This is a genomic window from Mycobacterium sp. NPDC006124, from assembly GCF_040614235.1.
Taxonomy (GTDB): domain Bacteria; phylum Actinomycetota; class Actinomycetes; order Mycobacteriales; family Mycobacteriaceae; genus Mycobacterium.
The window spans coordinates 1-110,993 of sequence record NZ_JBEXUA010000012.1 but is presented as its reverse complement, the minus strand read 5'-3'; the positions used below and the strand labels follow the sequence as shown (position 1 = coordinate 110,993).

110 protein-coding genes, 4 tRNA genes, 2 pseudogenes and 1 riboswitch (1 of these 117 running past the window's edge) are annotated in these 110,993 nt (G+C 68.7%); of the genes and pseudogenes, 55 read left to right on the top strand and 61 right to left on the bottom strand.

Annotation, left to right across the window (positions count from 1 at the left end; translation table 11 throughout):
• The 3 genes from ABZ195_RS22175 to ABZ195_RS22165 all read left to right on the top strand — a co-directional run.
• On the top strand, positions 1-767 hold the 3' portion of the coding sequence (locus tag ABZ195_RS22175) for a DUF222 domain-containing protein (protein WP_355221562.1). Its footprint begins 175 nt before the window's first position; 767 of the gene's 942 nt are visible here — the last part of the coding sequence; the start codon falls outside the window, past its left edge; it ends in the stop codon at positions 765-767.
• The gene (locus tag ABZ195_RS22170; RefSeq protein ID WP_355221560.1) at positions 760-1,152 is read left to right on the top strand and encodes an HNH endonuclease signature motif containing protein; all 393 of its coding nucleotides are present in this window, start codon (positions 760-762) and stop codon (positions 1,150-1,152) included. The genes ABZ195_RS22175 and ABZ195_RS22170 overlap by 8 nt, the downstream gene beginning before the upstream one ends.
• A 105-nt stretch (positions 1,153-1,257) precedes the next feature.
• Positions 1,258-1,392 carry a hypothetical protein gene (locus ABZ195_RS22165; protein ID WP_355221558.1) on the top strand — a complete coding sequence of 45 codons (135 nt, stop codon included), beginning with the start codon at positions 1,258-1,260 and terminating at the stop codon, positions 1,390-1,392.
• Here the strand turns inward: ABZ195_RS22165 and ABZ195_RS22160 are convergent.
• Positions 1,389-2,267 carry an MBL fold metallo-hydrolase gene (locus ABZ195_RS22160; RefSeq protein WP_355221556.1) on the bottom strand — a complete coding sequence of 293 codons (879 nt, stop codon included), beginning with the start codon at positions 2,265-2,267 and terminating at the stop codon, positions 1,389-1,391. The genes ABZ195_RS22165 and ABZ195_RS22160 overlap by 4 nt on opposite strands.
• A 22-nt stretch (positions 2,268-2,289) precedes the next feature.
• Here ABZ195_RS22160 and ABZ195_RS22155 point away from each other — a divergent pair, with 22 nt between their 5' ends.
• Both ABZ195_RS22155 and ABZ195_RS22150 read left to right on the top strand, forming a co-directional pair.
• The gene (locus tag ABZ195_RS22155) at positions 2,290-2,700 is read left to right on the top strand and encodes a hypothetical protein (RefSeq protein WP_355221554.1); all 411 of its coding nucleotides are present in this window, start codon (positions 2,290-2,292) and stop codon (positions 2,698-2,700) included.
• On the top strand, positions 2,697-3,182 hold the full coding sequence (locus ABZ195_RS22150; protein WP_355221552.1) for an RDD family protein: 486 nt from the start codon (positions 2,697-2,699) through the stop codon (positions 3,180-3,182). Before ABZ195_RS22155 ends, ABZ195_RS22150 begins: the two co-directional genes overlap by 4 nt.
• Here ABZ195_RS22150 and ABZ195_RS22145 read toward each other — a convergent pair.
• From ABZ195_RS22145 to ABZ195_RS22105, 9 genes are read right to left on the bottom strand one after another with little or no spacing between them, the layout of a single operon-like run.
• Positions 3,179-6,340, bottom strand: a complete 3,162-nt coding sequence (locus ABZ195_RS22145; RefSeq protein ID WP_355221673.1) for an arabinosyltransferase domain-containing protein — start codon at positions 6,338-6,340, stop codon at positions 3,179-3,181. The genes ABZ195_RS22150 and ABZ195_RS22145 overlap by 4 nt on opposite strands.
• A 20-nt stretch (positions 6,341-6,360) precedes the next feature.
• Entirely contained in the window at positions 6,361-9,621 is a 3,261-nt protein-coding gene (locus ABZ195_RS22140; RefSeq protein WP_355221550.1) for an arabinosyltransferase domain-containing protein, read from the bottom strand.
• A 52-nt stretch (positions 9,622-9,673) separates the two neighbouring features.
• Positions 9,674-12,955, bottom strand: coding sequence for an arabinosyltransferase domain-containing protein (locus ABZ195_RS22135; RefSeq protein ID WP_355221549.1), 3,282 nt, complete (start codon positions 12,953-12,955; stop codon positions 9,674-9,676).
• 6 nt (positions 12,956-12,961) lie between these two features.
• A complete protein-coding gene (locus tag ABZ195_RS22130) occupies positions 12,962-14,824 on the bottom strand; it encodes a galactan 5-O-arabinofuranosyltransferase (RefSeq protein WP_355221547.1) in 1,863 nt (620 codons plus the stop codon).
• 32 nt (positions 14,825-14,856) lie between these two features.
• Entirely contained in the window at positions 14,857-15,639 is a 783-nt protein-coding gene (locus ABZ195_RS22125) for a decaprenylphospho-beta-D-erythro-pentofuranosid-2-ulose 2-reductase (RefSeq protein WP_355221545.1), read from the bottom strand.
• A complete protein-coding gene (locus ABZ195_RS22120) occupies positions 15,640-17,001 on the bottom strand; it encodes an FAD-binding oxidoreductase (RefSeq protein WP_355221544.1) in 1,362 nt (453 codons plus the stop codon).
• Positions 17,002-17,023: 22 nt separating this feature from the next.
• The gene (locus ABZ195_RS22115) at positions 17,024-17,416 is read right to left on the bottom strand and encodes a GtrA family protein (RefSeq protein ID WP_355221671.1); all 393 of its coding nucleotides are present in this window, start codon (positions 17,414-17,416) and stop codon (positions 17,024-17,026) included.
• 24 nt (positions 17,417-17,440) lie between these two features.
• Positions 17,441-18,712: a hypothetical protein gene (locus tag ABZ195_RS22110; protein WP_355221542.1), complete on the bottom strand. Its 1,272-nt coding sequence runs from the start codon at positions 18,710-18,712 to the stop codon at positions 17,441-17,443.
• 46 nt (positions 18,713-18,758) lie between these two features.
• Positions 18,759-20,168 carry a PLP-dependent aminotransferase family protein gene (locus ABZ195_RS22105; RefSeq protein WP_355221541.1) on the bottom strand — a complete coding sequence of 470 codons (1,410 nt, stop codon included), beginning with the start codon at positions 20,166-20,168 and terminating at the stop codon, positions 18,759-18,761.
• A gap of 49 nt (positions 20,169-20,217) precedes the next feature.
• On the opposite strand from ABZ195_RS22105, the pseudogene ABZ195_RS22100 reads away from it, so the two are divergent.
• Positions 20,218-20,689 (top strand): annotated as a pseudogene (locus tag ABZ195_RS22100) (carboxymuconolactone decarboxylase family protein).
• Between the two features lie 114 nt (positions 20,690-20,803).
• Complete coding sequence (locus tag ABZ195_RS22095) at positions 20,804-21,061, top strand: hypothetical protein (RefSeq protein WP_355221539.1); 258 nt, start codon at positions 20,804-20,806, stop codon at positions 21,059-21,061.
• A 6-nt stretch (positions 21,062-21,067) separates the two neighbouring features.
• Here the strand turns inward: ABZ195_RS22095 and ABZ195_RS22090 are convergent, their stop codons facing one another.
• Genes ABZ195_RS22090 through ABZ195_RS22070 form a run of 5 tightly spaced genes read right to left on the bottom strand, consistent with a single transcriptional unit; the run spans position 21,068 to position 26,098 of the window.
• The gene (locus ABZ195_RS22090; RefSeq protein ID WP_355221537.1) at positions 21,068-21,898 is read right to left on the bottom strand and encodes an ABC transporter permease; all 831 of its coding nucleotides are present in this window, start codon (positions 21,896-21,898) and stop codon (positions 21,068-21,070) included.
• Positions 21,895-22,836 (bottom strand): glycosyltransferase family 2 protein, encoded by a 942-nt coding sequence (locus ABZ195_RS22085; protein WP_355221535.1) that lies wholly within the window; start codon positions 22,834-22,836, stop codon positions 21,895-21,897. The genes ABZ195_RS22090 and ABZ195_RS22085 overlap by 4 nt, the downstream gene beginning before the upstream one ends.
• Complete coding sequence (locus ABZ195_RS22080) at positions 22,829-23,638, bottom strand: ABC transporter ATP-binding protein (protein WP_355221533.1); 810 nt, start codon at positions 23,636-23,638, stop codon at positions 22,829-22,831. Before ABZ195_RS22080 ends, ABZ195_RS22085 begins: the two co-directional genes overlap by 8 nt.
• Before the next feature lie 2 nt (positions 23,639-23,640).
• Entirely contained in the window at positions 23,641-24,144 is a 504-nt protein-coding gene (locus ABZ195_RS22075) for a bacterial proteasome activator family protein (protein ID WP_355221531.1), read from the bottom strand.
• Between the two features lie 7 nt (positions 24,145-24,151).
• The gene (locus ABZ195_RS22070; protein WP_355221529.1) at positions 24,152-26,098 is read right to left on the bottom strand and encodes a DUF6541 family protein; all 1,947 of its coding nucleotides are present in this window, start codon (positions 26,096-26,098) and stop codon (positions 24,152-24,154) included.
• A gap of 109 nt (positions 26,099-26,207) precedes the next feature.
• Between ABZ195_RS22070 and ABZ195_RS22065 the strand changes: the two genes are divergently transcribed.
• Positions 26,208-27,404, top strand: coding sequence for a cysteine desulfurase-like protein (locus tag ABZ195_RS22065; protein ID WP_355221527.1), 1,197 nt, complete (start codon positions 26,208-26,210; stop codon positions 27,402-27,404).
• 1 nt (position 27,405) lies between these two features.
• Here ABZ195_RS22065 and ABZ195_RS22060 read toward each other — a convergent pair whose 3' ends face one another.
• Positions 27,406-28,389 (bottom strand): NAD(P)H-quinone oxidoreductase, encoded by a 984-nt coding sequence (locus tag ABZ195_RS22060; RefSeq protein ID WP_355221525.1) that lies wholly within the window; start codon positions 28,387-28,389, stop codon positions 27,406-27,408.
• 62 nt (positions 28,390-28,451) lie between these two features.
• Here ABZ195_RS22060 and ABZ195_RS22055 point away from each other — a divergent pair.
• Positions 28,452-28,538 (top strand) — tRNA-Ser (locus ABZ195_RS22055).
• A gap of 217 nt (positions 28,539-28,755) precedes the next feature.
• Here the strand turns inward: ABZ195_RS22055 and ABZ195_RS22050 are convergent.
• The 5 genes from ABZ195_RS22050 to ABZ195_RS22030 form a co-directional block, all read right to left on the bottom strand.
• Positions 28,756-29,580 (bottom strand): crotonase/enoyl-CoA hydratase family protein, encoded by an 825-nt coding sequence (locus ABZ195_RS22050; protein WP_355221523.1) that lies wholly within the window; start codon positions 29,578-29,580, stop codon positions 28,756-28,758.
• Between the two features lie 32 nt (positions 29,581-29,612).
• Positions 29,613-30,026, bottom strand: coding sequence for a hypothetical protein (locus tag ABZ195_RS22045; RefSeq protein ID WP_355221522.1), 414 nt, complete (start codon positions 30,024-30,026; stop codon positions 29,613-29,615).
• A gap of 45 nt (positions 30,027-30,071) precedes the next feature.
• On the bottom strand, positions 30,072-31,043 hold the full coding sequence (locus ABZ195_RS22040; RefSeq protein WP_355221520.1) for an IS481 family transposase: 972 nt from the start codon (positions 31,041-31,043) through the stop codon (positions 30,072-30,074).
• A gap of 100 nt (positions 31,044-31,143) precedes the next feature.
• The gene (locus ABZ195_RS22035; RefSeq protein ID WP_355221518.1) at positions 31,144-31,617 is read right to left on the bottom strand and encodes a DUF4334 domain-containing protein; all 474 of its coding nucleotides are present in this window, start codon (positions 31,615-31,617) and stop codon (positions 31,144-31,146) included.
• Entirely contained in the window at positions 31,614-32,678 is a 1,065-nt protein-coding gene (locus ABZ195_RS22030) for a pyridoxal phosphate-dependent aminotransferase (protein WP_355221516.1), read from the bottom strand. Before ABZ195_RS22030 ends, ABZ195_RS22035 begins: the two co-directional genes overlap by 4 nt.
• A gap of 118 nt (positions 32,679-32,796) precedes the next feature.
• Here ABZ195_RS22030 and ABZ195_RS22025 point away from each other — a divergent pair.
• Both ABZ195_RS22025 and ABZ195_RS22020 read left to right on the top strand, forming a co-directional pair.
• Positions 32,797-32,885 (top strand) — tRNA-Ser (locus ABZ195_RS22025).
• Between the two features lie 39 nt (positions 32,886-32,924).
• Positions 32,925-32,997, top strand: a tRNA-Arg gene (locus ABZ195_RS22020).
• An 18-nt stretch (positions 32,998-33,015) separates the two neighbouring features.
• On the opposite strand, the gene ABZ195_RS22015 is transcribed toward ABZ195_RS22020, so the two are convergent.
• Positions 33,016-33,219, bottom strand: coding sequence for a hypothetical protein (locus tag ABZ195_RS22015; protein WP_355221514.1), 204 nt, complete (start codon positions 33,217-33,219; stop codon positions 33,016-33,018).
• 147 nt (positions 33,220-33,366) lie between these two features.
• Here ABZ195_RS22015 and ABZ195_RS22010 point away from each other — a divergent pair, with 147 nt between their 5' ends.
• Both ABZ195_RS22010 and ABZ195_RS22005 read left to right on the top strand, forming a co-directional pair.
• Positions 33,367-33,852, top strand: coding sequence for a M15 family metallopeptidase (locus ABZ195_RS22010; protein ID WP_355221512.1), 486 nt, complete (start codon positions 33,367-33,369; stop codon positions 33,850-33,852).
• Positions 33,853-33,871: 19 nt separating this feature from the next.
• Positions 33,872-34,258 carry a nuclear transport factor 2 family protein gene (locus ABZ195_RS22005; RefSeq protein ID WP_355221511.1) on the top strand — a complete coding sequence of 129 codons (387 nt, stop codon included), beginning with the start codon at positions 33,872-33,874 and terminating at the stop codon, positions 34,256-34,258.
• On the opposite strand, the gene ABZ195_RS22000 is transcribed toward ABZ195_RS22005, so the two are convergent.
• Positions 34,224-36,581: a bifunctional diguanylate cyclase/phosphodiesterase gene (locus ABZ195_RS22000; RefSeq protein ID WP_355221509.1), complete on the bottom strand. Its 2,358-nt coding sequence runs from the start codon at positions 36,579-36,581 to the stop codon at positions 34,224-34,226. The two genes, ABZ195_RS22005 and ABZ195_RS22000, sit on opposite strands and share 35 nt — an antisense overlap.
• Positions 36,582-36,718: 137 nt before the next feature.
• Between ABZ195_RS22000 and ABZ195_RS21995 the strand changes: the two genes are divergently transcribed.
• Positions 36,719-37,210 (top strand): metallophosphoesterase, encoded by a 492-nt coding sequence (locus ABZ195_RS21995; RefSeq protein ID WP_355221507.1) that lies wholly within the window; start codon positions 36,719-36,721, stop codon positions 37,208-37,210.
• Between the two features lie 42 nt (positions 37,211-37,252).
• A complete protein-coding gene (locus ABZ195_RS21990) occupies positions 37,253-39,130 on the top strand; it encodes an alkyl sulfatase dimerization domain-containing protein (RefSeq protein WP_355221505.1) in 1,878 nt (625 codons plus the stop codon).
• A 75-nt stretch (positions 39,131-39,205) separates the two neighbouring features.
• Here ABZ195_RS21990 and ABZ195_RS21985 read toward each other — a convergent pair whose 3' ends face one another.
• Positions 39,206-39,967 carry an SDR family oxidoreductase gene (locus ABZ195_RS21985; protein WP_355221503.1) on the bottom strand — a complete coding sequence of 254 codons (762 nt, stop codon included), beginning with the start codon at positions 39,965-39,967 and terminating at the stop codon, positions 39,206-39,208.
• A gap of 39 nt (positions 39,968-40,006) precedes the next feature.
• On the opposite strand from ABZ195_RS21985, the gene ABZ195_RS21980 reads away from it, so the two are divergent.
• Positions 40,007-40,606: a histidine phosphatase family protein gene (locus tag ABZ195_RS21980; RefSeq protein WP_355221502.1), complete on the top strand. Its 600-nt coding sequence runs from the start codon at positions 40,007-40,009 to the stop codon at positions 40,604-40,606.
• Between the two features lie 9 nt (positions 40,607-40,615).
• Positions 40,616-41,641, top strand: a complete 1,026-nt coding sequence (locus tag ABZ195_RS21975; RefSeq protein WP_355221500.1) for a phosphotransferase family protein — start codon at positions 40,616-40,618, stop codon at positions 41,639-41,641.
• Here the strand turns inward: ABZ195_RS21975 and ABZ195_RS21970 are convergent.
• Positions 41,634-42,008, bottom strand: coding sequence for a lipopolysaccharide assembly protein LapA domain-containing protein (locus ABZ195_RS21970; RefSeq protein ID WP_355221499.1), 375 nt, complete (start codon positions 42,006-42,008; stop codon positions 41,634-41,636). The genes ABZ195_RS21975 and ABZ195_RS21970 overlap by 8 nt on opposite strands.
• 200 nt (positions 42,009-42,208) lie before the next feature.
• On the opposite strand from ABZ195_RS21970, the gene ABZ195_RS21965 reads away from it, so the two are divergent.
• From ABZ195_RS21965 to ABZ195_RS21945, 5 genes are read left to right on the top strand one after another with little or no spacing between them, the layout of a single operon-like run.
• Positions 42,209-43,117, top strand: a complete 909-nt coding sequence (locus ABZ195_RS21965) for an ABC transporter substrate-binding protein (RefSeq protein ID WP_355221497.1) — start codon at positions 42,209-42,211, stop codon at positions 43,115-43,117.
• A gap of 16 nt (positions 43,118-43,133) precedes the next feature.
• Positions 43,134-44,234 carry an ATP-binding cassette domain-containing protein gene (locus ABZ195_RS21960; RefSeq protein ID WP_355221495.1) on the top strand — a complete coding sequence of 367 codons (1,101 nt, stop codon included), beginning with the start codon at positions 43,134-43,136 and terminating at the stop codon, positions 44,232-44,234.
• Positions 44,235-44,894 carry an ABC transporter permease gene (locus tag ABZ195_RS21955; RefSeq protein ID WP_355221494.1) on the top strand — a complete coding sequence of 220 codons (660 nt, stop codon included), beginning with the start codon at positions 44,235-44,237 and terminating at the stop codon, positions 44,892-44,894.
• Complete coding sequence (locus ABZ195_RS21950) at positions 44,891-45,670, top strand: ABC transporter permease (RefSeq protein WP_355221492.1); 780 nt, start codon at positions 44,891-44,893, stop codon at positions 45,668-45,670. Before ABZ195_RS21955 ends, ABZ195_RS21950 begins: the two co-directional genes overlap by 4 nt.
• A gap of 3 nt (positions 45,671-45,673) precedes the next feature.
• Complete coding sequence (locus ABZ195_RS21945) at positions 45,674-46,279, top strand: putative glycolipid-binding domain-containing protein (protein WP_355221490.1); 606 nt, start codon at positions 45,674-45,676, stop codon at positions 46,277-46,279.
• Here the strand turns inward: ABZ195_RS21945 and ABZ195_RS21940 are convergent.
• Positions 46,242-47,186 carry a prephenate dehydrogenase gene (locus ABZ195_RS21940; RefSeq protein WP_355221669.1) on the bottom strand — a complete coding sequence of 315 codons (945 nt, stop codon included), beginning with the start codon at positions 47,184-47,186 and terminating at the stop codon, positions 46,242-46,244. The genes ABZ195_RS21945 and ABZ195_RS21940 overlap by 38 nt on opposite strands.
• A gap of 115 nt (positions 47,187-47,301) precedes the next feature.
• On the opposite strand from ABZ195_RS21940, the gene ABZ195_RS21935 reads away from it, so the two are divergent.
• From ABZ195_RS21935 to ABZ195_RS21925, 3 genes are all read left to right on the top strand, one after another.
• Complete coding sequence (locus ABZ195_RS21935) at positions 47,302-47,820, top strand: tRNA adenosine deaminase-associated protein (RefSeq protein WP_355221489.1); 519 nt, start codon at positions 47,302-47,304, stop codon at positions 47,818-47,820.
• Positions 47,810-48,268, top strand: a complete 459-nt coding sequence (locus tag ABZ195_RS21930) for a nucleoside deaminase (RefSeq protein WP_355221487.1) — start codon at positions 47,810-47,812, stop codon at positions 48,266-48,268. Before ABZ195_RS21935 ends, ABZ195_RS21930 begins: the two co-directional genes overlap by 11 nt.
• A 125-nt stretch (positions 48,269-48,393) precedes the next feature.
• Positions 48,394-48,484: transfer RNA gene (locus tag ABZ195_RS21925), tRNA-Ser, on the top strand.
• A 293-nt stretch (positions 48,485-48,777) separates the two neighbouring features.
• Here ABZ195_RS21925 and ABZ195_RS21920 read toward each other — a convergent pair.
• Positions 48,778-49,395 (bottom strand): TetR/AcrR family transcriptional regulator, encoded by a 618-nt coding sequence (locus ABZ195_RS21920; protein WP_355221485.1) that lies wholly within the window; start codon positions 49,393-49,395, stop codon positions 48,778-48,780.
• 93 nt (positions 49,396-49,488) lie between these two features.
• Here ABZ195_RS21920 and ABZ195_RS21915 point away from each other — a divergent pair, with 93 nt between their 5' ends.
• Positions 49,489-49,851: a hypothetical protein gene (locus ABZ195_RS21915; protein ID WP_355221483.1), complete on the top strand. Its 363-nt coding sequence runs from the start codon at positions 49,489-49,491 to the stop codon at positions 49,849-49,851.
• A gap of 3 nt (positions 49,852-49,854) precedes the next feature.
• On the opposite strand, the gene ABZ195_RS21910 is transcribed toward ABZ195_RS21915, so the two are convergent.
• From ABZ195_RS21910 to ABZ195_RS21900, 3 genes are read right to left on the bottom strand one after another with little or no spacing between them, the layout of a single operon-like run.
• A complete protein-coding gene (locus tag ABZ195_RS21910) occupies positions 49,855-50,397 on the bottom strand; it encodes a cytochrome b/b6 domain-containing protein (RefSeq protein WP_355221481.1) in 543 nt (180 codons plus the stop codon).
• The gene (locus ABZ195_RS21905) at positions 50,387-51,460 is read right to left on the bottom strand and encodes a catalase family peroxidase (RefSeq protein WP_355221479.1); all 1,074 of its coding nucleotides are present in this window, start codon (positions 51,458-51,460) and stop codon (positions 50,387-50,389) included. The genes ABZ195_RS21910 and ABZ195_RS21905 overlap by 11 nt, the downstream gene beginning before the upstream one ends.
• 15 nt (positions 51,461-51,475) lie before the next feature.
• Positions 51,476-51,682 (bottom strand): hypothetical protein, encoded by a 207-nt coding sequence (locus ABZ195_RS21900; RefSeq protein WP_355221478.1) that lies wholly within the window; start codon positions 51,680-51,682, stop codon positions 51,476-51,478.
• A gap of 138 nt (positions 51,683-51,820) precedes the next feature.
• On the opposite strand from ABZ195_RS21900, the gene ABZ195_RS21895 reads away from it, so the two are divergent.
• Complete coding sequence (locus tag ABZ195_RS21895) at positions 51,821-52,549, top strand: response regulator transcription factor (protein ID WP_355221476.1); 729 nt, start codon at positions 51,821-51,823, stop codon at positions 52,547-52,549.
• On the top strand, positions 52,546-53,721 hold the full coding sequence (locus tag ABZ195_RS21890; RefSeq protein ID WP_355221474.1) for a HAMP domain-containing sensor histidine kinase: 1,176 nt from the start codon (positions 52,546-52,548) through the stop codon (positions 53,719-53,721). The genes ABZ195_RS21895 and ABZ195_RS21890 overlap by 4 nt, the downstream gene beginning before the upstream one ends.
• Here the strand turns inward: ABZ195_RS21890 and ABZ195_RS21885 are convergent.
• Together ABZ195_RS21885 and ABZ195_RS21880 are read right to left on the bottom strand one after the other, a co-directional pair.
• The gene (locus tag ABZ195_RS21885) at positions 53,689-54,345 is read right to left on the bottom strand and encodes an SGNH/GDSL hydrolase family protein (RefSeq protein ID WP_355221472.1); all 657 of its coding nucleotides are present in this window, start codon (positions 54,343-54,345) and stop codon (positions 53,689-53,691) included. The genes ABZ195_RS21890 and ABZ195_RS21885 overlap by 33 nt on opposite strands.
• Before the next feature lie 17 nt (positions 54,346-54,362).
• Positions 54,363-55,421, bottom strand: coding sequence for a low specificity L-threonine aldolase (locus ABZ195_RS21880; protein ID WP_355221470.1), 1,059 nt, complete (start codon positions 55,419-55,421; stop codon positions 54,363-54,365).
• 79 nt (positions 55,422-55,500) lie between these two features.
• Here ABZ195_RS21880 and ABZ195_RS21875 point away from each other — a divergent pair, with 79 nt between their 5' ends.
• Positions 55,501-55,977, top strand: coding sequence for a (2Fe-2S)-binding protein (locus tag ABZ195_RS21875; RefSeq protein ID WP_355221468.1), 477 nt, complete (start codon positions 55,501-55,503; stop codon positions 55,975-55,977).
• Positions 55,974-58,115 (top strand): molybdopterin cofactor-binding domain-containing protein, encoded by a 2,142-nt coding sequence (locus ABZ195_RS21870; RefSeq protein ID WP_355221466.1) that lies wholly within the window; start codon positions 55,974-55,976, stop codon positions 58,113-58,115. Before ABZ195_RS21875 ends, ABZ195_RS21870 begins: the two co-directional genes overlap by 4 nt.
• 7 nt (positions 58,116-58,122) lie before the next feature.
• Here the strand turns inward: ABZ195_RS21870 and ABZ195_RS21865 are convergent, their stop codons facing one another.
• Positions 58,123-58,578 (bottom strand): MarR family winged helix-turn-helix transcriptional regulator, encoded by a 456-nt coding sequence (locus ABZ195_RS21865; RefSeq protein WP_355221464.1) that lies wholly within the window; start codon positions 58,576-58,578, stop codon positions 58,123-58,125.
• Positions 58,579-58,647: 69 nt separating this feature from the next.
• Here ABZ195_RS21865 and ABZ195_RS21860 point away from each other — a divergent pair, with 69 nt between their 5' ends.
• Both ABZ195_RS21860 and ABZ195_RS21855 read left to right on the top strand, forming a co-directional pair.
• Entirely contained in the window at positions 58,648-59,910 is a 1,263-nt protein-coding gene (locus ABZ195_RS21860; protein ID WP_355221462.1) for a multidrug effflux MFS transporter, read from the top strand.
• A 92-nt stretch (positions 59,911-60,002) separates the two neighbouring features.
• Positions 60,003-61,400, top strand: a complete 1,398-nt coding sequence (locus ABZ195_RS21855) for an NAD-dependent succinate-semialdehyde dehydrogenase (RefSeq protein WP_355221460.1) — start codon at positions 60,003-60,005, stop codon at positions 61,398-61,400.
• An 18-nt stretch (positions 61,401-61,418) separates the two neighbouring features.
• Here ABZ195_RS21855 and ABZ195_RS21850 read toward each other — a convergent pair whose 3' ends face one another.
• Entirely contained in the window at positions 61,419-62,381 is a 963-nt protein-coding gene (locus tag ABZ195_RS21850; protein ID WP_355221458.1) for an ATP-dependent DNA ligase, read from the bottom strand.
• A gap of 35 nt (positions 62,382-62,416) precedes the next feature.
• Between ABZ195_RS21850 and ABZ195_RS21845 the strand changes: the two genes are divergently transcribed.
• Positions 62,417-62,776: a DUF1622 domain-containing protein gene (locus ABZ195_RS21845; protein WP_355221456.1), complete on the top strand. Its 360-nt coding sequence runs from the start codon at positions 62,417-62,419 to the stop codon at positions 62,774-62,776.
• On the opposite strand, the gene ABZ195_RS21840 is transcribed toward ABZ195_RS21845, so the two are convergent.
• Positions 62,773-63,576 (bottom strand): SDR family oxidoreductase, encoded by an 804-nt coding sequence (locus ABZ195_RS21840; protein WP_355221455.1) that lies wholly within the window; start codon positions 63,574-63,576, stop codon positions 62,773-62,775. The genes ABZ195_RS21845 and ABZ195_RS21840 overlap by 4 nt on opposite strands.
• Positions 63,577-63,618: 42 nt before the next feature.
• The gene (kasB, locus tag ABZ195_RS21835; RefSeq protein ID WP_355221453.1) at positions 63,619-64,896 is read right to left on the bottom strand and encodes a 3-oxoacyl-ACP synthase KasB; all 1,278 of its coding nucleotides are present in this window, start codon (positions 64,894-64,896) and stop codon (positions 63,619-63,621) included.
• A gap of 194 nt (positions 64,897-65,090) precedes the next feature.
• Between kasB and ABZ195_RS21830 the strand changes: the two genes are divergently transcribed.
• Positions 65,091-65,420 carry a hypothetical protein gene (locus ABZ195_RS21830; protein WP_355221452.1) on the top strand — a complete coding sequence of 110 codons (330 nt, stop codon included), beginning with the start codon at positions 65,091-65,093 and terminating at the stop codon, positions 65,418-65,420.
• Positions 65,421-65,423: 3 nt separating this feature from the next.
• Here ABZ195_RS21830 and ABZ195_RS21825 read toward each other — a convergent pair whose 3' ends face one another.
• Positions 65,424-66,110 (bottom strand): sensor domain-containing protein, encoded by a 687-nt coding sequence (locus tag ABZ195_RS21825; protein ID WP_355221450.1) that lies wholly within the window; start codon positions 66,108-66,110, stop codon positions 65,424-65,426.
• A gap of 9 nt (positions 66,111-66,119) precedes the next feature.
• Positions 66,120-66,608, bottom strand: coding sequence for a hypothetical protein (locus ABZ195_RS21820; protein WP_355221449.1), 489 nt, complete (start codon positions 66,606-66,608; stop codon positions 66,120-66,122).
• A gap of 376 nt (positions 66,609-66,984) precedes the next feature.
• Here ABZ195_RS21820 and ABZ195_RS21815 point away from each other — a divergent pair, with 376 nt between their 5' ends.
• Genes ABZ195_RS21815 through ABZ195_RS21805 form a run of 3 tightly spaced genes read left to right on the top strand, consistent with a single transcriptional unit; the run spans position 66,985 to position 69,135 of the window.
• A complete protein-coding gene (locus tag ABZ195_RS21815) occupies positions 66,985-67,662 on the top strand; it encodes an MspA family porin (protein ID WP_355221447.1) in 678 nt (225 codons plus the stop codon).
• 37 nt (positions 67,663-67,699) lie between these two features.
• Positions 67,700-68,395 carry an MspA family porin gene (locus ABZ195_RS21810; RefSeq protein ID WP_355221446.1) on the top strand — a complete coding sequence of 232 codons (696 nt, stop codon included), beginning with the start codon at positions 67,700-67,702 and terminating at the stop codon, positions 68,393-68,395.
• 41 nt (positions 68,396-68,436) lie between these two features.
• The gene (locus ABZ195_RS21805) at positions 68,437-69,135 is read left to right on the top strand and encodes a hypothetical protein (RefSeq protein WP_355221444.1); all 699 of its coding nucleotides are present in this window, start codon (positions 68,437-68,439) and stop codon (positions 69,133-69,135) included.
• Here the strand turns inward: ABZ195_RS21805 and ABZ195_RS21800 are convergent.
• Positions 69,132-69,518, bottom strand: coding sequence for a hypothetical protein (locus tag ABZ195_RS21800; protein ID WP_355221442.1), 387 nt, complete (start codon positions 69,516-69,518; stop codon positions 69,132-69,134). The genes ABZ195_RS21805 and ABZ195_RS21800 overlap by 4 nt on opposite strands.
• Positions 69,519-69,613: 95 nt before the next feature.
• Between ABZ195_RS21800 and ABZ195_RS21795 the strand changes: the two genes are divergently transcribed.
• Complete coding sequence (locus ABZ195_RS21795) at positions 69,614-70,723, top strand: aldo/keto reductase (RefSeq protein WP_355221441.1); 1,110 nt, start codon at positions 69,614-69,616, stop codon at positions 70,721-70,723.
• Between the two features lie 50 nt (positions 70,724-70,773).
• On the opposite strand, the gene ABZ195_RS21790 is transcribed toward ABZ195_RS21795, so the two are convergent.
• Positions 70,774-71,733: a ferritin-like domain-containing protein gene (locus ABZ195_RS21790; protein ID WP_355221439.1), complete on the bottom strand. Its 960-nt coding sequence runs from the start codon at positions 71,731-71,733 to the stop codon at positions 70,774-70,776.
• Between the two features lie 111 nt (positions 71,734-71,844).
• Complete coding sequence (locus ABZ195_RS21785) at positions 71,845-71,997, bottom strand: CDGSH iron-sulfur domain-containing protein (RefSeq protein WP_264037011.1); 153 nt, start codon at positions 71,995-71,997, stop codon at positions 71,845-71,847.
• Positions 71,998-72,176: 179 nt separating this feature from the next.
• On the opposite strand from ABZ195_RS21785, the gene ABZ195_RS21780 reads away from it, so the two are divergent.
• Both ABZ195_RS21780 and ABZ195_RS21775 read left to right on the top strand, forming a co-directional pair.
• Positions 72,177-72,389, top strand: a complete 213-nt coding sequence (locus ABZ195_RS21780) for a DUF3072 domain-containing protein (protein WP_355221437.1) — start codon at positions 72,177-72,179, stop codon at positions 72,387-72,389.
• A gap of 8 nt (positions 72,390-72,397) precedes the next feature.
• On the top strand, positions 72,398-73,156 hold the full coding sequence (locus ABZ195_RS21775) for a DUF2071 domain-containing protein (protein WP_355221435.1): 759 nt from the start codon (positions 72,398-72,400) through the stop codon (positions 73,154-73,156).
• Here ABZ195_RS21775 and ABZ195_RS21770 read toward each other — a convergent pair.
• The 4 genes from ABZ195_RS21770 to ABZ195_RS21755 form a co-directional block, all read right to left on the bottom strand.
• Positions 73,153-73,806, bottom strand: coding sequence for an enoyl-CoA hydratase-related protein (locus ABZ195_RS21770; protein WP_355221432.1), 654 nt, complete (start codon positions 73,804-73,806; stop codon positions 73,153-73,155). The genes ABZ195_RS21775 and ABZ195_RS21770 overlap by 4 nt on opposite strands.
• A gap of 4 nt (positions 73,807-73,810) precedes the next feature.
• Complete coding sequence (locus ABZ195_RS21765; protein WP_355221431.1) at positions 73,811-74,434, bottom strand: helix-turn-helix domain-containing protein; 624 nt, start codon at positions 74,432-74,434, stop codon at positions 73,811-73,813.
• 67 nt (positions 74,435-74,501) lie between these two features.
• On the bottom strand, positions 74,502-75,926 hold the full coding sequence (locus tag ABZ195_RS21760; RefSeq protein WP_355221429.1) for a PE-PPE domain-containing protein: 1,425 nt from the start codon (positions 75,924-75,926) through the stop codon (positions 74,502-74,504).
• Positions 75,927-76,055: 129 nt separating this feature from the next.
• Positions 76,056-76,523, bottom strand: a complete 468-nt coding sequence (locus ABZ195_RS21755) for a GNAT family N-acetyltransferase (RefSeq protein WP_355221428.1) — start codon at positions 76,521-76,523, stop codon at positions 76,056-76,058.
• Positions 76,524-76,541: 18 nt separating this feature from the next.
• Between ABZ195_RS21755 and ABZ195_RS21750 the strand changes: the two genes are divergently transcribed.
• The gene (locus ABZ195_RS21750; protein ID WP_355221426.1) at positions 76,542-76,817 is read left to right on the top strand and encodes a hypothetical protein; all 276 of its coding nucleotides are present in this window, start codon (positions 76,542-76,544) and stop codon (positions 76,815-76,817) included.
• A gap of 21 nt (positions 76,818-76,838) precedes the next feature.
• On the opposite strand, the gene ABZ195_RS21745 is transcribed toward ABZ195_RS21750, so the two are convergent.
• Entirely contained in the window at positions 76,839-77,342 is a 504-nt protein-coding gene (locus tag ABZ195_RS21745; protein WP_355221424.1) for a lipoprotein LpqH, read from the bottom strand.
• 144 nt (positions 77,343-77,486) lie between these two features.
• Between ABZ195_RS21745 and ABZ195_RS21740 the strand changes: the two genes are divergently transcribed.
• The 4 genes from ABZ195_RS21740 to ABZ195_RS21725 all read left to right on the top strand — a co-directional run bounded on the left by ABZ195_RS21740 (position 77,487) and on the right by ABZ195_RS21725 (position 82,235).
• On the top strand, positions 77,487-78,389 hold the full coding sequence (locus ABZ195_RS21740; RefSeq protein WP_355221422.1) for a haloalkane dehalogenase: 903 nt from the start codon (positions 77,487-77,489) through the stop codon (positions 78,387-78,389).
• A gap of 36 nt (positions 78,390-78,425) precedes the next feature.
• Positions 78,426-79,664 carry a tRNA guanosine(34) transglycosylase Tgt gene (tgt, locus tag ABZ195_RS21735; RefSeq protein WP_355221421.1) on the top strand — a complete coding sequence of 413 codons (1,239 nt, stop codon included), beginning with the start codon at positions 78,426-78,428 and terminating at the stop codon, positions 79,662-79,664.
• On the top strand, positions 79,661-80,878 hold the full coding sequence (locus ABZ195_RS21730) for a cytochrome P450 (protein ID WP_355221419.1): 1,218 nt from the start codon (positions 79,661-79,663) through the stop codon (positions 80,876-80,878). Before tgt ends, ABZ195_RS21730 begins: the two co-directional genes overlap by 4 nt.
• Positions 80,879-80,948: 70 nt before the next feature.
• The gene (locus ABZ195_RS21725) at positions 80,949-82,235 is read left to right on the top strand and encodes an acetyl-CoA hydrolase/transferase C-terminal domain-containing protein (protein WP_355221417.1); all 1,287 of its coding nucleotides are present in this window, start codon (positions 80,949-80,951) and stop codon (positions 82,233-82,235) included.
• On the opposite strand, the gene ABZ195_RS21720 is transcribed toward ABZ195_RS21725, so the two are convergent.
• A complete protein-coding gene (locus ABZ195_RS21720; protein WP_355221415.1) occupies positions 82,232-83,602 on the bottom strand; it encodes an FAD-dependent oxidoreductase in 1,371 nt (456 codons plus the stop codon). The genes ABZ195_RS21725 and ABZ195_RS21720 overlap by 4 nt on opposite strands.
• A 37-nt stretch (positions 83,603-83,639) precedes the next feature.
• On the opposite strand from ABZ195_RS21720, the gene hpnE reads away from it, so the two are divergent.
• Positions 83,640-85,019: a hydroxysqualene dehydroxylase HpnE gene (gene hpnE, locus ABZ195_RS21715; RefSeq protein WP_355221413.1), complete on the top strand. Its 1,380-nt coding sequence runs from the start codon at positions 83,640-83,642 to the stop codon at positions 85,017-85,019.
• Here hpnE and ABZ195_RS21710 read toward each other — a convergent pair.
• The 8 genes and pseudogenes from ABZ195_RS21710 to ABZ195_RS21675 form a co-directional block, all read right to left on the bottom strand.
• Positions 85,006-85,797, bottom strand: coding sequence for an amino acid ABC transporter ATP-binding protein (locus ABZ195_RS21710; protein ID WP_355221411.1), 792 nt, complete (start codon positions 85,795-85,797; stop codon positions 85,006-85,008). The two genes, hpnE and ABZ195_RS21710, sit on opposite strands and share 14 nt — an antisense overlap.
• A complete protein-coding gene (locus tag ABZ195_RS21705) occupies positions 85,794-87,260 on the bottom strand; it encodes an ABC transporter permease subunit (protein WP_355221667.1) in 1,467 nt (488 codons plus the stop codon). The genes ABZ195_RS21710 and ABZ195_RS21705 overlap by 4 nt, the downstream gene beginning before the upstream one ends.
• Positions 87,243-87,977 (bottom strand): annotated as a pseudogene (locus tag ABZ195_RS21700) (transporter substrate-binding domain-containing protein); the annotation flags it as partial. The pseudogene ABZ195_RS21700 and the gene ABZ195_RS21705, both read right to left, overlap by 18 nt.
• A gap of 68 nt (positions 87,978-88,045) precedes the next feature.
• On the bottom strand, positions 88,046-88,918 hold the full coding sequence (gluQRS, locus tag ABZ195_RS21695; protein WP_355221409.1) for a tRNA glutamyl-Q(34) synthetase GluQRS: 873 nt from the start codon (positions 88,916-88,918) through the stop codon (positions 88,046-88,048).
• 15 nt (positions 88,919-88,933) lie between these two features.
• A complete protein-coding gene (locus ABZ195_RS21690) occupies positions 88,934-89,692 on the bottom strand; it encodes a GntR family transcriptional regulator (protein ID WP_355221407.1) in 759 nt (252 codons plus the stop codon).
• Positions 89,693-89,742: 50 nt separating this feature from the next.
• Complete coding sequence (gene fabG, locus ABZ195_RS21685) at positions 89,743-90,522, bottom strand: 3-oxoacyl-ACP reductase FabG (protein WP_355221405.1); 780 nt, start codon at positions 90,520-90,522, stop codon at positions 89,743-89,745.
• A 39-nt stretch (positions 90,523-90,561) separates the two neighbouring features.
• On the bottom strand, positions 90,562-91,572 hold the full coding sequence (locus tag ABZ195_RS21680) for a phosphotransferase (protein WP_355221403.1): 1,011 nt from the start codon (positions 91,570-91,572) through the stop codon (positions 90,562-90,564).
• A gap of 2 nt (positions 91,573-91,574) precedes the next feature.
• The gene (locus tag ABZ195_RS21675) at positions 91,575-92,846 is read right to left on the bottom strand and encodes an aminotransferase class III-fold pyridoxal phosphate-dependent enzyme (RefSeq protein ID WP_355221665.1); all 1,272 of its coding nucleotides are present in this window, start codon (positions 92,844-92,846) and stop codon (positions 91,575-91,577) included.
• A 208-nt stretch (positions 92,847-93,054) separates the two neighbouring features.
• On the opposite strand from ABZ195_RS21675, the gene ABZ195_RS21670 reads away from it, so the two are divergent.
• From ABZ195_RS21670 to ABZ195_RS21645, 6 genes are all read left to right on the top strand, one after another.
• Positions 93,055-94,584: an APC family permease gene (locus tag ABZ195_RS21670; RefSeq protein WP_355221401.1), complete on the top strand. Its 1,530-nt coding sequence runs from the start codon at positions 93,055-93,057 to the stop codon at positions 94,582-94,584.
• Positions 94,585-94,654: 70 nt separating this feature from the next.
• Positions 94,655-96,883: a propanediol/glycerol family dehydratase large subunit gene (locus ABZ195_RS21665; protein ID WP_355221664.1), complete on the top strand. Its 2,229-nt coding sequence runs from the start codon at positions 94,655-94,657 to the stop codon at positions 96,881-96,883.
• Positions 96,880-97,215, top strand: a complete 336-nt coding sequence (locus ABZ195_RS21660) for a diol dehydratase small subunit (protein WP_355221399.1) — start codon at positions 96,880-96,882, stop codon at positions 97,213-97,215. Before ABZ195_RS21665 ends, ABZ195_RS21660 begins: the two co-directional genes overlap by 4 nt.
• Positions 97,216-97,220: 5 nt before the next feature.
• The gene (locus tag ABZ195_RS21655; RefSeq protein ID WP_355221663.1) at positions 97,221-98,915 is read left to right on the top strand and encodes a diol dehydratase reactivase ATPase-like domain-containing protein; all 1,695 of its coding nucleotides are present in this window, start codon (positions 97,221-97,223) and stop codon (positions 98,913-98,915) included.
• Between the two features lie 138 nt (positions 98,916-99,053).
• Positions 99,054-100,415 (top strand): HNH endonuclease signature motif containing protein, encoded by a 1,362-nt coding sequence (locus ABZ195_RS21650; RefSeq protein WP_355221398.1) that lies wholly within the window; start codon positions 99,054-99,056, stop codon positions 100,413-100,415.
• 372 nt (positions 100,416-100,787) lie between these two features.
• A complete protein-coding gene (locus ABZ195_RS21645; RefSeq protein WP_355221396.1) occupies positions 100,788-102,896 on the top strand; it encodes a PGRS repeat-containing protein in 2,109 nt (702 codons plus the stop codon).
• 152 nt (positions 102,897-103,048) lie between these two features.
• On the opposite strand, the gene ABZ195_RS21640 is transcribed toward ABZ195_RS21645, so the two are convergent.
• The 6 genes from ABZ195_RS21640 to ABZ195_RS21615 form a co-directional block, all read right to left on the bottom strand.
• Positions 103,049-104,122, bottom strand: a complete 1,074-nt coding sequence (locus tag ABZ195_RS21640) for an ATP-dependent DNA ligase (protein ID WP_355221394.1) — start codon at positions 104,120-104,122, stop codon at positions 103,049-103,051.
• A 218-nt stretch (positions 104,123-104,340) separates the two neighbouring features.
• Positions 104,341-104,604, bottom strand: coding sequence for a hypothetical protein (locus ABZ195_RS21635; protein WP_355221392.1), 264 nt, complete (start codon positions 104,602-104,604; stop codon positions 104,341-104,343).
• A 140-nt stretch (positions 104,605-104,744) separates the two neighbouring features.
• Positions 104,745-105,311, bottom strand: a complete 567-nt coding sequence (locus ABZ195_RS21630; RefSeq protein ID WP_355221390.1) for a hypothetical protein — start codon at positions 105,309-105,311, stop codon at positions 104,745-104,747.
• On the bottom strand, positions 105,298-106,047 hold the full coding sequence (locus ABZ195_RS21625) for an energy-coupling factor transporter transmembrane component T (RefSeq protein ID WP_355221661.1): 750 nt from the start codon (positions 106,045-106,047) through the stop codon (positions 105,298-105,300). The genes ABZ195_RS21630 and ABZ195_RS21625 overlap by 14 nt, the downstream gene beginning before the upstream one ends.
• A gap of 29 nt (positions 106,048-106,076) precedes the next feature.
• A complete protein-coding gene (locus ABZ195_RS21620; protein WP_355221389.1) occupies positions 106,077-107,567 on the bottom strand; it encodes an ATP-binding cassette domain-containing protein in 1,491 nt (496 codons plus the stop codon).
• Entirely contained in the window at positions 107,564-108,199 is a 636-nt protein-coding gene (locus ABZ195_RS21615) for an ECF transporter S component (protein ID WP_355221387.1), read from the bottom strand. The genes ABZ195_RS21620 and ABZ195_RS21615 overlap by 4 nt, the downstream gene beginning before the upstream one ends.
• A riboswitch (TPP riboswitch) is annotated at positions 108,193-108,302 on the bottom strand. It overlaps the preceding gene by 7 nt.
• A gap of 79 nt (positions 108,303-108,381) precedes the next feature.
• Here ABZ195_RS21615 and ABZ195_RS21610 point away from each other — a divergent pair.
• From ABZ195_RS21610 to ABZ195_RS21600, 3 genes are read left to right on the top strand one after another with little or no spacing between them, the layout of a single operon-like run.
• Positions 108,382-109,512, top strand: coding sequence for an ATP-dependent DNA ligase (locus ABZ195_RS21610; protein WP_355221660.1), 1,131 nt, complete (start codon positions 108,382-108,384; stop codon positions 109,510-109,512).
• Between the two features lie 2 nt (positions 109,513-109,514).
• The gene (ligD, locus tag ABZ195_RS21605) at positions 109,515-110,657 is read left to right on the top strand and encodes a non-homologous end-joining DNA ligase (protein WP_355221386.1); all 1,143 of its coding nucleotides are present in this window, start codon (positions 109,515-109,517) and stop codon (positions 110,655-110,657) included.
• A complete protein-coding gene (locus ABZ195_RS21600) occupies positions 110,626-110,919 on the top strand; it encodes a hypothetical protein (protein ID WP_355221384.1) in 294 nt (97 codons plus the stop codon). Before ligD ends, ABZ195_RS21600 begins: the two co-directional genes overlap by 32 nt.
• Positions 110,920-110,993 lie beyond the last annotated feature (74 nt).

The following is a 110,993-nucleotide window of genomic DNA, read 5'->3' as shown; positions in this document are numbered from 1 at the left end:
CGAACCGGTTGCTGATCGCGGTCTCCCTGCACGAACGGTTCCCCCGGGTGGCCGCGGTCTTCGCCGAGGGACTGATCACCTACGAGGTGTTCCGGACCGTCGTGCAGCGTGGGGCACTGGTCATCGACCCCGACGCGCTGCGGGTGCTGGACGCGTTCCTGGCCGACGCGTTGTCCGGTGGCGAATCCATGTCGGTGGCCACCCTGGACAAGAAGGTCGACGCAGTCGTCGCATCGGTCGACCCGCACGCGGTGCGTCGGACGCAGACCAAGGCCCGGGACCGTTCCGTGGAGATGAGCATCGAGGACGGCAGTGGGTTGGCCAGTGTGCTTGCCTCGGTGTTCGTCACCGACGCCAAGGCGTTCACCGCCCGCCTGGATCTGTTCGCCGCGACGGTGTGTTCTGCTGATCCGCGGACCAGGGCTCAACGTCGCGCCGACGCCTACGGGGCCATCGGTCAGGGCTGGGACCGTCTGCGGCGTCTGTGCGGCCTGGAGTCGTGTGACGCCGCGCAGAACCCGCCGGTGCCCGGGGTGGTGGTCTACGTCATCGCCAGCCAGGACACACTCCCCGAGCCGACCGATTCCACGCCGGAACCGCGCGCCCCAACACCGGCGCCGGAACCGACGCCTGCCGCAGACGCAGACGCAGACGCACCAGTTGAAGGCCGAGGACACCGACGCCGACTCAGGCGCCGCCCTCCCACGGGACGAGCGCACCGCCCTCGACGGCGACCAACCACCCCTGTTCACCAAACCATTGGGTGACCTCACCCTGACCGAGGCGCTCACCCCCACACCCGGATACGTCGCAAAGCTGCGGCCCGCGGCGCTGATGGGCGGGCAACTCATCCCCGGCGCAATCGCCTGCCGCGCCGCCGCCGGGGCGACCCGCACCCGGATCGTGCACCCGGGACTTGCCCCACCCGAACACCGGTACCGGCCGTCGAAGAAGCTGGCCGACTTCATCCGCTGCCGCGACATGACGTGCCGCTTCCCGGGCTGCCAGGTACCCGCCACCCACTGCGACCTCGACCACACCATTCCGTGGCCCTGCGGGCCGACCGCGGCGTCCAACCTCACATGCCTATGCCGCCGGCACCACTTGCTCAAGACGTTTTGGGGCGGCCAAAGCGGTTGGCGGGAACGGTAACTCGGCGACGGCACCGTTCTGTGGACCGCGCCCGACGGCCGAACCCACACCACCACACCGGGCAGCCGACTGCTGTTCCCCGAACTCAGCGCACCCACCGCACCGGTGACCACGACCGGGGTGCCCGTGGCTCACACCGCCGGTCTGACCATGCCCCACCGCAAGACCACCCGCGAACAGGCCCGCGCCACCCGCATCCACCGCGAACGCGATCGCAACGCAGAGTACGAGAATCGTTAGATTCCCGGCAAGTTCAGCCACTCGTCGACCTCGAACCGGTCACCGCGCGCCACCAGTGTTGCGCCGCCGTGGCCGGGATAGTGCGCTGGGATCACAGCCGCGCGCGACCGGGCGGCTTCGGTGAAGACGCGTTTACGGGTCAGCGCGGCCGCGGCGGCGTCGACGTCGAATCCGCAGGGGTCGTCGGGCCGGGCGATCTGAATCGGGCAGTGCGACATGTCGCCCACGAACACCGCCGGCATACCTGCGTCGAGCCACAGCACCGACGATCCCGGGGTGTGACCGGCGGCGCGGCGCAGCCGCAGCGACTCACTGATCTGGAGGTCGTCGGACCACAACTGCATCTGATCGGCGACCGGGAACACGCTGTCGCCGAACACGATTCGCGACCCCTCGGTGGCGCCGGGTCCGTCCGGCGCGAAGAAGCGGTAATCCGCCTCGGGCATCAGGTAGCGCGCGTTGGGGAACGTCGGCACCCACTCGCCGTCGACCAGCCGGGTGTTCCAGCCGACGTGGTCGGTGTGTAGGTGTGTGTTGACCACCACGTCGACCTCGTCGACGGCCACCTCGGCGCGCTCCAGAGCCCCGAGGAAGTCGGTCCTCAGGCCCGCCAGCGGGGGCATGTGCGATCGCTGGCGATCATTGCCGACGCCGGTGTCGACGACGACGGTCAACCCGTCGACCTCCACCACCCAGCTCTGCACGGCGATCCGCCACCGCCGAACGGCCGGATCGAAGAACGTGGGAACCAGGAGCCCGGCCTCGTCCTCCCACGCGCCCGGGGGGGTGAGGCCGAAGAACTCCGTGCCGAGGTCGAACCCCCACTCCACGACCCGCTTCACGGTCGCGTCTCCCAGCTTGATGCGGTCGGACATCCCCCGACACTACGATGCTCAGATGCCCGACCTGCTCGCACTCTTCGACGGCGTGCCGCTCGTCGGTGAGCACGTGCGTCGCGGTCGAGAAGAGGTGCTCAGGCAGCTGCGCGCGACGGTGTCTACCGTGGGTTCTCAGGTGGTGGGCCTCGTTCTCGACGAGATCGACCTCACGGCCCTGGTGCGCGAGCGGGTGGACGTCGACGCGATAGCCGCTGACGTCGACCTCGACGCGATCATCGCCCGCATCGACCTCCTCGGGCTGGCGAACCTGATCATCGAGGGGGTCGACCTGCCGCGAATCATCCGGGAGTCCACGAACTCGGTGACCGCCGAGGTGATGACCGACGTCCGAACCCAGGGGCAACGCGCCGACGACGCGGTCTCCGGTTTCGTCGACCGGATGCTCGGGCGTAGTCGGGAGCCGAGGTGAGCCGCGCCCAAGGCGGCGCAGTGGACCTCGACTCGGCAGACCTCGAGGTCGCGGGCATCGTCAGCAGGGGCGTGGCCGCGTTCGTCGACCTAGTCGTCGCGGGGGTCATCGTCGGCGTGCTGTACCTCGGGGTTGCCTTGGCCCAATTCGTGTTGCAGCCCACGGCGTTTCGCTTCCCTGCGCCCAATGCCTTCTTCTCGACGGCGGTGTCGTTCGCGGTGGCGGTGCTGTATCTCGCCGGCTGCTGGGTCAGCTCCGGCTGCACGGCGGGCGCAGTAGTGATGGGACTGCGCGTCGTAGGTCGACGGTCCGGCCGGGTGTCGGCACCGGTCGCCGTCGTGCGCGCCGTGGCGTACGTCGTGTTCCCGATCGGTCTGGCGCTCGTCGCCGTCGACCGCCGGCGCCGCTCGGTGCAGGACGTCGTGCTGCGCACGAGGGTGGTGTACGTCAGGTCCGGCCATGGCCGGAGTCCGAACGTCTAGGGCTTGATGCGGATCTTGCCCGGCGAGTGCAACCCGCTGTGGGTCGCCGCGCCCAGGTCGATCTGAGCGGGTTGCGCCTGCACGACGGTGTCGAACTTGCGCAGCGAGCCCCAGTCCCGGCCCCAGTCGTGATTCAGGTAGGTCGCCATCAGATTCTGGCGCAGCAGAAGATCGGTGATCCCCAGCAGGCCGCCGTTGAGGCCGTCCTGCCAGGTGTCGGTGTCCTTGCGCTTGGCGTTGTAATCCGGCGTGATCCGGAACTTCGGGACCTCGGTGACCCCGTCGGAGTGCAGCATCGGCTGCTGGCACGGGAAGGCCAGGCCGACCGCCCAGTCCATCAGCACCGGTTCGGTGGAGCCGACGTACTGCTGCACGGTCTTCATCTCGGGCACCCGCGGCGGGGTGACGGCGATCCAGTCACCCGGCGTCAACGAGAGATCCTCGGCCACGATCCGCACCGAGGTGGCGTCGGCCGGGATCTGCGAACGGTCGAAGCGCAGGTTGCGCCACGACGGGATCGGCCCGATGTCGTATGGCGTCACGCGACCCGCGGCCTGCGGCTGACCGCCGGGACCCGTTCTGCCGTACTCCAATTCGACGCGCTGGCCTTCGGTGCGGCCGTTGAAGATGCTGTTGCCGGTGATGCTGCCCGCGGCCGTGACGACGACCAGAGGGTGGGCGGAATCCTGGGCGGGCAACTGATACCACGCCGAGGTGAGCCGACTTTGTTGCTGCGCAGGCCCGTTGACGTAGGAGCCCGCCAAAGGCACCCGCCGGGCGTCCAAGCCGTACGGCAGCGGAACCGTCGACCCGTTCACGCCCGGACTCGACAGCTTGACCGGAGCGTCCCAGTCGTAGTCGGTGCCCGGCGTCGGCAGGTCGCTGCGGATGGCCTCGGCCACGATGTGGTCCGGAACGCCGTTGGGGGTGAAGCCCACGGCGCCGACGCCACCGAGCGGCCCGAGCGGCCCGTAGTTGCCGGGAAGCGCCGCCAGGAAGCCGGCGTTGGCATCAGGTTCGACGAGCACGTCGTCGGCCAGACCGCAGCCACCGGCGAACGCCTTCACGTTGGAGGCTCCGTTGGAATAGGTGGGGTATTGCCGCACCACGCCCACCAGCATCGACGCCACGAACACCACGACCATCAAGCCCGCGACGATCGGTATCGGCGCCGCGGTCACCCAGCGCACCACCTTGCTCTCGGAGCGGTCGCGGCTGAAGTGCAGCCAAAACGCCCACAACGCGGCAATGCCGAAGAGCACGAAGAAGATCGAGCTGATCGTCACTCCGCCGATCTTCGGCATCGCGTTGTTGAACGGCACGCCGTAACTCGAGACGTACCACCAGCCGTTGGTGCTCGAGAAGGTCAGCGCGGTCACGAACAGCAGCGCCGCGACGAAGGCCATCCGGTTGCGCGCCGAACGCAGCACCAGGGGTGACACCAGGACCGTCGCCACGGCCGCCATCGCCGCACCGACGGCGGCGAAGAGGCCGAAGTGGTGCACCCACTTGGTGGGAGCGAACATCAGGAAGAACGTGGTGCCGAAGATGATTCCGGCCAGTCGCCACACCGGCCCGCGGGCGACGCCGGGAACGCGCTTGCGGCGCAGCATGATGAACAGCGTCGTGAAGAGGCTCAGCGCCGTGATCATGAAGCCGAAGCGACGCGACAGCGAACCGTCGACCGTCGGCAGGATCAGATAGTAGTACCGCAGGTTCTCGGTGTACCACGCCTGGCTTGGGCCGATCGCGGTACGAATCCTGGTGGCCTCCAGCACCGTTGCCAACGTCTGGTCGGCGAAGACGACGGTCAGGATGATCGTGCCCGCCGCCAGCAGAGGTAACACCAAGGGCCAGGTGCCGACGACGCGGTGGCGGCGCACCAGGATGCGCAGCAGTGGTCGTCCGCCGGCCAGCAGGGCCGCGACGGCGATCAGGCCGGTCGGCTGGATGCCGAGGGTGAACGCGGCCGACACGATGGCCAGTGCGGCCGGGGTGAGCCGGCCGGAGATGATGGCCCGCTCGATGAGCACGTAGGTGATGAGCGCACCGGTGGCGATTTGTCCCTCGGGGCGCAGACCGTTGTTGAACGGCATCCACGCGGCCATCAGCACCAGACCCGCGGCCCACGTCGCCGACCGGCTCGAGGCCACCGACGGGCCGAGCCGGGGCAGCACCTCGCGAGACAGCAATAGCCAGCAGATCAACGCACAGATCAAGTCGGGCAGTCGCATCCAGATGCTGGCATCGCTGACGTGGGTCATCAGGGCGAGCACGTTGTAGAACCAGCCGAACGGGTCCTCGGGACTGCCGAACCACCGGAAGTAGTTGGACATGTAGCCGGCACGATCGGCGACCCGGGCCATCTGCAGGATGTAGCCGTCGTCCGACGAGTTGGCCCCGATGACGTGCCAGACCAGGAACCCGCACACCACCACGACGTCCGTCGCCGAGAACGTGCGCCACCGCGACGGGATCAGCCTCTGCATTCGGCGGCCGTCGAGCTGGTCGAGGCGCCACAGCGCAACCAGTGCGATCGCGGTGGCCACCATGGCCAGCAGCATCGCGCCGAGCTTCAGCACGGTCGGCTTGGTGGTGAAGCGGGTGTCCACGGTCGCCGACACCGAGAGTCCCTGCGGCGCAGGCCCGGTCAGATCGGTGAAGATGCCGACGAAGTTGGGTCGCAGATTGGGGTCGACGAAACCGGAGCGGAAGTCCTTCTGCGGGTCGGCCGGATCGCTCATCCCCGGGAACGTGGCGAAGGTGCCCGCCTCCGAGGAGGTGATCTCCAACCGGGTGCACTCGCGGCCCAGGACCCGGGACATCGGCATCGTCGCCACGACGACGTTGCGGTCGGTGACGGTGACCCGCTGATCGTTCAGCTTTCCGCTGACGTTGACGAACAACGAGTTCAGCGCCGCGTCCTTGGTGTTGGGCGGAGCCGTGCCCAGCACGGTGCCGCCGCCGCGATTGGCCATGTCGCGCAACACGTCACAGGGCACGGTGGCCGTCATGGTGACCGGCGTCAGCGTGATGAGCGGGGCGGTGACGTCGGCGACCTGACCGCCCTGCGGCCAGTTGACCGTTGCGGTGGTCTGCACGACCGGCAGCAGCGGGGTCAGCACCGACAGCACGAAGCCGATCAGGCCCGCGACCATCGCCACCCAGCGGGTAGTCCTCACTTGTCCGTCTCCAGTGGCAGGGCTCGGATGGGTCCGCGTCGCGTCCAGCCCAGCACCGTCTCGGTGCCTTGGTCGACGGTGACCTGCGGCGCGCTGGAGACCGGCACGATGCGGTCGTAGCGCTCGATCGTGCCCCAGTCGCGGTACCAGTCACCGCGCAGGTACGTCGGGACCGTGGACGTACGCAGCAGCGCCTGAATGTAGAGGAAGGGTCCGCCGTCGTCGGCGGACTGCCACTGGTTGGACGACACCACGACCTGCTTGGCGTTGGGCAGGATTCGGTAGTCCGGCAGTTCGGCCACCCCGAGATGCTGCGAGGCGGGACGCTGGCACGGGAAGTTGGCCGCAGTCGCGATGTCCATCAGCACCGGCGTCGTCGACCCGAGGAATTGCTGGGCGGACTCGAGGGCCGGCACGCGTGGCGGCGTGAACGCGAACCACTGGTCGGTGGACAGGTTCGGGTCGTCGGCGACGATGCGGGCGACGTTGGCCTCCGGCGGCGCCGAGGCCAGCGGGAAGCGCAGGTTGCGCCAGGCCCGCTGCGGCACCAGCGGGTCGATGGGCTCCACCGCCGCCAGCGCTCGGAAGCTACCGTCCGGATTGCGCACGCCCCATTGCAGTTTCAGGGACTGGCCGTAGTTGAAGTCGCCCTCTTCGTCGACCGACCAGATCGCGCCCGCCGCCGAGACGGTGACCAGGGGCCGGTCCGGTGTGCGCGGCGGCAACTCGTACCAGGCCGACGTCGCCTTGGCGGCCGCGGTGTTCTCGCCGTAACTGCCCATGACGGGGGTCCGGGCCGGGTCGAGACCGAAGGGAAGGAAGACGCGGGAGCCGTTGACGCCCACGGGGCCGTAACCGCCGCCGGTGCCGGCGGAGAAGCCGATCCCGACGTTGGGCTTGTCGGCAGATCCCGGCGAGTTCACGGTGCCAGGGTTGGCGGTGACGGGTTCGGGCGGCAGCAGACTGTCGCTGACCCCGTTTGGCGTGAAGCCCTGCGGGTCGACGCCGCCCAGCGGCCCGTCGGGGCCGACCTGCTGACCCGAGACGGGTTGCAGGAGGCCGGCATTCGGGTCGGTCTCCACGAGCACGTCGTCGGCCATCGCGCAGCTGGTCGCCCCTAGGCCGCCAGCCAGCGCTTCGACGTCGGCCTTGGCGGTCGTATAGGTGGGGTAACGCGCGGCGGCGCCCTTGACCATCGAGCCAACTTCGAGCAGCACCATCAGCGTCGCGACCACCAGCAGCGGCGTCGACGCCAGCACCCGGTTGCGGCGGGTGTTCTCGACCTCGACGTGCCCGGTGTAGTCCATGCGGAAGTGCAGCCAGCCGGTCAGCAGGCCGCTGAGGATGGCCAGTCCGAGGAACATCGACGTCACCGGGTGGCCCGCGAGCACCGGTTGCTTGTCGAACCACGGCACGCCGTAGTTGCCGACGTAGAACCAGCCGTTGATGCCCGAGGTCGCCCACGCCAACACGAACAGCAGGGCCGTGACGTAGAGCGCGAGGTTGCGTCGGCTGTGCAGCCCGACGCGGGAGAAGGTGAACGCGGTGACGGCGCCCAGCGCGCCGGCCAGTCCGGCGAACGCGCCGAACTGCACCGCCCACTTGGTCGGGGTGAACGTCAGCAACAGAAGCCCGACCGCGGTGGTGCCCAGCAGCCGCCACACCGGTGCGGTAGCCATACCGGGCAGGCTGCCGCGGCGCAGCATCACCGCCAGCAGCCCGAACAGACAGAGCAGCAGGATCAGCACCGAGAAGCGGCGGGTGAGGGAACCGTCGACGCTGTCCTCGACGGTCAGGAAGTAGTAGCGCAGGAATTCCTGGTACCAGGAGATCGTCGGGCCGACGGTGTACTTGATGCGCGCCGATTCGGCGACCGTCGCGAGTGTCTGATCGCGGAACACGATCACGAACACCACCGACAGCGACGCGGCGAAGGTGGCCAGCGGGGCCAGCAGGCCGGTCCGCCGGTTGCGGACGTTCGCGACGATGGCTCGGGCGCCGACCAGCAGCGGGGCGAGCGCGATCAGGCCCTGCGGGGCGAGCGTGACGCTGAACATCGCGACGACGATCGCCACCGCGGCGGGCCACGCGCGGCGCGTACCGATCCCGTACTCGACGAGCACCCACGCCGACAGGGCGCCGAGGGCGATGAGCGGTTCCGGGCGCAGCCCGTTGTTGAAGGGCAGCCAGGCGGCGAGGAAGACCGCGGCGCCGGTCCAGACGGCCACCCGGTTGGCGGCCAGCCGACCCCCAAGTCGCGGCAGCACCCAGCGACTCAGCAGCAGCCAGGTGACGAGGCCCGCCACCGTGGCGGGCAGCCGCATCCACACCCCGGCGGTGCTGATCGCCGACAGATGCGCGAGCACCGACGGGTACCAGTCGAAGGGCGCTTCCGACGCACCGAAGTAGCGGTAGTAGTTCGCGACGTAGCCGGCGTCCCCGGACACCCGCGCGATGGTCAGGTTGTACCCGTCGTCCGAGGAGATCGCGCCGACGACGTGCCAGAGCAGAAGGGTGCCGATCACGGCGCCGTCGGCGAGCCACGTCGCGACCCCTGCCCGCCAGAACCGACGCCAGGCACCCGTGACGCGTCGGTCCGAGCGGTCCAGCAGCGCCAGCGCGACGATCGAAGCGGCGGTGGCCAGTACGCCGAGGATCATCGTCGCGGTCTTCAGCGCGGTGGGGGAGGTGATGAAGCGGGTGTCGACGTCCACGCGTGCCGACAATCCGGGCTGGGCGGGGACCTTCATGTCGGTGAACAGACCGGCCACCTGGGGCTTCTTCTCCGGTGCGAGCGTGCCGGTCGCGCCGGGGATGCCGACGAAGTCCGCGCCCACGCCGCCCACGTTGGCCCATACGTGCAGCGAGCTGCAGGCTCCGGAGGCCACGGCCGTCCGTGGCGCGACGGCGGCGACCGTGTCACGGAACGCGACGATGACGCTGTCGGCGGTGGCCCGGACGAACAGACCGTTGCGGCCGGCGTCGATGCCCCCGTCCGGGATCGTGGAGAGGACGACGCCACCTGCGGCGGGCAGGGTCGACATCGTCCGGCAGGGGAGGGTCGCGTCGAGCGCGAGAGGTGCACCGGAGACCAGCGGGGCGGTCACGTCGGTGATCAGACCGTCGGTCCCGACGCCCTGCGGCCATTGAATCGTGGCCGTCGTCTGCTTGACGGGAAGCAGGGGCGTCAGAGCGCACAGCAGGAGTCCCAGGGCCCCCGCGACGATCGCGATGAGTCGTAGGGTCCGGGCGGGCACGAGGTTCGATGCTAGGCGACGCACTCGTGTGCGCTGCGCCGCCATGCGGGCCTCAGCTCAAACGCAGAGGTCCGGGACTCCACAATCCGCTGCGCGTGGCGGTGCCGAGGTTCAGCCGCGCGGGCTCGGCGTTGGGATACCACGGGGTCAGCTTCTGCAGGGCGCCCCAGTCGCGGAACCAGTCGTCCTTCAGATAGGTCGGCACCGGTACGGCACGCACCAGCAGCTCGGTGATGCCCAGCGGTCCACCGCCGAGGTAGTCCATGACGGGTGAGTTCGCCTCGGCGCCGAAGCGGTCGGGCAGGATGCGCCACTTGGGTACCTCGGTGACGCCGTTCTGGTGGCCGAACGGCCGCTGGCACGGGAATGCCAGACCGACCAGCCAGTCCAGCAGCACGGGATCGGTGGACCCGACGACGTCTTGCAGCGTCTGCAATGACGGGATGCGTGGCGGGGTCACCGCGATCCAGTGCTGGGGTGCGAGGTCTTGGTCGGAGGCGACCAGCCGCACCTGCGTGGCCTCGCTGGGGATCGCGCTCAGCGGGACGCGGAGGTTGCGCCACGCCGGCACGGCGCCGACGTCACCGAATCCGACGCTGCCGCCGGGCTGTCCGCTCGCGGCCTGCGCGTCGGTCGCCCACTGGATCGTCACCTCGCCGGCGTCGAATCGTCCGGCCGCGGCGACGACCAGCAGGGGGCCCGCCTGGTCGCGTGGTGGCAGTCGATACCAGGCCGAGCGCAGCTGCGCCGGCTGCTGAGTGCCCGCCCGCCAGCTGCCCATGACCGGGGTGGTGGCGGGGTTCAGGTTGTAGGGCAGCCGGGCGCGTGAGCCGTTGACGCCCGCTGCGGCCGTCGTGCCGCCCTCGGTGCCCGGCTCGCTGCCGCTGACGACCGACCCGTCGGTGTCGGCGAAGTTGTTGCTGCCCTGTGGCTCGGCGACGGGGTCGGCCGACAGGTCGGCCGGAATCCCGTTGGGGCCGAAGCCTTGTGACGACGATCCGAGCGACTCGGCCAGCGGGGCGCTCACCGGGGCCAGCATGGCGGCGTTGGGGTCCTGTTCGACCAGGACGTCGGTCGCCAGGCCGCACGTCTTGCCGGTCAGCGATTCGAGATTGGACCGGCCGACCGACCAGGCGGGGTACTGCTCGGCCATCGCGACGGTCAGCGACATCACCTCGAAGACCACCAGCGCCCACACGACGATCGTCAACGGCGCCCTGGCGATCCAGGACCAGCGCCGAGGCTTGCTGGGCTCGTCGGTCGTCGCGTCGCGGCCGGTGAAGTGCAGCCAGGCCGCCACCAACAATGCGACGACCGACAGGCCCAAGAGGATGGTGGTGAAGCCGAACTTGTACTGCGGGAACTGATTCGACCATGGCACGCCGAAGTTCGACACGTACCACCAGCCGTTGACGCTGGCGAACGAGAACGCCGTCATGAACAGCACGATGGCGGCGAAGATGGTCCGGTTGCGCCGCGAGGTCATCGCGGCGGAGGCGACGGCGACGGCGGCCAAGGCGCCGAGTGACCCGGCCAGGCCCGCGAACACACCGAAGTGGTGGGTCCACTTCGTGGGGGTGAACATCATCATCAGGAACGAGATGATCGTGATGCCGATGATGCGGCGGGCCGGTCCGGCGGCGGTGCCGGGAATTCGCCCCTTGCGCAACGACATTGCCAGCGAGACGGCCAGGGCCAACAGCAGCGCGAGCACGGCGAAGCGGCGCGCCACCGAACCGTCGGGGCTGGCCATGAAGAGGCGTTCGTAGCGGATGTGTTCGTCGAACCACGCCAGGCTGGGTCCGACGGCGGACTTGAACGCGCTGGCCTGAAGCTCGCTGGTGAGTGTCTGGTCCCGGAAGATCAGGAAGATGGTGACGGTGCCGGCGGCCATGATCGGCGCGAGCAGCGCCAGGTAGCCGAAGCGCGACGTGTGGGCGGCCACGATGGTCTTGAGTGGCCCGATGGCCACCAGCAGCGCGCCGACGGCGGCGATACCGGTCGGCCCGGAGAACAAGGTGAGCGCACCGATGATGATCGCGATCGCGACCGGCAGCAGTCTGCTGGTCGCCACGCCGCGTTCCACCGAACACCAGGTGAGCAGGATGCCCAGGGCGATGATCGGCTCGGGTCGCAGGCCGTTGTTCAGCGGCAACCAGAACGCCAGGAACATGCCTGCCGCGGTCCAGGCCGCCGCACGGCTGGTCTTGACGGCGTGACCCAGCCGCGGGATCACCTCGCGGCTGATCACCCACCAGCAGGCCAGCGCCATCAGCAGCGTCGGCAGGCGCACCCAGATGCTCGCCGTGGAGACGTGGGCCCAGAGTGCCAGCAGGTCGTAGTACCAGCCGAACGGCGCCTCCGGCGTGCCGAACCACCGGTAGTAGTTGGCCATGTAGCCGGCGTGTTCGGAGACCCGCGCCATCGTCAGGATGTATCCGTCGTCGGAGGTGTTGGCCCCGACGAAGTGCCACCACACCAGCACCGCGGCCACGACGCCGTCCAGCGGCTTCAGCGACCACCAGCGAGGCGGCAGGAACCGGCGATGACGCATCCCGTCGGCGGTGTCCAGGACGTGCAGCGCGCCAAGGGCGACGACGGTCATGACGATGCCGACGACCATGGCCAGCATCTTGAGGAGCGTGGGGGAGGTGCTGTAGCGGGAGTCGACGGTGGCCGAGAATTGCAGACCGGGGGGCGCGGGTCCCGACAGGTCGGTGAAGACGCCGACGATCTGCGGGCGGAAGTCGTAGCCGCCGCGCTCGCCCCGCAGGGGGTCGCCGGGCTTGGCCTGGCCGTCGGCTTCCGGCCCGGCGACCAGACCGACGAACTCGGCGGTGACCTGGTCGGCGTGTGCGGTGAAGGTCAACTGCTGGCACGCGGGGCTCAGCACCTGGCTCAACGGAGCGCTGACCACCGGGGTGTTGCGCACGATGACCAGCAGGTCGCCCCCGACGCGTTCGACGAGCAGTCCGCGGTCGACGGCCTTGGGAGCCTGCTTGGGGACGGTGGACAGCAAGACGGTGCGATTGGCGTTCTCCGCGCCGACCAGGCCGGCGGCGGCTCGACACGGGATCGTCACGGTGAGGTCGGTGGGCACGTAGCCGATCAACGGCGCGTCCACGCTCTGCATGACGCCGTTCTGTGGCCAGTTGAGGGCCGCGGTGGTCTGGGTGACCGGGAGGAACGGCGTCGCGATGGCAAGCACCGAGCCGAGCAATCCGGCGACGATGGCGACGAGGCGGGCGGTCCTGTGGTTGGCCCCGGCTGCATCTCCGTCGCGGCTCACGGGGCTAGATGATAGTTCCCCGCTCGGCGGGCCCTCATTGGTCATGATCACTTATCGCCGGATCGCCAGGACGAACGGTCCGATGTCGGACACGGCCCACCGCGGATCGTCGAACAGGGCGGCATCGAGCGCCACCTGATAGCGACGCACGTTGGGCTGATTCGGGTAGACGTCGCTGGCGAGCCGCAGCGTGTAGGTGTCGTTGGCGCCGTGGCGCATCAGGAACACCGTCGGCGGCTGCCAGGGCAGCCCGTCCAGGGCGGCGACGAATTGGTCGGGCTTGGTGATGGTGGCCCAGCCCTCGATGGCCGCGGACCGCTCCTTGAACTGCGCGAGCGGGTTGGCGTAGTGCGACGTCAAACCCTGGAAGCCGTAGTAGGGGTAGTAGGCGAGGAAGCTGTAGTCGGCCGTCATCACCACGGTCTGGTTGCGCGGGCGGCCGGTGACCTCGGCGATCGTGGCGTCGACTTCCCGGTAGTACTGCTCGGCCCCGGGTGGTCGGCGGTCGGCGCGCTGACCACTGCCGTCGGTGTCGGTGTAGGCCACCACGAGGTCGGGTCGCAGTACGTCGGGGATGTCCTGGGTGAACGTGATCGCGCCGATCGCGCCGACGACGGCACCGGCGGTGACGATCCGCTGGCTGGTCTTGCGGGTGTACCTGGCCCCGATGGCGAGCGTGGCCTCCACGAAGCCGAACGCGCCGGCCGCCGTCAGCAGCACCGTCAGCGTGGGTTGCAGCCGGAACGAGAGCAGGGTGGTGCCGAGCAGGGTCGTCAGCATCGACAGCAGCGACCACGCGTAGACGGCGAGCACGCCGACGGCCAGTGCACCCGCGCGGGTCGAGGAGCGGGCGCGGACCACGAGCCAGAGCGTGCCGACCATGCAGAGTGCGCCGAGCAGCGTGAAGTCGAGCATGGGGAACGTCAGTTGGGCGCCGTCGACGGGCAGGTAGTGCTGGGCGGTGCCCTTGTCGGCCGGCGCCCCCCTCGACGCGGCCAGGGCATACGGACCCCAGTGGATCAGCGCGATGAGGCCGGCGATGACCGCGATGACGGCCAGCCGCAGCACGGGCCGCCAGCTGCGCCGACTGGCGGCGGCGAGCACGGCCATGATCGTCACGGTGAACGCCGCGTAGCCGAGCAGCAGCGTGTAGAACAGCGCCGCCAGTCCGAGGAACAGCCCGACGCCGACGACGGCCGCCCAGCCACCTGCACCGGACCGCTCGGCCCGAAGGCCCGCCCATGCCAGGACGAAGATCGGCGGCAGCAGGACGGTGATGATCGCGGCGTACGGCTCCGCGGGGGCGTAGGCCAGCGTGGCCGCGGCGGTCGCGGTGGCCACGATCAGGGCGAGTTCGAACCGGATCAGCTGCGTCCACAGCGCCAGGGCGACGGCGATCGCGACGGTGATCGAGACGATCGACCACGGCTTGAACATCTCCCATGCGGGTGTGCCGGTCAGATGAGCGAGCCGGCCGCCCAACCAGAACCAACCGCTCGGGTAGTACGGCGGAAGGCCGATGTAGGTCATGTCGTGGGGCACCGCGGAATCGGCGAACCGCGTCAGGTACTCGGTGCGGAACTGCTGGTCGACGGAGACACCGAACAGGTAGAGCTTGGTGGCGCCCAGCGGCATCGCCAGGGTGACCGCCGACAGGGCCGAGAGGAAGACCACCGCGACGACCCTGGCGATCAGGCGGCGATTGGTGCGCCAGAGCCAGCCCGCGGCGAAGAGACCTGCCAGGCAACCGAACTGGCCGACCGTGGTCAGCGCATGGAGTTGGTTCGACGAGTTGAACGCCGGCCATTCGACCCGGGCGATCGCCAGCAGCGAGATGCTCGCGACGACGGTCGCGATCGCCGCCGCGGAGACCATGGCCGCCGCCGACCGGCCCGCAGTGGAAAGCACACTCATCCCCGGGTCGCTCCGCTCCTGCCCGCCGGACGTCAGATCGGCAGCTTGCGGAAGATCGGCCGCGGCACGTGGCGCAGCACCATCATCACGTACCGGAAGGCGCCGGGCGCCCACACGAGGTCCTTGCCCTTGGCCGAGGCGGTGACGGCCAGTTCGGCGACGTATTCCTTGTCGACGGTCATCGGGGCTTCCTTCGCGCCGGTGGCCGAGAGGTAGTCGATCGTGGTCTTGGTGCGTACTTGGCCGGGGCGGATGACCAGGACGCGAACGCCAAACTCGCGCAACGCTTCTCCAAGGCCCAGGTAGAAGCCGTCGAGCCCGGCCTTGGTGGAGCCGTAGACGAAGTTGGAGCGTCGCACCCGCTCACCGGCGGCGCTGCTCATCGCGATGATGCGTCCGGAACCCTGGGCCCGCATCTTCTCGCCGAGCAATACGCCGACGGACACGGCTGCGGTGTAGTTGATTCCGGCTATCTGGACGGCCTTGCGCTGGTTCTGCCACAGCTCCTCGGCGTCACCGAGCAGGCCGAAGGCGACGACGGCCACGTCGACGTCTCCGTTGCCCCAAGCCTTCTCGATGACTCCGGGGTGATCCTCGGTCTTGACGCCGTCGAAGTCGACCCACTCCACGGACTTGGCGCCCGCCGAGTTCATCGCGGCGATGGCGTCCGCCTTGCGGGGGTGATCGGGCAGGTCGGCCAGGATCACGCGCGCTGGGGCGTCACGCAGATAGCGCTCGGCGATGGCCAGCCCGATCTCGGAGGTACCCCCGAGGACGAGGATGGCCTGGGGGTTGCCGACGGCATCGAAAACCATTTACACGAGCTCCAAACGTCGGGCCATGTCGGAGGCGAACACTCCGGCGGGGTCGACGCTGCGGCGGATCTCGATCCACTCGTCGATCCGCGGGTACATGGCATGGAAGGTCTCCGCGGTGGTCCGCGAGTCCTTGGCGGTGTAGAGCCGGCCACCGAATTCGAGCACCCGACGGTCGAGTTCGGTGACGAATTCGTGCAGGCCGGCCTTGATGGGGAAGTCGACGCAGATGTTCCAGCCCGGGATCGGGAAGCTCAGCGGCGCTTGGTTTCCCGCTCCGAACAACTTGAAGACGTTGAGGAAGGAGTAGTGCCCGGAGCGCTGGATGTCGACGATGATGCGCTTGAACTCCTCGACGGCCTCGGTCGGCACGACGAACTGGTACTGCAGAAAGCCCGCCGACCCATAGCCGCGGTTCCACTCCCCGAACATGTCGAGCGGGTGGTAGAACTGCGTCAGATTCTGCACCTTGCCGCGGTAGGTACCCGACTTGCGGTACCAGAGTTCGCCGATCGGGCCGAAGGTGTACTTGTTGGCCAGCCCGTTCGGGAACACGTCCGGAAACGTCAGCAGTTGCGGCGCATCGAATTTCAGCGGGTTCTTCTGCAGCTTCTCGGGCAGCTGGTCCAGACGGGCCAGTGAGCCGCGCGAGATCGCCGCCCGGCCCAGCTTCGGCGGTGCGCTGATCGCGTCGAACCAGGCACTGGAGTACGTGTAGTCGTTCTCGCTGCCGTCGCTGTGGAACGCGATGGTGTCGTCGAGGGTGGGCGTGACGTCGCCGTCGGCGATGAAGTACGCGGTCTCGGTCGGGGTCATCGCCACGGTCGCCCGCAGGATGATGCCCGTGAGGCCGTTGCCGCCGACCGTCGCCCAGAACAGCGCGGCGTCCTCGCCGTCGGGGGTCAGGTGGCGCACCCGGCCGTCGGCGGTCAGCAGTTCCATGGAGCGAACGTGGTTGCCGAAGCTGCCGGCGCTGTGGTGGTTCTTGCCGTGGATGTCGCACGCGATCGCCCCGCCGACGGTCACCTGACGGGTGCCGGGCAGCACGGGCACCCACAGTCCCAGGGGAAGCGCGGCGCGCATCAACTGGTCGAGGTTCACCCCGCCGTCGACGTCCACCAGGTGGGTGTCGCGGTCGATCGAGTGGATCTGGTGCAGCGCCGTCATGTCGACGACGAGGCCCCCGCCGTTCTGGGCGTTGTCGCCGTAGGAGCGCCCCAGCCCGCGCGCGACGATGCCGCGGCCGTCGGCACTGGTGACGGCTTCGACGATGGTCCCGGCATCTGGCGTCGACAGCACCCGGGCGACGGTCGGCGCAGTGCGCCCCCAGCCCATCAGTTGCTTGGTGGTCGTTTCGAACATCGTGACGAGGGTACCGCCCCGGCTAGAGCTTGAAGATGACCGCGCGCTGCACGACGAAGTTGATCACCGTCGCGGTGCCCTGGGCGACGACGAAGGCGACCGGCACGCGCCAGGGCTTGTCGTCCCACAGCGTGTAGAGGGCGAAGTTGATGCCGACCTGCACCAGGTAGGTCACGGCGTACAGCACGACGACCGCGATGAACCGAGCCCGGCTGGGCGGCGCCTGGAACGTCCACCGCCGGTTGATCAGGTACGCGGTCGTGGTGCCCGCGATGAAGCTCAGCGTCTTGGCCACGTTGACGTTCAGGCCAAGGTGCAGGAACAGCACGTACAGGCCGAAGTCGACGATCGCGGACAGTCCGCCGGTGACGACGAAGCGCCAGGCCTGGGTCAGCAGGCTCAGATTGGGCGACATGGGGGGCTCGGCCACGGGGGCAGCCTAGTCAGCGCGGCTGCGGGTGCCGGCGACGGCGACGGCGACGGCGCCGGCGACGACGACGGCGACGGCGCCGGCGGCCGCGATCAGCAGTGCCGCGATGACTACCGGTGCCAACGAGCCCGGCGAGAACTCTGCCCACGCCAGCGGTAGCAGGACCAGTGCGACCAGCACCACCGGCATGACGATGCGCAACCACCAGGTCACCACGCTGTCGGCGGAGATGCGCGCGCTGGCCACCAGGACGACGGCGTAGAGCGCGAAGAGCACCAGTCCACCCACGTACCCGAGGGTCCAGCCGCCGTGGATCAGTGCGATCGACAGCAGCACCATCGCCAGGACCACGCCGCCGAAGATGGCATCCGACGGCGCCCTGACGTCGAGCCCGTCGATTACCGCACCGACTCCCCACAGCAGAGCCAGCAGGGCGGCGAAGGCGAACATCGCCGTTCCGACGCCGACGACCTGCACTCCCGTGCCGCCGTAGACGTCGTCGACGACCATCCCGAAGGAAGCGCCGTCCACGGAGCCTTCGCCATAGCCGCTGAACTGGCAGGCCCACCACCCGACGACCGCGACGAGGGCGACGAACGCGATCGCCAGGGACATGGGCCAACCGTTGGTGCTGGCGCGTCGCGTCCGGGTGGTGACGACCTCGAAGCCGGCGAGGGTGACGGCGGCGACGGCGAGCATGCCAGCCGAGGCCAACCCGTTCACCTGGGCGGCGACGGCGGCACCGACGTTGGGGTCGGACACGGTGCCCGTCAGCCCTCGGGCGATCACGGCCAAGCCGTAGTAGAACTGGACGAGCAAACCTCCTAGGGCCAGGACGGCAGCCAAGCCGGCGAGGATTCGGCCGGGCACGGCGAATACCAGCACCGCGGCCCCGACGATCGCCGCGACCGCCCACAGCGACCAAAGCCAGTCGTTGGTGTGCACGGGGCCAAAGGGGTCATCGGATGCGCTCAGCGGCGTCCACGCCAGGCCGAAGAGCTGCGCGGCGGTAACCGCTACGAGGACGTAACCGGTGACCTGCAACGTGCCGGCGAACGTGGCGCCCCGCGGGCCCAGCGTGGAGCCGACCAGGTCAGCCGTCGACGCGGCCTCCGGGGCGTGCCTGCGCAACCGGACGAGGGCGTAGACGATCGGAGCCACGATGGCGGCGCCGACCAGCGTGCCGAGTCCTTGGCGGGCCGCCATCGAAGCGGCCGCCAACGCGAGGCCGGTTGCCTGCCAGCCCACAAGCCCGGTGCCAGTCGTTTGCTCGTTGCGCACGTGGGTCGATCTTGCCAGGGGTCCGGGGAGTGCCCGTGCACCAAATCTAGAGCCGAAGGCCGGCGAGCACACCGCACAGGGCGTCGACCGCCGCGGGGAACGCGCTCTCCGACGGAGTGCCGAAGCTGATCACGATGCCGTCGGGGGCGGGCACGTCGGGTCCCGCGTCGGGGTGGCGCAACAGGCCGAGACCGGACAGCGCGATGCCTGCCTCGCCCGCCCGGCGGGTGGCCTCGGGCTCCGCTCCGGCGGGCAGGGTCAGCAGCAGGTGAAGGCCCGCCGAGAGTCCGCTGACGCCGACGTCGAACGGCGCCAAGGCCTCCAGCAGGTGGTCGCGGCGTCGTCGGTAGTTCAGCCGCATCCGTCGAATGTGCTTGTCGTAGCTGCCGTTCGAGATGAAGTCCGCCATCGTCAGCTGGGCCAGCACGTTGACGTAGAACTGCTGTCCACCCGTGGCGGCCAGCGCGCGGTCGACCACCGCGTCGGGGAGGACCATCCACCCCAGCCGCAGGGCCGGTGACAGGCTCTTGCTGGCCGACCCCAGGTAGACGACGCGGTCCGGGTCGAGGCCCTGGACGGCGCCGACGGGTTGGCGGTCGTAGCGGAACTCGCCGTCGTAGTCGTCCTCGAGCAGGTAGCCCCCGGTACGACGGGCCCAGCCAACCACTGCCTTGCGACGAGCAGGATGCAGTGGACCGCCGTGCGGAAAGTGGTGGGCGGGGGTCAGCAACGCGGCCGACGCCGTCATCGCGTCGAGGTCGTCGACCACGGCCCCGTGCTCGTCGACGCCGATGGGAGCCGACGCGACGCCGACGCCCGCGATCGCCTCCCGGAACAGGAACAGCCCGTACGCCTCGACGGCGATCGGTCCGCCCAGCGCCTTCGCCAGGATCTCCACGGCGTGCCGCGTGCCGGCGCAGACGACGATCGACTCTGGGGAGGTGCGAACGCCGCGAACGCGACCCAGATACTCCGCAAGCGCTTCTCGCAGTTCGATCCGGCCGCGAGGGTCACCCATCCGCAACGCCTCGTCGGGTGCGGCGGACAGCGCGCGGCGGCTGGACGCCAGCCAGGCCGCGCGGGGGAAGGCGCTGACGTCGGGCGATCCGGGCATCAGGTTGTGCGTCGGCACCACGGGGGTGCCGCGGTGCCGGGTCGGCAGTGGCGTGGCCGCCGCGTCGACCACCCAGGTGCCGGCGCCTTGACGTGACGCCAGCCAGCCCTCGGCGACCAATTCGGCGTAGGCCTCGGCGACCGTATTGCGGGACACGCCCAGGTCGACGGCAAGGGTTCGCGACGGCGGCAGCGAGGTTCCGGAGGCCAGCTGCCCGGATCGGACGGCGTCGCGTAGCGCGGTGACGAGCAGTTCGCGCGCCCCGCGGGCACCGGGGGTGATCGCCGCGCGGAGGTCGAGGTGCAGATCGCGCGCACCGACCACATTGGCCCATGAAGTCACACCGGAATTGAACCATGTAGGTGGGTCTTTGATGCCTAACGTGGTGACCATGACCGACACACTCGTACACCCCACCGCCGTCGACCGCATCGCGATCTACAAAGCCTCACCCGAGCTCTACGACTCCATGATGAGGCTGAGCACCGCCTCGGCGAAGGACGTCGACCCGACCCTCGCCGAGCTGATCAAGATCCGCGCCAGCCAGATCAACCACTGCGCGTTCTGTCTCGACATGCACGTCGCCGACGCGCGCAAGCAGGGCGAGACGGAGCAACGGCTCGCACTGGTCGCCGCGTGGGACGAGGCGGGCACGCTGTTCACCGAACGCGAGCGGGCGGCATTGGCGCTGACCGAGGCCATCACCGAACTGCACCACGGGCACGTCTCCGACGAGGTCTACGGCGCGGCCGCCGCGGTGTTCTCCGACCGGGAGCTGGCGCAGGGTGATCGCCATGGCGGTCACCATCAACGCCTGGAACCGGATCAGCGTCGCCACGCGGGTCAAGGTCCCGCGTCGCTGAGATCTGCGTCGAATGTGAAGTCGTGTGCAACGTTTCCCTGAAAACTCGCACACGACCTCACATTCGGGTCTACACAGTCATTACCGTCCTGCTCGAACCGCGAGGGAGTGCCACATGACCCTGTCCAAGACCCGCACGATCGTCATCGGATCGCTGTGTGCGGCAGCCTTTACCGCCGCCGGCATGGGTGCCGGGATCGCCATCGCCGACCAGCCCCACATGCAGAATGCGCTGCACGACTTGGAGACCGCTGGTAATCAGCTGCAGATCGCCGAGCCCGACAAGGGTGGCCACCGCGAGAACGCCATCAACCTCGTCAACCAGGCCATCAACGAAGTCAACCTGGGCATCCAGTTCGGCAACGGTCAGTAGCGAAGGCTAGACCCAGTAGGGCACCCGGGCCCGGTACTGCCGCATGGCGAAGGCCGTGACGGTCCAGCCGATGACGGTCAGCGCGATGACCACCGCCCAGTGCCGCCACTCCTGGTCGGCGCCCAACAGCGGTGCGCGCACGATGTCGACGTAGTGCAGCAGCGGATTGAACTCGATCACCTTGGCCCAGGTGCCCGCGCCTTGCTGCCGTAGCGTCGCGTCGTTCCAAATGATCGGCGTGACGTAGAACAGCAGCTGCACCAGGCTGAACAACAGCGGGCTGATATCGCGGTAACGGGTGGCCAAGATGCCGAAGCACAGGGCCACCCACACGCAGTTCAGCGCAATCAGCATCAGCGCGGGGATGAACGCCAGATCGGTCCACTTCCACGGTTGCGGGAAGATGATCGCGATGACGACGAAGATGACGATGTTGTGCGCGAACAGGATGATCTGGCGCCACACCAGCCGGTAGACGTGCACCGACAGCGGCGTCGGAAGTTGTTTGATCAGGCCCTCGTTCGCGACGAACACGTCGGCGCCCTCGAGGATGGAGGCGTTGATCAGGTTCCAGATGATCAGCCCCAGCGTGACGTAGGGCAGGTGCTCGGCCAGCGGCAGGTGGAACAGCGTCGAGTACAGCCCGCCGAGGGCGACCGCCATGGTGCCGGTGGCGATGGTGATCCAGATGGGCCCGAGCACCGAGCGGCGGTAACGCTGCTTGATGTCCTGCCAGCCGAGGTGCAGCCACAGCTCGCGCTTGCCGAAGCCGCTGGCCAGATCCGTCCACGCGCGGGTGAACGTCTTCGACTGCGCGGCCGCGTCGGTGAAGGTCACTGCGATGTTCTCCCGTCGCTTCGCTCGCCCTGTCGCGAGAACCTCTCTCGTCTGCCCAGGCGGCGCAGGCCAACCCACTCCGCGAAGCCGGCCGGGTCGCGGCGGGTCACCAGGAAGAACCAGCCGAAGCGTAGCCATTCCTGGGCCACCAGCTTGCGAAGTCCGCGTTGGGACTGCAGATAGCCGCGGTTGCGGTAGGTGAAGTAGCGCTTGGTGTCGTCGGGCGGATACTGGGTGTGCATCCGCCCCCCGAGGATGGGCTTGAATTCGTCGGAGCCCTGCGGATGCAGGTATGTCGCGTCCAGACAGGTGCCGAACGGCAGCCCGGACAGCACCAAGCGGCGGTGCACGTCGACCTCGTCGCCGCGGATGAACAGTCGGATGTCTGGTACGCCAACGGCTTCCACCGTCGAGGCCCGAAACAGTGCGCCGTTGAAGAGTGATGCGATGCCCGGTAGGAGGTCGCCGGAGCCACCGGACGACGGGTCGCGCAGCTCCGACACCAGCCGTCGCCACACCAGGCCGCGGCGCAACGGGAACGCCAGCCGGTCCGGATCGGCCAGGTCGCACACCATCGGCGACACCTCGGCCAGCGAGTGTGTCGTCGCGCACGAGAGCAGCGTGCCCAGTACCTCGGCGTCGGCCGGTCTGCCGTCGTCGTCGGCCAGCCACACCCAGTCGGCCCCCAGTGACAGCGCGTGCAGGACGCCGAGGGCGAAGCCACCCGCTCCTCCGAGGTTGCGACGGGAGCCTAGGTAGGTGGTCGGAACCGGTTGTGCGGCAACGAGTTCACGCACGGCGTCATCGGCGTCGTTGTCGACGACGATCAGGTGGTCGGGTGCGCGGGTCTGGCCGGTGACGGCCTCGAGCGACAGGGCCAGTTCGGCGACGCGCCGGTGCGTGACGACGACGGCGACGATCGTCTCGTGCTCAGTCACCCGGGCGGTCCCAGCGCGTGTTCTCCGCGATGACCTCGCGGACGTGCCGCGCCGCGTCCTCGCCCTCATAGGCGCGCACGGTCTCCTCGATGCCGCCCGACATCCGGATGGTGCCGTGGTCGACCCACATCGCGGTGTCGCACAGCTGGGCGAGGAATTCGTTGGAATGGCTGGCGAACACCAGGATTCCCGACCGGGCCACCAGATCCTGCAGCCGCACGCGGGCCTTCTTCATGAACTCGGCGTCCACGGCGCCGATGCCCTCGTCGAGCAGCAGGATCTCGGGGTCGATGCTCGTCACGACGCCCATGGCCAGGCGCACCCGCATGCCCGTGGAGTAGGTGCGCAACGGCATCGACAGATAGTCGCCGAGTTCGGTGAATTCGGCGATCTCGTCGACCTTGGCGGCCATTTGTTTGCGCGTCTGCCCCAGGAACATCCCGCGGATGACGATGTTCTCGAAGCCCGAGATCTCGGGGTCCATGCCGACGCCGAGATCGAACACCGGCGCCACCCGGCCCCGGACGGTGGCCGATCCGCGGGTCGGCTCGTAGATGCCCGACAACAGCCGCAGCAGCGTCGACTTCCCGGCGCCGTTGTGCCCGACGAGACCGACGCGATCGCCCATCTTGAGGGACAGGGTGATGTCCCGAAGGGCCTCGATGACGACGACGTTGGACTCGTTGCGCCCGATGGTGCCGCCCGCCTTGCCCAGGAAGGCCTTCTTCAGCGATCGTGACTTGGCGTCGAAGATCGGGAACTCGACCCACGCGTTCTGGGTCTCGATATGGGGATCGCCCACAGCTAGAGGTACTGCCCGGTCCCGGGGCTGCCCGGGCCGCGCGGTCCCGGTGCGCCGGCCGCACCCGGAGGCAACTGGCGCATCTGCTCGAGCTGGGCGCGCGCCGCCATCTGCTGGGCGAACAGCGCCGTTTGGATGCCGTGGAACAGACCCTCGAGCCAGCCGACGAGCTGAGCCTGGGCGATCCGCAGCTCCGCATCCGACGGCAGGGTGTCCTCGCCGAAGGGCAGGGCGAGCCGTTCGAGTTCCTCGCGCAGCTCGGGGGCGAGGCCCTCTTCGAGCTCTCGGACGCTGCGGGCGTGAATCTCTCGGAGTCGGCCTCGGCTGGCGTCGTCGAGCGGGGCCGCCCGAACCTCTTCGAGCAGCTGCTTGATCATGGTGCCGATCCGCATCACCTTGGCCGGTTGCTCGACCAGTTCGCTCAGGGACTTGCCGTCGGCGTCGTCGCCGATCGTGGAGGCGTCCCCGATGATCTCGATGTCGTTCTCGTCGGCGCTACTGCTCATCGTCTTGCTACTTTCCCTGCCACTCGTAGATCTGGGCACGACCGTTGTCGTAGATCAGCTTCCAGGACTTCGACTTGTCTAGCGACCTTAGACCGTCGGGCATGACGAACCCGCGCACCACCGTCCTGCTGGTGATGACGTAGCGGATGTCGAGGGCATGGACGGCCTGGGCAACCCGCGGATCGGTGTCGGCGTCGTCGGCGTAGGCCCAGAAGATGAACCGGTTGTAGCCCGGACCCTGCTGCTGGGGGAAGTCGTAGTGCGTCCACAGCGGGTGCAGGCCGGTGACGGCGTACAACCAGGCGGTGCCGTCGGTGTTGGCGTTGCCGATCAGCGTGTCACGAGCACCGGGCAGGGTCGCGAGGTGGGCGAAGGCCTGAAGGTCCCCGTCGTCGATCATCACCTGGTCGTACTTCTCACCGAGGAGATGCCGGTGCCGGGGAAAGTAATGCCAGGCCATGCCGACCGAGACGGTCACCAGGACGACGGCGGTGGTCGCGTGCCACAGCCGCGGTGGCACGCGGGGGGTGAGCCGTCGCAGCCCCGTCGCGGCGGCCGAGGTGATGGTGAACAGGGCGATGCCGGCCATCGGGGCGAGAAGCATCGTCACGACCGCGGAGAGGCGGCGTGGGTCGCTGTAGAAGAGGTCGGTGAACAGGGCCGTCACCTTGCCGACCGCACCGCCGAACGGTGCCGACGAGTGCACGATCGAGTAAACCAGCACCAGCCAGATGGCTGCCGGCCACCAGATGCGCCGCACCAGGAGGATCACGAATCCGATGGCCGCCAGCGCGATGAGCGCGTTCTGGATCGGATAGTCGTTGAGATGGCGGGTGTGTTGGACGACGGCGTCGAACAGGGCCTTCTTCTTGCCCTCGTGGGTGTCGAATTCGTGGCCGGCGATGATCTCGGCCTGCTGCAGGACGCCGACGAACTGCGGCAGCAGGAGCACCACGGCCGGCGCCGCGATCGCGACCAGGGTGCCGAAGTCGGCCAGGCGGCCCCGCACCGGCCGCCAGAGCCCCTCGGCCAACCACCATCCGGTGACGAGGAGCACCGTGACCACGCCGCCGGTGATGTGCACCGTGAACACCCCGAGCAGGGCGAGCACTGCGATCGGCATCCGGTCGCGATGTCGCAACGCCGAGATGGCCAGCAACGCGGTGGGCACGGCCAGCCCGTAGGCGGCCAGGTTGGGCATGGACGCGGTGTCGAATTCGACGTAGGGCACCGCGGTGAACGACGCGGACAGGGCCGCCGCGGCCGCCGCGGAGCCCGCCGACGGCCATTGGCCGACGCCGCGGGCACGCAGCAGATGCCATGCCAACGCCGCGGCACTGGCCGGGAACAACCAGACCGAGACGGCCAGCGAGTTCAACGTGTAGGCGGTCGTGGCGGCGGCTCCGGTGAGCTGGCACTGGATCGCGGCGAGGGCGTGGAACGCCGACGGGTAGTACAGCGCGTCGTGGGTTTCGACGTTGCGAAGCTCACCCATGTGGGTGGGCGAGGCCTGCCCCGTCTCGAGGATGAACCGGATCGTGTTGGCGTGCCAGACGGAGTCCCAGGTGCTCGGAATGGATTGCCAGTGCGGCATGCCGCGGATTGCTGCGAATGTGATCAACGTCGCACCCAAGACGACGCCCGCGGCCACGGCGAGTGCCGGTCCACGTGCCATCGGCTCACCCGTCGGGGGGCGGTCGCGCCACCGCGTCCACGCCGCCTGCAAACCCACGACGACGGCGACGACGACCACCAGGGCGATCGACGCACTGAGGAGATTCCATGGGACGCCGACCGCGCCGAAGGGAAGAATCGCCAGCGCCACGGTGCCGTAGGTGAGGGCCGGGCCGACGGCGACGGCGGTCGGCCACGTTAGCTGCGCGGCCCGTGCGACGGTTGCTCCTGGGATGATGAGCAACGCCCATGCGACTAGCACTCCGGACGCCAAGCTCACTGCACTAGTATGACCACGCAGGTGAATTGGTCCGTCACGGCGTGCACTTGGCGGGCACCATCGGCACTCGGTTCGGTCGCGATATTCACAGGGCTCGAAGGTGGCAGGCATGGCATACGACGTCGCCCGGGTGCGTGGTTTGCACCCGTCTCTGGGCGACGGCTGGGTGCACTTCGACGCTCAGAACGGCATGCTGCTGCCCGACTCGGTGGCCACCACCGTCTCGACCGCGTTCCGCGGGTCGATGACGACGGGGCAGGGGCCGCATCCCGCCGCCACGCGCAGCCACGCGGTGCTTCACGCGGCCCGGCAGGCGGTGGCCGACCTCGTCGGGGCCGACCCGCGCGGTGTGGTGCTCGGCGCCGATCGGGCCATCCTGCTGACCTCGCTCGCCGACGCCTCCGCCTCGCGAGTCGGGTTGGGCCACGAACTCGTGGTCACGCGACTCGACGACGAGGCGAACATCGCGCCGTGGCTTCGGGCCGCGAATCGCTATGGCGCCAAGGTCAAGTGGGCCGAGGTGGACATCGAGACCGGCGAGCTGCCCGCCTACCAGTGGGAATCGCTGATCGACAAGCCGACCAAGCTGGTCGCGATCACGTCGGCGTCCTCGGCGATCGGTGCGGTCACCGATCTTCGGCCGGTCACCAAACTGCTGCACGAGAACGGTGGCACGGTGGTCGTCGACCACTCGGCGGCCGCGCCGTACCGCTTGGTCGACGTCAACGAGATCGAGGCCGACGTCCTGGCCGTCAACACGGTCGCCTGGGGCGGGCCGCCGATCGGCGCGCTGGTGTTCCGCGACCCGTCGACGATCGAGTCGTTCGGCTCGGTGTCGCTGGACCCGCTGGCCACCGGTGTCGAACGGTTGGAGATGGGCACCCACCAGTTCGGCATGCTCGCCGGCGTGGTGGCCAGTGTCGAGTACCTGGCCAATCTCGACGAGTCGGCGACCGGCACCCGTCGCGAAAGACTCTCGGTCTCAATGCAATCGGCTGCGGCCTACATGGACCGGCTGTTCGAGTACCTGCTGGCGTCGTTGCGCTCGCTGCCCTTGGTGATGGTGATCGGCCAGCCCGAGGAGCGCATCCCAGTTCTGAGCTTCGCATTGCACGGCGTGCCCGCAGCGCGGGTGGTGCAGCGCCTGGCCGACAACGGGGTGCTGGCGTCGCTGAACACCACCTCGCGGGTGCTCGACCTGATCGGGGTCAACGACATCGGCGGCGCCGTCACGGTCGGGCTGGCGCACTACACCACGATGGCCGAGGTCGACCAACTGGTTCGCGCACTGGCCTCCCTCGGCTAGCTCAATCCCGAACGCGCAGAAGCACTTTCCCGTGCGCGTCGCCGGACTCCAGCAGTTGGTGTGCGTCGGCGGCCCGTTGGACGGGGATCTCCGCACCGATGATCGGACGTACCCGGCCGTCGGCGACCATCGGCCAGACGTTCTCCACGACCGACGCGACGATCGCGCTCTTGCCCGACGGTCCCTCGACGGGCCGCGAGCGCAGCGCCGTCGATATGACGCCGGCGCGCTTGGCCATCAGCTTGCCGAAGTTCAGCTCTGCCTTCAGCCCGCCCTGGAACCCGATGACGATGATCCGACCGTCCGGCGCCACGGCGTCGATGTTGCGGTCCAGGTATGACGCACCGAGGAGGTCGAGGATGACGTCGGCGCCGACGCCGTCGGTCTCGGCCTTGATCCGTTCGACGAAGTCCTCGTCGCGATAGTTGACGGTGATGTCGGCACCGAGGGCTCGGCACACCTCCAGCTTCTTCGCCGATCCGGCGGTGACGGCGACGCGGCAGCCGAGCGCGTGCGCGACCTGGATGCCGTGGGTGCCGATACCGCTTGCGCCGCCGTGGAACAGCACCGTCTGACCGGCCGCGAGGTGTGCCGTCATGCCGAGGTTCGACCACACCGTGCACGCGACCTCTGGGAGTGCTGCCGCCTCGTGGAGGCCCAGGCCGTCGGGCACCGGCATCACCTGACCGGCGGGCACCGCGACGCGCTCGGCGTAACCGCCGCCGGCCAGCAGCGCGCAGACGGGTTGTCCGATCGACCACGAGGTGACCCCCGCGCCGAGTTCGGAGACGTATCCGGACACTTCGAGGCCAATCGTCTTGCTGGCCCCGGGGGGCGGTGCGTAGTGACCGGCCGCCTGCAGCAGGTCCGCCCGGTTCACCCCCGCGGTCACGACTTCGACGACGACCTCGCCGTCGGCGGCGGTGACGTCGGGGACCTCCCGCCACTCGAGGTCCTTGCCCTTCTCGGCGACGATCGCGTACATGGCGGCAACGCTACTACCGGCCGCGAAACGCCCGAGGGGCCCACTCGCCTAGACTCGTCGACGGTGGCGTGGCAGAGCGGCCTAATGCACTCGCCTTGAAAGCGAGAGACGGCTAACACCGTCCGGGGGTTCAAATCCCTCCGCCACCGCTCTCACTCGCCGGTGCGTTCCTACACCCATGGTGCGGGTGAGGACCCCGATCGCGCCCGCGCCGCGGTGAGTCCTCCGGCTCCGGCCCGGCTCGAACGGGCAGCCACCCTCACCAATCGCGGGTAGGCCGCGCCCTTACCGGGTAGGCGCGACTTGGGCGGAGTCGAGGCTCGACAGTACGGATGCGGGTCGGCACGGGCAACGGAATTCCGAGCCCTACTCGCCGGTGAACTCCGGCGGCCGCTTGGCGAACATCGCCGAGATGCCCTCGGTCAGATCCTTGGAGGCGAGGAACGCCGAGTTCCACGCCGCCACATAGCGCAAACTCGCGGCGACCTGAGCGGTGCGCTGCTCGTCGAGGACGTCCTTGATGCCGCGCACCACCAGCGGCGGGTTGGCGGCGATTTCCCGAGCGGTCTCGTGTGCGGCGGCCAGCGAAGCCTCGGCGTCCGGATAGACGTCGTTGACCAGACCGATCTTCTCGGCGCGCGCGGCGTCGACGTCCTTTCCCGTCAACGCGAGTTCCCGCAGATGACCGTCGGCGAGGATGAGCGGGAGCCGCGCGAGGCTGCCGACGTCGGCGACCATGGCGAGCTTGACCTCGCGTACCGAGAACTTGGCGTCTGCGCTCGCATAGCGGACGTCGACGGCCGAGATCAGATCCACGCCGCCGCCGATGCACCAGCCGTGGATGGACGCGATGACCGGGGTGCGGCAATCCGCGACGGCGGTGATGGACGCCTGCATGGCCTTGAGTTCGGTGTGAAACTCGGTGCGCGGCTTGGCCATCGCGCCCTCGGCCAGTACCGGCGCCAGCGTGCCGCCCATGCTGGACAGATCCAGCCCGTAGCTGAAGTTCTTGCCCGACCCGGTGAGGACGATCGCCCGCACGTCGGGGTCGGCGTCGAGCCTGGTGAACGCCACCGGGAGTTCGGCCCAGAAGGCCGGTCCCATCGAGTTGCCCTTGCCCGGTCCGATCAGCGTCACGCGAGCGACGTGGTCGTCGACGTCGACGGTGAGGGATTCGTATGCATCGCCCATGGCTGGAAGGCTACGTCGCGGGAGTGTCGCTCTCAGGGCGGGGTCTCGCCGAGCAGGATCTCCGAGACCGTGCTGTCGGGCAGGAACGTGCAGACGGCGTCGGCCAGTGTCTTGGCGATGTCCGCCTCGTTCGGGCCGAGCACCGCGTTCTGATCCTTGAGGATCTCCTGGATCACGGCGGTGCGGCTCGCCTCGTCGAGGCCGACGTACTGCTCGCAGGTCAGGGCCAGCGCGTCCCCGGGTGGCGGGGCGGGGGACGACGGTCCTGGAGTGTTGGTGCGCGGAAGGGTCGGAAGGGTCGGAATGGGGCGCGACGACGTGGAGGTGCTCAGCGGCGGACCGGCCTCGGTGGTCATGGCCACCGTGCCCTCGGTGGTGCGATCGCAGCCCGCGACCGCGGCGGTGACCGCGACGAGCGCTGCGGCGACCAGAACGCGCGTCCTCATCCGACTGACGATAGGGGCTAGATGTTGTGACCTGAGACGTTGTTGTCAGGCGGCGAGCCGGCTGATGGGTGGTTTTCCACCTAGGGCGGAGTGGCCTCGTTGAGTGTTGTACCGGCGTAGGAATCGGTCAAGGCCTTGTGCGCGCAAGCTGTTGGACGCCCAGGCCCGGGTGTAGGCCCATTCGGTGAGCAGGGTGCGGTTGAAGCGTTCTGCCTTGCCGTTGGTCCAGGGGCAGCCGGGTTTGATGAATCGGCGTTTGAGTTGCCAGGCCACGCAGACCCAGGCCCAGTTGGTGCCGCGCCGGTAGACCAAGGCGTTGTCGGTGAGTAGGCGTCGCACCCGCACACCGCGGTCGGCGAACCAGGCCAAGGCTCGGTGCAGGAATTCAGCGCAGGTCGCGTCCTTCTCGTCGGGCAGGACCTCGCTGTAGGCCAACCGGGTGTAGTCGTCGATGGCCGTGTGGACGTAGTCGTAGCCGATCTTGATTCGCTTGTGCCGGTTGGCAACTGAGATTGCAGCATCACGGCCGTGTAGTCGCCACCCACCGCCGGTAGGGATGCGGCCAAGCTTCTTGACGTCGACGTGGACCAACGACCCGGGGGTGCGGTGTTCGTAGCGATTGGCACTGCGCCGCGAGGAGCGCATCGACTTTCCGGTGATCGGGTCTATCGCGGCCAGATGTGACACCTGGTGTCGTGCCAGGATCCGGCCGACCGTCGAGGGGGTCAGACCCAGTTCGGCGGCAAGGACTACAGCGCCGCGTTTGCGGCGTCGTCGGGCCGTGAGCACTTTCTGCTCGATCCGCGTGCTGGTGCGTTGCGGCATTCGGATCGGCCGCGAGCTGCGGTCGGCCAATGCCGCGTCGCCGCCTTCGTCGTAGCGGCGCAGCCACTTGTAGACCGTTGACCGCGAAATGCCCAGCTGTTCGGCGACATGCGCGGGCGGCCACCCGGCAGCGACACGCTCGATGATCAGCCGGCGAGCGAACAGGTTGGTACGAGCGTTAGCGTGGGACACGAGGACCTCCTACGGGTGAATGCCAGACACATCCACTCCGTCAGGAGGTCCTCCCAATTTCAAGCAGGCACGCCGTCAACAACCTGTCGGGTCACGACAGCTAGACGCGTTCCAGGTAGAAGTACAGGTGACGCGGTGAGCCGCTGCTGTCGTCGAGCGCGCCCTTGCCGTTCATGATGCCCATGACGGCGTTGTCGTCGACCTTCTTGAAGTGGTCGTGCACCGGGGCGCCGTCGTAGACCATCGAGGCCGTCACCTCGCCGCGGAACTCCTCGAGCCACAGGCTCGCCTCGCCCTTCATGGCCTCGGTGTTGGAGAACTTGTTCCCGTCCTCGTCGAGGCAGACCAGGGGTTTGGCGTCGGAGGCGGAGACGAACGTCTTGCCAAACCAGTTGAGCCGCGTCATGAATCCGTTGGCGCGATGGCCGGTGTCGAACTCACCGCCCTTCCACTCACCGATCATGAAGTCTACGGTGGCTGGTTGCAGGGTGTCCCAGAACGCGTCCAGGTCGGCGTCGGGGATCGTCTCGGTGCGTTCAATCAACGCGGCGAACGTCTTTCGCGCGGCACTCATCGTTGTCCCATCCACGTGGTGGCGAACTGAAGGAAGGCGTCGTTCTCGTGCGGCGCGGCTACGGTGACGCGCACACCGTCTCGACCATAGGGCCGCACCAGAATGCGGTCGTCGGCGGCACCGTTGACGAAGGCGTTGGTGTCCTCCCCCAGTGGCAGCCAGACGAAGTTCGCCTGCGACGGGGGCACGGTGAATCCGGCCTGGCGCAGCGTCGCGGTGACGCGGGCTCGCTCCTCGACGACGGCGTCGGTGCGTGCCAGCAACTCGTCGGCGGCGTCGATGGAGGCGATGGCCGCAGCCTGCGAGACGCTGGTCGCAGTGAAGGGCACGTAGACCTTGCTCAGCGCGGAGATGACGTCGGGATCGCCGACGGCGTAGCCGATGCGCAGGCCCGCGAGCCCGTAGGCCTTCGAGAAGGTGCGCAGCACGACGACGTTGCGGTGGTCGCGAACCAGGCCGAAGCTGTCGGGCAGCATGCCGTCGCGAATGTATTCGACGTAGGCCTCGTCCAGGACGATCAGGATGTCGCTGGGCACCGCCGCGACGAAACGGGCGAGTGCGTCGGGGTCGACGACGGTCGACGTCGGGTTGTTGGGATTGCAAATGAAGATCAGACGGGTGCGGTCGGTGATGGCGGCCAGCATTGCGTCGAGGTCGAAGGTGTGGTCGCTCAGCGGCACCTGCACCGGGGTGGCGCCGGCGGTGCGGACCTGCAGCGGGTAGATCTCGAAGCTGCGCCAGCCGTAGAGCACCTCGTCGCCGACGGTGGCGGTGATCTGGATCAGCTGTTGGCAGAGGCTGACCGAGCCGCAGCCGACCGAGATGTGCTCTGGTGCGAAGGCGCCACCGTCGAGATGCTTGGCGAGGCGTTCCTTCAGTTCGACGTACCCGTTGTCGGGGTAGCGGTTGATGCCGTCGGTAGCGGCCAGGATCGCGGCGCGCACGCTGGGCAGGGGACCGTCGACGGTCTCGTTGCTGGCGATCTTGATTGCGCCGGGCACCGTCTTGCCGGGTGTGTAGGCGGGCAGGTCGGCCAGTTCGGGTCGGAGACGGGCGGTCACGCGAACAGTCTAGGGGTGTCCGAGACGCTGCTTTGCCTTCGGCGGTGCCCCCTGTGTACGCTTCCTCCTCGGCGGTTCTGGGGATTGCTTTTAGGTCCGGTACCCTCGGGATCGGTCAGGAGGCGTGCCAGAGCGGCCGAATGGGACTCACTGCTAATGAGTTGTCCGTCTTAAAGCGGACCGGAGGTTCAAATCCTCTCGCCTCCGCCGCGGCTGACTCGCGTCAGCCGTACAACTGAATAGCACGCGCCCGTAGCTCAACGGATAGAGCATCTGACTACGGATCAGAAGGTTAGGGGTTCGAATCCCTTCGGGCGCACTCAGACTCCACTCGAAGTCACGGTCGCAACCGTGGCACGATCTTCACCCACAGGAGCCAGCACACGGCCAGTGCGGCCGGGTTGGCCAGCCAGAAGACGAACAACGCCCAGGCGTTTCCGATGGCAATCGCCACGATCACCGCCACGACCCAGTAGGCGACCGTGAACGGCAGCCAGTGAAATTGGCGGTGAGTACGCGGTCCATCGTCACTCGCGGACATTTGTAACGCTCCATCTTCTAGCCACGGGCGCCTCGTACTGGCAAATCCCCCCCAGCAGGACGTTACGGCAAATGTCGGTCGAGTCCCACCGGGAGCCTCGGACACCCCGGTTCGACGCCGCATCCGGTCGCTACGTACGGTCGGTCGATGCGAGCGATCGTTGTCGCGGTGGCGGTTCTCGTCGCCCTGTGGTGCAGTCCCGGGTTGGCAGGGGCCGATCCCGGCACCTCGCCCTTCGACGTCTCGGATCCGTCGATCGCAGGACTCGAACCGGCGCTACGCAGCGCCGTACAGAACGCGGCCACGGCGGCGGCCGGCGACGGGGTGACCATGACGATCACCTCGGGCTGGCGCTCGCCGGAATTTCAGCAGCAGCTCCTCGACGACGCCGTCCAGACCTACGGCAGTCTCTCCGCTGCGCGAAGATTCGTACAGACCCCGGAGATGTCGAAGCACGTCGTGGGGGAGGCCGTCGACGTCGGAGGTGCCGGAGCCGACCAGTGGCTCGAAGCCAACGGATCTCGCTTCGGACTCTGTCGGATCTACGCCAACGAGATCTGGCACTTCGAGCTGGCCGTCGACGCGACGGGTACCTGCCCACCGCTGCTGCCCGATGCCACCAGCCAGCGCTGACTGCTGCGAAGATGGGGCGATGACGTCTTCCGTGATCGAACGTTGGCACCGATTCATCGACGGCGGGCACGATCCGGCCGTGCTCGACGCCCTCCTCGACGATGCGGCGGTGTTCTACTCGCCGGCGGTGTTCACCCCGCAGGAGGGGCGACAGAAGACCACGGCCTACCTGATGGCGGCGGCGAAGATGTTCGGCGACACGGACTTCCACTACGTCGAGGAGTGGGTGGGGGAGCGTTCCGCGGTGCTGGAGTTCGCCGCCACCGTCGACGGCGTCTATGTCAACGGCATCGACCTGATCTCGTGGAACGACGACGACCGGATCGTGTCCTTCAAGGTGATGATGCGGCCGTTCAAGGGCCTTGCGGCCATCATGCCCAAGATGGCCGAGTTGCTGTCGCCGTAGTCGCGACGTCGAGCGGCGTGACCGGTCCCATACCGAGTTTGACGGCGTGCGCGGTCACGGGCCGGCTGAAGAAGTGGCCCTGGGCGAAGTCGCAGCCGTAGGTCTTCAGCATCGTCGCCGTCGCCTTGTCCTCGACCCCCTCGGCCACGCACGTCAGCCCGAAGTCGTTGGCCAAGTGCACCACGGACAACACGATGGACGCAGCTCGCTCGTCGTGCAGGATCGGCTTGACGAACTGCCGATCGAGCTTGAGCTCGTCGACCGGCAGCTCGTGGAGGTAGGTCATTGCGGCATAACCACTTCCGAAGTCGTCGATCGCGACCCGGACGCCGGCGCGGCGCAGCTCGTCCAGCACGGTCCTGGCTCGCGAGACACTGGCCACCAACGCGTCCTCGGTGATCTCGACGGTGAGCGTCTCGGGCGGCACGCCGTGGCGGGTCAGCGCCGACAGGACACGGTCCGGCAACGCCTCGTCGTCCAGCGAGGGCGCCGAGACGTTCACCGAGACAGGCAGGCTCACCCCCGCCTCCAGCCAATCGGCGGCATCGGTCAGCGCTCGCTCGAGCACGAAGTCGGTGAGCGCCTCCATCAAACCGCTCTCCCGGGCCAGCGGTAAGAAGTCCGCGGGTTCCAGCAGCCCCAATCGCGGGTGCGGCCAACGAATCAACGCCTCGACGCCAACAGGCGACCACGTCTCGAGGCTGACCTTCGGTTGGTAGACCAGACTCAGCTCGTGGTCGTCGACTGCTCGTCGCAGGTCGGCCAGGAACTCGATGCGGGCGACGCCGCCATGGGATCCGAGCCGCTCACGCTGGCTGGGCAGGTCCAACTCGGTGGCGTCCTGGCGCATGTCCGCCGTGAAGCTGCGCACCCCAACGTGAGCCCGCTTGGCCGAGTACATCGCCAGATCCGCGCGATTGAACAGTTCCTCGGCCGGGACGTCCGCCTCGGCCGTGGCCGTCGCCAGACCGACGCTCAATCGCACGTCGACCGGTCGACCGTCGACGACGAACGGTTCGTCCATCGCCCGCATCACGCGCTCGGCCATCTGCTCCGCCACCGCGGGTGCGTCCTCGACGAGGATGGCGAACTCGTCGCCTCCGAGGCGGGCGACGGTGTCGCCGGGACGCACGACGGACTGGATGCGCTCACCCACACTTTGGAGCAATTCGTCACCGACGGGGTGGCCGAGGCTGTCGTTCACCAGCTTGAAGTCGTCGACGTCGGCGACCAACACAGCGACGGCGGCACCGGTGCGGCCACGCAGTTGCATGGCGTGGGCCAGCCGGTCGGTGAACAGCGCCCGGTTGGCCAGTCCGGTCAGCGGATCGCGCAACGCCATGTCGGCGACGGTGGCCAGCAGCCGCCTGTTCTCCTCCAGCAGGAGGAACTGGCGGATCAGCGCGGCGAGGGTCATCGCGATGCCTGCTGCCAGGACGGGTGTCAAAACGTTGTCCGTGTGCCACACACCGGTGTCGATGAAGACGATGCCGAGGGCAAAGGGCACCGGGACGTAGGGCAGCCACAGTGAGTGGACCGGCATCACCGAAGGCGAGCGTTGGCCAAACCGAGGATTGCCAGTGGCACACAGAGCGGCAACGCCAATGAGGTACATGCCCGTCGCCCAGCCCGCGATGATCGCCACGCTGAACGGAAGTGCCCCCGCAGAGACGAAGATCATCGCGGTGTCCGCCAGTGTGACCGCCGCGAAGGCACCCGCGATGAGCGCCGGCACCAAGCGCCGTCCCGCAGGCGCCCTGGCCAGCAACAGCACAGCCATGGTGATCGCGGCAGTGTCCGCCACCGGGTAGGCGATGGACAGTGCGAGGGCCGGTCCCGTCACGTCGCCGCTGGTCAAGAGGTCGCTGAGCACAAGTGTCCACACGACCATGAACAGCGACGTCCCACCGATCACGCCGTCGAGGAGCAAGCGGAGCCCGACGCGACCGTCACGATTGCTCGGCACGAAGGCTGCCGCGAGCCACGCACCGACGGGCAGCAGCAGGAATCCGAAGTCGGCCACGGTGCCGTAGTGGGGCGTCACCCCCTCGATCACGCCGTAGTACGTCCAGTAGAGGGTCCCCAACGTCCACCCGGCGCAGCCGACTGCAAGGGAGATCCACGCGATCCGTTGTTTGCCAAGGGTTCGCCGCGCCGTCAGGATCGTGCAGGTCAGGGCGAAGAGGGTGGCCACGAGTTCGCCGATTTGCATCAGCACGAGCGTCGTTCTCGGCTCGCCGTGGGCGAAGTTCAGCAGCACGACGAAGACGACGAGCGCGACGGTCGCAGCGGCGATCGTCACATCCCGCGTTCGTCTCGTCATCGGGCCCCCATGGTCGATCACGACGCCAGCTGCTTGACATCATCCGGTCGACCTTGGGCCAAGAGTAACTCGTCGTCCAGCTTTGAGGCCAGCAACGCAATGGTTGGTTCTGCCGAATTTCGATTACCGTGATCTACGTGGAGCTTTTGCTGATCGCCGACACCCACCTGCCAAAGCGCGCGAAGGACCTCCCCGCCTCGGTGTGGGAGCGCGTGAGCAGGGCGGACGTGGTGTTCCACGCCGGCGACTGGGTGGTGCCGGCGCTCCTCGACGAGCTGGAGGCCCGGGCCAGCCGACTGGTGGGTTGCTGGGGCAACAACGACGGGGACGAGTTGCGGCAACGTTTGCCCGAGCGTGCCGACGTCGAACTCGAGGGAGTGCGATTCGCCGTCGTCCACGAGACGGGGCCGTCGGCGGGTCGAGACCAGCGGATGGCGAAGCTCTACCCCGACGTCGACGTGTTGGTGTTCGGTCACAGCCACATCCCCTGGGACGCCACCGCGGACACCGGCCTGCGACTGCTCAACCCCGGCTCCCCGACCGACCGGCGCCGCCAACCCTTCTGCACCTACATGACCGCGACGGTGCACGACGCGGTGCTGTCGGATGTCACACTGCACCGCGTGTGAATTCCGCCTCCGCCGCCATCGGGTGATGGCAGGGTCACCGGCATGGAACAGAAGCCGCCCACCGCCGTCATCGAGACAGTCCACGCCGAGCACCTGAGCAGCCTTCCGTTGGGCGACACGCGAGACTTCGCCGACGCCGACCGCGGCTTCGTCGCCGCCCTCCAACCGTGCGTGGTCAAGGCCGCCGACGGCCGCGTGGTGTGGGACAACGACGTCTACTCCTTCCTCACCGGGGACGCGCCGACCTCCGTGCATCCCAGCCTGTGGCGGCAGTCGACGCTGGCGGCCAAGCAGGGCCTCTACGAGGTGGTCCCGGGTGTGTACCAGGTCCGCGGACTCGACCTGTCCAACATCAGCTTCATCGAGGGCGACACCGGCGTCATCGTGATCGACCCGCTGGTCTCCACCGAGACCGCTGCCGCCGCGCTCGGTCTGTACCGGGCGCACCGCGGAGATCGCCCCGTCACCGCGGTCATCTACACCCACAGCCACGTCGACCACTTCGGTGGCGTCTTGGGCGTGACGACACAGGCCGACGTCGACGCCGGAAGGGTGGAGGTCATCGCGCCCGCCGGCTTCATCGAACACGCGGTGCAGGAGAACGTCTACGCGGGCACGGCGATGACGCGGCGCGCGGGCTACATGTATGGCACCGTGCTGGCCCGCGGGCCGCAGGGTCAGGTCGGTTGCGGTCTGGGGCAGACTCCGTCCACCGGTGAGGTGGCCGTCATCGTGCCGACCGTCGACGTGGCCGCCACGGGCGAGACGCGTGTCGTCGACGGCGTCGAGATCGAATTTCAGATGGCGCCTGGCACCGAGGCGCCGGCGGAGATGCACTTCTACTTCCCGCGGTACCGGGCCCTGTGCATGGCCGAGAATGCAACCCACAACCTGCACAACCTGCTGACGTTGCGCGGTGCGCTCGTACGCGATCCGCACGCCTGGTCGGGCTACTTGACCGAGGCGATCGAGTCGTTCGCCGACCGGACCGACGTCGTGTTCGCCTCCCATCACTGGCCGACCTGGGGTGAGGAGCGCATCGTCGAATTCCTCTCGCTCCAAAGGGATTTGTACGCCTATCTGCACGACCAGACGCTGCGGCTGCTCAACCAGGGCCACACCGGCATCGAGATCGCCGAGACGTTCCAGATGCCGCCTGCGCTGCACGAGGCCTGGCACACCCACGGGTACTACGGCTCGGTAAGCCACAACGTCAAGGCCGTCTACCAGCGCTACATGGGTTGGTTCGACGGCAACCCAGCCCGGCTCTGGCAGCACCCGCCCGAGTCGATCGGACCGCGGTACGTGTCGGCGATGGGTGGCCTGGACCGCGTAGTGGAGATCGCACAGAAGGCCTTCGACGATGGCGACTTCCGTTGGGCGGCAACATTGCTCGACCATGCAATCTTCACCGACGAGAACCATCGGGGCGCCCGGGCGCTGTACGCCGACACGCTGGAGCAGATGGCGTACGGCGCCGAGAACGCGACCTGGCGCAACTTCTTCCTCGGTGGGGCCACCGAGTTGAGGGAGGGCAACTTCGGCACCCCGGCGCAGACGACGTCGCTGTCGCTGCTGTCCCAGCTGACCCCGGAGCAGATGTTCGACAGCTTCGCCATCAGCGTCAACGGTCCCAAGGCCTGGGGGCTGGACCTCGCGCTCGACGTCACCTTCGAGGATCTGGGCGCCAACTACCGCTTGACGCTTCGCAACGGGGTGTTGGTGTACCGCAGGACGTCCGCGGACGCCGGGTCCGCTACGGCGACCATCACCGTGGCGAACAAGTTGCGGCTCTTGACGTTCGCCACCGGAGACGCCGACTCGCCCGGAATCCAGATCTCCGGTGACGCCTCGGCGATGGCCTCGCTGCTCGACGTGCTGGATCGGCCGGACCCCAACTTCGCCATCGTCACCCCCTAACCCCCTAGCCCACGCGATTCGAGGAGTCTGCGCGGCGGTGAGCGCCGCTCTAACTCCACGAAACGCCGGCGCGGGTCAGGGGAGGCCCCCGTCCACCCGCAGGATCGAGCCGGTGGTGAAGCTCGAGGCGTCGGAGGCGAGAAACAGTGCGGCGCCCACGATCTCGCTAGGCCGGCCGGCTCGTTCGAGGGCGAGCTCGGCGAATGGCGTCTCGGCGCCGTCGAGGTTCCAGGACGTGCTCACGTCGGTGAGGAACGGCCCCGCCATCAAGGTGTTGACCCGGACGGCGGGACCGTAGGCCTTGGCGAGACCCTCGGTCAGCGCGTTCAATCCCGCCTTGGCCGCAGCGTAGGGCAGCAGGCCGGGGGTCGGCCGGATGGAGCCCACCGAGCTGACGTTGACGATCGAGCCGCCACCCGCGGCGACCATGCGCTCGCCGATCAACGCCGAAAGCCGAAACGGCCCCTTGAGATTGAGGTTGAGCACCGCGTCGAAGAGCTTCTCACTCACCGACGTCAGCGACTCGTAGAGCGGTGACATTCCGGCGTTGTTGACCAGCACGTCGACCTTGCCGAACCGGTCGTAGACGGCGTCGACCAGTCCGTCGAGCTGATCCCACCGCCCGACGTGCACCTGGTAGGGAAACGCGGTGCGGCCGGTCGACGCCGAGATCTCCTCGGCGGTGACGACGCACGAGTCCAGGTTCCGGCTGGCGATCACGACGTCGGCCCCGCATTGGGCTGCGCCGAAGGCCATCTCGCGGCCCAGACCACGACTGCCCCCGGTGACGAGCACCACCCGGTCGGTCAGGTCGAACAACTCGTCGGCATACCCCATGGTGGATGTCCCCCCTCTCGGCAGCCATATGGTGTCACGGTGCAACTGCTACTGGTTCGACATGCGCTACCCCTTCGCAGCGAGGCCGGGCAGGGGTCGGACCCCGACCTGTCCGCCGCGGGCGTCGAGCAGGCCAATCGGCTGCCCGACGCGCTGAAGAGGTTTCCCATCACGCGGTTGGTCAGCAGCCCGCAGCGGCGCGCCCTGCAGACCGGGCAGCCGGTCGCCGACCAGTTGGGGCTGCCGATCGAGGTCGACGAACGCCTCGCCGAGTACGACTACGAGCTGTCGCATTACACGCCGATCGAGGAGGCCTCGGAGGAGGACGTCAAGCGGCTGATGAGCGGTCAGCTGCCCGGCGACGTGGACACCGATGCGTTCATCGCCCGGGTCATGGCCGGTGTGGGGGACGTCGTCGCGGCCGCGGGTCACGACGAGACGGTGGCGGTGTTCAGCCACGGCGGCGTCATCAACGCCGTGGTGCACACCGTCATGAAGACCGAGCGCCTGCTGTGCGTCCAGGTGGACTACACGGGCGTGACGCGGCTGCTGTCGTCGCGTACGGGCGGTCTCGGCGTGGCGTCGGTCAACGGGACCGAGCACGTATGGGACCTGCTGCCGCGAAACCAGCGATGGTAGACAAGTCCGGTGACTTCGACTTTGGACGGCCTGGACCTGGGCGCGCTGGACCGACACCTACGCTCCATCGGAGTGCCGCGCCACGGTGAACTGCGCGGTGAACTCATTGCCGGTGGCCGGTCCAACTTGACGTTCCTGGTCGTCGACGACGCCACGAAGTGGGTTCTGCGACGGCCACCGCTGCACGGTTTGACGCCGTCGGCGCATGACATGGCCCGCGAGTACAAGGTGGTGGCCGCCCTGGAGAACACCGCGGTCCCGGTGGCCCACGCCGTCACGATGAGCAACGACGACTCGGTGATCGGGTCGCCGTTCCAGATGGTCGACTACGTGCCGGGCCGGGTGATCCGCTACTCAGAGGAGTTGACGGCGCTGGGCGACCAAAGCGCAATCGACGCGTGCGTCGACGCGCTCATCGCCGTGCTCGCCGACTTGCACGCACTGGACCCGGAGGCCGTGGGGCTGGGGGACTTCGGCAAGGCGAGCGGCTATCTGGAACGCCAGGTGCGGCGTTGGGGCGGCCAATGGGATCTGGTGCGGCTCGACGACGATCCCCGCGACGGCGACGTAAGGCGATTGCACACCGCCCTCGGCGAGGCCGTGCCGTCGCAGACCCGAAGTTCGATCGTCCACGGGGACTACCGCATCGACAACACGATGCTCGATGCGATCGACGCCACGAAGGTGCGCGCCGTGCTCGACTGGGAGATGTCGACTCTCGGTGATCCCCTCAGCGACGCCGCCCTGATGTGCGTGTACCGCCATCCGATGTTCGACATGGTTCACGCGAACGCGGCCTGGTCGTCACCGCAGATTCCGCCGGCCGACCAACTGGCACAGAAGTATTCGGTTGCGGCCGGGGTGCCGCTGGACAATTGGAACTTCTACATGGCGCTGGCCTACTTCAAGCTGGCCATCATCGCGGCGGGAATCCAGTTCCGCGACCGCATGGGTGGCTCGACGGAGTACGGCGACAAGGTGGGGGAGGCCGTGGCGCCGCTGGTGGCGGCCGGTCTCTCCGAGCTCGCTACCTGAGCGCGGCCTTGTAGTTCTTCTTTGCCGCACGCCGCAACTGGACGATGCGGACGATGCCGGCCAGCGTCGTGACGAGACCGCCGAGCACGGCAGCAGCGAGCAGTGCCACGCCGAGTTGCATGCTCCACGACCACCCCAGGAAGTGGAAGGTGCCCGACGCGGTGTTCTGCGCGATGAAGATGAGCAGCACGATCAGCACTAGGAAGCCGACGATCAACGCCGACCACAACGCCGCGGCCCTGGTGAAGTGCACGGCATTCTCGGGCACGGGCCTCGACGCGGGCGCGTCGTCGGATCCGGACTCGACCGGGTCCAGCGGGCCGGAACGGCTCGGATCGGTGGGCTGGAACTGCGGGTCGACGGTCATGGCTCCATCCTTGCCCCTTTCCGTCGAATTGAAAACCGCCGGTTTTGGGTAGCCACCGGATCGTCATCAGCGAATCGCCCCGAGCCAAAGCCGAGCAGCATCGGCCTCGGCTAGCTATGGTCGCTCCAGGCCGGTGACGCCGAAAGGACGTTCATGTGAACCCCGTACGACGACCCACGCGCAGACGCACGCTCGCCGTAGTGGCGGCGGTGCTCGCCCTGGTGACAACCGCCTGCGGCAGTTCGAATCCCCTGGGTGGGGGCGAGGTGTCAGGAGATCTGAAGTCCATCGCAGTGGGTTCGGCCGACTTCACCGAGTCGAAGATCATCGCCGAGATCTACGCACAAGCGTTGGAGGCCAACGGTTTCGACATTCGGCGCCAGTTCGGCATCGGCAGCCGCGAAACCTACGTGCCCGCGGTCAAGGACCACTCGATCGACCTGATCCCCGAGTACACCGGCAACCTCCTGCAGTACTTCGACAAGAACACCAAGGCAACCGATCCGCAGTCGGTCGAGTTGGCCCTCTTCCGCGCACTGCCTGGCGATCTGTCCATCCTGACGCCCTCGCCGGCCAGCGACCAGGACACGGTCGCGGTCACCAGGGCTACCGCGCAGAAATGGAATCTGAAGACCATCGGCGATCTGGCCGCCCACTCGGCGGAGGTGAAATTCGGTGGGCCGTCGGAGTTCCAGACCCGCACGGAGGGGTTGCCGGGGCTCAAGGCGAAGTACGGCCTGGACATCGCACCCGCCAACTTCGTCTCCATCAGTGACGGCGGCGGGCCGGCGACGGTCCGGGCGCTGGTCGACGGCACCGTGACGGCGGCCGACATCTTCAGCACGTCGCAGGCCATTCCCCAGAACGACCTGGTGGTCCTAGAGGATCCGAAGAACAACTTCCTGGCCGCCAACGTCGTCCCGCTGGTGGCCTCGCAGAAGATGTCCGACCAGCTCAAGTCGGTTCTGGACGCCGTGTCGGCCAAGTTGTCGACGCAGGCCCTGATCGAGATGAACACCGCTACGTCTGGCAACGGCGGTGTCGACCCCGACGAGGCGGCCCGCAAGTGGGTTCAGGACAACGGGTTCGACAAGCCGGTTACCGGATAGACGACAGAGGACTCGAATGATCACCTTCGACGGAGTGACGAAGAAGTACCCGGACGGCACCGTCGCCGTCGACGATCTGACCCTCGACGTTCCCGACGGCACGCTCGCCGTGTTCGTCGGTCCGTCCGGCTGCGGCAAGACCACCTCGATGCGGATGATCAACCGGATGATCGAGCCCACCTCGGGTGTGCTCTCCGTCGACGGCAAGGACGTCACCAAGGTCGACGCCGTGAAGCTTCGCCTGGGCATCGGATACGTCATTCAGAGCGCCGGCCTGATGCCCCATCTTCGGGTGGTGGACAACGTGGCGACGGTGCCGGTGCTGATGGGCGAGTCCCGGCGGTCGGCGCGCAAGGCGGCACTCGGCGTGCTCGAGCGGGTTGGGCTCGATCCGAAGCTGGCAGACCGCTACCCGGCGCAGCTCTCCGGCGGCCAACAGCAGCGCGTCGGGGTGGCCCGCGCACTTGCCGCCGATCCGCCGATCCTGCTGATGGACGAACCCTTCAGCGCCGTCGACCCCGTGGTGCGCGAAGAGTTGCAGACCGAAATCCTGCGGCTGCAAAGCGAATTGCGAAAGACCATCGTCTTCGTCACCCACGACATCGACGAGGCGCTCAAACTCGGCGAGAAGGTGGCGGTCTTCGGCCGCGGTGGAAAGCTGCAGCAGTACGACGCCCCGCGGCGCCTGCTGTCCAATCCGGCCAATGACTTCGTCGCCGGGTTCATCGGAGCCGACCGTGGGTACCGCGGGCTGCAGTTCACGCCTGGCACCGGGCTGCCGCTGCACGACGTGCGCACCGTCAGCGAGGCGGGCGTCGACGCACTGAACTTGGGTCCGGACGAGTGGGCCCTGGTCACACACGCCGACGGTTCCCCGTACGCCTGGATCGACGTCAACGGAGTCGGCCTGCACCGGCAGGGAAAGTCGTTGTACGACAGCACGATCGCGGGCGGTTCCCTACTGGTGCCCAACGGCACCATGCGGCTGGCGCTCGACGCCGCGCTGTCGTCGCCGTCGGGACTCGGCGTCGTCGTGGACGACCGTCGGCAAGTCATCGGTGGTGTCAAGGCCGACGACGTCATCGCGGCCATCAGGGGCAAGAAGGGATCCACCTAGGTGCGATATCTCTTCACACACCTCGGCGACGCCTGGGATCTGACGCTGATCCACCTCTGGCTGTCGCTGCTGCCGTTGGTCCTCGGCTTGGTCATCGCAGTGCCGTTGGGCGCCGTGGTGCAGCGCACGACGGTGCTGCGCCGTTTCACGACCGTCATCGCCAGCATCATCTTCACGATCCCGTCGCTCGCGCTGTTCGTCGTCCTACCGCTCATCATCCCGACCCGCATCCTCGACCAGGCCAACGTCATCGTCGCCTTGACGCTGTACACCGTGGCGCTGCTGGTGCGGGCCGTGCCCGAGGCCCTCGACGCCGTACCGCCCGCGGTGCTCGACGCCGCGACCGCCGTTGGTTACAAGCCGCTGACCAGAATCATGAAGGTCGAACTGCCGCTGGCCATTCCGGTGCTCGTCGCCAGCTTGCGCGTCGTCGCGGTGACCAACATCTCGATGGTGTCGGTGGGTTCGGTGATCGGAATCGGCGGTCTCGGCACGTGGTTCACCGAGGGCTACCAGGCCGACAAGAGTGACCAGATCATCGCCGGCATCGTGGCGATCTTCGTCCTCGCGATCGTCGTCGACACCCTCATCATGGTCGGCGGCAAGTTCGCGACGCCGTGGGTGCGGTCGGCCAAGAGCACCAAGGCGGGCGCCCGATGAACTTCCTGCAGCAGGCGTTGTCCTTCATCTTCACCGCCTCCAACTGGGGTGGTCCCGCGGGTTTGGCGGTGCGCATCGTCGAGCACCTGGAGTACACCGCCGTGGCGCTGTTCTTCTCGGCGCTCATCGCCATCCCCGTCGGCATGCTGATCGGGCACACCGGCCGCGGCACCTTCCTCGTCGTCGGCGGCGTGAACGCGCTACGGGCGTTGCCGACGCTCGGCGTGCTGCTCCTCGGAGTGCTGCTGTGGGGCCTCAACCTGATCCCTGCCACGGTGGCCCTGATGCTGCTCGGCATTCCGCCGATCCTCGCGGGCACGTACTCCGGCATCGCCAACGTGGATCCGGCCGTGGTCGACGCGGCACGGTCGATGGGCATGACCGAGTCCCGGGTGCTGTTCCGGGTCGAGGTGCGCAACGCGCTGCCCCTGATCCTGGGCGGCGTGCGCACCGCGACGCTGCAGATCGTCGCCACGGCCACCGTTGCCGCCTACGCCAGCCTCGGCGGTCTGGGTCGGTACCTCATCGACGGCATCAAGGTGCGTCAGTTCTACCTGGCGCTGGTCGGCGCGCTGGTCGTCACGGTGCTCGCGCTCGCCCTCGACGCCGCACTGGCCTTCGCGGTCTGGCTCTCCGAGCCGGGCACCAACAGGTTCCGCAAGATGCCCCAGCCGTTCCTCGGCGACGAGGTCGCGCTCGAAGCAGCGTCGACGTCACGATCTGGTGGGCTTTCGCGAGGAGACCACGAACCACGGGGGCCGTCGCCTACGGTGTAGGGCATGAGTGAAGTAGTCCGCTCTAAGACGCAGGACACCTGGCCGGCAGTTCTCACATGGCGCGCACGAGACGTGCCCCGGATGGAGTCCGTGCGGGTGCAGATCACGGGTAACAACCGCATCAAGGCCTACGGTCGTATCGTGGCTGCGGCAACCGAGAAGCATCCGGCGTTCAGCGCGTCATACGACCTGGTCACCGATGACAGTGGCGCCACCAAACGGCTGTCGCTGACGGTCACCTTGGCCGAACGCGAACGCCAGCTCAACATCGCCCGCGACGTGGAGAACATGTGGCTGGTGCAGGACAAGCAGAACCAGGGCGTCCGGGAACCTTTCGGCGGCGCGCTCGACGTCGACGTGATCTACAGCCCGTTCTTCAACGCGCTGCCGATCCGGCGGAACGGGCTCCATCAGCAGGCGGAGTCGGTCTCGCTGCCCGTGGTCTACGTCCGGCTGCCCGAGCTGACCGTGGACACCGTGACCATCGACTACTCCAGTGGGGTGTCCGGCGAGGGCATCGACCTGAAGTCGCCCGTCGCCGAGACCACCGTCACCGTCGACGGCGAGGGTTTCATCCTCGACTATCCCGGACTCGCAGAGCGGATCTGATCACGCTGCCCGCGCGACCGGCGGCGGCCAGCGACTCTCTCCAGCCCTCCTCGCCGATAGCGGTGGCCAGGATCTGAGGTCGGTCGAAGCCGTCATAGCGGATACGGGCGGCATGGCCCGACTCGACGAGTTCGGCGACCGAGCCGTCGACGGCCAACCGATCCCTGGCGCGGCTCAGCAGCGCGATGGCGTCGTCGAGTGCCGATCCCAACGGGCCGGCGTTCGCCTCGCACATGGCGCGCACCAGGTCGGGGGCGGTGGCGGCGACCCGGGTGCCGTCGCGGAAGGATCCGGCGGCCAACGAGAAGGCCAGCGGAACGTCGGCCGCCGTCGTGGCCAGCGTCTCGGCCAGCAGATGTGGCAGGTGCGAGATGGCTGCCGCGGCGGCGTCGTGCTGGTCCGACAGGGCCGGGACGACGAAGCTGCCACAGTCCAGTGCCAGATGCATGACGTCGGCCCAGACTCGTTCGTCGACGTGGTCGTCGACGCTGAGCACCCACGGGGCTCCGGCGAAGAGCGTGGCGTCCCCCGCCGTCCAGCCGGAGTGGGCGGTGCCGGTCATCGGGTGGCCACCCACGAAGCGGTCGAGCAGACCATGCCGACGAACAGCTTGCAGCACGGCGACTTTGACGCTGGTGACGTCGGTGAGCGCGCAGCCGGGTGCCGTCGAGGCAACGTGATGCAGCATGGTCGGCAGCGCCGGCATCGGCACGGCGAGGACGATCAAGGCCTCGTCGGCCGCGGCCCGTTCCAGGACACCGGTGAGGTCGGTGGAGGCGTCGAAGCCATCCTCGCGCGCACCTCGGACGCCATCGACGGATCGGTTGTAGCCGAAGACTTCGCGGCCGGCGGCGGTGGCCGCCCGCATCAGCGATCCGCCGATCAGCCCGAGGCCCACCACGCACACCGGGCGTCTGTTCGTCACCACCGGTCAAGGTTGACATACCGTCGGGCGACCCGGGCGCCGGGCGTGATCGTGATGGCTGGTCAAAAAGCCTGAGCTGGGACTAGCGTTGCCTTCCATGGGAGCACAGCGGGCGCAGGCTCGGAACCAGGCCGCAGATCTCCCCGACGGATTCGGTCTCGCGGTGGTGCGCGAGGACGGCAAGTGGCGGTGTTCCTCGCTGCGCCGTGGTGCGCTGGCGAACCTCGATGACGCCGAGACCGAGTTGCGGGAATTGCGGAGCGCCGGTGCGGTGTTCGGGTTGCTCGACGTAGACGACGAGTTCTTCGTCATCGTGCGGCCGGCACCCGGCGGGGCCCGGCTGTTCCTCTCCGACGCCACGGCCGCCGTGGACTACGACATCGCCAAGCAGGTGCTCGAGAAGCTCGGCGCCGACGTCGACCCCGACGACCTCGAGGACGAGGACCCGTTCGAGGAGGGCGACCTCGGGGTGCTCTCCGACATCGGGCTGTCCGAGGGCGTGCTGAGCATCATCATCTCCGACGACGAGTACGCCGACGAACAACTCTCGCGCATCGCCCAGGAGATGGGCTTCGGCGACGAGATGTCCGCCGTCCTGGACAAGCTTGACCGGTAAGTCCGACGCCGATCTGATCCGTCTCGCGCTGGTGGCGGCGTCGGCCGCCGGTCCCCGCGACGTGCCGATCGGCGCGGTGGTGGTCGGCCCCGACGGAGTCGAGCTGGCGCGGTCAGCCAATGCTCGCGAGGCTCTCGGTGATCCGACGGCGCACGCCGAGATCCTGGCGCTTCGGGCAGCGGCCGCGGTGCTCGGCGACGGGTGGCGCCTGGAAGGCGCGACGCTCGCGGTCACGGTCGAGCCGTGCACGATGTGCGCCGGCGCACTCGTGATGGCGCGCGTGGCCCGGGTGGTGTTCGGGGCGTGGGAGCCGAAGACGGGTGCGGTGGGCTCGCTGTGGGACGTCGTGCGCGACCGGCGGCTGACCCACCGGCCGCAGGTTCGCGGGGGAGTGTTGGCAGAGGAGTGCGCGGAGCCGCTGACGGCGTTCTTCGCGGCTCAGCGCTGAGTGCGGGCGGCGCGCCCGCTCGCCGACCGTGGGTCTCGTGGCGACGGCGGCCCCGAAAATTCGCCATCCGGCCAACGCTCGGCGGCGATTAGGGGCCGCGCCCGGTTCCCGGTAAGCTGCCCCACGGTGGCGTGTCCGAGCGGCCTAAGGAGCACGCCTCGAAAGCGTGTGACGGGTAACCCCCGTCCGAGGGTTCAAATCCCTCCGCCACCGCCACGAACCGCCCTCCTGCTAGCGCAGGCAAGGGCGGTTCTTGCATTCCCTGTCCCTGTGGGGCAGACGGCTCAACCGCGTTGCCGTTCTCGACGGCTCCGTGTCGGGCGTTGTTCTCCTTCAACGGTGCGACACCGTCGTCGGGTTGACTCGCCTCACACGCGGCACTCGACGACCACCGGTACGCCGTGCCCGATCGCGAGCTCGGTGACGAGGACCAGGAACGGCTTCGAAACACCCTGAGGCGCTGACCATTACACTGCGAGACGAGCACACCGGGTATCTTCGATTTCCGGCTAGTCGGGTAGTGGTGCGGCCAGGCTGCGCGCCACGCTCGCGGCGACGTCCGCCGAGAACTCGGCGACGGGGACGTCGCGAGCGGTGGAGAACAACATCATCGCCGCGCCCCGCAGTTGCCCGATCAGGGCGACGGCGGCGTACTGCGGGTTCACGTGGCCGCCGATGGACCCGTCCTCCAGTCCCCGACGGATGTCCTGGGCGAGGAAGTCCCGGAACCAGGCGTCGCGCTCGGCGAACAACGGAGCCAGTGTCGGCTCGGCGCCGGTGGACTCGGCCCACAACGTGAGAAAGGCCTCCGAGCGGGCAGGCCGGTCGTGCATCCCGTTGAGGTACGCCTCGACGAAGGCGGTCAACCGCCCCAATCCGGTCGGGGACTCGGCGGGGACGTCGAACTGCTGGGTGTGCTTGATGAGCTCCTCGAGGAGTCGCGCCTTGCTCCCGAAGTGGTGGTTGACGATGCCGCGGCTGTATCCGGCGGCCTCTCCGACGGCGGCCAACGAGGCGGCGCGAGACCCTCGCGACGCGACCAGGGTCGTGGCGGCGTCGAGCACGCGGCGCCTGGTCTCGGCACGGCGTTCGGCCTGAGAGCGCCGAACCGATCCCGCTGCGGTCATGGGGTGATTCTCCACGCACCGACGCGGGCTCGTCGGACACCTTCGGTATATTGCGTGACGTATAGCAAGTAACTTTACTGAAGGGAACGGCCCATGTCCGCCTTGGACACATCTCGTCTCGATCAATTCCTCGCCGCCGACCCCCAGGGTCCGGTGGTGATGCTCAACCTCATCCGGTTCGCACCCGGCGGGCACGCCAAGTACCTGCAGTACATCGAGCGCTTCGGCACCTCGGGGATCAGCGAGCGCTACGGCGTGACGATCGTCTACGCGGGCGGTGGCCACCCGTCGCTGGTCTCCGACGGCGCGGATTGGGACATGGTGGCGCTGGTGAGCTACCCGAGTCGCCAGCACTTCGTCGACATGGTCGGCGATCCGGACTACCTGGCGTTCGAACACCTCCGCAGCGAGGCCGTCGCCACCGCCGTCCTGCAACCGACCACCGCCGCCCTCTGACGGCTAGCCGCGAAGGCGAATGGTCATGCGCCGCAACAGCCCGTCGCGCAGTCCGACGGTGTGGAACACCACGGCGCAGACGTGCGCGGTGAACGTCGCGAACAACAGATACGCCAGGACGGTGTGCGCGGTCCGCAGGGCGGCGTAGACGGTGACGCCGTGGGGCGCGATCCCGGGCAGATGCAGCGGTCCCACCAGCGTGACCGGCAGATCGGAGGCCGAGACGAGCGCCCAGCCCACCAGCGGTTGGAGCACGAGCAGGGTGTACATCAGGCGCTCGGACCACGTGGCGACCTTGCGTTCGAGCGGACCCATCGTCGTCAGGAACGCCGGCGGGTGATTGCGCATCCGGTTGCCCAGCCGGACCACGGCGAAGACCAGGATGGCGATGCCGAGCGGCCGGTGGATGGCCAGTAGCAGCGGGTAGTAGGCCAGGGCCGCGACCATCGTGACGCCGAGGAAGAACTGGCCTATCACCATCGCGGCCATCGACCAGTGCAGTAGCCGGGAGACGAGAGTGAACCTGGCGGGTGCCTCAGTGGTCACGGTTCACCTCGGCCACGTCGACTGCGCTGGGCGACTTGGGTTCTCGGGCTCGACGCTCGAAGGACCGGGCGTAGACCGCCGAGCGGGCGCGGGGAAGGGGATCGTCCGACGGGCCCAGCCCCTCCGGCAGTACGAGGGGGTCGAAGTTGACGTCACGCGCGTTGCCGGCGGCCTCGGTGAGCACGGCGTCGACGGTGATGACCCCGGCGTCGACGGTGCGTCGGCCGGCTGGCCAGGGCAGCGTGGCGTCGTGGGTCGGGTCACCCGGTTCGGCCACCGTCAGCTCGAGTCGCCAACTCACCGGACCGCGCGTCATCCGCCGGATGAGGTCGTCGAAGAGGTAGTCGTGGCCGCCCCCGCCGGGAGCGGACTCACCCGGCGGGTCCATCGGCACCGCAGCCCACCGCACGGGCACCGACACCCCCGCGTCGTTGGTCGCGATGAACGCGTTGAGGCCGTGAAAGGTGCTGTCGGCGAGACCGGAACTCGGCGGCGTGGCCTTGATGACCTTCATCGCCATCGCGGTTTCGGGATGCCGAGCCAGGAACGCCTTCATCGTGGTCGGATCGGGCTGGCCGGTGGCGGGATCGGGTTTGCCCGCCAGCAATCGGTCGAAGAACCCCTGCGGCGTGCTGTCGGGAAAGACCGGCAGGTTGATCATCGCGGTGCGCCACTGCTCGCCGTGTGGCAGGTGGAACATCAGCCCGAGCCCACGCACCGTGCTCGGTTGGTCGGCCGCGTCCGGCACGGTGCCGCCGAGAGAGAAGCGCGCCGTCAGCGGCACCGTCGCCGCCGCGAAGACCGACGCCCTGGACAACTCGGCGCCCGCGCCGTTACCCGTGAAGGTGCCGGTCGCCGCGAGTCCCTTGGCGTGGTTGCGTCGAAAACCGTTGTGACGCCCGTAGACCTGCTCGAACCGGTCGGCGAACCGCGACGAGGTCAGGCGCTGAGAATCCAGCCACCCGGAGGCTTCGGCCACGCCGCCTGCGCCGACCGCCAGGACCGTGCCGGCAGCGGCGAGTCCGACCAGGGCGTCGCGTCGGTTGAGTTGGGGGTTCGGCATGAGTGTGGGCTCCCGTCAGAACGGCAGGTCGAGCGAGCCGTTGGTGGTGTCGAGTTCATCGTGGTTGGAAGTCTGCAGGTTCAGCGTCGTCTTCACCTGCGGAGTGGTGCCGAAGGGCAACAGCGGGCTGGTGTCGGCGCCGGCCACCGGCGCGAAGGCCATCGCGGCGGCGACGAAGCCGACGGCCAATCCCGGGATGATGCGTGTGGCGGTGATCTTCATGGTGTCTCCTCTGTGCGGGGCCCGATCTCTGCCGGGATGTCTTCACCCTCGACCACCCAGACGACGATTACCTGGTCGCATTCTGAAGATTCGTTAACGGTCGCGGTCCGCGCATTTCTTGCGGTGCATCATGGAGACGTGAACGACCCCATCGGAACACCGCGTCGTCGCGCCTTGATCGTCGACGATGAAGTGGCCCTCACCGAGGTGGTCGGCAGTTACCTGAAGCGCGAGGGCTTCGAGGTGCACGCCGCGTACGACGGTGGCGAGGCGCTGTCCCGTGCCCGCAGCGTCGATCCCGACGTGGTGGTCCTCGACGTCGGCCTGCCCGGCATCGACGGCTTCGAGGTGTGCCGCCGTCTGCGCATCTTCTCCGACGCCTACGTCATCATGTTGACCGCCCGCGACACCGAGGTCGACACGGTCGTCGGTCTCTCGGTCGGTGCCGACGACTACGTCACCAAGCCGTTCAGCCCACGGGAACTGGTCGCCAGGATCCAGGCCATGCAGCGACGGCCCCGCCGGACCCCGCGAGACCTGGCCGAGCACGTCGCCGACGGCAGGCCACCCCGTCGCATCGGGGATCTGTGCATCGACGTCGACGGCCGGAAGGTACGCATCGGCGAATCCGAGATCGCGCTCACGCGAACCGAATTCGACCTGCTCGATGCGCTGTCCGCGCGGCCCGGCAAGGTTCTCGGCAGACGCCAGCTCATCGACATCGTCTGGGGTGACACCTGGGTGGGCAGCGAGAACATCGTCGACGTGCACGTGGGTCATCTGCGTCGCAAGCTCGGCGACGACCCGACGAAGTACGTCACGACGGTTCGCGGCGTGGGCTACCGGATGGGGAGGGGCTCCACGTGACACCAAAGGCATTGCCGCAGGGCGCATCCCGATTCGGCATCAGAACACGACTGGTGGCGGTCAACTCGGTGGTCATCGTGACGAGCTTCGTCACGGCGATCCTGGTGGCCGCCGCGGTCGGTCCGCCGATGTTCCAGCGCCTGATGGACTCGGCGACGCAACCGGGGGCCATGAACGACCACCCCTATCAGCGGGCGTTCGAGAAGTCCACCGCCGTGTCGCTCGGGACGGCCCTGGTGGTGTCGGTCGTCGCCGCCCTCGCGCTGAGCTGGTATCTCAGCCGACGCGTCTACCGTTCGGCCACCGAATTGGCGCACGCAGCCACCGTGATAGCCGACGGACACTACGACTTCCGGGTCAGCCCACCGCGATTGGGGCGAGAGTTCGATGAGATCGCGGTGGCCTTCAACACCATGGCCGCCAGCCTCGGGCGGGTGGAGCACGGCCGCCGGCAGATGCTCGCGGACCTCGCCCACGAGATGCGCACCCCCGTCGCCATCGTCGAGGCCTATCTGGAGGCCCTCGAAGACGGGGTGAAGGCGCTCGACGCCGACGCGGTCGCGGTGCTGCGCGACCAGTCGCGCCGATTGACGCGGTTGAGCAAGGACGTCGCCGCGTTGTCCGACGCCGAACACCAGGCTCGCACGATCGACGCGCGGTGGACCTCGCTCACCCGCCTGGTCACCACGGCGACGGCGGTGTGGGAGCCGCGGTATCGCGCGAAGGGCGTGCTCCTGGCGTCGACGGCACCGGCCGACCTGCCCGACGTGTGGGCAGATCCGGAACGCCTCGGACAGGTGTTGGCCAACCTGCTGGACAACGGTCTGAGGCACACGCGCAGCGGGGGTTCGGTCACGGTCGGGGCGACGGCCACCGACCGCGAGGTGACCGTCGAGGTGTCCGACACCGGGGACGGCATCCCGTCCGAGCACCTGCCACACCTCTTCGACCGCTTCTACCGGGTGGACGACGCCCGCGACCGGGTGCATGGCGGTGCGGGCATCGGCCTGGCCATCGCCAAGGCGCTCGTCGACGGCCACGGCGGCACCATCAGGGCCGACAGTCCAGGGCTGGGTGAGGGCGCCACCTTCACCGTGTCCCTGCCGCGAGGCGTGGGGCATGGGCCGTCGGCGGTTGCCTCACACCAGGATTCGACGCACCTCGTCGGCTAGGGCCACACCCAGGTCGCGGTTGTTGGCCTCGGTGAAGTGCACGCCGTCGCTTCCGTCGGTGGTGATCACCGAGCCCGCGTCGAAGAACGGGATCTTCATGTACGCGCACAGCGCGCGATAGGACTCGGCCAGCCGCTGCGACTTCTCCAGCCCACCGTCGAAGGTCATCTGAAACCAGGGGTCGGGCATCGAACCCAGCGGTGGCGGCGCGACGACGAGGACCCGTGGCGCCGGGTAGACGGTGCCGACGCCGCCCGCCGAGCCGAGGACCTGTGCGGCGAGCACCGACATTCCGGTGGCGATGTCGAACGGCGTCCGGTGGAAGTAGGCCTTGGTGTCGTTCGTGCCGAGCATCAGGATCACGAGGTCGAGCGGCAGGTGACTCGCCAGCGCCATGGGCAGGTGGGCCGCACCGTTGAGTCGCGGATCGGTGGGGTCGTCGACGTTGGTGGTGCGGGCACTGAGGCCCTCCTCGATGACGGCGTGGTCCTCGCCGAGGGCAGCGGCCAGCACGCCGGTCCAACGCACGTCGGGGGCGAACCGCGTGGTGGGGGCGGTGCCGTCGGCGGGCACCCAGCCCCATGTCAGGGAGTCACCGAAGCACAACACCGTCTTGACCGTCATCACACCAACCTAATCGGCTAGCGTCGCAGTTCCTCGCGGATCGCGGCGACGAACGCGTCGACGTCGGCGTCGGTGGTGTCCCACGAGCACATCCAGCGCACCTGCCCGGCGGCCCGATCCCAGTCGTAGAAGCGCACGCGCTCGCGGATGCGGTCGGCGGCGGCGTTGGGCAGTTCGGCGAACACGGCGTTCGCCTCCGTCGCCTGACTGAAGAACAGTCCGTCGACGGGATCGGCGTCGAGCGCGCTCCGAAGCCGAGCCGCCATGGCATTGGCGTGGGCGGCCGACCGGAGCCCCAGACCGTCGTCGAACAGTGCGAGCAGTTGTGCGCTGGTGAAGCGCATCTTGCTGGCCAGCTGCATGCTGAGCTTGCGCAGGTAGGGCATGCCGTCGACGCGCGAGGGATCCAGGACGACGACGGCCTCGGCGCCCAACAGCCCGTTCTTGGTGCCGCCGAAGCTGAGCACGTCGACCCCGGCGTCGGAGGTGAACGCACGCAGCGGCATGTCCAACGCCGCGGCCGCGTTCCAGATGCGAGCGCCGTCCATGTGCACGGCCATGCCGTGCTCGTGTGCGAAGTCGGCGATCGCGCGTACCTGCGCCGGGGTGTACAGCGTGCCCAATTCAGTGGTCTGGGTGATGCTGACGGTCAAGGGCTGGGCGCGATGCTCGTCGCCCCAGCCCCAGGCCTGCGTGGCGATCAGCTCCGGGGTGAGCTTGCCGTCCGGCGTCGGCACGGTGAGCAGCTTGAGGCCGCTGACCCGCTCGGGCGCGCCGCCCTCGTCGGTGTTGACGTGCGCGGTGTCGCTGCAGATCACCGCCCCCCAGCGCGGCATCATCGCCGTCAGGGCGACGACGTTGGCTCCGGTGCCGTTGAAGACGGGGAATGCCTCGGCGGCGCCGCCGAACTCGGCGCGCACCACCTCCTGCAGCCGCGCGGTGTAGGCGTCCCCGCCGTAGGCGACCTGGTGGCCGCCGTTGGCCGCGGCCAGCGCGTCGAGCACCTCGGGGTGCACGCCTGCGTAGTTGTCGCTCGCGAAGCCCCGATAGCCGGTGTCGTGAAGGGTGTCGACCATGTCTCCAGGCTAGAGCTCGAGCCTGGGCGCTGGCCGTCGGCGCCGAACGGGAGCACGATGGACACGTGTGGAGGCAACCATGACGACGCTCTCGGTCAACGGCAGGCTCGAGCAGGTGACGACGGAGCCCGAGACCGCCCTGCTGTACGTACTGCGAAACCACCTGGGGTTGAAGGGAACTCGCTTCGGCTGCGGTTTGGCGCTGTGCGGGTCGTGCATGGTTCTCGTCGACGGCCGGCCCAGCTACTCCTGTGACGTCCCCGTCGGGAGTCTGGCGGGCCGCGAGGTCACCACCGTCGAGGGGCTGAGCACACCCGAGCGCCCTCACCCGGTGGTCGAGGCCCTCGTCGAGGGCCAGGCGGCTCAGTGCGGGTACTGCATCTCCGGGATCGTGGTCTCTGCAGCGGCGCTGCTCGAGCGGACCGCCGACCCGACGGACGAGGAGGTGCGCCGGGCGCTGGATGGCAACCTGTGTCGGTGCGGTGCGCACAACCGGATCGTGCGCGCGGTGCTCTCGGCCGCCGCCGAACTGCGCCGCCGGGACGAGCAGCGGTGACCGCCGTCGCGGCGAGCCTGCCACCGTCGATCCTGGCCAACCCCATGGTCGACGACTGGTTGAGGCTCTTGGCGAACGGAAGCGTCGAAGTGCGTTCCGGCAAGGTCGAACTCGGGCAGGGAGTGTTGACCGCGCTCGCTCAGATCGTGGCCGAGGAGTTGGACGTCGACCTGGGGCGGATCGCCATGACGGCGGCGACGACCGGGTCGAGCCCCAACGAGGGGTACACCGCAGGGAGTCTGTCGGTACAACACTCCGGTGCGGCGCTGCGAATGGCCGCAGCCGAGGCCAGGGCGATACTCCTCGACGCGGCGGTTCGCCGGTGGGGCGTGTCGCCCGACGGGCTGAGGGTGACCGACGGTGTCGTCACAGCACCAGACGGTCGGTCGGCGAGCTACTGGGAACTGACGCACGAAGACCTGCTGCACGAGCCGGTGACCGGCGCGGCGCCGACCAAGTCGGTGACCGAGTACCGCGTCGTCGGTGCCCGCGTGCCCCGAGTCGACCTGCCCGACAAGGTCGCTGGGCGGCCGCGGTTCGCACACGATCTCGCGCTGCCCGGGATGGTCTTCGGCCGCGTCGTCAGGCCGCCCTCGCGTGCCGCTGCGCTGCGGTCGGTGGACACTACGGCGACGCTGGCGTTGCCGGGGGTGGTGACCGTCGTCCGCGACGGCGACTTCCTCGCCGCGGTGGCCGAACGGGAGGAGGTGGTGCTGCGGGCCGCCGAGCGACTCCGCGCCGACGCGGTGTGGGACGAGCACGCGACGCTGCCAGACGAGTCCGATCTACCCGCCTTCCTCACGTCGGCTCCCGCGGTCGAGACCGTCGTCGTGGACGACGGTGGCGGGGATCCGGTTCCCGCTGGCAGCAACGTTTTTCACGAGGCGCGCTACGACCGGCCGTACCTGGCCCACGCGTCGATGGGACCGTCGACGGCGACCGCACTGGTCACCGGCCTGGGTGCGGACGCGCTGCTGGAGGTGTGGACGCACAGCCAGGGCGTGTACCTCCTGCGACGGGAGATGTCGCGGGCACTGGACGTCGCCGAGGAACGCATCGTCGTGCGGCACGTGGCGGGGGCTGGCTGCTACGGACACAACGGCGCCGACGACGTCGCCCTCGATGCGGCACTTCTGGCGCTGGCCGTCCCCGGCCGTCCCGTGCAGGTGGTGTGGTCGCGTCCCGACGAACTCGGATGGGCGCCCTTCGGACCGGCCGCAGTGGTGCGCATCGCCGCCGAGGTCGACCGCGAGGGCGCCGTGCTGGCGTGGCGCCACGACGTCTGGGGCAACGGTCATGTCACCCGGCCGGGCTTCGTCGGCACGGTGGGTCTGCTCGCGGCCAGTCATCGCGAGGGTGGTGAGCCGATTGGTCCGGCCGGTGAGCCGCCGCTGGACAACGGTGGTGGCGCGGCACGAAACGCGGTTCCGGGCTACGACTTTCCCCGCGGTCGGGTGGTGAATCATCTGTTGTCGGTGATGCCTCTGCGCACGTCGGCCCTGCGCTCGCTGGGCGCGTTCGTCAACGTCTTCGCCATCGAGTCGTTCATGGACGAACTGGCCGTCGCCGCGGGCCGGGACCCCGTCGAATACCGGCTCGCCCAGCTGGCCGATGCCCGGGGCCGTGCGGTTCTGGAGGCGGTCGCACGACGCTCGGGCTGGGCGCGGCGGGTGGCGGGGGAGTCCCGCGGTCACGGCGTCGCCTACGCCCGGTACAAGAACACCAGCGCCTACTGCGCGGTGGTGGCCGAGGTCGAGGCCGCCAGCGAGATTCGCGTTCGCCGGCTGACGGTGGCGGTTGACGCCGGCCTGGTGGTCAACCCCGACGGTGCGGAGAACCAGGTCGAGGGCGGCGCGATTCAAGCCACCAGCTGGGCGGTGAAGGAGAGGGTCCGCTTCGACGACCGGTCCGTCACGAGCGACACGTGGGAGACGTACCCGATCCTGACGTTCTCCGAGGTGCCACTGGTCGACGTGGAGTTGTTGCCCGGCAACGGGAATCCGTCGCTGGGTGTGGGGGAGACCGCTCAGGGCCCCACCGTGGCCGCCATCGCCAACGCGATCTACGACGCGATCGGCGTACGGGTGCGCAGCCTGCCGTTCACGGCGGACCGGATCGTCGCGGCCATGCCGGACTGACGGTCGGTCAGTCGCCTGCCGGTGGCGTCCGTCTGAGACGGTCGAGGAGTTCGCGCGCGTCGTCGACCCGGGCCCGGTCGTCACCGAGGGCGGCGCCGAGCAGCGCGGCCCGCCGGGACCGGACGACGTCGATGTTGCGCTTGGCCAGGGCGGTGACGGTCAGGTTGGCCGTGCGGCCGTCGGAGGGGTCACTACGCCGCTCGACGAAGCCCTGATCGTCGAGAACGCGTAGCGCGGCACTGAAGTTGCTGCTGCGCATCCGGAGGTCGTGTGCCACGTCGCTGGGTCGGCAGCCGGGGTGGCGGTCGACGTACTCCAGCACGGCCGCCTCGACCGTCGACAACGGGACCACCGTGTCGGCGGCCTGGTCCCAGGACCGAATGAGGCGTGCGGCGTGCATGATCGCGTCCGCCAGGTCGGCCAGGGCCGACTCGCGTGCGGTGGGGGATTCGGCGCGACTCATGAAGCCGACGTTACGCCGATGAAGCTATGTATGTATAGTTACTTGAACATAGCTAATGGAGGATGGGACATGACGACCAAGGCCGACGACGCCGAACGGATGGAGCGACTGCTCTCGCCCGCGGAGAACCGCCCGGCGATCACCGGGCCGCTGCTTCTCGTGCTCGCGCTGTTGTCGGCGGTGGCCCCCTTCGCGACCGACCTCTACCTCTCGGCGTTCCCGACCATGACCGGCGATTTGAGAACCAGTGCGACGTCGGTGCAGTTGACCCTGACCGCCTTCCTCGTCGGAATCGCGCTGGGCCAGTTGGTCTTCGGGCCGCTGTCGGATCGACTGGGGAGGCTGAGGCCCCTGGTGGTGGGATCCGCGCTCTGCCTGATCGCCAGCGCTGCCACGGCCCTCGCGCCGACGGTGGACGTACTCATCGCCGCCAGATTCGCCCAGGGCGTCACGGGTGCCGCCGGCATGGTCATCGGCCGGGCGATCATCTCCGACCTCGCCGTCGGGGCAGCCGCCGCGCGGGCGTTCAGTCTGATGATGCTCGTCGGTGGCATCGCGCCCGTGGTGGCGCCGGTGCTCGGCAGCGTCCTGGTCGGGCCGCTGGGGTGGCGAGGCGTGCTGTGGGTGGTCTTCGGCATCGTCGCGGCCATGTTCGTCGGAGTCGTGGCCGTCGTCCGCGAAACCCACACCGCCGAGCGCCGTACGGCGGCGCGTTCCGATCGGACCGGGTCGCCATCGGTGCTGCGCGCGCTTCGGTCGCGCGTGTACCTCGGCAACGCGCTCGCGTTCGCGTTCGCCTTCGCGACGATGATGGCCTACATCTCCGCCTCGCCCTTCGTCTACCAGGTGATGATGGGATTCAGTCAGGTGCAGTACGGAATCGCGTTCGGCGTCAACGCACTTGGGCTTGCGGCGGTGAGCGCCGTGTCGGCGAGACTGGCCGGCGCCCGCTCGATCCGGGGGCTGGCGGGAACCGGTCTCGCGCTGTGTCTGGCCGCGGTGGTCGTGATCGCCGTCGTGGTGGCGCTCGGAGCGCCGGCGTGGCTGTTGGCGGTGCCGCTGTGGGTCGTCGTCTCGAGTCTCGGCCTCGTCTTCGGCAATGCCACCGCGCTCGCGCTCGCCGGGGTCGCCGGGGTCGCCGGGTCGGCGTCGGCCGCGCTGGGCGCGCTGCAATTCGGCCTCGGCGCCGTCGTGTCCCCGTTGGTCGGCATCGGCGGCGAGCACACGGCCGGGCCACTTGCGGCGGTGATGCTGGTGGCGATCTCGGTCGCCTGCGCGTCGTTCCTGCTGGGGCGCGAACGGCCGCCTGCCGGGGAGTTAGCTGGCGCGTGAGCGCCCAGACGGGTGTCCTGGATCCGGCGGCGCAGCACCCGTGCGGTGACTAGATTGGTGGTGCGTCACTCACTACCGAGGGAGTTCCCATCATGACTGCGACCGTGTCGACTCAACCCACCTACCGGGTGGTCAATCCAGCCACCGGCGACGTCGGTGAGTCGTTCGACTTCGCCTCCGAGGCCGAGATCGAGGCTGCCCTGGCGGCCTCCGACGCAGCGTTCCGCTCGTGGCGCGACATGCCGATCGCCGAACGGGCCCGCATCGTGTCGCGCGTGGCCGAACTGTTCCGGGAGAACTCGGCCCGTCTCGGCGCGATCGCCACCGAGGAGATGGGCAAGCCCCTGCAGGAAGCCGTCGACGAGGCGGACTTCTGCGGCGACATCTTCGAATACTTCGCCACCGAGGGTCCCGAGTTGGCCGCCGATCAGGAGATCAAGACCTTCGCCAAGGGCAAGGCATACGTGCAGCGACTGCCCATCGGCCCGCTGCTCGGCATCATGCCGTGGAACTATCCCTTCTATCAGATCGCCCGGTTCGCTGCGCCAAACCTGGTGCTGGGCAACACGATCATCCTCAAGCACGCCGAGTCGGTACCGAAGTCGGCGCTGGCAGTACAAGAGATCATGGACGAGGCGGGAATCCCGAAGGGTGTGTACACCAACATCTTCGCCTCCTATGACCAGATCGAGAAGATCATCGGCGACCGCCGCGTCGTCGGCGTCTCGCTGACCGGTTCGGAGCGCGCCGGTTCGGTCGTCGCCGCGATCGCGGGCAAGAACCTCAAGAAGTGCGTGCTCGAACTCGGCGGGTCCGACGCCTACGTCGTGCTCGACACCGACGACGTCAAGGCCTCGGCGGATCTCGCCTGGGACACCCGGATCGGCAACACCGGCCAGGCGTGCAATTCGAACAAGCGGATGATCGTCAGCGACGACATCTTCGACGACTTCGTCGGGCAACTCGTCGAACGGGCCAAGGACCTCAAGCCGGGTGATCCGGCCAAGCTGGAGGACGGGGCCTTCTCGCCGCTGTCCTCGCGCAAGGCTGCCGAGATCCTCGACGAGCAGGTGCAGGACGCCGTGTCCAAGGGGGCGACGCTGCACGCCGGTGGCGTGCTCGGGCAGGGCCCTGCCGCGTACTACTCCCCGGCGGTGCTGACCGGCATCACCCCCGAGATGCGCGCGTACCGCGAGGAGCTGTTCGGGCCCGTTGCGGTCGTCTACTCCGTCTCCAGCGACGAGGAGGCCCTCGAGCTGGCCAACGATTCCGACTACGGTCTCGGCGGCGCGGTGTTCAGCACGGACACGCAGCGCGCAGAGAAGATCGCGCAGCGTCTCGAGTCCGGAATGTCGAATGTCAACACCCCGGCCAACGAGGGCCAAGAGGTGCCCTTCGGAGGCGTGAAGCGCAGCGGTTTCGGCCGCGAGCTAGGACCGCTGGGCATGGAGGAGTTCGTCAACAAGCGGATGTACTTCGTCGCGGAGTGACCTGAGACGGACCGTCCCCTAGTCGTCCGCGGTGCGGCGGGCGCGGCGTTTGCCCTCGTGCATCGCCGCCACCCGGGCGACGGGGATGGTCCGGCCCTGCGCGACGAGATCCTCCGGCAGTCGTTGCGGCGCGGGCATCGAATCCCGCCACGGGTCCCGGCCGTCGAGTGCGGCGAGCGCCGTGTGGACGGTGAAGTCCGCGGGAGACACCCGGTCGAGGTCGGACCAGTCCAGCGGGAACGACACCGGTGTCCCCGGCCTCAGTCGCGGGCTGTACGCCGCGGCGACGGTGGCCCCACCGGCGCGGGTCGAGTCGACGAACACCTTGCCCGCCCGGTCCGCCACGATGTACGCGGTGGTGGCGATGTCCGGGTCCAGTGCCTCGGCCCGGGCGGCGAGCGCGCGGGTCGCGGCGGCGACGTCCTCGACCGGGGCGGCCGCATTGCCGGAGTCGACGGGGACGAAGACGTGAATGCCCTTGGCGCCACTGGTCTTCACCGCGCCCACGAGCCCGCTGTCGGCGAGCGCCTGACGCACCAGGTGCGCGACGGCGACCACCGACGCGAAGTCGTCGTCGCCGGGCGGGTCGAGATCGAGGATGAGATGCGTAGGGCGGTAGACGTTCTCGGCCAGTCCCAGCGTCGGGTGGTACTCGACCGCACGTTGGTTGGCCAGCCACAGCAGCGTTCGGCGGCCGTCGCACAGCGCATAGTGCACCTCACGGTGTGATGCCTCGGCCCACATCGACGTGGTCCGGACCCAGTCCGGGGTGTACTTCGGGACGTTCTTCTGCATGAACGGAGCCCGGCCGCGCAGTACCCGCAGCACGGTCAGCGGTCGACCGGCCAGTCCCGGCAGCAGCCGGTCGGCGACGGCGTCGAGGTAGTCGACCAGATCGCGCTTGGTGGCGTTCGCCTCGGGGGTCAGCGGCTCGTCGAGGTTGGTCAGGTCCACCCCGTCGCGCTGCTCGCTGGTTGCCACCCCTGCCATGCTGCCCGACGGTTAGCCTCGGTGTCGTGGAGTTCATCGAGGTCGTCGAGCTGGTCGGCAAGGTCGTCGACGGTGTCGGCGTGGCGATCATCGCTGTCGGTGCGGTCGTAGCGGGGGGCGTCGCCGTCGGACGGTTGATCCGCCGGTCGGCCGACACCTACCGATTCTTCCGAGAGACGTTGGGCCGCACGATCCTACTGGGTCTGGAGTTCCTGGTAGCGGCCGACATCATCAGGACGGTGGCGGTCACCCCCAATGCGCAGAGCGTTGCCGTGCTGGCCGGCATCGTGGCGATCCGGACGTTCCTGAGCTTCTCACTCGAACTGGAGATCACCGGTCGATGGCCGTGGCAGAAGAAGCCCGCCGCCGACCCCGCCGGCGGTTAGGTGCCCGACGCGGTGGTGGCGATCCCGCCGTCGACGGGAATGACCGCCCCGGTCAGATAGGAACCCGCCCGGCTGGTCAGGAACACTGCGACGCCGGCCATGTCGTCGGGCCGGCCGATGCGGCGAAGAGGGGCCGCCGCGGCGATCGCGTCGCCGAACGCGTCGAGCGTGGCGGCCATCATCTTGGACTGAAACGGTCCGGGCGCAACGGCATTGACGGTGACGTGGCGCGGGCCGAGCTCGCGGGCGAGTACGCGCGTCAACTGGTGCAGGGCCGCCTTGCTGCTCGCATAGGAGTACACCGGCAGCTTGCTGACGTGAATGCCGTCGATGCTGCCGACGTTGACGATGCGGGCCGGATCGTCGGCGGTCCCCGCCGCCTCCAGCGCTGGCAGCAGCGCCTGGACGAGCCAGAACGGGGACTTGAGATTGAGGTCGAGGACCCTGTCCCAGGCCGCGTCCGGGAACGTCTCCAACGGTTCGCCCCACGTCGCCCCGGCGTTGTTGACCAGGATGTCGAGGCGGCCGGAATCGGCGGTGACCAGTTCCGCGAGGCGCAGGCACTCGTCGTGATTCGACAGGTCGGCGGGGATGGCCGTCACGTCCCCGAACGCGGCGAGCTCGTCGCACGCCCGGGCGCAGGCGTCGGCCTTGCGCGAGCTTACGACGACGCTGGCTCCCGCCTGCAGGAGGCCCCGGGCGATCATCAGGCCGATCCCCCGGGTGCCACCCGTGACCAGCGCACGCTTACCGGTCAGCTCGAAGAGCTGTGCGTGCGTCGTGTCGCGAACGTCGGTCATGGGCTCGCCTCTCGCGCCCGGGCTCTCGGTCGCCCAGGCTGATCAGTACTTGCCGAAGGCTAGCGCCACGTTGTGCCCGCCGAACCCAAACGAGTTGCTGACGGCGTATTCGTAGTTGCCGGAACGGGGTTCGCCCGCCACGACGTCCAGGTCGACCTCCGGGTCGAGGTTGTGGAGGTTGAGCGTCGGGGGGACGACGCCGTCGCGTAGGGCCATCACGGTCAGGACGGACTCGACGGCGCCCGCGGCGCCGACCGAATGGCCCAGCGCCGACTTGGGTGCGTAGACCGCAGCGGAGCTGCCGATGGCGCGGTTGATGGCCGCCGCCTCGGCGACGTCGCCGACCTTGGTGCCGGTGGCGTGGGCGTTGACGTGGTCGATGTCGCCCGGCGTGAGTCCGGCGAGTTGGACGGCGCGCGTCATCGCGTGGCCGGCGCGTTCGCCGTTGGGGTCCGGCGCCACGATGTGGAATCCGTCGGAGGTGATGCTCGCCCCCATCAACCGGGCCAGGATGTTCGCGCCGCGAGCCTTGGCGTGCTCCTCGGTCTCGATGACCATCAGCGCGCCGCCCTCGCCGAAGACGAAGCCGTTGCGATCGCGGTCGAAGGGGCGGCAGGCGCCGGCCGGGTCGTCGTTGGTGGTCGACAACACGATGCGCATCTGCGCGAACGCCGCGATCGGCACCGCCTCGATCCGGTTCTCGACGCCACCACAGACCGCGATGTCGGCCTCGCCGAGGACGATCTGTCGCCACGCCTGGGCGATGCCCTCCGAGCCGGAGGCGCAGGCCGACACCGGCGTGATCACCCCCGCCTTGGCGTGCCGGTCGAGGCCGACGGCGGCGGCCGGCCCGTTGGGCATGTACATCTGGACCGCCAGCGGCGACACGGCCGCCATGCCGCGCTCGCGCATGTCGTCCCACGCGAAGACCAGGGCCTCGGTGGCACCCATGCCGGTACCGATGGACACGGCCAGGCGATTGCTGTCGACCTCGGGGTTGCCGGCGTTCTGCCACACCCGTCGGCCCAGCACCGTCGACATCCTCTGCACGTAGCCCAGACGCCGCTTCTCGATGCGGGTCAGATCGTCTTCGAAGTCCTCGAGAAGGTGACCGCCGATGCGCACCGGCAGCTTGAACTCCTCGACGTACGGGTCGTCGAGCAGGCGGATTCCGCTCTGACCGTCGAGCAGAGCCTTCCAGGTGTCGTCGGCGCTGGTGGCCAGCGACGTCGTCATCGCGATGCCGGTGACGACGACGTTCGGGAGGCCGTTTCCGGTGCTCAGACCGGCGACCTGTGAGGAGTTGACTGGTGACGGCACGAGGGTCCCCCATGGTGAAGTTCAGGAGTGGCTGGCCCTCTGCTGGACCTGCGGAACGCTCCGCGGCACGCGTGGGCGGGGATCGAAATCCTTCGGCGCCCAGGCGGCTCTCAAGAATCTTATACAAGTCGTCTCGTGAGTGCATCTGAGCACGTGATCTGCGGGTTTACCCTTGCCCGGCGTATGGTCGAAGGGTGTCCGACATCCTGCGACGCACCGCTTGGTCGGCCTTTGCTGGGGCCCTGGTGCTCGGCTGCGCGCCCGTCGCGGTAGCCGATCCGTCGTCGCTCGCAGGGCAACCGGCCGATGCCGCCGTCGCCGAGCTGCAGGCGCAGGGGTACGACGTGCAACTCAACTGGGTCAACGGCTTCGACACCAAGCCACTCTCGGAATGCCGGGTGACCAACGTCAACGACCCGGCCAGCAGCCCGCCGGCCCCCGGCACCTTCACGACGGTCTACGTGGACGTCGTGTGCCCGAACCACGACGGCGGTGGGTTCGGCTTCGGTGCCGGCATCGGTTAGTCGCTAACGGGGCAGCTTCGCGGTGATCGCGTCGGCCACCGCAGAGGCCATGGTCACGCTGCCCAGGTCCCGGCTGCAGGCCTGGACGTCGACGATCACGTTGTCGTCGACGGCGAGCACCCGCTGGCAGGACGCGAAGCCGTTGACCTCACCCCGGGTGAACGGAATGGCCAAGCTGGTGTCGGTCTTGGTGAGTTCACCGCTGCGCCACTTCGGCAGGGGTTTGTCGTTCAGGGTGATGTTGACGTTGTGATTGGTGCACTTCGACCAACGATCCGCCGACTGGTCGAAGAAGTCACGGGCCGCGTCGGTCGACGGATAGTTGACGACGGACTGCACCACCAGGGTGTGCCAGGCGTCGGTGTCCGGAGAGCGCAACAGTTCCTGGCGCAGGGCGATCCAGCCGTCCTTGCCGTAGACGCCGGCCTCGTTGACCTGCCAGATGCCAAGGCAATTCAGATTTGGCAGCAGGTTGCGATGATCGCTCATCACGTCGACCCGCGGGTGGGCTGTCATCCCGGTGGTGCCGGTGACGGAGTCGACCTGGTCGGCGCTGAGCAGGATCCCGTCGAGTGCGTTGGCGGGGACGAGTTCTGGTGGGGACGACGGTGCGGAGGCCTGACTGGAACACGCGGCCAACGTCAGCGATGCCGAGGTCGCGACGGCGAGAAGGCAGGTGGTGAAACGCATTACCAGTCGTCAGGCATGCGTGCCAGCCGCCGCGCAGGCCTGCTGCGCGTTGGTGGCGTCGTTGTTCATCTCGGTGGCCGTCGTGTTCAAGCTGTCACCCGGGATGCGCAGCGCCATCTTCAGGAGCAGTTTGGTGGCATCGGCCGACCAGGCGCGCATCGGGTCGGCGATGCTGGGGTCGAGTCCGGGAGTGTTCGCCGATTCCGTGGCCACGCCGGCGGCCTGACGCAGGGCGGTGCGGCCCACCTGGTTGCTGCTCTGCACGGCCGGATCGTTGTAGTCCGAGCCCTCGAAGGAGTCGGAGAACTCTCCGTAGTACTCGGCGGCGCCGTCGAGTGCCTGGGCGAAGTTCCCGCACGCCGTCACCGCAGGCGGGGCAGCGTCATCCGACATCGGCACGGCGTCGACGGCCACCGCAGGATTGTCCGGGACGGCGTCGTCGTCGGCGAAAGCCGTTGCCACGTTGGTCAATCCCATCCCGAGGGTGATCGCGGACACCGCCGCTGCTCGTTTCCACACGCCGGATGACGTCAAGACTTCCTCCAAGGTGGTCGGTGCGGGCGATCCGGTGTCGAGCCGGCGTCGTCGATCCCCACCGTCGGACAGTCAAGCGGCCAACTGGTGAACGGCTGGCCAACGGGCGGCATCCAACTCCGATCCATCCGGCCAACCCATCCTGTGAGCTCGTTGAAAACGGCAATTCGCCTGCAAGACGGCGCTTTCCGTGGGCGTCGGAGCAGCACACGCTGGACGGAAACGAGGTGCTGACAGTTGGCCGTCCGTTCACCTCGCGGCAACCCGGCCATTGGATGCTTCGCCGCGACAGATCCGTTATCTGCTTGAGATTTCGACCACGAGAGGCGCCGATTCACTCATGTTGAACCGTTTTGCGACGCTGGCAGCTGTTTGCATTGCCATCCCGGTCGGGACGGCGCCCGTAGCGCTCGCCGATCCGCCGGCACCGGATCCCGCCGTGCAGCCCGTCGGCGCCCCCGGCCCCCCGCCGGACACCGGCGCCGTTCCGTCTGCTGCCCCCGGAATCCTCGCCACCCCTGACGGATGGACGCTGACGGTGGTCGGAAGCAACGAGACCCAGCTTCCGGTGGCGCCGTTGACCACGGCCATCTCCTCTCGCGAGTACCTCATCTCCGGCACCTTCACCGGGACGATCGCCGGGGGCGGAAAGACCAAGCTGACCGGCGGCACCATGGAGGCCGGTGAGCAGATCGGTTGCGGCATCATCTCCGACGAGACCGAGATCAACCCCGGTGCCAGCATCACGCCGGCGATCAGCTCGATGGGCCTGCCGAGTGTGAGCGCAGGTATCAGCCTGCAGGGCAAGGTGTATCTGAAGCCGGGCACCGTCACCACGGTCGCGCTGGACAAGAAGTCCTTCAAGGGAACCACCACCCGCATCACCCTCACGGGGGTCCGCGTCAAGACCGACCAGTGCGCGGGACAGTCGTTCATCCGCTCCTACGCCACGCTGACCAGCTCGACCGACAACACCGATGACGTCATCACCTATCTCGGCGTCACCAAGTCCGTCTAGCAGCCGGCCGCCCACTCCGAACTCGAAAGGCTCCGCAATGTTGAATCGTCTCGCCCTGCTGGCTACGGCCGGCGTGCTGTTCTCGATGGGCGCCGCGCCCGTCGCGCTGGCCGACCCGCCGCCGCCAGACCCTGCCGTCGCGCCCGTCGGCGATCCGGGTCCGCTGCCGGACAACGGCATCGTCGGCTCGTCCGAGCCGGGCGTCGTCACCACCCCGGACGGGTGGACCCTGACCGTCGCGGCAACCAACGAGAGCGAGCTCCCCGTCGCGCCGTTGACCACGGCGCTGTCCTCGCGCGAGTACCTGGTGGGCGGCACGTTCACCGGCACCGTGACCGGAAAGGGAAAGACCACGCTGGCCGGCGGCACGTTGGAGGCGGGCTACCAGATCGGCTGCGGTATCGAGCTCGGCCAGGTCCGCCTCATCGGTCAGGCCGGTATCGGCGTCGGTGGTCTCAGCTTCCCGGCCACGGGTCCGGTCTTCGCCCCTGCCCTCACCTTCCCGCTGTCGGGCACCATCGAGATCCACCCGAAGCCGGGCACCGTCTCGACCGTCACCGTGGACAAGAAGACGTTCAAGGCCGCCCCGGTGCGGGTCACGCTCAAGGACACCCACATCAAGGTCGACGGGTGTGTCGGTCAGTCCTTCCTGCGGTCCTACGCCACGCTGACGAGCTCGACGACCGACACCGACGACGTGGTGGCCTACTACGGCATCACGAAGTCCGTCTGACCTGACCCACCTTCCGGGCCGCACACCGAAGAACGAGGCACATGGCAATGATTGACCGACATCGCATCGTCGCCGCCGCGTGTGGCCTGGCTGCCGTCGGAGCGGCGGTCGCCTTCCCGGCGACCGCCGCAGCCGACGACCTTCCCCCCGACCCCCTGCCCGTCGCGGCGGACCCAGCCCCACCCGGGCCGCCCCCGCCTCCCGCGGTCGGCCCCGCGGTGCCGATGCTGGGAAATCTGGGCCCGACTGGTCTCGACGTGCTCGCCCAGAGCAACGCGCCCGCGGTGCCCGGTGCGCTCGGAGCCCCGTCGGTGATAGGGCTCGGCGGCGACAGCGTGCTGGGGCAAAACCCGGTTCCCGAGGCGCCCAACGGCGGTACCGGCACCGTGCCGAACCTCAACGTCTTCAACAACGCCTACGGCGCCCAGCAGCTCAACGACGTGCCCTCGGCGCCCGGACAGGGGACGCAGTTCGGGGTTGCCCCGGGTGACGAGAACGCCGACGTGCGCAAGGGCATCTGGTTCGGCCGCTGGATCGACCTGCAGCGCGACGGCCGCACCTACGGCGGGCTTGGCCAGGCACCGAAGCAGCAACTTGGCGAGCCGCTGCCGGGCACCGCGCCGCCGCCGGGAACGGTCATTCCGCCGGGGCTCGTCGACTTCCTGCCCGACCCCGCGGACGGCCCGACACCGCCGCCCGGCCTGATCCTGCCGCCGCCCCCGCCGCCGCCGGGCAACTAGGGCGGCGGTTCGGGAAGGGGCGCGTCGACCATGCCGTCGAGGCCCGCGTCGGCTTGACCGTCGGGCAGGGCTCGCGACGGCAGCACGATCAGCGGGCGCTCGTCGGGGTCGGCGTCGGCTCGCATCGGTGCGGCGCAACCCATTCCGAATCTGGTGGGCGTCGGGACACCCGCGTTCTGCGCACAGCACTGGGTGACGACGGCGTCGGCGTCCTGTCCCGGCGCGGGCACCGTCGTCGAGGTGCACTGGGTGTAGGCGTCGACGTCGAAGATCGGTGAGGCGTGGGCGACGGCCGTCGGGGTGATCGCACAGGCGGCGGCCAGGCCGGTGAGGATCGGCGCGAGCCTCCGTCGTCCGGTGCGGGATCCGTTCGCGGCTGCCATGCCTGCTTTCTATCAGAGCCTCAGGGTCCCCGACGTCGGAACGCCGCACCCGTTTTGGACTTGCGGGTCCATTTTTGGACGTGCACTCTGTCGCCATGGCACTCGATCAGTACTACCTCCTCGGCACGTCGGGCCTGCGCGTGAGTCGGCTTGCGCTGGGCACCATGAACTTCGGCACGGGTGGCTATCACGCCGCCTATGGCAAGACTCTCGAGGAGAGTCGGTCCATCCTTCGCCGCTATCTCGACGACGGCGGCAACTTCGTCGACACGGCGGACTTCTACACCGCCGGTGAGAGCGAGACGATCGTCGGCAGACTCCTCGCCGAGGCCAAGATGCGTGACCGGGTGGTGCTGACCACCAAGTTCACCAACAGCGTCGCACCCGGTGACCCGAATGCCGGCGGCAACGGCAGGAAGCACATGATCCGCGCGCTCGAGGACTCGCTACGCCGACTGGGCACCGACTACGTCGACCTCTTCCTGCTGCACACCTGGGATCGGCTGACACCGGTCGAGGAGGTGCTGCGGACCTTCGACGATCTGACGCGGGCAGGCAAGATCCGGTACGCCGGTCTGTCCGATGTGCCGAGTTGGTATGCCGCACAGGCTCAGACGCTGGCCGGCGCACATTCGCTGCCACCAATGGTGAACCTGCAGTTGCCCTACTCGCTGATCGAGCGCCAACTCGAGGTCGAACATCTGGCGATGGCGCACACCCTCGGCGTGGGCATCACGGCGTGGAGTCCGCTCGCGGGCGGGTTTCTGAGTGGGAAGTACCGCCACGACGCCACCCGGGGACTCGACGGCGACGGTCGGCTGGCTACCCCCGGCGGGTCGGGACTTGGGCTGACCGAACGGGACTGGCAGCTCCTCGGGCCGCTGGAGTCGGTTGCCGACGAGCTGGGCGTCACGATGGCCCAGGTCGCGGTCAACTGGGTCGCCACCCAGCCCGGCATCGCGTCGGCCATCGTCGGTGCCAGCAGCGCAGACCAACTGGGAGCCACGATGGCCGCCCTGGACTTCGAGCTCCCCACCGAGCTGAGGGCCACGTTGGACGAGGCCAGTGCGGTGGCCCCCGAGTCGGTGTACCGGATGTTCACGCCCGGCTACCAGAGCCAGCTAGTCAGTCCCGGCGTCAAGGTCGGCGACCAGCCGGCGGGCTACCGGCCGGTGGTTCGAAACTGGGTGATGCAGAGTGCATGACGAAGGCCCCGCGATCCGGGGGATCGCGGGGCCTCGTCGTCACGCGGGTACTAGTTGATTCCGACGACTTCCTGGGCGATGGCCGCGATGCGCGTCTGGGCGGCGGACACCACGCCCTGACGCGCCTTGTGTGCCTCTTCGTAGGCCAGGATCGCGCGGACGTCAGCCGGGTTGCTCAACGCCTTGATGGCGCTCACGGCCTCGGAGACGTTCAGCTCGTCGAAGCCGTCGACCGGCAGCTCGTCGGCGTCGAGGGCACCGGTGGCGGTGCGGACGGAGTGCAACACGTCGGCTGCGTGCTCCGCGCCACCGTCACGGATGACGGCCTCGGCGGTCTCGAGCGCGGCGTCGCGTGATGCGGAGACGGTCCTGCTCGCGACGTCGCCGACACGCTTGCCGCGGTTGATCAGTTCGCTCAGCGCCAGCGGGGTCGCGCGCACGGTGTCCACGGCCTTGTCGAGGCGGCGGACCGACCAGGTGACCGGCACGTTCACGAGCTGGATGGCGGTACCGGCCGCGGCCTGCAGGGGCGTCCGGCGCAGTGCGGCGGGTCCGCCCAGGGCGTCCTCGGCGAGCACGGTGGTCAGCCAGTCGACGGTCGCAGCGTGGGCGGTGATGAGACGGGTGGCCAACTTCTCGACGTCAGATTCCTGGGCGGCGACGGCGAGCGCCTTGACGTAGCGCGAGCGGTCGAAGAGCTGGTGCTCGAGCGCCAAGTCGCCCAGCAGTGCCTCGTCGAACGGCTGCGCCTGCTCGGTGAGCGCCTTGACGGCTGCAGCGGCGCGCCCCAGGAACGGGCCGATGACGTCCGGCAGTCCACCGAGCTGGCGGATCGCCTGCTCGATCGCCTCGGCGCGCTCGCGACCGTTCTCGGCGTTCTGCGTCAGTTCCCGGCGTACGGCGTCCGTACGGGCCTGCAGTACGCGTGTCTCGGCGACCTGAATCTCAGTGTGGGTCAGATCGAGCAAGACCCGAAGCTGTGCGATCAAAGTATTTGTGGTCGTTGTCATTTGGGTTCGCCCCTTCGGCGTTGACGTGGCTCGGCGCGGGGTGCACCTACCCCAGTTGCGTACCCGTCGCTCAGTCTGGTAACCGCATTCGGCGGCATTGTGGGCGAGGTCTCAGGGCGTCGACCGGCGCCGCTTGCGGTGGCTGGTGTCGCACAGGGGGTAGGTCTTGCTGCGCCGACAGGTGCAGATCGCGACCATGAACCGGTCGGATTCGACGGTCGACCCGTCGGGGGTCTCCACGCGCACCGGACCCTGGACCATCATGGGCCCGCCAACCGTCAGGCGAACCAACCTGACGTCGTCGCCGGTGGTGATGGCGGGTGGCTCGGGGGTTGGCGGATCGGTCGGCACCTTCTGCGCATGCCCCTGTGCAGGGCGCGCGAAACGGCGTACAGGTTTCGAACAGACGTGCGACGGATACTCGGGGCGTGGAGGTGATGTCCGTGACCGAGAATGCGCAGCAGGCGCCGAACGAGACAGCTGAGAAGGACACGTCGCAATGGGTGACGGGTGACGAGCCGATGACCGGGCCGCAGCGGAGTTATCTGCACACGTTGGCACAGGAGGCCGGTCGGGAGGTTCCCGACGACCTGACCAAGGCCGCGGCGTCGGACATGATCGACGAGCTGCAGCAGGAGACCGGTCGCGGGCAATAGGTGCGACGATGGCGGACGTGTCGGAGTCGGTGTCGCAGTCGCTGCCCGAGGGTTTCGCCGTCGCCGCGCCATCGGTGCCGCGGCCGGTGTTCACCCGTCAGTTCTGGGGTGACCTGACCTTCGTGCACTGGCCGGTGGATCCAGATGCCGTCGCGCATCTGTTCCCCGCTGGCTCGCGGCCCGACGTGTTCGCCGACGGGTTCACCTACGTGGGGTTGGTGCCGTTCGCGATGAGTCGCCTATCGCTGGGCATTCCACAGGCGGTGCCGTACTTCGGCAGCTTCCTCGAGACCAACGTGCGCCTCTACTCGACCGACGACGAGGGTCGCCACGGCGTGCTGTTTCGATCCTTGGAGACCGCGCGTCTGGCCGTCGTGCCGGTGACGCGGACGGTGTTGGGCACGCCGTACACCTGGGCGCGGATGCGGCTGATCCGGCACGGCACGCGAATCACCTACGACAGCACGAGGCGGGTTCCGCACCGTGGGCTGCGTTGCCGGGTGGGGGTCGAGGTAGGCCCCGTCGTGGAGCCCACCCCGCTCGAGGTGTGGTTGACCGCGCGGTGGGGAGCCCACACCCGCAAGGCTGGCCATACCTGGTGGGTGCCCAACGAGCACGTGCCCTTTCCGCTGCATTCGGCGTCGATCGTCGAACTGCAGGACGACCTGGTCTCGGCCGCCGGGGTCCAGCCGGTGGGGGAGCGCCTTCGCGGCCTGTACTCGCCGGGGGTGTGGGCGAGCTTCGGCAGGCCGAGCGTCGTGGCCTAGGTGGCCAGGGCCGCGAGCGCGGCACCGTACATCGTGGTCTTGACCGCACCCACCGTGCCGGGGTCCTTGCCGCCGTACGGTGCGATCAGGGCCACGGCGTCGGAGACGACGGAGTCCTCCTCGGCCGTTGCGTCCACGATGCCGAAGTCCACGGCGTCGACCCCGCCGAAGCGCCGGCCCGTGGTCATCGACGCCACGGCGGCGGCCGGGGTCAGCTTTGCCTGGATCAGCGCGGCCATGCCCGGGGTGAACGGGATGCGAATGTCGACCTCGGGAAAGCAGAAGAAGCCGCGGTCGGCCCGCATCACGCGGTAGTCGTGGGCCATCGCGAGCATGGCGCCGGCGCCGAACGCGTGTCCGTTGAGAGCGGCGGCAGTAGGCATGGGGCACACGAGGATCCGTGCGAACAGCGCGTGGACCCGTCCCACGTAGGCCTGCATCTGGTCGCCGTGCGCCATCAGCCAGTCGAGGTCGAGACCGTTGGAGTAGAACTTCCCGGTGCCGGTGGTCACCAGCCCGCCGGCCCCCGACGAGACGACCTCGTCGACGTGACCCTCGACGTCGTCGAGGAAGTCCAGTGAGAAGCGGTTCTCGTCGTCGCCGAGGTCCAGCACGGCGATCGAGTCGGTGTGAGTCACGGTGACGGTCAAGGGTTCACTCCTCGGTGGTGGGGGCGGGCGGGGCGTCGGCGAGTACGGCTCGCACGGCCGACGTGAGTTGGGCGCGTGCCCACGGGTCTTCGATCCTATTGCGGGACAGCAGGATTGCGGTTGGCAGGTCGACGATGCACAGTGTGATGGCGTCCACGGCCGTCGCGTCTCGGCGATTCCACAGCAGGGTGGACAGTCGCGTCATCTGCGCTATCAGTGCCCGTTGCAGCTCGTCCAGTTCGGCCGCCACGTCCTCGGGCAGGTCGTCGTCGAGCAGCTGATGGCGCTCGACCCGCAGGAGCAAACGCGCGGACCGGGGCTGCCGGGCGAAGAACGCGGCGGGAGCGTCCGCCGCCGCCACGACCGCCGATGCCGGGTCGGTCTCGTCGGCGGCCAGCGCCGCCTCGACCAGTTCGGTCTGGACGTCGAGGAAGGCGCGTGCGGCGCGCAGCCAGGTGTGGGCCAGCAGCTCTGCTCTGGACCGAAAGGCATGGTAGATCGCACCATTCGAGGTGCCGGCGGAGGCGGCGACCGCGCGAGTCGTGACACCCGCCGGGCCGACCTCGACGGCCAGCGCCTCGGCGGCGTCCAGGACCGTGTCGCGGTCATGGGTGCGAGGCCGGGGCATTGCGCCAACGTAACAGAGCGATCGCTCTGCTATTCGACCTGGTCCAGATCGCGCCTGCGTCGGCCCGTCAGGCCGCTGGCGACTCGGTCGTGCCCGTCGCGCTGTCTGCGGTCGTCGAGCCGGCGGGAGACACTCCGGTGGTCGCCGAGTCCCCGCCAGCGGTGGCGGGAGTCGTGGATTCAGGCGTCGCCGCCGCTTCGGTGGCGGTGCCGCCGACGCTTGGTGCGGCGGTAGTGGTCGGTCGACTGATGTTGCCTCCGGCGATCAGTGTCGGGTGGGTGATGCGAGCGCGGATCTCCCGCGTGACGTTCTCGACGGGGCCGGCGATCGAGGACGTCTGTTGCCCCACCGGCTCGGTGGAGGCCTTCGACGAGGTCTCCTGGGGCCCGGTCGACTCGTGCAGTCCGGGTTCGGCGACCGCGGCCGTGCTGATCGACGGCGTGGGCGCGCCGGTGTGCGTCGGTGCATTCGAGACGGCGTCCACCGCTCCTTGTCGCACCGCGCCGGGGACGGCTGCGGCGGCGGCCAGAATCTTGGCTGGCGGAGTGATCAACGAAAAGGGTGTCGGAGTCATCGGATTGGCGTTGACGCGGTCGGTGTACCCCATGTCCACGGCCACGCGGAGAAGCGGTTCGACGGCGCTGAGCACCGGTTCGGTCAGCGGCGTCACCATGAACAGCGACGCGATCTGTCGAAGGGGTGCCAGCAGCGGGAGATGAGGGTTGTACACCAGGACGTAGGTGTCGCTGCCCCCGGCGCCATTGGGCTTGGTCGTGGTGAACTTCCCCTGGCCCTCGGTCAAGTCGCCCAGCTTGATGCCGTCGTAATACTGATCCGGATGGGCGTACACCATCCCGAGCACCGCGTTGGCCAAGGACACCGGATTGAAGTAGGCGGGAAAGTCGGCGAATCCGTCGTACTCGTTCGTGACGTAAGTCGAGTCGTAGACCGTCGGCTGGGCAGGGCCGAAGGGCGGTAGCAGGCCGGGAACGGCGAGGCCGGGAAAGCGGGCGAAGATTCCGCCGTTGGGCAGATACGGCGAGGCAATGAAGACGAAGTCGAGGTCGTCGCGGGAGGGCGGCGGGTTCGTCGCCGTCGAGGACGAATTGGCGAGGTCGCGCTTCACCTGTTCCGCGACGAGCGTCCCCTCCGAGTAGGACACGACCCGCGTCCGTCCGTCGGCGGCGCCGACCGCCGTTGCCAACCTGGGAACGCCGACGTCGATGCTGCTTTGAAACAGGAGGTTGGCGGGGTACTGGATCGGAACGTAGTTCGACCGGTCGACGCCGATCGCGAAGTCGCCAGCCAGCTTGTTCTGCAAACGGGTGCTGGTCGGGTCATCCCGTCCGCCGACGCCGATCACCGTCGCCGCGAGCGCGACGTCGGGTGGGCCCGAGGTGTCGGTCGTCTGACCCAAGACCAGAGCGGTCGACAGTCCGGTCGCCGCAGCTCCGGCGAGCACCGCCCTGCGAGCTCGACGCTTCTTCGGCATCCGATGTCTGGCCAACGGTCAGCCCCCCGTTCATGTGTGCTGCAGATCCCTTGCGGATCGCAGACTACAAGACGAAAGATCAGTTCGGGGGTGGTGTTCGCGGAATCGTCTCCGATTGGCAGATGTTAGCTATCGAGCCTTGGGGTCGACGGTCTTGGCGAAGAACACCCGGCGATAGCCGTCCTGCACGCCGCGACCCGTCTCGCGGAATCCCCGACGCGGGTAGTAGTCGAGGTTCTCGGTCATCGCGGCGTTGGTGCACAACCTGATCTCGGGCAGGCCCCGCTCCCTGGCGTCGTCGTCGGCACGCCGCAGCAGCAGCCGTCCGAGCCCCTCGCCTTGGGCGGCGGGTGCCACCGCGACGACGTCGAGCAGAAGGTGGTCTGGTCGAGCCTCGGTGACGAGGACGCCGGCGATCTCGCCGTCGAGGTCGACCACCCAGACGCGCGACGTGTCGAGCAGTGCCGCGTAGTCGGCGACCATGGGCGCGGGAGGTCTGCCGATTCGCCCGACGTACTTGCCGAACGACTCGGTGACCAGTCGTCGGATGCCGTCGATGTCGTCGACGGTCGCGCGCCTGACGCCAGGGTGACTCATCCGGAGCACACTATCGGGATGGGCATCCGTTTCGTCCGCCGCTGCGACGGCCTCACCCACGAGTTCCGGCGCGTTCGGGCGACGACGGACGGCGAGCTCGTCTATCGACGGGTGGACATGGAGCTGTTCTGCCGCCGGCTGCCCGAATTCGGTTGGTGCGTGGTCGATTCGGAGGGTACGGTCTCGAGTCGGCCGTTCGACGCAGCCGGTGTCGGCGCGCTTCCGCCGGCCGGGGCCTGGGTCAGTCGCAAGGGTGACCGGTCCTACGTCTACGACCTGGTTCCTGATCGGTGACGGCGGCGCCCGCGGGCCTGCCTAGGGGCAGGTGAACTCCAGGGTGAACGGCTTCTTGGCGGGCTGCATCGGGTTGGACATGTCGATGCCGAAGGCGTTGCCGGTGATCGTGTAGGTGTTGCCGTTCTTGGTCGCCGTGGCGTCACCCTGACCGGCGCCCACCGCGAGGGTGATGCCGTCGACGTTGCCCAGTCCCACGGACGTCACCGTCGGCGGGTCGGATTGGCTGATGACGGCGGCGATCCCGGTCATGGCCTCGCCGATGGCGACGTTCACGTTGCCGCCCATGTTGGCGCACACGACCTTGCCGCCGACGTCCTTGGGCTGACCGTCGATGGTGACCTTGGTGGCGGCGCTGGCCTCGGCCGTGGTCGAGGCGGCACTCGAACTACTCGACGAACTGGAACTGGAACTCGAGCTCGAACTCGACGACGCCGTCGACGACTTGTCGGCCGACGAACAGCCCGACAGACCGGCGACGACGATGGCGGCGCCCCCTACGGCAATCAGCACGTTTCGCTTCACGTCAGTTCTCCTCGCGGTCGGTGCGATCCATCAAGATCAACGGATCGTCCCACGAAGTATGGGGTCAGACGCCGCGACGGACAGGGAATTGTCGGAATTGCCCGCCGGCGCCGTCGGGTGAGCGGTGCGCGTAGGTTCGCGAAGATGAAGTCGCAACGCACCCCCGAGGACCGCTTCGCCGACCTGCCGGACTTCCCGTACCCGCCGCGATACCGCGACGTCGACGACACCGACGGCGGGCGCCTCCGCGTGTCGTGGGTGGAGGACGGTCCGGCCGATGCCGACCCCGTGCTGCTGTTGCATGGCGAACCGTCCTGGTCCTACCTCTACCGCCGGATGATCCCGATTCTGGTGGCGGCCGGGCACCGCGTCGTCTGCCCCGACCTGGTGGGATTCGGCCGCTCCGACAAGCCCACCGAGATCGCCGACCACACCTACGCTCGCCACGTCGAGTGGATGCGCGCGCTGCTGTTCGACGAACTCGACCTGACGCGCGTCACCGTCGTCGGACAGGACTGGGGTGGCCTGATCGGGCTGCGCTTGGCCGCCGAGAACCCGGAACGCATCGCGCGCATCGTCGTCGCCAACACCGGACTGCCCACCGGGGATCTGCCGATGCCCGAGATCTGGTGGCAGTTCCGAAAGGCGATCCAGGAGATGCCCCAGATCGAGGTCGGCCGGTTCGTACAGTCGGGCTGCCTGCGTCCCATGACCGACACGGTCCGCGCGGCCTACGACGCACCGTTTCCCGACGATTCGTACTGCGCCGGCCCACGGGCGATGCCCGGGCTGGTGCCCACGTCACCGGACGACCCGGCCAGCGCAGCCAACCTCGCAGCGTGGCAGACGTTGTGCGACAGCCCCACTCCGATGCTGGTGGCCTTCAGCGACGGAGACCCGATCACCGGAGCGATGGGTCCGATCTTCATCAGCGAGATGCGGGGCGCCCAGGGCGTCGAGCACCCGGTGATCCACGGCGCCGGACACTTCCTCCAGGAGGACGCCGGCGAAGAGCTCGCCGAGGCGATCGTGCGCTTCCTGGCCTGAGGGCACGGACGGCTCGCGATGTGAGAACGTACAGCGGTGAGCACCCCGCCGTACTTCGAGGTCAAGGACCGACTGCCGGGAACATCGGGCCGGGTCGGGGTCATCCACACCCCGCACGGAGACGTCCACACGCCGGCCTTCATCGCGGTCGGCACGGCGGCGACGGTCAAGGCCGTGCTACCCGAGACGATGAAGGACCTTGGCGCCCAAGCGGTTCTGGCCAACGCCTACCACCTCTACCTGCAACCAGGACCCGACGTCGTCGACGAGGCGGGCGGCCTGGGCGCCTTCATGAACTGGCCGGGGCCGACGTTCACCGACAGTGGGGGCTTTCAGGTGCTGTCGCTGGGCGTCGGCTTCAAGAAGGTGCTCTCGATGGACGCCGGCCGTGTGCAGGCCGACGACGTCATCGCCGAGGGCAAGGAGCGCCTGGCGCACGTCGACGACGACGGCGTGACGTTCCGGTCCCATAAGGACGGCTCGATTCATCGTTTCACCCCGGAAGTGTCGATCGGCATCCAGCACCAACTCGGCGCCGACATCATCTTCGCGTTCGACGAGTTGACCACGCTCATGAATACCCGCGGCTACCAGGAGAGTTCGGTACAACGCACGCACGACTGGGCGGTGCGCTGCCTCGTCGAGCACCGCCGGCTCGGGATCGAGCGCGCGCACAAGCCGCCCCAGGCGCTGTTCGGTGTCGTGCAGGGCGCACAGTACGAGGACCTGCGTCGCCAAGCGGCCAGGGGACTCGCCGAGATCGTCGACGAGGACGGTCGGGGCTTCGACGGTTACGGCATCGGCGGGGCGCTGGAGAAGCAGAATCTCGCGACCATCGTCGGTTGGGTCACCGACGAGTTGCCCGACGACAAGCCACGTCACCTGTTGGGCATCAGCGAACCCGACGACCTATTCGCGGCGGTCGCCGCGGGTGCGGACACGTTCGACTGCGTGTCCCCCTCGCGGGTGGCGCGCAACGCGGCGGTCTACTCGGCGACCGGCCGCTTCAACATCACCGGCGCGCGCTACAAGCGCGACTTCACGCCCATCGACGCCGAATGCGACTGCTACACCTGCGCGCACTACACCCGGGCCTACGTTCACCACTTGTTCAAGGCCAAGGAGATGCTGTCGTCGACGTTGTGCACCATCCACAACGAACGGTTCGTCGTCCGCCTGGTGGACCAGATCAGGGCCGCCATCACCGCCGGTGAATTCGACGAGCTCCGCGACCACGTCCTGGGCCGCTACTACTCGCGCACAATGGACCGATGACGACCACTGCGGAGCCTCGGGGGCTGCTGATGCAGTTGCTCGACCCGATCACCCGTGCCGACCCCTATCAGGTGTACCGGCGGATCCTCGACCACGGCCCGATCCTGCTGCCCGAGAGCAATCTGGTGGTCTTCTCCTCGTTCCAAGACTGCGGGGACGTGCTGCGGCACCCGTCGTCGGCCAGTGACCGGCTCAAGTCCACGGTCGCCCAGCGCGAGATCGCCAAGGGTGCCCAGCCTCGACCGTTCGGCCAGCCCGGGTTCCTCTTCCTCGACCCGCCCGACCACACCCGGCTACGCCGGCTCGCGCAGCAGGCGTTCGCCCCCAAACGCGTCAAGGCGCTGGAGGCCGACGTGGTGGAGATGGTCGACGGTCTGCTCGACCGGGTGAGTGGTGATCTGGATGCCATCGCCGACCTCGCCTACCCGCTGCCGGTCGCCGTGATCTGCCGCATGCTCGGCGTTCCGATCGCCGACGAGCCTCGGTTCAGCCGGGCCTCGGCGCTGCTCGCGCAGGGCCTGGACCCGTTCATCACCTTCACCGGCGAGCTTCCGGAGAACTTCGCCGAGCGCATGGAGGCCGGCCATTGGCTGCGCGCCTACATCGCGGACCTCGTCGAGGAACGTCGGTCCGCGCCGCGCGAGGATCTGATCTCGGCGTTGATCGCGGCCGAGGAGGACGGCGACCAGCTGACGAGCGAGGAGATCGTCGCGACGTGCAACCTGCTGCTGATCGCCGGTCACGAGACGACGGTGAATTTGATCGCCAACGCGATCCTGGCCATGCAGCGCGAGCCACGGCACTGGGCTGCGCTGGCCGAGGATCCGGAGCGCGCCGCCACGATCGTCGAGGAGACGCTGCGGTACGACCCGCCCGTCCAGCTCGCCGGCCGGACGGCGGCGGAGGACATGACCGTCGGAACCATCACGGTACCCAAGGGGGACACGATGATGCTGCTGCTGGCCGCCGCGCAGCATGACCCGTCGGCATTCTCCCAGCCAGACGTCTTCGATCCCGACCGAGACGACCTGCGGCACTTGGCCTTCGGCCACGGCGTGCACTTCTGCCTCGGTGCGCCCCTGGCCCGGCTGGAGGCACGGGTGGCGTTGTCGGCCGTGACGAGGCGGTTCCCGCATGCCACCCTCGCCGGCGAGCCGGTCTACAAACCCAACGTCACGCTGCGCGGCATGGCGTCGCTGCCGCTGGCCACCTAGCGATTCGTGGAGCATTGGCGGCGCTCACCGCCGCTAATGCTCCACGAGTCACGGGGGATAGGGTCGCGCCATGCCCACCGAGCTCACCGCCGAGCAGGCCGCCGCACGACTCGACGCCGCTGACACCCTGGGAATCCCGCTCGGCCCCGGCCAGCCGCCGGCGTTCCTGCGGGCGCTGGGCGACCGTGACGACTGGACCGACCTGCGCGTCTACGGCGCGTTGCTCACCGTGCTGACCGAACTGTTCAACCGCCCGGGCGTGCACTACCTGTCGGGCTTCTTCGGCCCGCTGGAGCGAGCGTTGCTCGGCGGTGGCGCCGACATCCAGTTCACGCCAGCGGACTTCCGGCGCTTCGGGCCGTTGCTCGAACGGCAGGCGCCGCGCGTGATGACGACCGTGACGGCGCCGCCGGACGCCGACGGCTGGTGCTCGCTGTCGTTGCACGCCGGTGGCACTATCGACGAGTTGCGAAGGGCGGGAGCCGATCCCGGCCGGCTGCTGATCGTCGAGGCGTCAGAGTCCTATCCGAGGACCTTCGGGCGCGGCGAACACCGCCATGCCCTGCACGTCGACGAGATCGACGTGCTGATCCACTCGACCGACGAGCCCTTCGCGCTGTCTGAGGGCGAGCCCACCGACGTCGACGACGCGATCGCGCGCCACGCCGTCGGCTTCATTGCGTCCGGCGCGACGCTGCAGGTGGGCATCGGCTCGATTCCGAACCAGATCGCCACCTTGTTGGCCGAGGGCGACGGCCGGAACTACGGATTGCACACCGAGATGTTCACCGACGGGTGCATGAAGCTGCACCGCGCTGGAAAGGTCGGCAACGTCCGCAAGGGGCAGTACGAGGGGGTGAGTGTGACGACGTTCGCCTTCGGTTCGCCAGAGCTCTACGGGTGGCTCGACGACAACACCGACGTCGCCTTCCTGCCGGTCGACATCGTCAACTCACCGGAAGTCATCGCCGCCAACGCCGACATGGTCTCGGTCAACGGCGCGCTGGCCGTCGATGCCCGGGGGCAGGTGGTGGCAGACACCCTCGACGGCAAGCAGTTCAGCGGTATCGGCGGTGCCGAGGACTTCGTCGCCGGTGCTGGCCTCGAGCTGTCGGACCGCTCGCTGATCTGCCTGCCGTCGACCTACACGAAGGACGGTGAGCTGCGGTCGCGGGTCGTGCCCCAATTTGGTCCCGGTGCGGTGATCACCACCCCGCGACACCAGGTCGACGTGATCGTCACCGAATACGGCGTCGCCGAACTGGAGGGCCGTACCGTCCGCGAGCGCGCCGAGGCACTGGCGGCGATTGCTCATCCAAAGTTCCGTGACGAGATGCTGGCGGCCGCGCGCCGCTAGGAGAGGGAGTCGACGACCGCCAGCGCCGCGCGCTCGCCGGCCTCGACGGCGCCCTCCATGTACGCGCTCCAATGGGTGGCCGTGTCGGTCGACGCCCAGTGGATCACGCCGATCGGTTCGGCCAGCGCGTGGCCGTAGGTGGTCCACACGTGCGGACCGTGGTTGGCGTTGTAGCAGCCGCGGGTCCACTGCCGATCCGACCACTCCCCGTCGACGTAGAACTCGGGTGTCGAGGCCTTGGCGCCGAAGTGGCGCACCAGTTCCGCGGTCAGCGCAGTGCGTCGCTCGTCGGCGGGAAGCCGCCCGAAGGTGCGCGCCTGATCGCCCTCCAGAAACAACAGGATCACCCCGTGGTCGTCACCGGGAATGCAGGTGTCGTTCGACATGCGTGCCGGGCCTACGTCGGAGATGATTTGTCCGTTGAATCCGTCAGTGCGCCAGAAGGGTTCGTCGTAGACGAAGAACGCCTTCATCGCCGAGCCGTTGGGTAGCCTCTGCGTCAACTGGTCACGCACCCCGGACAGCGGCGGCTCGTAGAGGATGCGGCCGGCCAAGGTCGGCGAGATGGCGACGATCACGCGGCGGCCGCGCGCCACCAGCCCGCCCCGGCAGTGCACCGTGACGCTGTCCTGCGTGTGCTCGATGGTCTGCACCGGCGCCTGGAGCACGATGTGGTCGGTGATCAGGGCGGCCAGCCGGCGGGGGATCTCGCTGGTGCCGCCGACGAAGCGGGTGGTCTGCGCGCCACCCTCGGATTCGGCGAAGAGTTCGGCCGTCACGCCGCAGGTCTGAATCGTGAACAGCAGGTGCAGGAACGACACCTCGACGGTGGGCACTGCCAGGATCCCGACGGTGCAGATCTCCAGCAGGGTGCGCGCGACGGGCGAGAGACCCTGTGCGTCGTACCAGGTGCCCGCGCTGATGACGTCCCACTCGTCGGCCCGCGGCGCCAACCACGGCGCCTCGACGGGCACATCGGCGGCCAGCTCGTCTAGACGTCGCAACACTCGCTCCAGCTCGGCCAGCTCGCCGGCGAAGCGGGCGTGGAAGTCGTTCTGCCGCAGCACTCCCGAGCCGCCGAGGTCATATGAGGTTTCACCCTCGTCGTACTGCGGGAAGGTCTCGACGCCGAGCTCCGCGGCCAGCCGGAACATCCGGTCGTGGGTGTCGCCGATCCACTGGGCCCCGAGTTCGACGCTCACCCCCGGCAGCACGTCCTCGGTGAGGATGCGCCCGCCGACCCGGTCGTCGGCCTCCAAGACCACGGGCACGAGTCCCGCGGCCAGCACCGTGCGGGCGGCGATCAGTCCCGAGAGCCCGGCGCCGATGATGACGACGTCGGCATCGACGAGTACTGGTGGTGACATCCGAACAGCTTCGCAGAGCGCGGCGTACGTTGGCCAGATGGGCGAAGACCGGCGGCGCTACGTCGTCATCGGTGGCGGTCTCGCCGGCTTGGCGTCGGCGGTCTGGCTGGCCGAGGCGGGCGTGGACGTCACCCTTCTCGAGCGGCGCGGACGGCTCGGTGGCCGGACGCACGCGATGCGGGCCGAACCAGTCGACGATCTGCCCGACAACGGCCAGCACGTCATCGCCAGCGGCTACGAGCACCTCTTCCGCTACCTCGCCAGTGTGGGCACCCGCGATCACGTCGTCTTCCCGAAGCGCTCCACGCTGCGTTGGCCGGACGGGCGTAAGAAGGTCGTGCAGACGACGGGCCTCGGCGCGGTGCGCACGCTGTTCGGCGTGCACCCCGACGCGACCGTCGCCGACCGCCTGCGGGCCGCCCGGGCCACGCTGCGGCTGGGGTGGCAGGCCCTGCACCCGCCCGCCGACCTCGCCGATCTCAGCACCGATCAGTGGTTCGACCGCGTCGGCATGCCCGCCCCGGCGCGAGAAGCGTTGTGGGACTGGCTCGCTCTGGGCATCGCGGCCGAACCGGTGACGCGTGGCTCGGCCGCGGTGTTCGCGAAGGTGATGGCCACCGGCTTCCGGATGGGAGTGCGGCATCGGACACCGGTCACCATCGGCTATCCCACCGTCGATCTCGACACCCTCTTCGTCACGGGCGCGCTCCGGGTCTTCGGACGCCACGGCGTCGACGTCCGGTACCGGGCGGTGGCGCGGCGGATCGAGATCGCCGACGGCCAGGTGACGGGGGTGCTGCTCGCCGACGGCACCGTGGTACCCGCCGACGGCGTGGTCTGCGCCGTGCCCAACTCGAACATCGGAGGCCTACTCGACGAACTGCCCGAACACGACGAGATCTATTCTGCGGCTGACAAACTGGGATACACGCCGATCGTCAGCACCAATCTGTATCTGGACCGCCCGCTGGGCACGGAGTCGGCGTTCGAGGGCCTGATCGGCGGAACCGGCGTGATCGACGAGGTGTTCGACCGGCAGATCATGCACGACCGCGGCACCGCCCACGGGTGGCTCTACTGCCTGACCACCAGCGGGGCCTACGAGCAAATCCAGAAGTCGGGCGACGACATCGTGGCAGAACAGGTGGCGCTGCTGCGGCGCTACTACCCGGCCGCCGGGGACGCGACTGTCCTCGAGGCGCAGGTGGTCAAGATGCCCAGGGCGACGTTCTCCCAAGTGGTGGGCCTGGATTCGCTGCGGCCATCGCAACGCACGTCGGTGCCGTCCCTGGTGCTGGCGGGTGACTGGACCGACACCGACTGGTCGGCGACCATGGAGAGCGCGGCCCAAAGTGCCTCTCGCGCAGTCGATCTGCTGCTCGAGCACGGCCGTGGCAAAGGCGCTAGAGCGGGTTGAGAATGCGGTCGAGGAACTGGCGGGTGCGGTCTTCCCTCGGATTGCCGATGACCTCGTCGGGGGTGCCCTGCTCCAAGATGATGCCCTGATCGGTGAACAGCACCTGGTTGGACACCTGACGGGCGAACTGGATCTCGTGGGTGACGATCACCAGCGTCCACCCCTCCACGGCGAGATCCTTGATCACCGAAAGCACCTCGCCGACCAGTTCGGGATCGAGCGCGGAGGTGGGCTCGTCGAACAACACCAGCTTGGGCTTGAGGGCCAGCGCGCGGGCGATGCCGACGCGCTGCTGCTGACCGCCCGAGAGCTGAAACGGGTACTGGTCCCGTTTCTCGGCCAGCCCGACCTGATCGAGCAGGTCGACCGCCTCGGCGACGGCCTCTTCCTTGGGCCGCTTCTGCACGATGACGGGCCCCTCGATGACGTTCTGCAGCACCGTCTTGTGGGGAAAGAGGTTGTGGCTCTGGAAGACGAAGCCGCTACGCGACTGGAACCTTCGTATCTCGGGCTTCGGGGTCGGGGTGGAGAAGTCGATCTCCACGTCGTCGACGCGGATCACCCCGGCGTCGGCCCGGTCGAGCGCGTTCAGGGTGCGCAGCAGCGTCGTCTTGCCCGATCCCGACGGGCCGATGATCGCCGTGGCGGTACCGCGTTCGACCGTGAACGAGACGCCCTTGAGCACCTTGTTCTCCCCGAACGCCTTCTCCACTCCCTCGGCGACGACGCGGTAGTCGGTCGCGGCGTCGTCGGTGTCACTGCCAGTGGGGTCGCTCATCGCGCCACGTACCTCTCCAATCGGTGTTCCAGCCGGCCCTGCCCGAACGACAACACCAGGCAGATCACCCAGTAGTACGCCGCCGCCGTGCCGTAGAGGGCGAAGAACTCGAACGTCGGCGCCGCGACGATCTGCGCCTGCCGCAGCAGTTCGGTGACCAGGATCGTCGAGGCCAGCGACGTGTCCTTGACCAGGGAGATCAACGTGTTCGACAGCGGCGGCACCGCCACCCGCGCCGCCTGCGGCAAGATGATGCGCTTCAACGCGCCGACGTAGTTGAAGCCGATCGTCTCGGCCGCCTCCCACTGGCCCTTCGGGATGCTCAGGATCGCCGAGCGGATGATCTCGGCCCCATACCCGCCGACGTTGAGGCTGAACGCGATCACCGCCGCGGGGAACGGATCGATGCGCACCCCGAGTTGTGGCAGGGCGTAGAAGACGATGAACAGCTGAACCAGCAGGGGCGTGCCGCGGATGATCGAGATGTAGAACCGGGCGACGTTGGTCAGGACGACGTTGGGCGACAGTCGGGCCAGCGCCACTGCCAAGGCGATGACGAGGCCGAGGGCGAAGCTGATGATGGTCAGCGGGATCGTCGCGGTGATGGCGGCCTTGGCCAGCGGCCACAGGTTGTCGAGGATCAACTGCCACGCCGACCGCGCCTGCGGTGCCTCTTGGGCGCTGCCCGGTGGGCCGGCCTGAGTGCCCTGCGGGGCGCCCGTCGCGTCGGCCTTGAGGTACTTCTGCGAGATGTCGGTCAGCTTGCCGTCGGAGCGCAGCTCGTCGAGGGCACCGTTGAGCTCGGGCAGGTACCCGCTGTCCTTGCGGGCGGCGAAGCCCTGTTCACTCTTCTCTCCGACGTTGCCGGCGATCTTCACCGACTTGTCGCCGGTCTCGGCGAGATAGGCGTAGACGGCGATGCTGTCGTTGACGACGGCGTCGACGCGGCCTTGGTTGAGCAGGGTGATGGCTTGGCTGAAGCCCTCGACGGACTCGACGTTGGCGCCGGCCTTGCGGGCGACGTCGGACCAGTTGCTGGTGGCGTTCTCCGCGGCGGTCTTGCCCTTGAGGTCGGCGAGGGTCTTGATCGAGTCGTCGCCGGCCCGGGTGACGATGACGCCCTCACCCACCGAATACGGTTGCGAGAGGTCGTACTTCGCTTGTCGTTCCGGGTTGATGGTGACCTCGTTGGCCACGATGTCGAAGCGGTTGGCCTCCAGCGCGGCGAAGATGGAATCCCACGGTGTCTCGACGAATTCCACTCGCACGCCGAGCTTCTCGCCAACGGCCTTGGCCACGTCGACGTCGTAGCCGACGAGTTGCCCGGTCGCCGGATCGTGATAGCTGAACGGTGCGTACACGCCCTCGGTGCCGACGCGCAGCACCCCCGCGGCGCGAATCGGGGTGGACGGCGGCGTGCCGGTCGCGTCGGTCTTGAGGTATTTCTGCGAGATCGCCGCCAGGGTCCCGTCACCCCTCAGCTCGCCGAGGGCCTTGTCGAGTTCGGGAAGCATGCCGCTGTCCTTGCGCGCGGCGAACGCCTGCTCGCTCTTCTCTCCGACCTTGCCCGAAATCTTGACCGACTTGTCGCCGGTCTCGGCGAGATAGGCGTAGACGGCGATGCTGTCGTTGACGACGGCGTCGACGCGGCCTTGGTTCAGCAGGGTGATGGCCTGGCTGAAGCCCTCGACGGACTCGACGTTGGCGCCGGCCTTGCGGGCGACGTCGGACCAGTTGCTGGTGGCGTTCTCCGCGGCGGTCTTGCCCTTGAGGTCGGCGAGGGTCTTGATCGAGTCGTCACCGGCCCGGGTGACGATGACGCCCTCACCGACGGTGTAGGGCTGGGACAGGTCGTACTTGGCTTGGCGTTCGGGATTGACGGTCACCTGGTTGGCCACCACGTCGAAGCGGTCGGCCTCCAACGCCGCGAACATCGAGTCCCATGGCGTCTCGACGAATTCGACCTTCACGCCCAGCTTCTGGCCGACGGCCTTGGCGACGTCGACGTCGTAGCCGACGAGTTGCCCGGTGGCCGGGTCGTGATAGCTGAAGGGCGAGTAGACGCCCTCGGTGCCCACCCGCAGCACCCCGGAGGACTTGATCGGGTCGGCGGTCTTGTCGGACGACCCGCAGGCGGCCGAGCCGAGGATGACCGCGGCGACGACGAGGACGGCGAGCATCGCCCGCCGGAAGTATCCGAACACCGGCGGAAGTTACCAACCCGACGCGGGCACGCATAGGGTTTTCCTCAGTCGGGCTGGTAAATCCAAGGTTCTCGTGGCAGGCGGGCCGGGTCGAATTCGGCGAGCATCCCGTCCACCGTCGTCGCGGAGTACCCCAGTGAGGCGGCGATCAGTGCCACCGCGTGGGGCGTTCCGAGCTCGGCGAGGGTGACGGCGCCGTCGCGCTTGGCCAACCGCTTGCCGTCGGCGTTGAGCACCAGCGCGACGTGGGCATAGGTCGGCGCCCGGTGGCCGAGCAGCGCGCCGAGGTAGGCCTGTCGCGGCGAGGACGGCAGCAGATCGTCGCCCCGCACCACCTGGTCGACGCCCTGGGCGGCGTCGTCGACCACGACGGCGAGGTTGTAGGCCGGGACGCCGTCACCACGGCGCAACACGAAGTCGTCGACCACCCCGGTGTAGCTGCCGCGCAGTAGATCGGTGACGGTGTATTCGGCGACCTCGGATCGCAGCCGCACCGCGGGTGGCCGCCCGGTGGTCGCGCGCGCAACGCGTTCGGCATCGGTGAGGTCGCGGCAGGTGCCGGGATACGCGCCCTCCGGAGCGTGCGGTGCACGCGGCGCGGAGAGGATATCCCTTCTGCTGCAATGACATTCGTAGGTCATGCCACGAGCGGTCAGGTCCTCGACCACCGCGGCGTACCGCGCCTCGTGGTCGGCCTGGCGCTCCGGCGCGGCGTCCCACGTCACGCCGATCGCGGCCAGGTCGTCGAGTTGGCGCTGCGCGACGTCGTCCTTGGCGCGGTCGTCGAGATCCTCGACGCGCACCAGGAAGCGCCGTCCGGTGGAACGGGCGAACAGCCAGGCCAGGACCGCCGTGCGCAGATTGCCGACGTGCAGATCGGCCGACGGGCTCGGGGCGAATCGTCCGGCGGGTGTCATCGACGACCTCTCGGGTCAGCTGTGCAGCGCCACGGTCGCCGCGGCGACGGGCGAGTGCACACCGATGCCGCGGCCTTGCACGGTCACACCCAGTCGGGTGCGGTCACCGCGGAACAGGTCGCGCGAGAATTCGCACGGCGCGTCGTTCTGGTCGAAGGTGACGCGGGTGATCAGCAGGAGGGCCGACCGCGCCTTGACCGCGAGCAGCGACGCCTCCTCCGGCGTGGCGTTGACCGCCTCGATCCGCTCGTCGGCTCGGGAGGTGACGAGTCCGTAGTCGTTCTCGAGGATCTCGTAGATGGAACCGCCGAGTTGCTTCTCCAGCAACCCGGGAAACGACTCGGCGGGGAACTGCGCCAACTCCAGCGAGATGGGGGAGCCGTCGGCCAGGCGAACGCGCTGGATCTCGACGATCAGATCCGTGGCGCCGATCTGCAGGGCCGACTGGGTGGTGCGGTCGGGCGCGGCGATCTTGGTCGCCAGCACGCGGGTGCCCGCGACGTAACCCTGGTTGGCGAGGAAGGCGGGCACCCCCACCACGTTGGCCAGGCTGCGCTGCACCTGAGCGTGGCTGATGAAGATGCCACCCGCGCGACCGATCACGCGGTGGACCAGCCCCGCCTCCTCCAGCGCGGCGAGCATCTGGCGCAGGCTCGAGCGGCTCGTCGAATACCGCTCGGCGAGATCGCGTTCGCTGCCGAGCTTCGAGCCCGGGACGCCGGCGTTGATGTCGGCGACGATGCGACGCCGCAGTTCCTCGGTCGACTTCGTCAACAGTGGACCCCCGCTCGATTCGGCTAGACCAATTCTAGGGGGTCGCGGCGCTACTGCTCCGCGATCGCCGCCTGGGACTCGGGCAGGATCTGGCCTCCATCGACGACCAGCGATTGCCCGGTGACGTAACCGGCCTCGTCGGTGGCGAAGAACAGCGCGGCGTTGCCGATGTCGGCCACCGTGCCGAGGCGCCCCGCGGGGATGGACGCGGTCATTTGGTCCATGTAGTCCTGGCCCATCTCGACGAGGCCCTCGGTGATGATGTTGCCGGGCAGCACGGCGTTGACGGTGATGTTCTTGGGCGCCAACTCCATTGCCGCAGTGCGGATGAAGCCGAGTTGGGCGGCCTTGCTTGCGCCGTAGTGCGACCACCCGGGGTACCCGGTGTAGGGGCCGGTGATCGACGACGTCACGACGACGCGACCGTGGCCGCTGTCGGTCAGCGCAGACAGCGCGGCCTGGATGATGTAGACCGTGCCCTTGAAGTTGACCCCGAGCACCTCTTCGAGGTCCTCGGGGGTGAGGTCTTCGAGTCGGGCCGACGGGAAGATTCCCGCATTCGCGCACACGATGTCGAGTCCGCCGTGACGCTGCACCGCCGCGGCGACGACCTTCCGGCAGTCCTCGGGGCTGGTGACGTCTGCCGCGACGCCGGTCACCGTGCCGGGCGCACCGGCGAGTGCCGTGACGGCGGCATCGACGTCGACCTGGCTGCGACCAGTGATGACCACGTTGACGCCGGCGGCCGCGAACGTCTCGGCGATGCCGCGACCGATGCCCCGGCTGCCGCCGGTGACGATGGCCGTTCGGCCCTGCAGTGACTGGAACATGTGTTGCCTTTCAATGCCTTTGGGCGTTGGGGGTGAACGTCAGGCCAATCGGAGGCCGTTGGAGCCGAGGTAGCGCTCGGCGAGGTCGCAGCTGCCCTTGGCGTAGGTGATCGACATGGCCTGGGACTCCCTGGAGTGACCATGCGAACCCATCCAAGCCAGCAGGAGCAGCCGGCGCAGCAGGACGAACGACGGCAGCATCGCCTCGTCGGACGCCGGGAGCGGGCGCCTGGTCCGATAACCTGCCGCCCACGCGTCTTGCCATTCGGGCACCGCCGGATCGTCCTCGAAGAAGGACACCGCGGTGCCGAAGTCGTAGAAGTGCCAACCGAATCCGCAGTCGTCGAAGTCGATGACCGTGATCTTGCCGGCGGTGCCCGGGCCGTCGACGAGCAGATTGGCCAGCCGCAGGTCGGCGTGCACGAGCCCGAAGACCTCCGGTCCGGTCCCGTAGTCGTCGAGCCGCCGTCGGAGCAGGTCGCGCGCCGGGTCGAGCACCCGCCGCTCGGCCTCGCCGACTCCGGTGGCATCCTCCCAGCGGCCCCAGCGTGGTCGATCGCCGAGGCTGTGCTGCCAGTCCCACGAGAACCGCTTGAACCCCGACGGTCGGGTCCAGGTGGTCGAATGGTCGTGCAGCGCAGCGGTGATGCGGCCCAGGGTGTGGAAGTCCGTCGCGGTGAGCGCCTTCTCGTCGGGCTCGGTGCCCGCGACCATCTCGAAGTGCACGACGTACCGGGCGGTCCCGTCCTGGTCCACGGTGACCACCCGACTGCCGTCACGCGCGGGGCGCACGACGGGGACGGTGACGTCTGCGTCGCGTCGCAGCGCGTCGAGCCAGTCGAGCTCGGACTCGATCTCCGACCGGCTGTGGTAACCCTTGCGGTGGACGCGCAGGATCGACCGGACCCCGGTGTCGTCGTCGACGACTTCGTAGGTCGCGTTCTCCGACAGGTTCAGCAGACGCAGGCTGGCGCGGGCGGGCCGCTCGTAGTCCGACAGCGCGGCTCTCGCGATGTCGACCTCGTCGGAGACGAATCCCGCCTGGGTCATGCCTATCCCGCCTTCGCTGCCACGGCGGCCTTGCCGACTGCCACGTCCAAGCGTTCTAGCACGTCGTCGCACAGTTCGCGAGTCATGAGCAGACCCGGCTTGAATTGCAGCACACGGGGATCGAGCGTGGAGAAGATGGCCCACACGCCGTTCTCGTACAGTTCGCGCATCACGAACTTCGCGCCCTCGGGGTGGTCGAACTCCAGTCCGATGATCACCCCGTTCTGCCGGATGCCGACGAACCAGTCGGCGTTGTCGGCTTGGATGCGGGCCAATCCCCGAGCGAAGACGTCGGTGATGGCGTGCACGTTGTCCCGGACTTCGGGGCGGCCGGTGATCTCGAGGGTCTTGATGGCGGCGACGCAGCCGAGCTCCGCCCCACCGAAGGTCGAGATGTGGGCGAAGCCGTCCTCGTCGAGCCACTGTGCGGCCCGCTCGCCGAGCATCGCCGCGGTGATCGGATACATGCCGCCGGAGAGGCCCTTGCCGGAGACCATGATGTCGGGTTCGATGCCGTGCTTGGTGATGCCCCACATCTCGCCGGTGCGCATCAGGCCGGTCTGCACCTCGTCGGCGATGTAGAGCGTGTCGTGACGCTCGGTGAGCTCCTTGACCGCTTCGAGGTAACCCACTGGGGGAAGCGGGAATCCGTAGGTCGCGGGGATGGTCTCCATGATGACGGCCGCGACGTCGCCGGACGCGAGGGCCTGCTCCATCGCGTCGACGTCACCGAAGGGCACCTGTACGAACTCGTCGGGACGGTCGGAGAGGAACAGCTTGGAGAAGCGGTCGTCGCCGGTGGCGACGGCGAGCCCGGTGTGGCCGTGGTAGGCCTTGATGATCGACACGATCTTGCGACGCTTGGTGGCGTGCCGCGCGCTCTTGAGGGCGATGTCGATGGCCTCGCCTCCGCCGGAGCCGAAGGCCACCTTGGTGATCGACGCGGGCGCCGACTCGACCAGGCGCTGCGCCAAGGCCGTGCGAGCCACCGAGGGGAAGTGGTGGTTGCCGACGTCGAAGTGGTCCATGGCCTCGATCAGGGCGGCCTTGATCTCCGGGTTGCGGTGACCGAGGTTGTAGGTGCCGCCGTTGAGGTGCATGTCGATCAACTGGCGACCGTCCATGTCCCAGAGGTGGTAACCCTCGCGACGGTCGATGACCAGATCGACTCCCGCGTCGGTCCAGAACTGGGTCTTGTCGGGATTCCAGTACTTCTTCGCCTGTTCGAGAACCTGGGCCTTGGACTCGAACGAGAACGTGCCGTAGTCGAACAACGTGGACTCCCTGCCCTGAGACGGCTCGCGCACGCGCTGGCTGCGAGGCACCCCACCCTAAAAAGGTTGGACCATTTCTGTCAATGGACAGCCGGAACGGTTGCGCGATCTATTTGGTGGTGCCAATATACGGAAGTTCGACTGTGGGCCACAGCACACCGGGTCACCGCCGGACCCCACGTCGCTCCCTCGGAAGGTGACTCCCCAGATGACCGATCAAGTCGTATCTCGCGACGAGAACACCGGTGACGTCCAACGGCTGAAGCGCAACGCCGTCGGCACCGTCGGTGTCATCTTCATGGCGGTGGCCACCGCCGCGCCGATCACCGCGATGGTCGGCAACGTCCCGATCGCCGTAGGTTTCGGCAACGGATCGCACGCGCCCGCCGGCTACATCGTCGCCACCGTCGTGCTGGGTCTGTTCGCCATCGGTTACGCCACCATGGCCAAGCACATCACCGCCACCGGCGCGTTCTACGGCTACATCTCCCACGGACTCGGCCGCGTGATCGGCATGGCCAGCGGACTGCTGATCACCATGGCCTACATCGTGTTCGAGGCCTCCCTGATCGGCATCTTCTCGTTCTTCTTCCAGAACCTGTTCAAGTCGCAGTTCGACGTCACCGTGCCCTGGTTGGCGCCCGCGATCCTGATGATGGTGCTCAACTGCATCCTGACCTACTTCGACGTCAACCTGACGGCCAAGGTGCTCGGCGTCTTCCTGGTGACCGAGATCGTGATGTTGTCCCTCGGCGCACTGGCGGTGCTGTTCAAGGGCGGCGGCCCCGACGGGTTCGCCGTCGCCGAGACGCTCAACCCCATCGGTGCGTTCACCCCGGCCGCGGTCGCCGGCGCCAGCGCCGGCCTCGGACTGTTCTTCGCGTTCTGGTCCTGGGTCGGCTTCGAATCCACCGCGATGTACGGCGAGGAGTCCAAGGATCCCAAGCGAATCATCCCGCGCGCCACCATGATCAGCGTGCTCGGCGTCGGCATCTTCTACGTCTTCGTGTCGTGGATGGCGATCGCGGGCACCGGCCCCGCCAAGTCGGTGGAGCTGGCCCAGAGTGCCGACACGTCCTCGGAGATCTTCTTCGGCAACGTGCGCAGCACCTACGGCGAGTGGGCCATCACGTTGTTCAACATCCTGCTGGTGACCGGGTCCTTCGCCTGCGGCATGGCCTTCCACAACTGCGCGTCGCGGTACCTGTATGCCCTTGGCCGCGAGGGCCTGTCGAAGGGGCTGCAGAAGTCGATCGGCGCCACCCATCCCACCCACGGATCGCCGCACATCGCGTCCTTCGTGCAGACCGGCATCACGCTGGTCCTCATCCTGGCCTTCTACTTCGCCGGCATGGACCCCTACATCCACATGTACACACTGCTGGCGATCCTCGGCACGATGGCGATCCTGGTGGTGCAGGCACTGTGCGCCTTCGCGGTGATCGCCTACTTCCACTTCCACAAGAACCACCCGTCGAGCGCACACTGGTTCAAGACGTTCCTGGCGCCCCTGCTCGGTGGCATCGGCATGCTCTACGTGGTCTACCTGCTGTGGGAGCACAAGGACGCGGCCGCAGGTGCGGCATCGGGCACGCTGCTGTTCAAGCTCACCCCGTGGATCGTGGTCGTGCTGTTCGTCGTCGGCGCGGCGATGGCGCTGTACTTCAAACTGCGCGATCCGCGACGGTATGATCTGATCGGTCGAATCGTGTACGAGGACAACGTAGTACGAGACTAGGGCGGTAACGGTCGTGGACGATGACTCACACCGCACCGAAGACCGCTCCGCCGATCTCGACCAGGGGCGGATGCGCGTCCTGGATGCCAAGCCGGTCAACCTCGACGGCTTCAGCGTCACCAACCCCGCCCTCGGGCTGGTGGCCATGCAGAGCCCGTTCGACCCCGAACCGTCGCTGAGACTGGAGGACGGACCCGAGGGCAGGCGGGTCGTCGAACTGGACGGCAAGTCGGTCGACGAGTTCGACGTGATCGACGAATTCATCGCCCTCTACGGCCTCGATCTCGCCGTGGCCGAGGAGGCGATGGCGACCGACGAACAGGCGTTGGCTCGCATGACGGTGGACTTCAACGTCCCGCGGTCCGAGGTGGTGCGGCTGTTCGCCGGTCTCACGCCGGCCAAGATGGCGCGCGTGGTCGCGCTGCTCTCCCCGGTCGAGATGCAGATGGCCATGACCAGGATGCGGGCCCGGCGCACGCCGAGCAACCAGGCCCACGTGACCAACCAGCTCGACGACCCGCTGCTGATCGCCGCCGACGCGGCCAGCGCCGTCGCCTACGGTTTCCGGGAAGTCGAGACCACGGTGCCGGTGCTCGGGGACGCGCCGTCGAATGCGGTCGCGTTGCTGATCGGCAGCCAGGTCGGCGTCCCGGGTGCGATGGCCCAGTGCTCGATCGAGGAGGCGCTGGAGCTGCGGTTGGGCCTGCGCGGGTTGACCAGCTACGCCGAGACCATCTCCCTCTACGGCACCGAGCAGGTGTTCGTCGACGGCGACGACACCCCGTTCTCGAAGGCGATCCTCACCTCGGCCTACGCCTCGCGCGGGCTCAAGATGCGGGTCACCAGCGGCGGCGGCGCCGAGGTGCTGATGGGCGCGGCCGAGAAGTGCTCCATCCTCTACCTGGAGTCGCGCTGCGTCTCGCTGGCCCGGGCGCTGGGCTCCCAGGGTGTGCAAAACGGTGGCATCGACGGCGTCGGTGTGGTGGCCTCGGTGCCCGACGGAATGAAGGAGCTGCTCGCCGAGAATCTGATGGTCATGCTGCGCGATCTCGAATCGTGTGCGGGCAACGACAATCTGATCTCCGAATCCGACGTCCGACGAAGCGCCCACACGCTGCCGGTGCTGCTGGCCGGGGCCGACTTCATCTTCTCGGGATTCGGCTCGATCCCGCGCTACGACAACGCCTTTGCGCTGTCGAACTTCAACTCCGACGACATGGACGACTTCCTGGTCCTGCAACGCGACTGGGGCGTCGACGGTGGGCTTCGCACCGTCGCGGTCGAGCAGTTGGCGCGCGTACGTCGGCGCGCCGCCACGGCCGTGCAGGCCGTCTACCGAGACCTCGGTCTGGCCGACTTCGACGACGAGCGCGTCGACGCGGTGGTCGTGGCCAACGGTTCCCGCGACCTGTCACCGGGTGACCCGAAGGCGGTCGCAGAGGCCGCCACCGCCATCGAGGCCAAGCAGCTGACGGTGTTCGACGTCATCGCCTCCCTGAAGCGAACGGGGTACGACGAGGAAGCCGACGCCATCATGGCGCTGACCCGCGAGCGGTTGCGTGGTGACCAACTGCAGACCTCGGCCATCTTCGACGCGGACTTCCGGGTGCTCTCGAAGATCACCGATCCCAACGATTATCGCGGCCCCGGCACCGGTTACACCCTGACGGCGCAGCGGCGTGCCGAGATCGACGCGATCCGCCAAGCCCGCACGGCCGACGAGCTGACCGCCGACCAGGCCGAGCATCAGGGTCACGTCACCTTCGACGACGTCGAGATCGCCAGGCAGGGGAGCGATCCCCGCGAGGTGTGCATCGGGCTCTCGCCTGCCCTCGGGCGCTCGGTGTGGCTGTCGCTGTGTGGCCTGACCGTCGGCGAGGTGCTCCGTCAGATCGCCGCCGGTTTGGAGGAGGAGGGCTGCGTGCCCCGACTGGTGCGGATTCGGTCGACCATCGACGTCGGCATGATCGGGCTGACCGCTGCCCGGCTGTCGGGATCGGGCATTGGAATCGGCCTGCAGGGCAAGGGAACCGCGCTGATCCACCGCCGCGACCTGTCACCCCTGGCCAATCTGGAGCTGTTCAGCGTGGCACCGCTGCTGACCGACCGGATGTACCGCGAACTGGGGAAGAACGCGGCGCGGCACGCCAAGGGAATGGCTCCCGTGCCGATCTTCACCGGTGGTACCGACGAGTCCATCTCGGCGCGCTACCACGCGCGTGCGGTGGCGCTGGTCGCCCGCGAACGCGAGGCCAGCGAACCGGGCCAGCCGCCGATGACCGTCCGGATGACCCGATGAAACCCGAGGACTTCACCGTCGAGGCAGCGGTCAACGGCAACCTCGGTCTCGCCGATCTCCGGATGGACCCGGCCACCCTCGCGCATCAGGCCGTCGTCGCCGAGGAGGGCGGCAACCCGCAACTGGCCGAGAACTTCCTTCGCGCAGCCGAACTCGCGCTCATCGACGATGAAGACGTCATGAGACTCTACGAGGCGCTGCGCCCCCACCGCTCGACCGTCGAGGAGTTGGAGTCGCTGCGGGTCTCCCTCGAGACGCGTGGTGCCGCGCGGTGCGCCGAACTGGTCCGCCAAGCTGCTGCCGTCTACGCCCGCCGGGGCCTGCTGCGGTGACGGCCGTGGTCGCCGGGGTGGACGTCGGCAACCACACCACCGAGATCGTCGTCGCACGGGTGAGCGGTGGTGCGGTCGAACGGGTGGTGCACGGGCAGGCACCCACCCGCGGCCGCAAGGGTTCCGCCGAGTCGCTGGAGGGCGCCGCGGCGCTGCTGCATAAATTGCAGGTCGAGGCCGGTGTCGAGGTGGACGAAATCCTTCTGGCCGCACTGCGACCGGTGGACACGGCGACCGCGCCACTCCCGCCGCCGACCTCCCCGCGCTCGCCGGTGCGCAGCCTGCGCGCCGTCGACGCGAGCACCCCCGCGGGCACGGGATTCGGCGTCGGACGGCACCGTCCGCTGCACAGCCTTGGTGGTGACGTAATCAGCGGTCCCGCAATCGTTTCGGTCGACCGAGACACCGACTTCGAGGTCGCCGCACGGGAGATCGACGCCGCCGTGGCGCGAGGCTGGGCCGTCGTCGGGGTAATCGCCGCGCAGGACGACGCCGTGCTCATCCGCAACCGCATCTCGGTCGACGTACCGGTGGTCGACGAGGTCGCGCTCGACGGCGTCGAACCCGGTGCACTGATCGCCGTCGAGGTCGTCGCCGAGGGCCGTGCCTACCGCGCCATGGCCGACCCGATCGCACTGTGCGTCGCCCTCGAGTTGGGCCACGACCACATCGCCGAGGTCGCCGAATTCACCAGGGAGCTGGCCGATTCCCCGGCCCTGGCGGTCACGCCGCGAACCGGACCACCCGAGCCGCCTGCCGTCGACGACGACTACGTCGACTGCATGGTCGACGGTGAGGTGGTGCGGTACTCACCCGCCCAGGCGCACGTCGTCCTGCGACTCTCGCCACCCGGCACCGTGGTCGAGGTGCGACTCGGGGCGGTGCGGTCGGCGCGAGACGGCCTGGCCGTCGATGACGCGTTCTTCACCGACCTCTCCTCCATCGACGACGGGGCATGGTTGCGGCGAGGCGTCGCCGACACTCGCGGAACCGTCGTCGCGCTGCTCGCCGCCGACCTGGTCGCCGACGCCGCGGAGACTCTGGCGCGGCTGACCGGCCGTCCGACGCGGACCGTCGCCGGCGAACCGGCCGCCGCGGCCGCCGGCGCACGCACGACCCCCGGGTTGCCACCGGGCACCGTCGTCTGCGACATCGGCGGCGGCACGATCGATCTCATCGGCGAGGGCCGGGAGGTGACCGCGGCCGGCGCGGGTGAGGCGATCACGACGGCCGTCGCCAGGGTGCTCGGCGTTCCCCGGGCTCTGGCCGAACGGGTCAAGCGGACGCCCGCCCTGCGGGTGGAGGGGCCGCACGTGGCCCATGAGGAGGACGGTCGCCGGCTGTTCCTCGACAGCCCGGCGCCCGCCGACGCGATCGGCCGGTTGTGCACCCGCGGCAGCGCGGGCCTGGTGCCGTTCTCCCACAAACTGGCTGCCGAGGAATGGCGCAGTCTGCGGTTGGCCGTCAAGCAGGAGACCGTCGCGGCCAACATCGTCCGCTGCCTACGGGCCTTCGACGCGCCGCCGCCCGCGCTGGTGCTGGCCGGGGGAGGGGCGCTGGACGACGAGCTGCTGCGCACCGTCTCCGAGGCCCTGCGCGCCACCGCGACGGTGGTGGGCCGCGCCAACGTCGACGCCCGTCACGGACCGCGCTTCGCGGTGGCGTCGGGGCTGGTGCACCTGTACGCCGCCGACCACTGACCCCTCCTCCTCCGCGACACGCCTACCGAATGTGGCTCTCGACGCACGCTCGCCAATCGTTCAAAACCCCTGTGTCACTTCGGTTTCACTGGTCACAGCCCCGGCTTTTCTGTCGGTGGGTCGAACTAGTGTTCGGGTATGAGTTCGGATCGGGTCGCCGCCGCGGTTGCCGCCTACACCGCGGCGGTCACGGAGTTGGTCGTCCTGGACTGTGACGGGTTCACCCACCCCGAACTGCTCGAGCTGCTCGGTGAGATCCAGACCGCGGCGTGGCGGGTACCGACGCTGGAGCACCAAGTCTTGGCCCGGCTCCTGCGCGAGGTCTCCCCGACCGAGCTGGGCTCGAAGTCGCTGAAGTCGGTGCTGACGCAGCGGCTGCGGATCTCCGGCCGCGAGGCCACCCGGCGGCTGGCCGAGGCCACCGATCTGGGGCCGCGGACTTCGTTCACCGGCGAGGCGATGGCCCCGCTGCTCGCTCGGACCGCCGCCGCCCGCGCCGCCGGCACGATCGGCCCGGAGCACGTCGAGGTCATCCGCACCTTCCTCGACGATCTGCCCGGCTGGGTCGACCCCGTGACGCGGGAGCAGTCCGAGGCCTCCCTGGTGCGCATCGCCACACAAACCGGACCGCAGACTCTACGCCAGGACGCCGCCACCCTGGCCACCCTGATCGATCAGGACGGCCCCGAACCCGACGATCAGCACCGCGCCCGTAAACGCCGCCTGCTCCTGGGTCCGCAAGGACCCCATGGGATGAGCCGCATCACCGGCTGGGTCACCCCCGAGTTCCGCGCCACCCTCGAACCCATCATCGCCAAACTCGCCGCCCCCGGCATGTGCAACCCCGACGACGAGCACCCGTGCACCTCCGGCACACCGTCGCAAGCCCAGATCGACGCCGACGGCCGCACCCTGGGGCAACGCCAGCACGACGCGCTCATCGCCGTCGGCCGCTCCGCGTTGGCCTCCGGCGAGCTGGGTCAGCACAACGGCCTGCCCGTCACCGTGATCGTCTCCACGACCGTGCAGGACTTGGAGAAGGCCGCCGGATCGGGTGTCACCGCGGGCGGGACGCTGCTGCCGATGGGTGACCTGATCCGAATCGCCTCGCACGCCATCCACTACCTGACCGTGTTCGACACCCACACCAACGAAGCGCTGTACTGCGGGCGGTCCAAACGCATCGCCCCGAAGGCCCACCGCGTCGTGCTGCACGCCCGAGACCGGGGGTGCACCAAGCCCGGCTGCACCGTCCCGGGCTACGGCACCCAGGTCCACCACACCAACGGGTGGGCCAAGGGCGGACAAACCAACATCGACGAAGAAGTCCTGGCCTGCGGCGCCGACAACCGCCTCGCCGAAGCCGGCTGGACCGTCATCCTGCGCAACGGGATCGCCGAATGGATCCCGCCGCCCGAACTCGACGTCGGGCAAGCCCGCATCAACTACCACCACCACCCCGGCCGACTCCTCGGCCAGGAGGGCGATGACGCTTGCTGACGACTAGAGACAAAGGGAATGCGCTTGCGGACCCGGGCGGTCGTGGTCTCACAGCAGTCGCAGCTCGTTCCGGAACTTCTGCGCTGGCATGTCCGACGTGATGGGCAGCACCGGCCCCGCGGTGCGGCTCGGATCGCCTTTGGCGGCAGGACGTTGCGAACTGTTGGCGGCGTCGGGAGATAGGTAGCCCCGAACGCAAGAGAAAGGTGCGTCGGCTTGGTCAGACTGCACGATAAGAACCCGCTCAGCGATCCAGGAACGCCGATGTTTACATATGCGGCCTCACGATGCTAGTTTGCCCGAAGCGCTCGATCCAAGGATTCTGAGGAGTTCCGACATGACCGGTATGCACGCCATCTCGCGAGTCGGAGCATGATGACGCAGCGGTGCCTGCGCCTCCTGCCGATGTTGACCGTGGGCGCCGCGTTGACCGGCACGGGTCTGCTGCTGGCGGGTCCGGCACACGCCGACACCGGCGCGAACGATAACGCGACCCGCGACGCGGCGAGCCAGTCGGTCGACCTGATGCTGGCGTCCACGCCGCTCCCGTGGTGGGTCATCGATCCGTCGAGGCACTCGGCGACCGATCGCGGTGGCAAATCGACGGTGGGTTCGACTCCTGGGCTCTATGCGTTGATGGTGCCCTCGGTGTCCGGCGTTGCCCCTGCGGCGCCCGACCCCTTCGCGGCGCTCATCGGTGCCTTCATCGGCAATGGTGCGGACGCCGCCGCAGACTGCGTCGGAACGGCCTGCAACGGCGGAAACGGCGGCTTCTTCTTCGGCAACGGCGGCCGCGGCGCCAATGGTGGCCGCGGCGGCGACGCCGGGCTCATCGGCAACGGCGGCATGGGCGGCGACGCCACCGTTGCTGGAGCGACCGGCGGGGACGGTGGCCGAGGCGGCTTGCTGATCGGAAATGGCGGCGACGGCGGTCGCGGAGGCAAGGGCATAGCTGGAACCACCGGTGTGGCGGGCGCTGACAGCACCGCCGTTGGCGCCGCGGGCGAGAAGGGGACGAACGGCGTCGACGGAGCGCGCGGCGACGACGGGACCGACGGGGTCGACGGAGACCCCGGGACACGTGGTGTCGATGGCATGAGCGCCAACGGCGTGAACCCGACGCCCGGGCCACCCATGGGCCCGCCCGGCACCACCGGGGCGAACGGCGGGGTGACGCCGAACGGCGTCCTGGGGCTTCCGGGCAGCGCAGGTGGGCTCGGTAATCCCGGCGGGACCGGCGGCAACGGCGGCAACGGTAGTACTGCGGGAGGACCCGGCGGTGCCGGCGGGGGCGGGGTCGCCGGCTCTACCGGAGGCACCGGCGGGACCGGTGGCAGCGGCGGTACGAGAGGCGGAGACGGCGGACCGGGCGGAGCCGGCGGAGCGGGAGCCACCGGAGGTACCGGCGGCACCGGCGGTTACGGAGGAACCGGCGGTGGAACCGGCGGAATGGGCGGGACCGGCGGAGCGGGTGCCACCGGAGGAACCGGCGGCCAGGGCGGCCGAGGCGGCAACTTCGGCGGCGTCGGCGGAACGGGCGGCACCGGTGGCGTCGGCGCGGCCGGCGGCGTCGCCGGCAACGGCACCAACGGCACCAACGGCACCGACGGCACGAACGGCACGAACGGCACGAACGGCGGACAGGGCGCCGATGGCGCCACCGGCGGGGCAGGAGCGAAGGGCGGCGACGGCACTGCGGGCGGTGCGGGCACAGCCGGTCTCGCCGGCGGCGCCGGCGGAAAGGGTGGAGCGGCTGGCCTGTTCGGTTCCGGTGGCGCCGGTGGTTCGGGCGGCTCGGGCGGCACCGGGGGGAGCGGCGGGAGTGGCGGATCGGGTGCGAACGGCGGCGTCGGAGGCGCCGGCGGCGACGCGGGCAACGGCGGTGACGGCGGTACCGGCGGCGACGCGGGCAACGGAGGCACCGGCGGCGACGGCGGCTCCGGCGGCGACGCCAACGGTGCGAATGGCGGCAACGGTGGGGACGGCGGTCACGGCGGCGCAGGCTCTGTCGCGAACGGTCCCGCCGGTGCTGGCGGCGCAGGGGGTGCGGGCGGCGCGGCGGGCACGCCCGGACTCGGCGGCACCGGCGGATCGGGTGGCGCCGCCGGGCAAGCCGGGGCCGGCGGGGCCGGCGGGGCGGCCGGCCAAGCAGGCGCAGGTGGCGCAGGTGGCTCCGGGGGCACTGGCGGCGCAGGCGGCCAGGGCGGCGCAGGCGGCCAGGGTGGTCGAGGCGGCGCGGGCGGCGGCGCCATCTTCGGCAGCACCGGCAGCCAAGGCAGCACCGGCGCCACCGGAGCCACGGGAGCCACCGGCGGCAAGGGTGCCGATGGACTCGCAGGAGCAACTGGATCCATTGGGGCACCAGGAAATCCGGGATCAAGCGGTGCCAGCGGCAAGGCTGGCACCAGCTCGAACGGGGCCAATGGAGCGTCGGGGACTGCGAGCAATGGAGCCGACGGCGCCACGGGCAAGAACGGCTGACGCTCGGCCAATCGAGGCCGGGACGGCGCCGAAGGCAAGCGGCTCGAAGGCCACGCGTGGGGTGGTTGACTGGTGCCTACGCCCTGGACCCCGGCGTGACGACGTATCTTGCGGAGTCCTCCCTCGCTGAGGATGCGCGTGGCTACCGCGGGTCAGGTCGGACCGAGGCCCGAGACGATGTCGCGCAAGTCGAAGGTCATCGGGACCTCGAGTTGGGAGTAGGTGCAGGAGCGCGGCTCACGGTCGGGTCGCCACCGATTGAACTGTGCGGTGTGACGAAATCTCTCGCCCTCCATGTGGTCGTAGCGAACCTCGACCACGCGTTCAGGCCGCAACGGCACGAAGGAGAGGTCCTTGCCTGCGCTCCACCGCGAACCGGCCGAACTCTGCTTCAGGGTGGGGTTGTCCGCGGCGTGTGCCGCCCAATTCCACGGATGATCGCTGAAGGTGGTCGTCAGCGGCTGCAGTTCGGTGAAGAGTTGGCGCCGCGTGGCCATCGGGAAGGCGCCGATCACGCCGACCGACGCCAGGGCGCCGTCGTCGCGATACAGCCCGAGCAGAAGCGAGCCGACGGCGTCGTCCCCGGACTTGTGCACACGGTAGCCGGCGACCACGCAGTCCGCGGTGCGCCGATGCTTGATCTTGTACATCACGCGTTTGTCCGGCTGATAGGTCACGGTGAGCGGCTTCGCGACGATGCCGTCGAGCCCCGCGCCCTCGAACTGCTCGAACCATCGCTCGGCGGTCACCGGATTCGTCGAGGCGGGGGTGACGTGGAAGGTGGGACCGCAGGCGGCCATGGCCTTGACCAAGGCGGCTCTGCGCTCCGCGAACGGCCGACCCGTGTAGTCGGTCTCGCCGAGCGCGAGCAGATCGAAGGCGATGAACGAGGCGGGCGTCCGTTCCGCGAGCAGGCGCACCCGGGATGCCGCGGGGTGCAGACGCAACTGGAGTGTCTCGAAGTCCAGACCGCGCTCGCCGGCGATGACGATCTCTCCGTCGATCACGCAGCGGCTCGGTAACTCGATCATCGCCGCCGACACCAGCTCCGGAAAGTAGCGCGTGAGGGGGCGCTCATTGCGGCTGCCCAACTCGACCTCGTCGCCATCGCGAAAGCAGATGGACCGGAACCCGTCCCACTTCGGCTCGTAGGACGCGTCGGGCGGGATCTCCGTCACCGACTTCGCCAGCATCGGCGACACCGGCGGCATCACGGGTAGCTGCATGACCTCATTGTTGCGCGCGGGAGGTGGCCGGGTTGAGTCGCACCGGCCGCGATGACAGTGCCGCACGGCTGCGGTCTACGTGAGTATGGAACCCGTGGACCTTCCCGTTTAGCTCCCCGTCGAACCGATGCTGGCCAAGGCGACGCCGTAGACCTTGGACTACGAGGACCAGCTCCTCGACGTCGGTCGAGGAGTCGGTCAGAAGATGGACCTCGGGCTCAGAGATCGAATTCGACGGGCTCGGTCCCCTCGGGCATGAGGCTTTTCCACAGATCGCTCGGGCTGCCGTTGGCGGCGGTACGGAACTCTTCCCAGTACCACTCGGAACCCAACAGCTGCTTGACGCGCGGAATGGCGATGCCGTCGGGCCCGGTGTAGTAGCGGACCTTCTCGTTCTTGCCGTCGGTGACCGCTTCGACGATCCCTCGTGCGGTGACCGAGGGCTTCGAACCACCGCCCTGCATCGCAAAGAATCGCTGCATTCCCGGTTGGTAGTCGGCAGGAACATCGAGAGCCTGGTCGATCTTGGTGAAGATGCGCGTGGCGTGAGCTCCCGGGAAGATTGCTTTCGCCGAGGCGGAGCATCGGCCGGACCGTCGGCAGGACGGGCAGCTTCACGCCGTCATTCTGGCACTGGGTCCCGCGCGGTCCAGACAGATCCGTCCGGTGCCTCCGTCACCACCCAGTCGGCGGCCGACCGCGGATCGTGACACGCGAGGTAGACCTCCTCCTGGGCGGCCCACCGGTCCCAGTGGGGCCGATAGGTGTCACCGTCGCGCAGCAGTGCGCGCTGCTTGCGCTCAACGTCGGGTGTCTCGACCCAGATGCCCACGTCGGCCAGTGCGCGGCTCCGCGCGTCGAGCGCGCCGACGCCCTCGACGATCAACCGCTGGTCGGGGTCGACGGTGTGCCAGCGGCCCGGGACGTCGCGCACCCAGTTCCAACTGCGCCAGCGGCCGGGCAGGCCCTCGTGGCGGGGAGCCAGCAGTTCGTTCCTGACGTGCTCGACGGCCCAGGCCAGCCCGTCCCACCCGGGGTAGACGTCGTCCAGCCGCAGGATCTGGCTGCCGTCCCACCGCCGCCGCAGATCCTTGGCCAACGTGGTCTTGCCCGAGCCGGACCGGCCGTCGACGAGGACCGTCCGCGCCCCGGACTCGGTCAACCCGCGGGCGACGTCATCGAGTGGCAATGAGGTTCCAATGCCCCGTGCCGACCGACGTCGCGATCGCCACCGCGACGATGGCGAAGCCCGCGGCGATCAACGCGACCTCCCGCCGTCCGAACGGCGACGGCCGAGCCCAGGTGCGCGTCGGATGCGCGCCGAAACCCCGTGCCTCCATCGCCGTGGCCAACGTCGACCCGCGACGGATCGCAGAGACCAGCAGTGCGAAGGCTTGGCCCGCAACACGTCTCACGCGTGCCTGGTCGGCAACCCCGCGGGCCCGTCGTGCATACCCGAGGTAGCGCCAGTCCTCGCCGAGCAACCCCACCAGGCGGACGCCGGCCAGGGCGCCGAGCACGAAGCGTGCGGGAAGTCGTAGCACCTGCCCCAGACCGTCGGCGAGTTCGGTCGGTTCGGTGCCGACGAACAGCAGCACCGACGGCAGGGCGATGGCCAGCACCCGCAGAAAGGTGGCCACCGCCAACGTGATCGAGCCGTCGCTCACGTTGACGAGAAGGAAGTGCCAGTGCACCACGCCCCGTGACTCGCCGTAGAGCAAAATGGTCACCGCCGTCAGTGCGGCCGCCACCGCCACCATCGCCGAACGGACGAGCATGGTGCGCAACGGAACTCGCAACGCCAGCAGGAGAACGGCCTCCAGGACCAGGGCGGTCAGGGCCGACACCCAGTCGACGCTCAGCACCAACCCGACGGCGATCACCAAGGCGGCGGCGAGCTTCGCGACCGGGTTGACCGTCGCCAGGCGACCCGGGGCGACCTCGACGGCGGTGCTCAGCACGGGACGTCCGACGCGGTCTCCGCGTGCCACGCCCCCAGCTCGACCCGTTGGTCGGCCAGTAGGCGGGCGAAGTCCAGGTCGTGGGTGACCGCCACGACGGCGGTTCCGTCGTCGGCGATCTCGGCGAGCAGCCGCACCAGTTCTTCCCAGGTGTTGCGATCCTGACCGAAGGTTGGCTCGTCGAGGATGACCAGTTCCGGTGCGGTGGCCAGGACCGTGGCCACCGACAGTCGGCGCTGTTCTCCGCCGGAGAGCGTGTAGGGGTTCACCTCGGCGAGGTGGGTGAGGTGCAACCGGTCCAGCAGCGAATCGCAGACCTCGGCGACGGCGATCTCGTCCTTCTTCAGCGCGCGCGGTCCGAGCGCCAGCTCGTCGCGGACGGTGGCGGTGAGGAATTGGTGTTCGGGATTTTGGAACACGCTGCCGATGCGGGTGAGCAGTTCCCGGGACTTCCAGGCGACGGGGGACCGGCGTCGCGGCGTGGGAGCGAAGGCCTCTGCGGCGGTCAGCGTGCCACCCCGCGGCGGCAGCAGTCCGCCGAGCGTGAGCGCCAGCGCGGACTTTCCGGTTCCGTTCGGACCGGTGACGACCGTGACCGACCCACGGTCGACGTGGAATCCGAGATCGTGTGACCCCTCTCCGGCGCGGTAGCCCACCGACAGGTTGGCGGCCTCGAGCAGCGCCGCCCCCGGGGGGTGCCGGCGGACCAGAGCGGGAAGATCCTTCCCGGGCAGCCAGACGCCGGCCCGAGCGAGCAGGTCGTGCTCCCGAGCCAGGGTGTCCTCGGGCGGCCCGTCGGCCACCACCCGTCCGTCCTCGCCGAGGACGACCACGCGGTCGACCACGGGAAGCCACACCGCGGTGCGGTGTTCGACCACGACCAGCGTCGCACCGGTCGACTCGGCGGCGGCCGCGACGGCGTCGCGGACCTCGACCACCCCGGCCGGATCTAGGTTGGCGGTGGGCTCGTCGAGCAGGATGAGCCCGGGGTTCATCGCCAGCACCCCGGCCAGCGCCAGCCGCTGTTGCTGCCCACCCGAGAGTGCCGACGTCTCGCGGGACAGCGGAACGTCGAGACCGACGGCGGCCAGTGCCCGTCGGACCCGCGGCCAGATGGCCGGGCGTTCGACGTTGAAGTTCTCCATGCCGAACGCCACGTCGTCACCGACCCTCGAGAGGATCACCTGCGAGTCGGGGTTCTGCAGCACCATGCCGATGCGGCTTCGGCGCGTCGCCGGGGGTGCCCCGTCGACCAGGAGTCGGCCGGCCTCGTCACCGTCCTCGCCGCTGTCAAGCAGACCGGCAAGTCCGTGCAGCACAGTCGATTTGCCCGATCCGCTGGCCCCGAGCAGCAGCACCCGCTCGCCCGGTTCGATGGTCAGGTCCAGCCCCTTGCACGCCCACCGCCCGCGGCCGGCGTGCCGCCAATGCCAGCCCTGGGCGGACACCGAGACGCCGCCGCACGACGACGGCGGGACGTTCATCGGGGCAGGTCGGTCCGGGATCCCACTCTGCCGGCCGGAAAGCGGGACAGTGCACCGGTCTTCGCCAGACCGCGCACGACGAACCAGGACAGAGCGCCGGCAAGGACTGCGCCCGAGACGATCGCGGCGACGACGTAGATCGCCGAGAACGCGGCGGCCGAACCGGGATACCAGAGGGTCAGGTCGTTGATCGCGAGAGCGAGGCCCGCGACCGCTCCGGACAACACGGCGACCGGCAGATTCCATCGGCGATAGAGGAACACGGCGAACACCAACTCGGCCCCGAGTCCCTGCACCAACCCCGACTCCAGGGTCAGCACGCCCCACTGGTTGCCGACGAGCGCCGAGACGGTGGCGGCGACCAACTCGCCGTACAGCGCGGCGCCGGGCTTGCGGATCACCAGGGCGGTGAGCACCCCCGCGAACAGCCATCCGCCACCCACCAGCGCCTGGAGGCCGGGCAGCGCGGCGCCCAGCGGGGCGGCGATCGGATTCGACGCGACGTTCCACAGCACGAACACCAGTCCGGCCGCGACGGCCAGGACGCTGGCGACGACGATGTCCACGACACGCCAGCGATGGGGGCTGCGCGCGGTGCCGGTGGGCTGTTGGGAAACGGTCTCTGAACTCATCTGCTTTCACTCCCTACGCCGGCATGATCCGGTCAGGTTCGTACGGTCGACGGCGCCAGCCGTCCTCTCAGCGCACTTCGCGTGCACTCCCGTGTGGCTCTTCACGCTCAATCTAGCCCAGTGCTGGTCGGATGCGAAGTCGGTGCCGATGACATTGATTGGCCGGGGCGGTCTGCGTGTATATGAGAACCATGGACCTCCCCGTGATGCCGCCCGTCGAGCCGATGCTCGCCAAGGCGGCTGCCCAGGTGCCCATCGGGGCGAGCGGAGCGACGGGGAAGGCGGCAGGGGCGAGCGGAGCGACGGGGAAGGCGGCAGGGGCGACGGGGAAGGAAGCTGACGAGGGGACGTGGTCCTACGAGCCGAAGTGGGACGGCTTCCGGGCGCTGGCGTTCCGCGACGGCGACGAGGTGGTGCTGCAGTCGCGCAGCGGCAAGGAACTCGGCCGGTACTTTCCCGAGTTGCTCGACTCGCTGCGCGACGAACTCGCGCCCCGATGCGTGCTCGACGGCGAGGTCGTGGTGCCGCGGGAGTTCGCCGGCCGCGTCCGGCTGGACTGGGAGTCGTTGAGTCAGCGCATCCACCCGGCCGACAGTCGGATCACGATGTTGGCCGAACAGACGCCCGCGCACTTCATCGGCTTCGACGCGTTGGCCACCGGGGACCGGTCGCTGCTCGCCGAACCGTTCTCCGTTCGGCGCGAGGCGCTGCTCGACCTCGTGTCGGAGAAGACGTGGTGTCACGTCACCCGGACCACCCACGACCCCGAGCTCGGCACGCAGTGGCTCACCACGTTCGAGGGCGCGGGCCTCGACGGCGTGATCGCCAAGCGGCTCGACGGGCACTACCTGCCCGGCAAGCGAGACATGATCAAGGTCAAGCACAAGCGCGACGCCGACTGCGTCGCCATGGGGTACCGCATCCACAAGAGCGGGGAGGGCGTCGGGTCGGTGCTGCTTGGTCTGTACCGCGACGACGGCGAGCTGCAGATGGTCGGCGGCGCAGCCTCCTTCAGCGTCAAGGATCGCATCAAGATGCTGGCCGACCTCGAACCCCTGCGCGACGGCGACGTACGCGACGGCGATCCGAGCCGGTGGAACTCCGCCGCCGACAAGCGGTGGATCCCGGTGCGACCGGAGAAGGTCGCCGAGGTGGCCTATGACCAGATGGAGGGCAACGGCCACACCGACCGGCGGTTCCGCCACGCCGTCAAGTTCGTCCGCTGGCGTCCGGACCGAGAGCCGTCGAGCTGCACGTTCGGGCAGTTGGACGTACCGCTCAACTACGACCTGTCCGACGTATTGGAGGGCTAGGAATGGCGAGTCCCGCAACGGAAGTCGACGTCGACGGCGTAGCCGTCCGGCTCACCAGTCCGGACAAGGTGTACTTTCCCAAGCTGGGCGCCGGTGGCACCAAACGCGTCCTGTTCGACTACTACCTGGCCGTGGCCGGGCCAATGGTGGCGGCGCTGCGGGACCGACCCACTCATCTGCAGCGGTTCCCCGACGGGATCGACGGGGAGGAGATCTACCAGAAGCGAGTGCCCGCAAAGCATCCCGACTACCTACAAACCTGCCAGGTCACGTTTCCGTCGGGGCGCACCGCCGACGCGTTGAAGGTGACGCACCCGTCGGCGATCGCGTGGGCCGCGCAGATGGGCACCGTCACCTTCCACCCGTGGCAGGTCCGCTGTCCCGACGCCGAACACCCCGACGAACTTCGCGTCGACCTCGACCCCCAGCCAGGCACCGACTTCGACGACGCCGCCGAGATCGCCGTCGAGGTGCTCAAGCCCATCCTCGACGAACTCGGAATCGTCGGTTATCCGAAGACCTCTGGCGGTCGCGGCGTGCACGTCTTCATCCGGATCGAGCCGGACTGGGACTTCATCGCGGTGCGACGGGCGGGCATCGCCCTGGCCCGCGAAGTCGAGCGGCGCGCACCCGACCGGGTCACGACGTCGTGGTGGAAGGAGGAGCGGGGCACGCGGTTGTTCGTCGACTACAACCAGAACGCCCGGGACCGCACCTTCGCATCGGCCTACTCGGCGCGCCGCACCCAGATCGCCACGGTGTCGACGCCGCTGTCCTGGGCAGATCTCTCGACCGCCGATCCCGACGACTACACCATCGCCACGGTGCCGAAACTCATTGCCACACGCAAGGATCCGTGGGCCGAGATCGAATCGGTGGCACATTCGCTGGAGCCGTTGCTGGAGATGGTGGCCGCCGACGAGGAACGTGGACTCGCCGACCTGCCGTACCCGCAGCACTTCTCTAGGAAGTGGCTATGTGCGGGCGTGTCGGGCGGGATCAAGTCGGGAATCGGCCTACGTTGTGGGGGTGCTCTCCGCTGCCGCACCAGCAAAAACGTGGACAGTTCTGACCACAACACGGCGGGAGACTTGGCCGACGGGGTACTCCACCGTGCTGGACGCCTGCAATTCGGTAAACCCTGACGAGTACCCGCTGGGGGTCGCGAAGGGCACGCCAATTCTGCTCTCAGGCAACGGTGAGCTCGATGGATGGCTGGTGCTCTACTTCAATTCGTGCCCAGAGTTCACCTCGCTGGATTTGTCGTCCAGAAAGACCTATGCGCTCGAGATCGGCATGTGGTGTGGCTTTCTGGGGAAACAGGTTGATCCGCTGACCTGGCTAGAAGCGACGGAAGACGACTTCATTGACTACAAGATCCGGCGAACGGGTCTGCTGCACGAATAGGTGACATCTGAGTTGGCTTGCCCGGGACGGGTGGGCTGAGAGGATGTCCAAGTGCCCAGGCCCTATCCCCAAGA

What these genes read in the sequence shown, in the direction of transcription:
- ABZ195_RS22160 (WP_355221556.1), bottom strand. Translation starts at nt 2,267, where the DNA reads ATGTCCGACCGCATCAAGCTGGGAGACGCGACCGTGAAGCGGGTCGTG.
- ABZ195_RS22155 (WP_355221554.1), top strand. Translation starts at nt 2,290, where the DNA reads ATGCCCGACCTGCTCGCACTCTTCGACGGCGTGCCGCTCGTCGGTGAG.
- ABZ195_RS22145 (WP_355221673.1), bottom strand. Translation starts at nt 6,340, where the DNA reads ATGGTCGCGGGCCTGATCGGCTTCGTGCTGTCGGTGCTGACCCCGCTG.
- ABZ195_RS22135 (WP_355221549.1), bottom strand. Translation starts at nt 12,955, where the DNA reads ATGACCAATGAGGGCCCGCCGAGCGGGGAACTATCATCTAGCCCCGTG.
- ABZ195_RS22130 (WP_355221547.1), bottom strand. Translation starts at nt 14,824, where the DNA reads ATGAGTGTGCTTTCCACTGCGGGCCGGTCGGCGGCGGCCATGGTCTCC.
- ABZ195_RS22125 (WP_355221545.1), bottom strand. Translation starts at nt 15,639, where the DNA reads ATGGTTTTCGATGCCGTCGGCAACCCCCAGGCCATCCTCGTCCTCGGG.
- ABZ195_RS22120 (WP_355221544.1), bottom strand. Translation starts at nt 17,001, where the DNA reads ATGTTCGAAACGACCACCAAGCAACTGATGGGCTGGGGGCGCACTGCG.
- ABZ195_RS22115 (WP_355221671.1), bottom strand. Translation starts at nt 17,416, where the DNA reads ATGTCGCCCAATCTGAGCCTGCTGACCCAGGCCTGGCGCTTCGTCGTC.
- ABZ195_RS22095 (WP_355221539.1), top strand. Translation starts at nt 20,804, where the DNA reads ATGACCCTGTCCAAGACCCGCACGATCGTCATCGGATCGCTGTGTGCG.
- ABZ195_RS22075 (WP_355221531.1), bottom strand. Translation starts at nt 24,144, where the DNA reads ATGAGCAGTAGCGCCGACGAGAACGACATCGAGATCATCGGGGACGCC.
- ABZ195_RS22065 (WP_355221527.1), top strand. Translation starts at nt 26,208, where the DNA reads ATGGCATACGACGTCGCCCGGGTGCGTGGTTTGCACCCGTCTCTGGGC.
- ABZ195_RS22060 (WP_355221525.1), bottom strand. Translation starts at nt 28,389, where the DNA reads ATGTACGCGATCGTCGCCGAGAAGGGCAAGGACCTCGAGTGGCGGGAG.
- ABZ195_RS22050 (WP_355221523.1), bottom strand. Translation starts at nt 29,580, where the DNA reads ATGGGCGATGCATACGAATCCCTCACCGTCGACGTCGACGACCACGTC.
- ABZ195_RS22045 (WP_355221522.1), bottom strand. Translation starts at nt 30,026, where the DNA reads ATGAGGACGCGCGTTCTGGTCGCCGCAGCGCTCGTCGCGGTCACCGCC.
- ABZ195_RS22035 (WP_355221518.1), bottom strand. Translation starts at nt 31,617, where the DNA reads ATGAGTGCCGCGCGAAAGACGTTCGCCGCGTTGATTGAACGCACCGAG.
- ABZ195_RS22015 (WP_355221514.1), bottom strand. Translation starts at nt 33,219, where the DNA reads ATGTCCGCGAGTGACGATGGACCGCGTACTCACCGCCAATTTCACTGG.
- ABZ195_RS22010 (WP_355221512.1), top strand. Translation starts at nt 33,367, where the DNA reads ATGCGAGCGATCGTTGTCGCGGTGGCGGTTCTCGTCGCCCTGTGGTGC.
- ABZ195_RS22005 (WP_355221511.1), top strand. Translation starts at nt 33,872, where the DNA reads ATGACGTCTTCCGTGATCGAACGTTGGCACCGATTCATCGACGGCGGG.
- ABZ195_RS22000 (WP_355221509.1), bottom strand. Translation starts at nt 36,581, where the DNA reads ATGACGAGACGAACGCGGGATGTGACGATCGCCGCTGCGACCGTCGCG.
- ABZ195_RS21990 (WP_355221505.1), top strand. Translation starts at nt 37,253, where the DNA reads ATGGAACAGAAGCCGCCCACCGCCGTCATCGAGACAGTCCACGCCGAG.
- ABZ195_RS21985 (WP_355221503.1), bottom strand. Translation starts at nt 39,967, where the DNA reads ATGGGGTATGCCGACGAGTTGTTCGACCTGACCGACCGGGTGGTGCTC.
- ABZ195_RS21970 (WP_355221499.1), bottom strand. Translation starts at nt 42,008, where the DNA reads ATGACCGTCGACCCGCAGTTCCAGCCCACCGATCCGAGCCGTTCCGGC.
- ABZ195_RS21960 (WP_355221495.1), top strand. Translation starts at nt 43,134, where the DNA reads ATGATCACCTTCGACGGAGTGACGAAGAAGTACCCGGACGGCACCGTC.
- ABZ195_RS21950 (WP_355221492.1), top strand. Translation starts at nt 44,891, where the DNA reads ATGAACTTCCTGCAGCAGGCGTTGTCCTTCATCTTCACCGCCTCCAAC.
- ABZ195_RS21945 (WP_355221490.1), top strand. Translation starts at nt 45,674, where the DNA reads ATGAGTGAAGTAGTCCGCTCTAAGACGCAGGACACCTGGCCGGCAGTT.
- ABZ195_RS21935 (WP_355221489.1), top strand. Translation starts at nt 47,302, where the DNA reads ATGGGAGCACAGCGGGCGCAGGCTCGGAACCAGGCCGCAGATCTCCCC.
- ABZ195_RS21920 (WP_355221485.1), bottom strand. Translation starts at nt 49,395, where the DNA reads ATGACCGCAGCGGGATCGGTTCGGCGCTCTCAGGCCGAACGCCGTGCC.
- ABZ195_RS21915 (WP_355221483.1), top strand. Translation starts at nt 49,489, where the DNA reads ATGTCCGCCTTGGACACATCTCGTCTCGATCAATTCCTCGCCGCCGAC.
- ABZ195_RS21905 (WP_355221479.1), bottom strand. Translation starts at nt 51,460, where the DNA reads ATGCCGAACCCCCAACTCAACCGACGCGACGCCCTGGTCGGACTCGCC.
- ABZ195_RS21900 (WP_355221478.1), bottom strand. Translation starts at nt 51,682, where the DNA reads ATGAAGATCACCGCCACACGCATCATCCCGGGATTGGCCGTCGGCTTC.
- ABZ195_RS21885 (WP_355221472.1), bottom strand. Translation starts at nt 54,345, where the DNA reads ATGACGGTCAAGACGGTGTTGTGCTTCGGTGACTCCCTGACATGGGGC.
- ABZ195_RS21880 (WP_355221470.1), bottom strand. Translation starts at nt 55,421, where the DNA reads ATGGTCGACACCCTTCACGACACCGGCTATCGGGGCTTCGCGAGCGAC.
- ABZ195_RS21875 (WP_355221468.1), top strand. Translation starts at nt 55,501, where the DNA reads ATGACGACGCTCTCGGTCAACGGCAGGCTCGAGCAGGTGACGACGGAG.
- ABZ195_RS21865 (WP_355221464.1), bottom strand. Translation starts at nt 58,578, where the DNA reads ATGAGTCGCGCCGAATCCCCCACCGCACGCGAGTCGGCCCTGGCCGAC.
- ABZ195_RS21860 (WP_355221462.1), top strand. Translation starts at nt 58,648, where the DNA reads ATGACGACCAAGGCCGACGACGCCGAACGGATGGAGCGACTGCTCTCG.
- ABZ195_RS21855 (WP_355221460.1), top strand. Translation starts at nt 60,003, where the DNA reads ATGACTGCGACCGTGTCGACTCAACCCACCTACCGGGTGGTCAATCCA.
- ABZ195_RS21840 (WP_355221455.1), bottom strand. Translation starts at nt 63,576, where the DNA reads ATGACCGACGTTCGCGACACGACGCACGCACAGCTCTTCGAGCTGACC.
- ABZ195_RS21825 (WP_355221450.1), bottom strand. Translation starts at nt 66,110, where the DNA reads ATGCGTTTCACCACCTGCCTTCTCGCCGTCGCGACCTCGGCATCGCTG.
- ABZ195_RS21815 (WP_355221447.1), top strand. Translation starts at nt 66,985, where the DNA reads ATGTTGAACCGTTTTGCGACGCTGGCAGCTGTTTGCATTGCCATCCCG.
- ABZ195_RS21810 (WP_355221446.1), top strand. Translation starts at nt 67,700, where the DNA reads ATGTTGAATCGTCTCGCCCTGCTGGCTACGGCCGGCGTGCTGTTCTCG.
- ABZ195_RS21805 (WP_355221444.1), top strand. Translation starts at nt 68,437, where the DNA reads ATGGCAATGATTGACCGACATCGCATCGTCGCCGCCGCGTGTGGCCTG.
- ABZ195_RS21800 (WP_355221442.1), bottom strand. Translation starts at nt 69,518, where the DNA reads ATGGCAGCCGCGAACGGATCCCGCACCGGACGACGGAGGCTCGCGCCG.
- ABZ195_RS21795 (WP_355221441.1), top strand. Translation starts at nt 69,614, where the DNA reads ATGGCACTCGATCAGTACTACCTCCTCGGCACGTCGGGCCTGCGCGTG.
- ABZ195_RS21790 (WP_355221439.1), bottom strand. Translation starts at nt 71,733, where the DNA reads ATGACAACGACCACAAATACTTTGATCGCACAGCTTCGGGTCTTGCTC.
- ABZ195_RS21785 (WP_264037011.1), bottom strand. Translation starts at nt 71,997, where the DNA reads ATGATGGTCCAGGGTCCGGTGCGCGTGGAGACCCCCGACGGGTCGACC.
- ABZ195_RS21775 (WP_355221435.1), top strand. Translation starts at nt 72,398, where the DNA reads ATGGCGGACGTGTCGGAGTCGGTGTCGCAGTCGCTGCCCGAGGGTTTC.
- ABZ195_RS21765 (WP_355221431.1), bottom strand. Translation starts at nt 74,434, where the DNA reads ATGCCCCGGCCTCGCACCCATGACCGCGACACGGTCCTGGACGCCGCC.
- ABZ195_RS21760 (WP_355221429.1), bottom strand. Translation starts at nt 75,926, where the DNA reads ATGCCGAAGAAGCGTCGAGCTCGCAGGGCGGTGCTCGCCGGAGCTGCG.
- ABZ195_RS21755 (WP_355221428.1), bottom strand. Translation starts at nt 76,523, where the DNA reads ATGAGTCACCCTGGCGTCAGGCGCGCGACCGTCGACGACATCGACGGC.
- ABZ195_RS21750 (WP_355221426.1), top strand. Translation starts at nt 76,542, where the DNA reads ATGGGCATCCGTTTCGTCCGCCGCTGCGACGGCCTCACCCACGAGTTC.
- ABZ195_RS21740 (WP_355221422.1), top strand. Translation starts at nt 77,487, where the DNA reads ATGAAGTCGCAACGCACCCCCGAGGACCGCTTCGCCGACCTGCCGGAC.
- ABZ195_RS21730 (WP_355221419.1), top strand. Translation starts at nt 79,661, where the DNA reads ATGACGACCACTGCGGAGCCTCGGGGGCTGCTGATGCAGTTGCTCGAC.
- ABZ195_RS21725 (WP_355221417.1), top strand. Translation starts at nt 80,949, where the DNA reads ATGCCCACCGAGCTCACCGCCGAGCAGGCCGCCGCACGACTCGACGCC.
- ABZ195_RS21720 (WP_355221415.1), bottom strand. Translation starts at nt 83,602, where the DNA reads ATGTCACCACCAGTACTCGTCGATGCCGACGTCGTCATCATCGGCGCC.
- hpnE (WP_355221413.1), top strand. Translation starts at nt 83,640, where the DNA reads ATGGGCGAAGACCGGCGGCGCTACGTCGTCATCGGTGGCGGTCTCGCC.
- ABZ195_RS21710 (WP_355221411.1), bottom strand. Translation starts at nt 85,797, where the DNA reads ATGAGCGACCCCACTGGCAGTGACACCGACGACGCCGCGACCGACTAC.
- gluQRS (WP_355221409.1), bottom strand. Translation starts at nt 88,918, where the DNA reads ATGACACCCGCCGGACGATTCGCCCCGAGCCCGTCGGCCGATCTGCAC.
- fabG (WP_355221405.1), bottom strand. Translation starts at nt 90,522, where the DNA reads ATGTTCCAGTCACTGCAGGGCCGAACGGCCATCGTCACCGGCGGCAGC.
- ABZ195_RS21680 (WP_355221403.1), bottom strand. Translation starts at nt 91,572, where the DNA reads ATGACCCAGGCGGGATTCGTCTCCGACGAGGTCGACATCGCGAGAGCC.
- ABZ195_RS21670 (WP_355221401.1), top strand. Translation starts at nt 93,055, where the DNA reads ATGACCGATCAAGTCGTATCTCGCGACGAGAACACCGGTGACGTCCAA.
- ABZ195_RS21665 (WP_355221664.1), top strand. Translation starts at nt 94,655, where the DNA reads ATGCGCGTCCTGGATGCCAAGCCGGTCAACCTCGACGGCTTCAGCGTC.
- ABZ195_RS21660 (WP_355221399.1), top strand. Translation starts at nt 96,880, where the DNA reads ATGAAACCCGAGGACTTCACCGTCGAGGCAGCGGTCAACGGCAACCTC.
- ABZ195_RS21650 (WP_355221398.1), top strand. Translation starts at nt 99,054, where the DNA reads ATGAGTTCGGATCGGGTCGCCGCCGCGGTTGCCGCCTACACCGCGGCG.
- ABZ195_RS21645 (WP_355221396.1), top strand. Translation starts at nt 100,788, where the DNA reads ATGATGACGCAGCGGTGCCTGCGCCTCCTGCCGATGTTGACCGTGGGC.
- ABZ195_RS21640 (WP_355221394.1), bottom strand. Translation starts at nt 104,122, where the DNA reads ATGCAGCTACCCGTGATGCCGCCGGTGTCGCCGATGCTGGCGAAGTCG.
- ABZ195_RS21635 (WP_355221392.1), bottom strand. Translation starts at nt 104,604, where the DNA reads ATGCAGCGATTCTTTGCGATGCAGGGCGGTGGTTCGAAGCCCTCGGTC.
- ABZ195_RS21620 (WP_355221389.1), bottom strand. Translation starts at nt 107,567, where the DNA reads ATGAACGTCCCGCCGTCGTCGTGCGGCGGCGTCTCGGTGTCCGCCCAG.
- ABZ195_RS21615 (WP_355221387.1), bottom strand. Translation starts at nt 108,199, where the DNA reads ATGAGTTCAGAGACCGTTTCCCAACAGCCCACCGGCACCGCGCGCAGC.
- ABZ195_RS21610 (WP_355221660.1), top strand. Translation starts at nt 108,382, where the DNA reads ATGAGAACCATGGACCTCCCCGTGATGCCGCCCGTCGAGCCGATGCTC.
- ligD (WP_355221386.1), top strand. Translation starts at nt 109,515, where the DNA reads ATGGCGAGTCCCGCAACGGAAGTCGACGTCGACGGCGTAGCCGTCCGG.